Annotated in this window: 112 protein-coding genes, 2 tRNA genes, 2 pseudogenes and 1 riboswitch (1 of these 117 only partly in view); of the genes and pseudogenes, 58 read left to right on the forward strand and 58 right to left on the reverse strand. The window is 66.3% G+C overall.

The genetic code is table 11. The features are described 5' to 3' along the window. Positions 1-141: 141 nt before the first annotated feature. Positions 142-282 (reverse strand): hypothetical protein, encoded by a 141-nt coding sequence (locus FHY04_RS15045; RefSeq protein WP_183937026.1) that lies wholly within the window; start codon positions 280-282, stop codon positions 142-144. Positions 283-771: 489 nt separating this feature from the next. Between FHY04_RS15045 and FHY04_RS15050 the strand changes: the two are divergent. Continuing rightward, positions 772-918 (forward strand): annotated as a pseudogene (locus FHY04_RS15050) (formate/nitrite transporter family protein); the annotation flags it as partial. Positions 919-978: 60 nt separating this feature from the next. On the opposite strand, the gene FHY04_RS15055 reads toward FHY04_RS15050, so the two are convergent. Beyond that, positions 979-1,953 carry a glutathione S-transferase family protein gene (locus tag FHY04_RS15055; protein ID WP_183937027.1) on the reverse strand — a complete coding sequence of 325 codons (975 nt, stop codon included), beginning with the start codon at positions 1,951-1,953 and terminating at the stop codon, positions 979-981. 227 nt (positions 1,954-2,180) lie between these two features. Here FHY04_RS15055 and FHY04_RS15060 point away from each other — a divergent pair, with 227 nt between their 5' ends. Further along, positions 2,181-3,299 carry an SGNH/GDSL hydrolase family protein gene (locus tag FHY04_RS15060; RefSeq protein WP_260171549.1) on the forward strand — a complete coding sequence of 373 codons (1,119 nt, stop codon included), beginning with the start codon at positions 2,181-2,183 and terminating at the stop codon, positions 3,297-3,299. Positions 3,300-3,371: 72 nt separating this feature from the next. Then, positions 3,372-4,412, forward strand: a complete 1,041-nt coding sequence (locus FHY04_RS15065) for a cupin-like domain-containing protein (RefSeq protein WP_183937028.1) — start codon at positions 3,372-3,374, stop codon at positions 4,410-4,412. 3 nt (positions 4,413-4,415) lie between these two features. On the opposite strand, the gene FHY04_RS15070 is transcribed toward FHY04_RS15065, so the two are convergent. From FHY04_RS15070 to FHY04_RS15090, 5 genes are read right to left on the reverse strand one after another with little or no spacing between them, the layout of a single operon-like run. Further along, entirely contained in the window at positions 4,416-6,158 is a 1,743-nt protein-coding gene (locus tag FHY04_RS15070; RefSeq protein ID WP_183937029.1) for a glycoside hydrolase family 9 protein, read from the reverse strand. Further along, positions 6,158-7,660: a tryptophan halogenase family protein gene (locus FHY04_RS15075; RefSeq protein ID WP_183937030.1), complete on the reverse strand. Its 1,503-nt coding sequence runs from the start codon at positions 7,658-7,660 to the stop codon at positions 6,158-6,160. The genes FHY04_RS15070 and FHY04_RS15075 overlap by 1 nt, the downstream gene beginning before the upstream one ends. Beyond that, a complete protein-coding gene (locus FHY04_RS15080) occupies positions 7,657-9,174 on the reverse strand; it encodes a tryptophan halogenase family protein (protein ID WP_183937031.1) in 1,518 nt (505 codons plus the stop codon). Before FHY04_RS15080 ends, FHY04_RS15075 begins: the two co-directional genes overlap by 4 nt. Beyond that, positions 9,171-10,574 (reverse strand): tryptophan 7-halogenase, encoded by a 1,404-nt coding sequence (locus FHY04_RS15085; RefSeq protein ID WP_183937032.1) that lies wholly within the window; start codon positions 10,572-10,574, stop codon positions 9,171-9,173. The genes FHY04_RS15080 and FHY04_RS15085 overlap by 4 nt, the downstream gene beginning before the upstream one ends. Then, a complete protein-coding gene (locus FHY04_RS15090; RefSeq protein WP_183937033.1) occupies positions 10,571-12,091 on the reverse strand; it encodes a tryptophan halogenase family protein in 1,521 nt (506 codons plus the stop codon). Before FHY04_RS15090 ends, FHY04_RS15085 begins: the two co-directional genes overlap by 4 nt. A 163-nt stretch (positions 12,092-12,254) precedes the next feature. Between FHY04_RS15090 and FHY04_RS15095 the strand changes: the two genes are divergently transcribed. Beyond that, positions 12,255-15,644: a TonB-dependent receptor gene (locus tag FHY04_RS15095; protein WP_183937034.1), complete on the forward strand. Its 3,390-nt coding sequence runs from the start codon at positions 12,255-12,257 to the stop codon at positions 15,642-15,644. 102 nt (positions 15,645-15,746) lie between these two features. On the opposite strand, the gene FHY04_RS15100 is transcribed toward FHY04_RS15095, so the two are convergent. Together FHY04_RS15100 and FHY04_RS15105 are read right to left on the reverse strand one after the other, a co-directional pair. Continuing rightward, positions 15,747-16,889, reverse strand: coding sequence for an endo-1,4-beta-xylanase (locus FHY04_RS15100; RefSeq protein WP_311725082.1), 1,143 nt, complete (start codon positions 16,887-16,889; stop codon positions 15,747-15,749). 203 nt (positions 16,890-17,092) lie between these two features. Beyond that, complete coding sequence (locus FHY04_RS15105; RefSeq protein ID WP_183937035.1) at positions 17,093-19,264, reverse strand: TonB-dependent siderophore receptor; 2,172 nt, start codon at positions 19,262-19,264, stop codon at positions 17,093-17,095. Between the two features lie 167 nt (positions 19,265-19,431). Beyond that, positions 19,432-19,673, reverse strand: a riboswitch (cobalamin riboswitch). A 218-nt stretch (positions 19,674-19,891) separates the two neighbouring features. On the opposite strand from FHY04_RS15105, the gene FHY04_RS15110 reads away from it, so the two are divergent. The 9 genes from FHY04_RS15110 (at position 19,892) to FHY04_RS15145 (ending at position 29,298) form a co-directional block, all read left to right on the forward strand. Beyond that, positions 19,892-21,592, forward strand: coding sequence for a catalase (locus FHY04_RS15110; protein ID WP_311725084.1), 1,701 nt, complete (start codon positions 19,892-19,894; stop codon positions 21,590-21,592). Positions 21,593-21,662: 70 nt separating this feature from the next. Then, positions 21,663-22,235 carry an ankyrin repeat domain-containing protein gene (locus FHY04_RS15115; protein WP_183937036.1) on the forward strand — a complete coding sequence of 191 codons (573 nt, stop codon included), beginning with the start codon at positions 21,663-21,665 and terminating at the stop codon, positions 22,233-22,235. 93 nt (positions 22,236-22,328) lie between these two features. Further along, on the forward strand, positions 22,329-22,538 hold the full coding sequence (locus tag FHY04_RS15120) for a hypothetical protein (RefSeq protein ID WP_183937037.1): 210 nt from the start codon (positions 22,329-22,331) through the stop codon (positions 22,536-22,538). A gap of 141 nt (positions 22,539-22,679) precedes the next feature. Next, a complete protein-coding gene (locus tag FHY04_RS15125) occupies positions 22,680-24,992 on the forward strand; it encodes a glycoside hydrolase family 127 protein (RefSeq protein ID WP_183937038.1) in 2,313 nt (770 codons plus the stop codon). Positions 24,993-25,090: 98 nt separating this feature from the next. Further along, positions 25,091-26,023, forward strand: coding sequence for an NAD(P)/FAD-dependent oxidoreductase (locus FHY04_RS15130; RefSeq protein WP_183937039.1), 933 nt, complete (start codon positions 25,091-25,093; stop codon positions 26,021-26,023). A gap of 126 nt (positions 26,024-26,149) precedes the next feature. Further along, positions 26,150-27,589 carry a 3-isopropylmalate dehydratase large subunit gene (gene leuC / locus FHY04_RS15135; RefSeq protein ID WP_107045320.1) on the forward strand — a complete coding sequence of 480 codons (1,440 nt, stop codon included), beginning with the start codon at positions 26,150-26,152 and terminating at the stop codon, positions 27,587-27,589. Beyond that, positions 27,586-27,711 carry a hypothetical protein gene (locus FHY04_RS22685; RefSeq protein WP_260171550.1) on the forward strand — a complete coding sequence of 42 codons (126 nt, stop codon included), beginning with the start codon at positions 27,586-27,588 and terminating at the stop codon, positions 27,709-27,711. The genes leuC and FHY04_RS22685 overlap by 4 nt, the downstream gene beginning before the upstream one ends. Next, complete coding sequence (gene leuD, locus FHY04_RS15140) at positions 27,708-28,337, forward strand: 3-isopropylmalate dehydratase small subunit (RefSeq protein ID WP_183937040.1); 630 nt, start codon at positions 27,708-27,710, stop codon at positions 28,335-28,337. Before FHY04_RS22685 ends, leuD begins: the two co-directional genes overlap by 4 nt. Beyond that, positions 28,300-29,298, forward strand: coding sequence for an NADPH:quinone oxidoreductase family protein (locus FHY04_RS15145; RefSeq protein WP_183937041.1), 999 nt, complete (start codon positions 28,300-28,302; stop codon positions 29,296-29,298). Before leuD ends, FHY04_RS15145 begins: the two co-directional genes overlap by 38 nt. Before the next feature lie 24 nt (positions 29,299-29,322). Here the strand turns inward: FHY04_RS15145 and FHY04_RS15150 are convergent, their stop codons facing one another. Next, positions 29,323-29,520, reverse strand: coding sequence for a hypothetical protein (locus tag FHY04_RS15150; RefSeq protein ID WP_183937042.1), 198 nt, complete (start codon positions 29,518-29,520; stop codon positions 29,323-29,325). Positions 29,521-29,670: 150 nt separating this feature from the next. On the opposite strand from FHY04_RS15150, the gene FHY04_RS15155 reads away from it, so the two are divergent. The 11 genes from FHY04_RS15155 to FHY04_RS15205 all read left to right on the forward strand — a co-directional run bounded on the left by FHY04_RS15155 (position 29,671) and on the right by FHY04_RS15205 (position 37,703). Continuing rightward, positions 29,671-29,994 (forward strand): DUF1476 domain-containing protein, encoded by a 324-nt coding sequence (locus FHY04_RS15155; protein ID WP_031395262.1) that lies wholly within the window; start codon positions 29,671-29,673, stop codon positions 29,992-29,994. A gap of 4 nt (positions 29,995-29,998) precedes the next feature. Then, positions 29,999-30,229 (forward strand): BolA family protein, encoded by a 231-nt coding sequence (locus FHY04_RS15160; RefSeq protein WP_031395261.1) that lies wholly within the window; start codon positions 29,999-30,001, stop codon positions 30,227-30,229. 10 nt (positions 30,230-30,239) lie between these two features. Then, a complete protein-coding gene (gene grxD / locus FHY04_RS15165; RefSeq protein ID WP_031395260.1) occupies positions 30,240-30,566 on the forward strand; it encodes a Grx4 family monothiol glutaredoxin in 327 nt (108 codons plus the stop codon). A 351-nt stretch (positions 30,567-30,917) separates the two neighbouring features. Further along, complete coding sequence (locus tag FHY04_RS15170; RefSeq protein ID WP_031441616.1) at positions 30,918-31,286, forward strand: BlaI/MecI/CopY family transcriptional regulator; 369 nt, start codon at positions 30,918-30,920, stop codon at positions 31,284-31,286. Next, positions 31,283-32,905, forward strand: a complete 1,623-nt coding sequence (locus FHY04_RS22965) for a M56 family metallopeptidase (RefSeq protein ID WP_183937043.1) — start codon at positions 31,283-31,285, stop codon at positions 32,903-32,905. Before FHY04_RS15170 ends, FHY04_RS22965 begins: the two co-directional genes overlap by 4 nt. A 146-nt stretch (positions 32,906-33,051) precedes the next feature. Then, positions 33,052-33,903 (forward strand): MBL fold metallo-hydrolase, encoded by an 852-nt coding sequence (locus FHY04_RS15180; protein ID WP_107931418.1) that lies wholly within the window; start codon positions 33,052-33,054, stop codon positions 33,901-33,903. Next, entirely contained in the window at positions 33,888-34,628 is a 741-nt protein-coding gene (locus FHY04_RS15185) for a DUF4230 domain-containing protein (RefSeq protein WP_042467614.1), read from the forward strand. Before FHY04_RS15180 ends, FHY04_RS15185 begins: the two co-directional genes overlap by 16 nt. Before the next feature lie 14 nt (positions 34,629-34,642). After that, positions 34,643-35,647: a quinolinate synthase NadA gene (gene nadA, locus FHY04_RS15190; RefSeq protein ID WP_183937044.1), complete on the forward strand. Its 1,005-nt coding sequence runs from the start codon at positions 34,643-34,645 to the stop codon at positions 35,645-35,647. Next, a complete protein-coding gene (gene nadC / locus FHY04_RS15195) occupies positions 35,644-36,489 on the forward strand; it encodes a carboxylating nicotinate-nucleotide diphosphorylase (RefSeq protein ID WP_183937045.1) in 846 nt (281 codons plus the stop codon). The genes nadA and nadC overlap by 4 nt, the downstream gene beginning before the upstream one ends. Positions 36,490-36,555: 66 nt before the next feature. Continuing rightward, the gene (locus FHY04_RS15200) at positions 36,556-36,978 is read left to right on the forward strand and encodes a hypothetical protein (protein WP_031395952.1); all 423 of its coding nucleotides are present in this window, start codon (positions 36,556-36,558) and stop codon (positions 36,976-36,978) included. Between the two features lie 5 nt (positions 36,979-36,983). Beyond that, positions 36,984-37,703 (forward strand): ribonuclease T2 family protein, encoded by a 720-nt coding sequence (locus tag FHY04_RS15205; RefSeq protein ID WP_183937141.1) that lies wholly within the window; start codon positions 36,984-36,986, stop codon positions 37,701-37,703. A 7-nt stretch (positions 37,704-37,710) separates the two neighbouring features. On the opposite strand, the gene FHY04_RS15210 is transcribed toward FHY04_RS15205, so the two are convergent. From FHY04_RS15210 to rpsA, 5 genes are all read right to left on the reverse strand, one after another. Continuing rightward, positions 37,711-38,136, reverse strand: a complete 426-nt coding sequence (locus FHY04_RS15210; protein ID WP_031395950.1) for a DUF4112 domain-containing protein — start codon at positions 38,134-38,136, stop codon at positions 37,711-37,713. Between the two features lie 5 nt (positions 38,137-38,141). Beyond that, complete coding sequence (locus tag FHY04_RS15215) at positions 38,142-39,500, reverse strand: ABC transporter substrate-binding protein (RefSeq protein ID WP_311725099.1); 1,359 nt, start codon at positions 39,498-39,500, stop codon at positions 38,142-38,144. Positions 39,501-39,595: 95 nt separating this feature from the next. Then, positions 39,596-39,679: transfer RNA gene (locus tag FHY04_RS15220), tRNA-Leu, on the reverse strand. A gap of 64 nt (positions 39,680-39,743) precedes the next feature. After that, complete coding sequence (locus FHY04_RS15225; RefSeq protein WP_031393082.1) at positions 39,744-40,025, reverse strand: integration host factor subunit beta; 282 nt, start codon at positions 40,023-40,025, stop codon at positions 39,744-39,746. A gap of 128 nt (positions 40,026-40,153) precedes the next feature. After that, positions 40,154-41,872 carry a 30S ribosomal protein S1 gene (gene rpsA / locus FHY04_RS15230; protein WP_031393081.1) on the reverse strand — a complete coding sequence of 573 codons (1,719 nt, stop codon included), beginning with the start codon at positions 41,870-41,872 and terminating at the stop codon, positions 40,154-40,156. 275 nt (positions 41,873-42,147) lie between these two features. Between rpsA and FHY04_RS15235 the strand changes: the two genes are divergently transcribed. After that, the gene (locus tag FHY04_RS15235; protein ID WP_031441625.1) at positions 42,148-42,405 is read left to right on the forward strand and encodes a SemiSWEET family transporter; all 258 of its coding nucleotides are present in this window, start codon (positions 42,148-42,150) and stop codon (positions 42,403-42,405) included. 239 nt (positions 42,406-42,644) lie between these two features. On the opposite strand, the gene cmk is transcribed toward FHY04_RS15235, so the two are convergent. Continuing rightward, the gene (cmk, locus tag FHY04_RS15240) at positions 42,645-43,277 is read right to left on the reverse strand and encodes a (d)CMP kinase (RefSeq protein ID WP_183937047.1); all 633 of its coding nucleotides are present in this window, start codon (positions 43,275-43,277) and stop codon (positions 42,645-42,647) included. 1 nt (position 43,278) lies between these two features. Beyond that, positions 43,279-44,613, reverse strand: a complete 1,335-nt coding sequence (gene aroA, locus FHY04_RS15245) for a 3-phosphoshikimate 1-carboxyvinyltransferase (protein WP_183937048.1) — start codon at positions 44,611-44,613, stop codon at positions 43,279-43,281. Between the two features lie 98 nt (positions 44,614-44,711). On the opposite strand from aroA, the gene FHY04_RS15250 reads away from it, so the two are divergent. The 4 genes and pseudogenes from FHY04_RS15250 (at position 44,712) to FHY04_RS15260 (ending at position 46,837) form a co-directional block, all read left to right on the forward strand. Next, on the forward strand, positions 44,712-45,038 hold the full coding sequence (locus FHY04_RS15250) for a TIGR02300 family protein (RefSeq protein WP_031395784.1): 327 nt from the start codon (positions 44,712-44,714) through the stop codon (positions 45,036-45,038). A gap of 82 nt (positions 45,039-45,120) precedes the next feature. Next, positions 45,121-45,196, forward strand: a tRNA-Ala gene (locus tag FHY04_RS15255). Positions 45,197-45,286: 90 nt separating this feature from the next. Further along, positions 45,287-45,421 (forward strand): annotated as a pseudogene (locus FHY04_RS23065) (DUF6538 domain-containing protein); the annotation flags it as partial. Positions 45,422-45,439: 18 nt separating this feature from the next. Further along, positions 45,440-46,837: a site-specific integrase gene (locus FHY04_RS15260; RefSeq protein WP_221211816.1), complete on the forward strand. Its 1,398-nt coding sequence runs from the start codon at positions 45,440-45,442 to the stop codon at positions 46,835-46,837. Positions 46,838-47,156: 319 nt separating this feature from the next. Here FHY04_RS15260 and FHY04_RS15265 read toward each other — a convergent pair whose 3' ends face one another. The 9 genes from FHY04_RS15265 to FHY04_RS15305 all read right to left on the reverse strand — a co-directional run bounded on the left by FHY04_RS15265 (position 47,157) and on the right by FHY04_RS15305 (position 54,502). Further along, positions 47,157-47,810, reverse strand: a complete 654-nt coding sequence (locus FHY04_RS15265) for a hypothetical protein (protein WP_183937050.1) — start codon at positions 47,808-47,810, stop codon at positions 47,157-47,159. Positions 47,811-48,002: 192 nt separating this feature from the next. Beyond that, a complete protein-coding gene (locus tag FHY04_RS15270; RefSeq protein ID WP_183937051.1) occupies positions 48,003-48,410 on the reverse strand; it encodes a hypothetical protein in 408 nt (135 codons plus the stop codon). 101 nt (positions 48,411-48,511) lie between these two features. Further along, positions 48,512-49,024, reverse strand: a complete 513-nt coding sequence (locus FHY04_RS15275) for a hypothetical protein (protein ID WP_183937052.1) — start codon at positions 49,022-49,024, stop codon at positions 48,512-48,514. Positions 49,025-49,058: 34 nt separating this feature from the next. After that, positions 49,059-49,328 (reverse strand): hypothetical protein, encoded by a 270-nt coding sequence (locus tag FHY04_RS15280; protein ID WP_183937053.1) that lies wholly within the window; start codon positions 49,326-49,328, stop codon positions 49,059-49,061. A gap of 1,081 nt (positions 49,329-50,409) precedes the next feature. After that, positions 50,410-51,084, reverse strand: a complete 675-nt coding sequence (locus FHY04_RS15285) for a recombinase family protein (RefSeq protein ID WP_183937054.1) — start codon at positions 51,082-51,084, stop codon at positions 50,410-50,412. Between the two features lie 281 nt (positions 51,085-51,365). After that, positions 51,366-51,962 carry a hypothetical protein gene (locus FHY04_RS15290; RefSeq protein WP_183937055.1) on the reverse strand — a complete coding sequence of 199 codons (597 nt, stop codon included), beginning with the start codon at positions 51,960-51,962 and terminating at the stop codon, positions 51,366-51,368. After that, on the reverse strand, positions 51,959-52,192 hold the full coding sequence (locus tag FHY04_RS15295; protein ID WP_183937056.1) for a hypothetical protein: 234 nt from the start codon (positions 52,190-52,192) through the stop codon (positions 51,959-51,961). The genes FHY04_RS15290 and FHY04_RS15295 overlap by 4 nt, the downstream gene beginning before the upstream one ends. Before the next feature lie 271 nt (positions 52,193-52,463). Then, positions 52,464-53,678 (reverse strand): methyl-accepting chemotaxis protein, encoded by a 1,215-nt coding sequence (locus FHY04_RS22970; RefSeq protein ID WP_183937057.1) that lies wholly within the window; start codon positions 53,676-53,678, stop codon positions 52,464-52,466. Positions 53,679-53,818: 140 nt separating this feature from the next. Then, positions 53,819-54,502: a peptidylprolyl isomerase gene (locus tag FHY04_RS15305; protein ID WP_183937058.1), complete on the reverse strand. Its 684-nt coding sequence runs from the start codon at positions 54,500-54,502 to the stop codon at positions 53,819-53,821. Between the two features lie 96 nt (positions 54,503-54,598). Between FHY04_RS15305 and FHY04_RS15310 the strand changes: the two genes are divergently transcribed. Next, the gene (locus FHY04_RS15310; RefSeq protein ID WP_168427553.1) at positions 54,599-54,766 is read left to right on the forward strand and encodes a hypothetical protein; all 168 of its coding nucleotides are present in this window, start codon (positions 54,599-54,601) and stop codon (positions 54,764-54,766) included. Here FHY04_RS15310 and FHY04_RS15315 read toward each other — a convergent pair. Continuing rightward, the gene (locus FHY04_RS15315; RefSeq protein ID WP_052148897.1) at positions 54,756-56,087 is read right to left on the reverse strand and encodes an MFS transporter; all 1,332 of its coding nucleotides are present in this window, start codon (positions 56,085-56,087) and stop codon (positions 54,756-54,758) included. The two genes, FHY04_RS15310 and FHY04_RS15315, sit on opposite strands and share 11 nt — an antisense overlap. A gap of 223 nt (positions 56,088-56,310) precedes the next feature. On the opposite strand from FHY04_RS15315, the gene pgsA reads away from it, so the two are divergent. From pgsA to FHY04_RS15330, 3 genes are read left to right on the forward strand one after another with little or no spacing between them, the layout of a single operon-like run. Next, positions 56,311-56,862 carry a CDP-diacylglycerol--glycerol-3-phosphate 3-phosphatidyltransferase gene (gene pgsA, locus FHY04_RS15320; RefSeq protein ID WP_031395843.1) on the forward strand — a complete coding sequence of 184 codons (552 nt, stop codon included), beginning with the start codon at positions 56,311-56,313 and terminating at the stop codon, positions 56,860-56,862. A gap of 4 nt (positions 56,863-56,866) precedes the next feature. After that, positions 56,867-57,124 (forward strand): molybdopterin converting factor subunit 1, encoded by a 258-nt coding sequence (moaD, locus tag FHY04_RS15325; RefSeq protein WP_031395844.1) that lies wholly within the window; start codon positions 56,867-56,869, stop codon positions 57,122-57,124. Continuing rightward, positions 57,121-57,570, forward strand: coding sequence for a molybdenum cofactor biosynthesis protein MoaE (locus FHY04_RS15330; RefSeq protein WP_031441631.1), 450 nt, complete (start codon positions 57,121-57,123; stop codon positions 57,568-57,570). Before moaD ends, FHY04_RS15330 begins: the two co-directional genes overlap by 4 nt. 6 nt (positions 57,571-57,576) lie before the next feature. On the opposite strand, the gene FHY04_RS15335 is transcribed toward FHY04_RS15330, so the two are convergent. From FHY04_RS15335 to FHY04_RS15345, 3 genes are all read right to left on the reverse strand, one after another. Beyond that, on the reverse strand, positions 57,577-58,245 hold the full coding sequence (locus FHY04_RS15335) for a fasciclin domain-containing protein (RefSeq protein WP_183937059.1): 669 nt from the start codon (positions 58,243-58,245) through the stop codon (positions 57,577-57,579). A gap of 146 nt (positions 58,246-58,391) precedes the next feature. Continuing rightward, entirely contained in the window at positions 58,392-59,030 is a 639-nt protein-coding gene (locus tag FHY04_RS15340) for a fasciclin domain-containing protein (protein ID WP_260171552.1), read from the reverse strand. Between the two features lie 95 nt (positions 59,031-59,125). Next, positions 59,126-60,043, reverse strand: coding sequence for a LysR substrate-binding domain-containing protein (locus FHY04_RS15345; protein WP_031395848.1), 918 nt, complete (start codon positions 60,041-60,043; stop codon positions 59,126-59,128). A 151-nt stretch (positions 60,044-60,194) separates the two neighbouring features. Here FHY04_RS15345 and epsC point away from each other — a divergent pair, with 151 nt between their 5' ends. Together epsC and FHY04_RS15355 are read left to right on the forward strand one after the other, a co-directional pair. After that, positions 60,195-60,926 (forward strand): serine O-acetyltransferase EpsC, encoded by a 732-nt coding sequence (gene epsC / locus FHY04_RS15350; RefSeq protein ID WP_043158123.1) that lies wholly within the window; start codon positions 60,195-60,197, stop codon positions 60,924-60,926. 9 nt (positions 60,927-60,935) lie between these two features. Continuing rightward, entirely contained in the window at positions 60,936-61,280 is a 345-nt protein-coding gene (locus FHY04_RS15355) for a DUF2794 domain-containing protein (RefSeq protein WP_031395850.1), read from the forward strand. A 17-nt stretch (positions 61,281-61,297) separates the two neighbouring features. Here FHY04_RS15355 and FHY04_RS15360 read toward each other — a convergent pair whose 3' ends face one another. From FHY04_RS15360 to FHY04_RS15400, 9 genes are all read right to left on the reverse strand, one after another. Further along, positions 61,298-62,212, reverse strand: coding sequence for an SDR family NAD(P)-dependent oxidoreductase (locus FHY04_RS15360; RefSeq protein WP_183937061.1), 915 nt, complete (start codon positions 62,210-62,212; stop codon positions 61,298-61,300). Between the two features lie 102 nt (positions 62,213-62,314). Further along, positions 62,315-62,683, reverse strand: coding sequence for a hypothetical protein (locus FHY04_RS15365; RefSeq protein ID WP_183937062.1), 369 nt, complete (start codon positions 62,681-62,683; stop codon positions 62,315-62,317). Between the two features lie 156 nt (positions 62,684-62,839). Further along, positions 62,840-63,532 (reverse strand): phosphate regulon transcriptional regulator PhoB, encoded by a 693-nt coding sequence (gene phoB, locus FHY04_RS15370; protein WP_031395853.1) that lies wholly within the window; start codon positions 63,530-63,532, stop codon positions 62,840-62,842. Between the two features lie 5 nt (positions 63,533-63,537). Continuing rightward, entirely contained in the window at positions 63,538-64,221 is a 684-nt protein-coding gene (gene phoU, locus FHY04_RS15375) for a phosphate signaling complex protein PhoU (protein WP_031395854.1), read from the reverse strand. Between the two features lie 14 nt (positions 64,222-64,235). Continuing rightward, on the reverse strand, positions 64,236-64,997 hold the full coding sequence (gene pstB, locus FHY04_RS15380) for a phosphate ABC transporter ATP-binding protein PstB (RefSeq protein WP_031395855.1): 762 nt from the start codon (positions 64,995-64,997) through the stop codon (positions 64,236-64,238). Further along, positions 64,997-66,211, reverse strand: coding sequence for a phosphate ABC transporter permease PstA (gene pstA, locus FHY04_RS15385; protein ID WP_183937143.1), 1,215 nt, complete (start codon positions 66,209-66,211; stop codon positions 64,997-64,999). Before pstA ends, pstB begins: the two co-directional genes overlap by 1 nt. Positions 66,212-66,299: 88 nt before the next feature. After that, entirely contained in the window at positions 66,300-67,676 is a 1,377-nt protein-coding gene (gene pstC, locus FHY04_RS15390; RefSeq protein WP_031395857.1) for a phosphate ABC transporter permease subunit PstC, read from the reverse strand. A 49-nt stretch (positions 67,677-67,725) separates the two neighbouring features. Then, on the reverse strand, positions 67,726-68,808 hold the full coding sequence (locus FHY04_RS15395) for a substrate-binding domain-containing protein (RefSeq protein ID WP_183937063.1): 1,083 nt from the start codon (positions 68,806-68,808) through the stop codon (positions 67,726-67,728). A 46-nt stretch (positions 68,809-68,854) separates the two neighbouring features. After that, positions 68,855-70,087 carry an ATP-binding protein gene (locus FHY04_RS15400; RefSeq protein WP_056406039.1) on the reverse strand — a complete coding sequence of 411 codons (1,233 nt, stop codon included), beginning with the start codon at positions 70,085-70,087 and terminating at the stop codon, positions 68,855-68,857. Positions 70,088-70,229: 142 nt separating this feature from the next. Here FHY04_RS15400 and FHY04_RS15405 point away from each other — a divergent pair, with 142 nt between their 5' ends. The 4 genes from FHY04_RS15405 to FHY04_RS15420 are packed head-to-tail and all read left to right on the forward strand — an operon-like array spanning position 70,230 to position 72,787. After that, positions 70,230-70,640: a hypothetical protein gene (locus tag FHY04_RS15405; RefSeq protein ID WP_031441639.1), complete on the forward strand. Its 411-nt coding sequence runs from the start codon at positions 70,230-70,232 to the stop codon at positions 70,638-70,640. Between the two features lie 4 nt (positions 70,641-70,644). Beyond that, entirely contained in the window at positions 70,645-70,932 is a 288-nt protein-coding gene (locus tag FHY04_RS15410; RefSeq protein ID WP_311725130.1) for an HPr-rel-A system PqqD family peptide chaperone, read from the forward strand. Then, positions 70,929-71,789: an HprK-related kinase A gene (locus FHY04_RS15415; RefSeq protein WP_183937064.1), complete on the forward strand. Its 861-nt coding sequence runs from the start codon at positions 70,929-70,931 to the stop codon at positions 71,787-71,789. The genes FHY04_RS15410 and FHY04_RS15415 overlap by 4 nt, the downstream gene beginning before the upstream one ends. Further along, positions 71,774-72,787: a nucleotidyltransferase family protein gene (locus FHY04_RS15420; protein ID WP_183937065.1), complete on the forward strand. Its 1,014-nt coding sequence runs from the start codon at positions 71,774-71,776 to the stop codon at positions 72,785-72,787. The genes FHY04_RS15415 and FHY04_RS15420 overlap by 16 nt, the downstream gene beginning before the upstream one ends. Before the next feature lie 16 nt (positions 72,788-72,803). On the opposite strand, the gene FHY04_RS15425 is transcribed toward FHY04_RS15420, so the two are convergent. Next, a complete protein-coding gene (locus tag FHY04_RS15425; RefSeq protein WP_236559065.1) occupies positions 72,804-73,187 on the reverse strand; it encodes a hypothetical protein in 384 nt (127 codons plus the stop codon). Then, entirely contained in the window at positions 73,184-73,903 is a 720-nt protein-coding gene (locus tag FHY04_RS15430) for an HAD hydrolase-like protein (protein WP_183937066.1), read from the reverse strand. Before FHY04_RS15430 ends, FHY04_RS15425 begins: the two co-directional genes overlap by 4 nt. 62 nt (positions 73,904-73,965) lie before the next feature. On the opposite strand from FHY04_RS15430, the gene glmU reads away from it, so the two are divergent. Together glmU and glmS are read left to right on the forward strand one after the other, a co-directional pair. Then, entirely contained in the window at positions 73,966-75,336 is a 1,371-nt protein-coding gene (gene glmU / locus FHY04_RS15435) for a bifunctional UDP-N-acetylglucosamine diphosphorylase/glucosamine-1-phosphate N-acetyltransferase GlmU (RefSeq protein ID WP_260171553.1), read from the forward strand. Positions 75,337-75,432: 96 nt separating this feature from the next. Beyond that, positions 75,433-77,256 carry a glutamine--fructose-6-phosphate transaminase (isomerizing) gene (glmS, locus tag FHY04_RS15440; protein WP_183937067.1) on the forward strand — a complete coding sequence of 608 codons (1,824 nt, stop codon included), beginning with the start codon at positions 75,433-75,435 and terminating at the stop codon, positions 77,254-77,256. A gap of 12 nt (positions 77,257-77,268) precedes the next feature. Here glmS and FHY04_RS15445 read toward each other — a convergent pair whose 3' ends face one another. Next, positions 77,269-79,062, reverse strand: a complete 1,794-nt coding sequence (locus tag FHY04_RS15445) for a bifunctional diguanylate cyclase/phosphodiesterase (protein ID WP_183937068.1) — start codon at positions 79,060-79,062, stop codon at positions 77,269-77,271. A gap of 147 nt (positions 79,063-79,209) precedes the next feature. Between FHY04_RS15445 and FHY04_RS15450 the strand changes: the two genes are divergently transcribed. After that, entirely contained in the window at positions 79,210-80,136 is a 927-nt protein-coding gene (locus tag FHY04_RS15450; RefSeq protein ID WP_183937069.1) for an ROK family protein, read from the forward strand. A gap of 88 nt (positions 80,137-80,224) precedes the next feature. After that, positions 80,225-82,060, forward strand: a complete 1,836-nt coding sequence (locus FHY04_RS15455; RefSeq protein ID WP_183937070.1) for a bifunctional diguanylate cyclase/phosphodiesterase — start codon at positions 80,225-80,227, stop codon at positions 82,058-82,060. 27 nt (positions 82,061-82,087) lie between these two features. Here the strand turns inward: FHY04_RS15455 and dinB are convergent, their stop codons facing one another. Then, a complete protein-coding gene (gene dinB, locus FHY04_RS15460) occupies positions 82,088-83,176 on the reverse strand; it encodes a DNA polymerase IV (protein WP_037532475.1) in 1,089 nt (362 codons plus the stop codon). Positions 83,177-83,323: 147 nt separating this feature from the next. On the opposite strand from dinB, the gene FHY04_RS15465 reads away from it, so the two are divergent. Then, positions 83,324-84,718: a phospholipase D-like domain-containing protein gene (locus FHY04_RS15465; RefSeq protein WP_159512761.1), complete on the forward strand. Its 1,395-nt coding sequence runs from the start codon at positions 83,324-83,326 to the stop codon at positions 84,716-84,718. 31 nt (positions 84,719-84,749) lie between these two features. Here the strand turns inward: FHY04_RS15465 and FHY04_RS15470 are convergent, their stop codons facing one another. Together FHY04_RS15470 and FHY04_RS15475 are read right to left on the reverse strand one after the other, a co-directional pair. After that, a complete protein-coding gene (locus FHY04_RS15470; protein ID WP_183937071.1) occupies positions 84,750-86,429 on the reverse strand; it encodes a formate--tetrahydrofolate ligase in 1,680 nt (559 codons plus the stop codon). Positions 86,430-86,433: 4 nt separating this feature from the next. Continuing rightward, complete coding sequence (locus tag FHY04_RS15475; RefSeq protein ID WP_031441650.1) at positions 86,434-87,288, reverse strand: ABC transporter permease; 855 nt, start codon at positions 87,286-87,288, stop codon at positions 86,434-86,436. An 86-nt stretch (positions 87,289-87,374) separates the two neighbouring features. Between FHY04_RS15475 and FHY04_RS15480 the strand changes: the two genes are divergently transcribed. After that, positions 87,375-88,157 (forward strand): GcrA family cell cycle regulator, encoded by a 783-nt coding sequence (locus tag FHY04_RS15480; RefSeq protein WP_183937072.1) that lies wholly within the window; start codon positions 87,375-87,377, stop codon positions 88,155-88,157. 562 nt (positions 88,158-88,719) lie between these two features. On the opposite strand, the gene FHY04_RS15485 is transcribed toward FHY04_RS15480, so the two are convergent. Then, positions 88,720-89,571 (reverse strand): outer membrane protein, encoded by an 852-nt coding sequence (locus FHY04_RS15485; protein ID WP_031441557.1) that lies wholly within the window; start codon positions 89,569-89,571, stop codon positions 88,720-88,722. A gap of 151 nt (positions 89,572-89,722) precedes the next feature. Between FHY04_RS15485 and parE the strand changes: the two genes are divergently transcribed. Next, entirely contained in the window at positions 89,723-91,726 is a 2,004-nt protein-coding gene (gene parE, locus FHY04_RS15490; protein WP_043157211.1) for a DNA topoisomerase IV subunit B, read from the forward strand. Positions 91,727-91,778: 52 nt separating this feature from the next. Here parE and FHY04_RS15495 read toward each other — a convergent pair whose 3' ends face one another. Further along, positions 91,779-92,564 carry a hypothetical protein gene (locus tag FHY04_RS15495; protein WP_183937073.1) on the reverse strand — a complete coding sequence of 262 codons (786 nt, stop codon included), beginning with the start codon at positions 92,562-92,564 and terminating at the stop codon, positions 91,779-91,781. 66 nt (positions 92,565-92,630) lie between these two features. Here FHY04_RS15495 and FHY04_RS15500 point away from each other — a divergent pair, with 66 nt between their 5' ends. The 5 genes from FHY04_RS15500 to queE all read left to right on the forward strand — a co-directional run bounded on the left by FHY04_RS15500 (position 92,631) and on the right by queE (position 97,518). Next, on the forward strand, positions 92,631-93,821 hold the full coding sequence (locus tag FHY04_RS15500) for an aspartate aminotransferase family protein (RefSeq protein WP_183937074.1): 1,191 nt from the start codon (positions 92,631-92,633) through the stop codon (positions 93,819-93,821). Between the two features lie 168 nt (positions 93,822-93,989). After that, complete coding sequence (gene argF, locus FHY04_RS15505) at positions 93,990-94,913, forward strand: ornithine carbamoyltransferase (RefSeq protein ID WP_183937075.1); 924 nt, start codon at positions 93,990-93,992, stop codon at positions 94,911-94,913. A 164-nt stretch (positions 94,914-95,077) separates the two neighbouring features. After that, the gene (locus tag FHY04_RS15510) at positions 95,078-95,983 is read left to right on the forward strand and encodes an Hsp33 family molecular chaperone HslO (RefSeq protein WP_183937076.1); all 906 of its coding nucleotides are present in this window, start codon (positions 95,078-95,080) and stop codon (positions 95,981-95,983) included. Positions 95,984-96,179: 196 nt separating this feature from the next. Further along, positions 96,180-96,884: a 7-cyano-7-deazaguanine synthase QueC gene (gene queC / locus FHY04_RS15515; RefSeq protein ID WP_183937077.1), complete on the forward strand. Its 705-nt coding sequence runs from the start codon at positions 96,180-96,182 to the stop codon at positions 96,882-96,884. Position 96,885: 1 nt separating this feature from the next. Then, the gene (queE, locus tag FHY04_RS15520; RefSeq protein ID WP_183937078.1) at positions 96,886-97,518 is read left to right on the forward strand and encodes a 7-carboxy-7-deazaguanine synthase; all 633 of its coding nucleotides are present in this window, start codon (positions 96,886-96,888) and stop codon (positions 97,516-97,518) included. Between the two features lie 57 nt (positions 97,519-97,575). Here queE and FHY04_RS15525 read toward each other — a convergent pair whose 3' ends face one another. From FHY04_RS15525 to lipB, 3 genes are all read right to left on the reverse strand, one after another. Continuing rightward, on the reverse strand, positions 97,576-98,283 hold the full coding sequence (locus FHY04_RS15525) for a hypothetical protein (protein WP_031441566.1): 708 nt from the start codon (positions 98,281-98,283) through the stop codon (positions 97,576-97,578). A 279-nt stretch (positions 98,284-98,562) separates the two neighbouring features. Then, positions 98,563-98,811: a hypothetical protein gene (locus FHY04_RS15530; protein WP_031396007.1), complete on the reverse strand. Its 249-nt coding sequence runs from the start codon at positions 98,809-98,811 to the stop codon at positions 98,563-98,565. Positions 98,812-98,902: 91 nt separating this feature from the next. Further along, positions 98,903-99,625: a lipoyl(octanoyl) transferase LipB gene (lipB, locus tag FHY04_RS15535; RefSeq protein WP_311725147.1), complete on the reverse strand. Its 723-nt coding sequence runs from the start codon at positions 99,623-99,625 to the stop codon at positions 98,903-98,905. A 169-nt stretch (positions 99,626-99,794) separates the two neighbouring features. On the opposite strand from lipB, the gene FHY04_RS15540 reads away from it, so the two are divergent. Both FHY04_RS15540 and FHY04_RS15545 read left to right on the forward strand, forming a co-directional pair. Next, on the forward strand, positions 99,795-100,616 hold the full coding sequence (locus FHY04_RS15540; RefSeq protein ID WP_183937079.1) for a hypothetical protein: 822 nt from the start codon (positions 99,795-99,797) through the stop codon (positions 100,614-100,616). Then, complete coding sequence (locus tag FHY04_RS15545) at positions 100,613-101,353, forward strand: hypothetical protein (protein ID WP_183937080.1); 741 nt, start codon at positions 100,613-100,615, stop codon at positions 101,351-101,353. The genes FHY04_RS15540 and FHY04_RS15545 overlap by 4 nt, the downstream gene beginning before the upstream one ends. Positions 101,354-101,386: 33 nt before the next feature. On the opposite strand, the gene FHY04_RS15550 is transcribed toward FHY04_RS15545, so the two are convergent. From FHY04_RS15550 to FHY04_RS15560, 3 genes are all read right to left on the reverse strand, one after another. Further along, positions 101,387-101,980 (reverse strand): N-acetyltransferase, encoded by a 594-nt coding sequence (locus tag FHY04_RS15550; RefSeq protein WP_183937081.1) that lies wholly within the window; start codon positions 101,978-101,980, stop codon positions 101,387-101,389. Between the two features lie 10 nt (positions 101,981-101,990). Then, complete coding sequence (hemF, locus tag FHY04_RS15555; RefSeq protein ID WP_183937082.1) at positions 101,991-102,833, reverse strand: oxygen-dependent coproporphyrinogen oxidase; 843 nt, start codon at positions 102,831-102,833, stop codon at positions 101,991-101,993. A gap of 68 nt (positions 102,834-102,901) precedes the next feature. Continuing rightward, entirely contained in the window at positions 102,902-103,351 is a 450-nt protein-coding gene (locus tag FHY04_RS15560) for a tRNA (cytidine(34)-2'-O)-methyltransferase (protein WP_159511283.1), read from the reverse strand. 195 nt (positions 103,352-103,546) lie between these two features. On the opposite strand from FHY04_RS15560, the gene petA reads away from it, so the two are divergent. The 4 genes from petA (at position 103,547) to FHY04_RS15580 (ending at position 107,175) form a co-directional block, all read left to right on the forward strand. Continuing rightward, complete coding sequence (gene petA / locus FHY04_RS15565; protein WP_260171568.1) at positions 103,547-104,113, forward strand: ubiquinol-cytochrome c reductase iron-sulfur subunit; 567 nt, start codon at positions 103,547-103,549, stop codon at positions 104,111-104,113. Positions 104,114-104,123: 10 nt separating this feature from the next. Continuing rightward, complete coding sequence (locus FHY04_RS15570; RefSeq protein ID WP_031393565.1) at positions 104,124-105,422, forward strand: cytochrome b/b6; 1,299 nt, start codon at positions 104,124-104,126, stop codon at positions 105,420-105,422. A gap of 21 nt (positions 105,423-105,443) precedes the next feature. Continuing rightward, positions 105,444-106,286, forward strand: coding sequence for a cytochrome c1 (locus FHY04_RS15575; protein ID WP_183937084.1), 843 nt, complete (start codon positions 105,444-105,446; stop codon positions 106,284-106,286). Between the two features lie 244 nt (positions 106,287-106,530). Next, complete coding sequence (locus FHY04_RS15580; protein ID WP_183937085.1) at positions 106,531-107,175, forward strand: hypothetical protein; 645 nt, start codon at positions 106,531-106,533, stop codon at positions 107,173-107,175. Between the two features lie 4 nt (positions 107,176-107,179). Here FHY04_RS15580 and FHY04_RS15585 read toward each other — a convergent pair whose 3' ends face one another. The 3 genes from FHY04_RS15585 to ychF form a co-directional block, all read right to left on the reverse strand. Next, a complete protein-coding gene (locus tag FHY04_RS15585) occupies positions 107,180-107,641 on the reverse strand; it encodes a MaoC family dehydratase (protein ID WP_037529609.1) in 462 nt (153 codons plus the stop codon). A 14-nt stretch (positions 107,642-107,655) separates the two neighbouring features. Beyond that, positions 107,656-108,966, reverse strand: coding sequence for an ectonucleotide pyrophosphatase/phosphodiesterase (locus FHY04_RS15590; RefSeq protein WP_183937086.1), 1,311 nt, complete (start codon positions 108,964-108,966; stop codon positions 107,656-107,658). A gap of 72 nt (positions 108,967-109,038) precedes the next feature. Then, a complete protein-coding gene (gene ychF, locus FHY04_RS15595) occupies positions 109,039-110,136 on the reverse strand; it encodes a redox-regulated ATPase YchF (protein WP_183937087.1) in 1,098 nt (365 codons plus the stop codon). A gap of 304 nt (positions 110,137-110,440) precedes the next feature. Here ychF and FHY04_RS15600 point away from each other — a divergent pair, with 304 nt between their 5' ends. Beyond that, positions 110,441-111,505, forward strand: a complete 1,065-nt coding sequence (locus tag FHY04_RS15600; RefSeq protein ID WP_183937088.1) for an NAD(P)-dependent alcohol dehydrogenase — start codon at positions 110,441-110,443, stop codon at positions 111,503-111,505. 239 nt (positions 111,506-111,744) lie between these two features. Here the strand turns inward: FHY04_RS15600 and FHY04_RS15605 are convergent, their stop codons facing one another. After that, the gene (locus FHY04_RS15605; protein WP_183937089.1) at positions 111,745-112,350 is read right to left on the reverse strand and encodes a TIGR02466 family protein; all 606 of its coding nucleotides are present in this window, start codon (positions 112,348-112,350) and stop codon (positions 111,745-111,747) included. After that, on the reverse strand, positions 112,347-112,692 hold the 3' portion of the coding sequence (gene pth, locus FHY04_RS15610; protein ID WP_031441582.1) for an aminoacyl-tRNA hydrolase. The gene runs 224 nt beyond the window's last position; the window shows 346 of its 570 coding nt (coding positions 225-570); its start codon lies beyond the right edge, outside the window; it ends in the stop codon at positions 112,347-112,349. The genes FHY04_RS15605 and pth overlap by 4 nt, the downstream gene beginning before the upstream one ends.

Raw genomic sequence — 112,692 nt, forward strand, 5'->3', positions numbered from 1 at the left:
CCGAGGTCCAGCACGCCGTCGATGCGCCGGAGAAGGTGGTCGGCAGGCACATGATCGTCGAGCCGGAAACCGTAGAACAGCGCGCCTTGCGCCACTTGCCGACCCATCATGTCCATACTCCCGCCGCCTGGCAGGAGTGAATCACGCCTTCCTCGTCGTCGCAAGCACGCGTTTTTCAACAGTCTCGACCGGTTGTAACACCCGCAGCGACGCATGCTCTTTTCCGTTCCTCGACGATGGCTCCATGATCTGAAATTCCTGCATCGCGACCGCTGTGATCACGGAAAGATCCGACGACAGGGAACCTCGGCATGCCTCTCACGTATGTTGGTTAACGAATATATCGTGGGATTGGGACGAGGGGTCGATGACTGAGACTGGAAGAGTTGCCTATCATCGCGACCGGGCTGAGCAAGAACGAAGGCGCGCGAGCCAGGCAATCGATGACCGCAGCAAGAATGTTCATATCGAACTGGCCCTGGCCCATGGAAAAGCGGTCGTTCTTGGCGGGCATCGTCTTCGCGCAGCGCATGATCGATGATGCGGGCCGAAGAGGCTTGACGGTATTACCTCTCGGACGCCCGCGCAAAGAGCGCTGATCATGCGGCGACTGGGGGTCGGAACGGGATGCCGGTGTCTGTCCAGGTTCCACCGTCCGACCACAAGCGATTGTAACACGAGATCAGGTAGCGAATGCTGTCCAGCCCATCGTATCGGAATAGGTGTCGATCCGACGCGGCATGAACGATCGGCGACGCTGCAGACGCGACGATGGATTCGAAGCTGGACAAGCCTGCGCTCGCGACGCTGACATCGGGTGTCCTGGCGAACCTGCTGGTCTGTCTGGCCGTGTTGATGGCGACGTTCGCCAGAACGCTGTCGGGCGAGGTCGCCGTGATCATTGGCCCCGTCGCCATCTTCGTCGCCGCGAGCTTCGGACATTCCATCGCCAATATGTCCCTGCTGCCAATCGGCTGGTCAGGTGAGCGTCTGATCGCCTTCCGCGGTGAGGTGAGCCCAAGGGAGGGCAGGACCGACGGGCACGATGCCGCAGGGGTTGAGGTCGCGGTGGCTGGCGTAGTAATGCGTCTTGATGTGATCGAGATGCACCGTCGCGGCGATGCGCGGATCTGCCAGCATCCGCGCGACGTAAGCATCCAACGCCGGATAGTCGGCGATGCGGCGCACGTTGCACTTGAAGTGGAAGTGATAGACCGCATCGAAGCGGACCAGCGTGGTGAAGAGGCGGATATCGGCCTCCGTCATCGCCTCACCTACCAGCCAGTCGCTGCCGGACAGCCTCTCTTCCAGCCAGTCGAGCGATTCGAACAGCGGGCGCACCGCCGCCTCGTATGCGTCCTGCGTCGTCGCGAACCCGGCCTTGTACACGCCGTTGTTCACCGTGTCGTAGACACGGTCGTTGACCTCATCGATCTGCTGGCGCTGGGCTTGAGGATAGAGGTCCGGCCCGGATCCGCCGAACGCGGCGAGCATCCGGATGATGTCCGCCGATTCGTTCGACACGATCGTGTCGGTCTCGCGATCCCACAGGACGGGTACGGTGACCTTGCCGGAATAGTCCGGCCTGGCGCGGGCGTACAACTGCCACAGGAACTCGGCGTCGTGCAGTGGATCGCCGCTGCCGCCGCGGCTCGTGCCGAAGGTCCAGCCATTGTCCAGCATGACAGGATCGACCACCGAGACACCGATCGCGTCGTCCAGCCCGTACAACGCGCGCACGATCAGCGTCCGGTGTGCCCAGGGGCAGGCATAGCTGACATAGAGGTGATACCGACCGGGCGTCGCCGGGTGGCCGGGCTGTCCGTCCTGGCCGGGGCTCCCCACCGGGGTCAGCCAGTCGCGAAAGCCCGCATCCTGCCGTTCGAACGCGCCGCCCTTGCTGTCTTCCGTCACCTTGCCCGCGTGCCACGCACCGTCGATCATTCTACCCATGTCATCCCTCCGTCGAAATCGGACCTCAAGCAAGATCCGCCACCGTTTCCCCTCACGAACGACCAACGGCTCATTTCGTCCCATGCGATGGCTTTGGCGCCGGGTTCGGGACCGGTCGCCCCGATCCAGGCAAACAGCGGCCGCAGGTCGACGGTCGCGTCCACCACGCCGGTCGCCGGGTCGTCGCGAAAGGGATAGGAGGTGCAGGAGCGGTAGGAGGTTCTTGAATGGCGAAGCATGGTCGGATGGCAGGGATGGCGGCCGGGTTGATGATCCTCGCGGCGACGGTCGAGGCTGGCGCACAGCCTCGCGTCGAGCGCCTGTCAGAGAGGCCTGTCGCGCTGACGCTGTTGCCGGCCACAATGCATGGCCGTTTCGAGCGGAAAGGGGCCGGCTTTGTCCGCCAATGGCCGGGCAGTTATGCCGAGACGGCGTTTCGGGGCTCGGCGGTATCGTTCGACGTGGGGCCGAGCGAGGTGGCACTTCACGTGCGCGTCGATGGACGCAGGATCACCACGCTCGTCAAGCCCGTCCCCGGCCTGTACCGCGTCGCCGGGATGCCCGCCGGGCGCCACGTGTTACGCATCGAGGTCGCTTCGGAAAGCCAGTCCGGTCCGACCGGCATCGGGCCGTTCTTTGCCGAGCGGGGGACTGTCGGAGCGAGGTTGCGCAATCGCACGCGGCAGATCGAGTTGGTCGGCGATTCGCACACCGTCGGCTATGGTGTGACGTCGCCCAAACGCGAATGTACCCAGGACGAGGTCTGGGCGACGACGGATACGTCGCGCGGCTTTGGTGCGCTCCTCGCCCGCCGCTACGGCGCGGATTACGCGGTCAATGCGATCTCCGGGCGCGGGGTGGTGCGCAACTATGGCGGGTTCGCGGCCGACACGCTGCCCGAAGCCTATCCCTTCACCCTGTTCGATCATCGATCCCGCGCCAACGCGACCGGCTGGCATCCGCAGGTCATCGTCGTCTCGCTCGGCACCAATGATTTCACCACACCGCTTCACGCTGGCGAAACATGGACGAGCCGCGACGCCCTCCACGGCGATTACGAACGACGCTATGTGCGCTTCGTGCAGGAGCTCCACGCACGCGATCCACGCGCACAGATCGTGCTGTGGGCCACGGACATGGCCAATGGCGAGATCCAGGCGGAGGTGGCCAAGGTTGCCGCGACCTTGCGCACATCCGGCGCGCCGTGGCTCACCTATGTGCCGGTCAACGGCCTTTCCTTCAGCGGGTGCCACTCGCACCCCTCGATCGCGGATCAGACCGTGATTGCCGACCGGATCGCGGCGGTGATCGACGCGCGCGTCGCGGGATGGGCGCGGCGATCCTGATCGACGGACGGCCGGGTCGTCGGGCCGGCAAACGCAATAGGGCGCGGCGTATTATCCTGCTATCGCAGGAGGATGACAATATCGCATCCTGCCCCCACCGATGCCCGTGTCGAGGAACGTGCCGCGGTCGACGCCGCGACCTTTGCCGCCGAGATCGCGGTGCGCGACGTGCCGATCGTGCTACGCGGTCAGGTCGCGCACTGGGCCAGCGTCCGGGCTGCGGCGGGTGGCGATCGCGCGACGGCGGCGTATCTGACCGGGCTCGGCGATGGCGGCAAGCCGATGGAGGTGCTGATCGGCGGCCCGGCGTTCGGCGGCAAGTTCTTCTATCGCGGCGATAATCTGGAAGGGTTCAACTTTCACCGCGAAAAGGCGCCGCTCGGCGTTTTGCTGAGCGAATTGCTGCGCCTGTCGGACGTCCCCGAAGCCGAACGGCATATCCTCTATGCGAACGCGGCGACCGCGCCTGAGCATTTGCCGGGATGGGCGGCCGCGAACCCGCTCGATCTGCCGATGGGCGGGGCGACGCCGCGGTTGTGGATCGGCAACGGATCGCAGACCGCGACGCATTATGACGGGTCGACCAACCTCGCCTGTGTGGTCGCGGGCGAGCGGCGGTTCACGTTGTTTCCCCCCGATCAGGTCGGCAATCTCTATCTGGGGCCGCTCGACCGGACGCTGGCGGGGCCGCCCTCGAGCATGGTCGATCCGCTCGCGCCCGATCTGGAGCAGTATCCGCGCTATGCCGAGGCGCTCGGCCACGCGGTGGTGGCCGATCTGGGGCCGGGCGATGCGATCTTCATCCCGGCGATCTGGTGGCATCACGTCCAGGCGTTCGGGACGCTCAACGTGCTGTGCAACTATTGGCGCGCCTATGATTCGAGCGTGTCGGCGTTCCATGCGGTGGTGCACGCGATGATGGCGGTGCGCGACCTGCCCGCGGCGGAGAAGGCGGGCTGGCGCGCGTGGTTCGAGCATTATGTCTTCGCCGACGAGGCGGCGGCGGCGGGCGATCATCTGCCCGCGCCCGCGCGCGGCGTGCTCGGGCCGGCCAGCCAGGACCGGACCGAGCGGATCCGCGGCTATCTGCTGAAATCGCTCCAGCGCCGCTGAACGTCAGTCGCTGTCGAGATAGGCGGCGACCCAGACGAGCGGCGCGTTCCAGTTGATCGCCACCTCGTTCAGCGCATAGGCGTTGATGTCGTCCGCCCAGCAGCGTTGCGGCGCGCACCGGCCCTTCAGCGTCATGGCGACGGGATCGACCATCGCGCTGGTGTTGGGGCCGCCCGATACCACCCCCGGCGGCGGCGGTGGCGAGGATGCCGACAGCTGATGCGCCCAGAAGCGGTGATGCGGGTTGGTCAGCGGCTTCCAGCCGGTCCCCGAGACATAGGATTGGCCCAGCGGATTGCGGCCGAGGATATAATCGGCCGCATCGACGACGCCGGCGCGGTAGCGCGCATCGCCGGTGAAACGCTGTGCGAGGCCAAGCAGCATCGCGCGGTTGAGGATGCTGGAATTCGAGCCCCAGTTATAGGTCTGCGACGCGTAGGGGATGCGGTAGCCGGTGCGCGTGGTTTCGGCGAGGAAGCCGTCGGCGGCAGCGACGATCGCCGCACGCGCACCATCGCGGATCGTCGCGGGCACGCCGCTGGCGGTCGCGAGCGTGATCATGCCGAGTGGTGCGACGCTGGCCCAGCCGGGTTCGCCGGTCGCGCCGGTCGGCAGCGCTGCGCGGTAGGCGGTATCGCCGGTCGTCGCGAACAGCTCGGCTGCAGCCCAGGCGCGTTCGTCGTCGAGCGTCTCGTCGCCATAGCCGCCGCTGCCGGTGAATCCCTGCGCCGCGAAGATCGCGGGGTTGCGCTGCGCTGCGGTCCAGGCGGCGCGCGCGGCGGCAAGGCACCGCGCGGCAAAGGCGGGATCGATCGGCCGCCACAGCCGGGCGGCCTGCGCTGCAACCGCGGCAAGATTGAGCGTTGCCGCGGTCGAGGGCGGGTAGAGGAGCCGCGGTTCCTTGTCGTCGGCGGGTGCGGTCGGCAATGTCGTCCAGCGCGCGTCGGCGACCTTGTGATGCGCCATGCCGCCCGCGTCGACCGGAGTCAGCGCAAGCCTGCCGGAGCGATCATGCGGGCCGACGGGGAGTGCGACGCGGGTGCCCGCGGGGACTTGCATCCGCAGCATCCACTCGACCTCCCACCGCGCCTCGTCGAGCAGGTCGTCGCGGCGGTTGCCGGCTTCTGGCAGCCGCGCCTGACCGTCGGCGAACACGCGACGCGCAAGCCCGGTCTCGTAGAGATTCTGCAGCGTCCACACCGCGATGCCGCCGTTGACGACATATTTGCCGTGGTCGCCCGCGTCGTACCAGCCGCCGGTGACGTCGAGCGTATAGGGACAGCCGGACCAGACATTGCCCTTCTCGTCCGCGCCCGAAAAACAGGCGGCGACTTCGCGCGGATGGCCGGCCGCGCGGGCCCAGCGGGCACCGGCCCAGCGCGCGTCGATCGGCGTGCCGGCGCGCTGCTGGTAGAAGAAGTTGAGCGCGTTCAGCGCGAGCGGGGCGTAGACGTCGCGGCCGACGCGGAAGCGGCCGCTTTCGGTCCCGTCGACGCGCAGCCGGTAGCTGCCCGGGCGGGTGAGCGCGGTGAAGCGCGCGACATGGACATGATCGCCCGACGCCGCGTCGTCACCGCCGACGCTGGTGCGTCCCGTCAGCACGGTCCGGCCGGCCTCGTCGACCACGACCCAGTCGAGCGGCCGCGTCGCGTGATCGGCGACGATCGCAAGCTTGGGGTCTTCGGGACGGAAGCCCAGCTGGTTGATGTTGATGACGGCGGCGGCGAGCAGAAGCGGGAAGGGCATCAGAGCATCCTGTTCGTAGCCAGCTGCGCCAGCGCGGTGGCATGAGGCGGCATGTGGGTCAGCGAAGTGGCGACGACGCGTTCGATCTGGGCGAGCCGCTTTGCCGCGATGGCGATCGGCAGCGCGTCGCAGATGGGATCGTGGCCCGTCAGCGGTGCGTCCTGTCCGGTCAGCACCGCAAGCCAGCTGACCTCGTTGAACAATTCGTCCGTTTCGCGGAAGATGCGTCCGCCGGCGCGGAACAGCGCGAGCTTTTCGGCGAGGCCATCCGGGATCGGCGCCGCCGCGCGCTCGCGCCAGAAGGGTTCGGTACGGGCATTGAGGTGGTAATGCGCGACGAGGAAATCGCGGATCCGGACGAACTCGCCGGTCATCGTGCGATTATATCGGTCGACGATCGCCTGGGCAGGGGGGCCGCCCGCCGGAAGCATTCGCAACAGATGCTGAAGCCCGCTCTGCACCAGATGAATGCTGGTCGATTCCAGTGGCTCCATGAACCCCGCCGCCAGGCCGAGCGCGATGCAGTTGCCGCTCCAGAACCGGGTGCGGTGCCCGGTGGCGAAGCGGATCACGCGCGGGTCGGCCAGTGCCTCACCGTGCAGCCCGGCGAGCAGCGTCGCGGTCGCTTCGTCCTCGCTGCAGTGGCGGCTGGAAAAGACATGCCCGTTGCCGGTGCGATGCTGCAGCGGGATACGCCAGCGCCAGCCGGCGGGTTCCGCGATCGCGCGCGTGAGCGCGAGCGGCGCGGCGTCGGCGGCCGAAGGGACCGCGACCGCGCGGTCGCACGGCAACCACTGCGACCAATCGGTCCAGCCGGCCTGCAGCGCGCCCTCGATCAGCAGCGCGCGAAACCCGGTGCAGTCGAGGAAGAGGTCGCCCTCGATACGGCTGCCATCGGCGAGATGGGCCGCGGCAATTCCGGCGGAGCCACGCTCGACGCGGTCGACCCGACCCTCGCGGCGGATGACGCCGTGCGCCTCGGCCTGCGCGCGCAGGAACACGGCGTAGCGGCCTGCGTCGAAATGATAGGCATAGCCGATCCGCGACAGCGGTGAATCGCCGTTCGCGATCGGGCGCGAGAAGTGGCCGGCTTCGGCGGCGCGGGCTTCGAGCGAATAGGCGCCGAGCGCTTCGGCGGCACTTGCCTGGCGGGCGCGCAGCCACTGCGCGGCGAACGGCACGCCGGCGATGTCGGTCCCGATCTGGCCGAACGGATGGACGTAGGATTCACCCGGGCGCGTCCACCCCTCGAAGCGGATCCCGAGCTTGTAGCTGCCGCCGGTCGCACGGAGGAATGCGTCCTCGTCGATCCCGAGCATCGCGTGAAAGGTGCGGATCGGCGGGATCGTCGCCTCGCCGACGCCGATCGTGGCGATGTCGTCCGATTCCACGAGCGTCACGCGCGTCCCGGCCGGGCCCAGCAGGCGGCCGAACGCGACCGCAGCCATCCAGCCCGCGGTACCACCGCCAACGATCACGACCGATCCGAGTGTGCCGGTCATGCGCGCACCCGCGTCGGGCAAATGCGGGCGAGATAGTCCTCGTGCCGGGGCATTCGCGATGCGGCATCGGCGAACATCGCGCGCAGCCGGTCGAACCGTGCATCGACCTCGCGCGTGTCGACCGCGTCGGCCAGCCGGTCCCAGCCGTCGGGAACGATGCCCTGGCCCAGCAGCACCGCGACCCAGCTCGCCTCCGCGAACAGATCGTCCTCCCACCGGAACAGCCGTCCGCGGCGACGCCACAAGGCGAGTTTCTCGCTCAGGCTGTCGGGGATCGCCCGCGCACGCGTCTCGCGCCAGAATGGCGAATCCTCGCGGCGCGTCGCATGGTAATGGAGGATGAGGAAGTCGCGGACCTGGTCGAACTGCGTCGCTGCCAGCCGATTATAGGTGTCCATCTCGACCGGCGAGAAGCCCTGGTCGGGAAACAGGGCGAGCAGTTTCGAGATGCCGGTCTGGACTATGTGGATGCTGGTCGATTCGAGCGGTTCGGTAAAACCGGAGGCAAGGCCCAACGCGACGACGTTGCCGATCCACTGCTTGCGCCGCCGTCCCGCGGTGAAGCGCAGCAGGCGTGGTTCGGCGAGCGGGGTGCCGTCGACCCCGGCGTGCAGCGTCGCCGCGGCCTTGTCGTCCGAACAATGCGCGCTGCTATAGACATAGCCGTTGCCGGTGCGGTGCTGCAGCGGGATGCGCCATTGCCAGCCGGCCGCGCGCGCGGTCGAGCGGGTATAGGGGGTGATCGCCGGGCCGGCGTTCGCGGTCGGCATCGCGACGGCCCGATCGCAGGGAAGCCAGTGCGTCCAGTCCTCATAGCCCGCGCCCAGCGTCTGCTCGATCAGCAGGCCGCGGAACCCCGAACAGTCGAGGAACAGGTCGCCTTCGATGACGCGGTCGCCGGCCAGCGTGACGTGGCGGACATGGCCAGTCTCGCCGTCGAGCGCCACATCGACGACATCGCCTTCGACGCGCACGACACCGTCGCGCTCGGCGCGGCGGCGCAAGAAGCGTGCATAAAGCCCCGCGTCGAAATGATAGGCGTGCGCCATCTGCGACAGGACCGACGCCGGGTCGGGCGAGGGGGGCATGAACCGTCCCGCGCGCGCGGCGACCGCGCACAGCGAATAGGCCTCGATATCCTCGACGATCCCGGCGGCGCGACGGCGACGCCAATATTGGTGGAAGCGCACACCCTCGATATCGAAACCGAAGCCGCCAAAGGGATGCAGATAGCGCTCGCCAGGCGCACCCCAGTCGACGAACTCGATCCCGAGCTTGAAGCTCCCCGCGGTCGCGGCGAGGAATTCGGCTTCGTCGATTCCCAGCATCGCGTTGAAGCCGCGGATCGGCGGGATCGTCGCTTCGCCGACGCCGACCGTGCCGATCGCGTCGGATTCGATTAGGGTGATGCTCGCCCCGGTCGGGATCAGCCGGGCAAGCGCGGCCGCCGCCATCCAGCCGGCCGTGCCGCCGCCGACGATGACGATGCGGCGGACGGGCGCGCCGATCGTCATGCGCGCGTCCGCAACGCGGCCATCGCCTGCGCATAAGGGGGAAGCGCGCGGACCTGCGCGATGACCCGCGCACGCTGCTCGGCCAGATGCCGCTCGATCGTCGCCAGCGGCACTATATCCGCACGCGCATCATAGCAGCGTGGCATGAGGCCCATCGCGTCGAACATTATTGCCCAATCCTCGTCCTCGAACGGTTCGTCGTCATACATCGGCAACCGCCCGCGCGCCGCGAACAGATCGTATTTGGCGGCCAGTGGTCCGGGTAGCGATGCTGCGCGGCGGTCGTCCCACAGCGCGCCGGCGCGACCGGCCACGGCATAATGCGCGATCAGGAAGTCGCGCGCGCCCTGTAACGCCCCGGCCGCAGTGCGGTTGAAGGCGGTGGCTTCGACGGGTGCCTGCGGTCCGGCGGGCCAGAGCTGGATCAACTGCGCGAGCGAGCGCAGCAACAGCGTCAGTGTGGTCGGGTGCAGTGGTTCGAGCAGGCCCGCCGCGGCGCCCAGCGCGACGCAATTGCCGCGCCATGCCTCGACCCGCCGCGCCGCGTGGAACGGCTTGCCGGTGCCCCCGATGCTGCACGTCAGTCGGACATCGGCGCCGTCGAGCGGCCAGGTTGCCGTCCAGCCCGCGTCCTGCGCATCGACCTGCGTATAGGGCGGGGGGGCGCCCTGTGCAGGCACCGTCTCGGCATGCATCCGGTCGCAGGGCAACCAGCCGGACCAGTCCTCGGACGCGGGGCTGGTACGGCTGGCGATGCGCGCGTCGGTTCCCGAACAGTCGAGGACGAGCCAGGGTTCGATCCTGGTACCGTCCGCAAGGGTCAGCCTCTCGACGATGCCGTTCGCTGCGATCTCGGCATCGACGAAGTCCGCGGACGCGCGTTCGGCCCCCGCTCGCAGCGCCGCCCCGCGCAACAGCGCTTCATAGGGCGCGACGGGCAGATGCAGCGCATGCGTGATCGGCGCCCCGGGTGCGAACCGGCCCGCCTGTGCGGCGACCGCGGACAGCGCATGATCGGCCAGCCGGACCGGGTGCCCCGCCGCGCGCAGCCGTCCGGCGAGCTGGTGAAACGCGATACCCTCGAGCGGCGCACCGGTCTCGCCATAGGACAGGAACGCCGCTGCGCCGTCGGCCCGCCAGCCACCGAACGCGATGCCCAGCGCATGGCCGCCGCCGGTCATCCGGACCAGCGTCGCCGCATCGAGACCGAGATCGGCATGGAAGCCCGCGAGCGCCGGCGGCACCGCGATTACCGGCGCGAAATCGCCCAGGCCATCGCCGCCGGTGCCGTCGTCGATCACCACCACGCGGTATGATTCGCGTGGCAAGCGTCTCGCCAGCGCCGCCGCGGCGATCCAGCCACACAGGTTCGCGCCCAGCACAGCGACCGTGGCTGTCACGCCGCAGCTCCGATCCGCGCAAGATAGTCCGCATGCGTCGGCATCCCCTCGGCGGTGCGGCGGCAGGCGTCGGCGACCGCCGCGACGCGCGCGCGCGCGTCCGCGACGGGTAGTGCGGCGACGAGGGGGTGGATGCGTTCGGGCATGATTCGCTGGCCATAATAGACCGCAAGCCAGCTTGCGGGCAGGAACATGCCCTCGCGATATTGTTCGACGATGCCCCGATCGCGAAAGGCGGCGATCTTCCCGGCCAGCGAGGGGGGCAGGTCCATCGTCCGCATGTGGCGCCAGAACGGCGTGTCGTCACGCTCAGTCGCGCAATAATGAAGAACCAGAAAGTCACGGACGCGATCATATTCCAGCGCCATCGCGCGGTTGAATTCCGCGGCATCCGCAGGGTCGAGCACGGCGTCGTTCGGAAACAGCTCGATCAGCTTGCCGATGGCAAGCTGGATCAGGTGGATGCTGGTCGATTCGAGCGGCTCGAGGAACCCGGCGGAAAGGCCGATCGCCACGCAATTGTCGATCCACTGGCGGTGCCGACGCCCGGTGCGGAATCGCAGCATCCGCGGCTCGGCCAGCGGCTCGCCCTTGAGCGTGTCGAGCAACACCGCGCGCGCGCGGTCCGGATCGGTGAAGCGGGTCGAGAAGACATGACCGTTCCCGGTGCGATGCTGCAGCGGGATCCGCCATTGCCAGCCGGCGTCGCGCGCGGTGGCGCGGGTATAGGGGACGAGGGGGCCGGTGTTCGCCGTCGGGACCGCCCAGGCCGCGTCGCAGGGCAGCCAGTGCGCCCAATCCTCGTGTCCCGCGTTCAGGGCGCCTTCGATCAGCAAGGCGCGGAACCCCGAACAGTCGACGAACAGATCGCCCTCGATCCGCTGTCCGTCCGCCAGGCGAAGCGCCGCGATCCCGCTCGGGCCCCGCTCGACGTGCTCGACGCGGCCCTCGATCCGCGTCACGCCGCGGGCTTCGGCATAGTCGCGCAGATACGCGGCATAGAGCCCGGCATCGAACTGATACGCATAGGAATAGGTCGACCCGACCGATCGCGGATCGTCGAGCGGCGGCGTGAACCGGCCGGCACGCGCGGCGACGATCGGGAGCGAGCAGGCGGCGAGCGCGGGCGTCTCATCCGGCTTGCCCCGGGTCGCGTGGAGCCAATGCTGATGGAATGGCAGTCCGTCGATGTCATGGCCGAAATCGCCGAACGGATGGATGTAGCTGTCGCCGATCCGACCCCAATCGCAGAACTCGATACCCAGCTTGAACGTCGCCTTGGTACGCCGGACGAAATCGGCTTCGTCGATACCCAGTCTTTGATTGAAGAATCGAATATGTGGCACCGTGGCCTCGCCGACACCGACGGTGCCGATCTCCTCGGACTCGACCAGCGTGATGTCGGCCAGCCGTGCCGCAGACAGTGTACCGGTCGTGAGGCCAAGCGTGGCTGCGGTCATCCAGCCTGCGGTACCGCCACCAACGATAACGATGCGTAGCCGAGCACGTTCGTCCAATTCCACCCCCCGGCTATGTTGCAATCATGCAACAAGCCTAGCAATTCACTAAAAAACCGTCCGATTCAGTCTAGGCCGAACTCATCCCTCTCGCTACCAAACATTGTAAGAAAAAAGCGCTTACAAATGATAGCGCTAACACAATGAGGGGATGCCGGGAGTCATGGCCAAGTTCGAGATCACACGCGCCGCGCGTCGCGGGAACCTCCTCAAAGGTGGTGCCTCCCTGCTTGCGCTGTGCCTGGCCGCCGCGCCAAACGGCGCTCTGGCTCAGCAAGCCGATGCCGCCGCCAGCCAGACTACGCAGACGCCGAACGCAGCAGTGCGTACCGCATCTTCTGATCGCGCTGCGGTGACTGTGGCCGGGGCGCCCCAGGCGGGCGCGGCACAGCCGTCCGCCAACGGGCAGGTGCCCTCGGGCGGCGCCGAAGTGACGCAGGCCGAGCAGTCGACCGCGACGCCGCAGGATGAGGCCGCCGATCAGGACATCGTCGTCACCGGCATCCGCCAGAGCCTGAAGAGTGCGCAGGCGATCAAGCGCAATTCCGAAGTCGTGGGCGATTCGATCTCGTCCGAAGACATCGGCGCGCTGCCCGACCGGTCGGTCACCGAAGCGCTGCAGCGCGTGCCTGGCGTGTCGATCAGCCGCTTCTCGGCCGGTGCCGATCCCGATCACTTCGCCACCGAAGGGTCGGGCGTCACCGTCCGCGGCCTCAGCTACACGCGCTCCGAGATCAACGGCCGCGATTCGTTCAGCGCGAACAACGGCCGCGGCCTGTCCTTCGCCGACGTGCCCGCCGAGCTGCTTGGCGGCGTCGACGTGTTCAAGAGCCCGTCCGCCGACATGATCGAAGGCGGCATCGGCGGATCGGTCAATCTGCGCACGCGCCTGCCGTTCGATTCCACCGGACTGGTACTGGGCGGGACGCTCGAGAACAACTACGGCGATTTCGTCAAGAAGTCGGCACCGACGGTCTCGGTGCTCGGCAGCAATCGCTGGGAAACCGGCATCGGCGACTTCGGCATCCTCGCCAGCTTCGTGCGCTCGCAGGTCCGCAGCCGCGCCGACAGCGTGCAGATCTCGAACTGGGGCGAGCGCGTGATCGGCGCCGACGGTTCGCTGTTGCAGCCGGTCGACGCGACCACCGGCGTGGTCAACACCGGCCGCACCGTCTACGTGCCCCGTGGCGCGGCGATCCGCAGCCAGGAATTCAACCGCACGCGCTACGGCTATTCGGCCGCCGGCCAGTGGCGCAGTCCCGACAAGTCGATGACCGCGACCGCGCAATTCCTGCGGACCGACTCGCGCGAGGCGTGGACCGAGAATTCGATCGAGGTCGCGACCGACAACGTGCTGGCGGCAGGCGACACGCAGCCTTTCCCCGGCACCAGCTTTGCCTATGACGACGATAACGTCTTCACCAGCGGGATCATCACCGGCCCGAACGGCTATCGCGCCGATCAGGATCCGGCGAACGGCGGCGATCAGCGCACGCCGAGCAACGGCCTGCAGAGCAACAACATCTCGCGCGGCAACCAGTCGCGCTTCCGCACCAACGACGCCAGCTTCAACCTGAAGTGGCAGGCGACGAACCGGCTCGGCATCAACCTGGACTACCAGCATGTCTGGTCGCAGGTGAAGGTCACCGACCTGACGGTCTGGGGCACGACCTTCCAGAATGCCGATATCCGGCTCGACGGGACCAACCCGGCCTATGTGAACTTCATCCCCGTGACGAACACGCCGAACAATTACCAGAACGCCGCGCACCCGAGCTATCTCGACGCGTATAACAACTTCTACCGTTCGGCGATGGACCATATCGAGGACAGCGAAGGCAACGAGGATGCTGCGCGCATCGACCTCGATTATTCCTTCCCGGAGGATAGCTGGCTGACCTCGGTCCGCGTCGGCTATCGCTTCGCCGATCGCCAGAATGAAGCGCGTTCGACCGGCTATAACTGGGGCGTGCTCAGCGAGATCTGGGGCGGCGGCAACAACCAGGACAATGCAGCGGCGCCGACCGGCCCAGGTGGCCCGGTCTGGTTCGATCGCCCGATCGATGGCAATCCCGTCACGCGTAATACGGGCAATCTCGGCCCGCAGCAGGCCTTCCTCTACGACAACTTCTTCCGCGGCAAGGCGAACGATTCGTCGAACGGCGGGCGCGTGTTCGTGCCAGGGTCGTTCCTCCAGGATTATGGCGCGGCGACGCAGGCGATCAGCCAGATCGCGCAGGAATGGCGCAACTTCACGAGCAACCTGTCGGGTGCCAATGGCTGGGTGCCGCTGGCAAGCCGTGCCGGTGTCGTCGCCGGGACGCCGTTCCTGCCCGGTGAGATCAACCCGGTCAGCGAGCGCAACAACGCGGTCTATGCGATGGCGCGATTTGGCAACGACCTGTCGAACGGCTGGAACCTGAGCGGCAATATCGGTGTGCGGTACACCAAGACGGATCGCGTCTCGTCGGGCTTCTTCGCCTTCCCGCAACAGTCGTTCAGCTGCGTCGCGCCGACCGACGGGCAGCCGGTCTCGCGGTTCTGCGCGTTGCCGCAAGCCGTACGCGATGCCGCGGCGGCGTTCCAGAACGGCAGCACGACGCCCAACGACGCCAAGCTGAGCTACGACTATTTCCTGCCGAGCTTCAACGTGAAGCTGGCGATGGGCGGTGGTCTTCAGTTCCGCGCGGCGTTCACCAAGAGCGTCGCTCCGCCGGATTTCGGGCTGACCCGGTCCTATTACAACATCAATCTGAACACGAGCGACCAGACGATCCTGTTCAACGGCGCGCCGGTTGCCACCTTCCAGGTCGGCAACCCGTTTCTGAAGCCGGTCCGTGCGGACAATTACGATGTGACCGCGGAATGGTATTTCTCGAACGTCGGCCAGCTCACGCTGTCGCTGTTCAAGAAGGACCTGTACGGCGTGCAGACCAACAGCCTGCAGCGTCAGAGCTTCACCAACAACGGCGCGACATTCGACGGGATCATCACGACCCCGCTGAACTCGACCGAAACGGGTCGCGTGAAGGGGTTCGAGGTCGGCTATCAGCAGACCTATGATTTCCTGCCGGGGTTCCTGAGCGGGTTCGGGCTCGCGGCCAATTTCACCTACGTGAAGTCGTCGGGCGTGTCGCAGCAGAATCTCGACTCCGACGATCCCAACGTCACCGCGGGGATCATCTCCAACGTCGACACCAGCGGGCTGCCGTTGCAGGGGTTGTCGAAATACCAGTTCAACTTCGCGCCCTTCTATCAGCGTAACGGGCTGGAGGTGCGCGCCGCGTATAACTGGCGGTCCAAGAACCTGCTGACGATCCGCGACGTGATCGTGCCGAATTCTCCGGTGTACGCGGAGAAATACGGGCAGCTCGACGCCTCGATCTTCTACGCGGTGACACCAGCGATCAAGATGGGGTTCCAGGGCGTCAACCTGACCAATTCGATCACGCGCACGTCATATGTGATCAACGATGATCTGCTGACGCGGCCGCGCAACTGGTTCATCGCGGATCGCCGCTTCACCTTCTCGATCCGCGCGTCGTTCAGATAAGCGCGAAAGGGTCTGCCGGTGCGGCCGACCCTTTCGATCCATTTCCCGTTCTCCCCCCTGGGCGCCGCGCGACAACCGCGGCGCCCTTTTTTTGTCCGGGCGTCAGGTGCGGTGCGGGGCGGCAGCAAGCGCGGCGGCGATCGCCATGTACATCGGTTTGGGCTTGAACGCGGCGTCATAGGGGCAGGGGCGGCGGCGGGCCTTGTCCTTGCGCGGCTCGAACCCCTCGATCCAGCTATAGCGGTCGGTCATTCCCCACAGCAGCACGTCGCGAAGCTGCGGATAGGCGAGCATCACGTCGAGATAGCCGCGCGTGAAATCGGCCACCACCTGGTCGCGAACCGTGAAATCGGCAGGGAGTGCGTTGTCGCGGACGTCGAGCTCGGTGATCACCAGCCCATAGCCCATCGCGGTGACCGCATCGAGGAAGCGGCGCCACTCGCCCTCGAGCCCGGCGATCGTCGCACGCGCGTCGATCCCCTGCGTGACCAGGTGAGACTGCACGCCCAGCGCATCGACCGGCACGCCGCGCGCCTTGAACCCTTCGAGCAGCTTCAGCACGCCGGCGCGGTGCGTGGCGTTGCCGGGTTCCCAGCTCATATAGTCGTTATAGACCAGCTGCGCGTGTGGCGCGACGCGGCGCGCTGTGTGGAAGGCGAGGTCCAGCGTTGCCTCGGGGCTGCCCAGCGCGCGTGACAAAGCGGTCTGGTACAGGCTCGCATCCTTGGGATCGACCGCCTCGTTGACGACGTCGTAACTGCGGATCCGTGTGCCATAGCGGCGGCATACCGTCGTGATATGGTCGACCAGCAGGCGTTTGGCGGCGCGCGCGGGGGTCGCGCCGAAATCATGCGTTTCTTCCCAGCGCGGCATCCATTTGGGCTGATGCCACAGCAGATTATGCCCGCGCACCGGCAGTGCGTTGGCGTCCGCCCAGGCCATCATCGCATCGAAGCGGGTGAAGTCGAAGGCGGTCGCGCTCGGTCGCAACGCCTGCCACTTCATCTCGTTTTCGGCGACGAGCAGACCACAGTCGCGCTTGAGCAGGTTGGCGTAGGCCGGGTTCGCGAACGAGCCGCGATCGGCACCCGGGGCACCCCATGCGAAACTCGATCCCACCCGCATCCCCTTGGCCGCGGCGATGCCGTGCAGGCCGGTCGGCGCAGGTGCGGCCGTCCCACGGGCGCCGGCCGATACGGCAAGACCCGTCAGCATCGCCAGCCCGGTGCGTCGCGTAATTTCCACAGCACATCCTCTCTTTTATGATAGCGCTAACGCTGGCGGTTTCTCCGCAACAGGTCAATCCCGAAGCCTCTGGTTTGATACGCAAACTGGATGGCCGAAGACGCAACGGTTCGGTGGCAAGCTGACCGGCCAGCTAGCTCGCCAGTGCGCGGCAGACCCGTGCCCGCTGTCGGGTCCTTGCCAGCTGCCGGCCGCGGGGCGCGCTAGAAGCCGACGCGAAGCGAGACGTAGACCGCGCGGGGACGGCCGAGGACCCATTGCTGGTTGTTGTAGGTGCTGATCGCATAGTCCCGGTCGAACAAATTGTAGCCGTGGATGTCGACCGCGAGCCGCGGCGTCACCGCATAGGAGAGCGTTGCATCGACCATGGTGTAGCTGGGGACGCGGAAGCTGTTCGCATTGTCCGAATAGCGTCGTCCGACGTAGCGCAGCCCGGCGCGCGCCTGGAGCGCGTGCGTCGCGTTCCAGCGCAGCCAGAGATTGGCGAGCGTCTCGGGTACGTCCGGCGGGGTATTGCCATCGAAGCGCGTGCCGCCGGAGACGAAGTCGTCGAACGTCGCGTCGAGTATGCTGCCGTTCGCATCGATCCCGACACCGTAAGGCAGATCGAGCGATACCGCAGCCTCGATACCCTTGGCCGATCGCTGGCCGACCTGCTCGACCGGGCTCGTCGGGGTCAGCTGTGCCAGCAGGCGCTTCTTGACGATGCGGTAGGCGGCGAGGGTGGCGGTGCCGCGACCGTCGAGGAACACCGCCTTGGCGCCAACCTCGACCTGGTCGCCAACCGCGTTGCTGAACTGCACCTGCCCGGTCGAATAGGTGGTCAGCGTCCCCAGCGGGTCCACGCCGGTGGCATATTGCGCATAGAGCGACACCGTCGGGATCGGCTGATAAACGCTCCCCACCCGCCAGGTCAGATTGTGCAGCCGCTTGTCGAGCGCGAACGTCTCGGTACTGACGCCGCCCGGATAGTCGATCGACCAGCGGCGGATCGTGTCGCGCTCGTAGCGCACGCCACCGACGATCGAGACCTGCGTGCCGAGCTTCAGCCGGTCCTCGGCAAAGACCGCATATTCGGTCGTGCGCGTGCGATAGCGCGGTGCGATGCCTTGCGTGTCGATGATCAGACCGGGATCGAACGCGAAGGGATCGACCTCCGAGACCTGCGGGTCAGACTCGAAATTGTGCGAATAGGTCAGTTTGATGAGGTTGACGTCGAAGCCCATGACAAGGTCGTTGCCGACGCCATCGGCGACGTCCGTCCTGAACGTCACGCTCCCCTGATCGCCCCACTGCGTCTGGTCGTGGACGATGCCGGTCATGTCGGTGAGCAGGATGCGGCCGGGCGTACCGGTATTGGCGCTGCCGTTGGCGCAGAACCCGTCTGCGGCGATCCAGCAATAGGTTTCGAGATTGAGCCAGGAGCGTTTGGAGGTGAGGCGATAGGCCTGGTTGTTGACGGTGACCGCATTGCTTGGCGTCCAGTCGACCTGCAGGCTGGTGCGGTTGTCGCGGTACCGGATGACGCCGTCGCGGGTGTTGTAGTTGCGTTCCCGGATGCGGTCGTCGAGCCGTCCGTCGATCAGCGGCGTGCCGAAATAGCGCATCGGCTTCTGGTCGCCAGAATCATTCCGCACGGTGACGACGAGCGTGTCGGTCGGCGCCCAGCGCAGCGTGCCCGACACGGCATGGCTGCGCGACTGGCCGCGATCGACATAGCCGTCCGATCGGCGATAGCTGCCGTCGATGCGGTAAGAGAGGCGCTCGGTGATCGGCCCCCCTGCGCCTGCCGCGAGATGGAAGCTGTCCTGCGAGCCATAGCCGATCTCGCCCTCCACGTGCGTCTGCTGCGTATCGGGTTTGCGCATCACGACATTCACCGCGCCGCCCAGTGCGCCCTGGCCGTAGAGCACCGAGGCCGGGCCGCTCAGGATGTCGATCCGCTCGACCATCCACGGATCGGTCGGAAAGGTGATCGTGCCGGCAGCCGGGAACAGCCTGATGCCGTCGATGAGCTGGAGCACGGATCCCTGACCGCTGAAGCCCCGCGCGGCGAGTGCGGTGCCGCCATTGCCGGGGTTGCCGGCGTTGCTGATGCCTGGTGCGCGGCTCGTCGCGTCGATCACGGACAGGTCGCCGCGCGCGCGGATCGTGGCGCCGTCGATGACCGAGAGCGTCGCGGGGGTCTCGAGCGGCGTGAGGCCCAGGCGGCTGCCGGTCGCATTCGGCGTGGTTAGCGTGTCCTGGGCATGCTGTCCGACGATCAGGATGTCCTTGGTATCGGGATCCGGCACGGACTGGGCGTGGACTTGTGCTGCGAAGACAGGCGACAGGATAGCCCCCGCGAGCGCGAGGCGAGACAATAGGAACGGCATTACGGTAATCCCCCGGGCGTCTGGCGAACCCGGCAGGGACCTCCCGCGAACGGCCGACATCCGCGCCAGCCGGACGCGATTGCGACCGGCACGCATGCCCGTGCGGTCCCCACCGCACACGTCGTCGCTCGACGGAGTACCGTGCCGCGGCCACCCCCTGGGCCAGGCAAGAGCGACCAGACGCCGGCAGGTCTCCTGGCTCACGGGTCATCACACGATGCACGGCCTTCCCAGGCCCTCATGACGAAACGTCTGGCCCAGTGGCTGCTCCTTCCTTTGCAGGAAGAAGCGAAATGCATCGCGCTCGCCGCTTACAGTTGCAGGGACAGCCTCGGCTTCAGGTGGCAAACCACCCTCACCGCGTTCCCTATTAAGCCCCTTTCGGGGCACCGACGCGATCATGCCGTCCTGTTCGGATCGAACAGGTCAGCGGCGCCGGTCTATCCCGGTCAGGATCGTTCGGCAATCGTCCGGCGAGCACGGCGATGGCGGCTCGATCGTCCTGCTCGATTGCTGTGATCCAGAAGCTCCGTTTGGCGCGATGCGCGTCCTCGATCAGGAGGCGGCGGTGCCGCACGCTCTGTGCGGGGATGCCACGCTGATGGCATGCAGGATTAAGGGATCGAGATGAAGAACGTGAAGAGCCGTCAGGCCGTGACGGCGATGCTGCTGGCTGCGGCATCGGCGGGTGCCATGATTCAGCCGGTCGCCGCGCAGACGGTGGCGCCGGCCGAGACGCAGGCGGAAACGCGCATGACGACCGCGGCGGCACCGTCCAGCGCCGGCAAGCCCGCGCTGGCGCAGGCCGGGGTTGCCGGCACCGTCGAAGCCAAGGGTGATTCAGCCAGTGCCGCCGCGCCTCAGATGACCCGCGACAATGGTGCGCCGATCGGAGAGAACCGCCACTCGAAGGCGGCGGGCGATCTTGGCCCCGTCCTGCTTGAGGACACGACGCTGATCGAGAAGCTCGCACGCTTCGACCGGGAGCGCGTGCCCGAGCGCGTCGTCCATGCCCGCGGAACCGGTGCCCACGGCGTGTTCACCGCGACCGCGGACATTTCGAGCATCACCGGTGCATCCTTGTTCATGCCCGGCAAGCAGACGCCGGTGTTCGTCCGCTTCTCGACCGTGATCCACCCCTCGGGCAGCCCCGAGGGCATGCGGGATCCGCGCGGCTTTGCGACCAAATTCTATACCGATCAGGGCAATTGGGATCTGGTCGGCAACAACCTGCCGATCTTCTTCATCCGCGACGCGATCCAGTTTCCGGACATGATCCACGCGCTCAAGCCCTCGCCGGTGACGAATAAGCAGGACCCCAATCGCTTCTTCGACTTCTTCTCGGCCACGCCCGAGGCGACCAACATGCTCGCGCATGTCTATTCGAACCTCGGTACGCCGGCATCCTACCGGACGATGGACGGCAACGGCGTCCATGCCTTCAAGCTGGTGAATGCCAAGGGCGAAACGGTGTTCGCCAAGTTCCGCTGGATTAGCCGCCAGGGCGTGCGCAACCTGAACGGGGCACAGGTGGCGACCGCGACCTGGAACTACCTGACCGACGATCTTTATGGCGAGATCGGCAAGGGCAACTTCCCCGTCTGGGACCTGATGGTGCAGACGATGTCGGCGTCGGCGTTTGCCAAGCTCGACTATAATCCCTTCGACGACACCAAGGAATGGCTGGGCGTGCCGTTCCGCAAGATCGGCGAGATGACGCTGAACAAGGTGCCGACCAACTTCTTCGACTATACCGAGCAGTCGGCGTTCGCGCCTGCCAACCTCGTGCCGGGGATCGAGGCTTCGCCGGACCGGATGCTGCAGGGGCGGCTGTTCTCCTATTCGGACACGCAGCGCTATCGCATCGGCGCCAATGCGATGCAGTTGCCCGTCAATCGTCCGCTCGCGAGCGTCGTCAACAATTATCAGGACGGCCAGCTCGACCACGCCAACCGCGCGTCCGACGTGAATTATTTCCCGGCGGCGACCGCGGCAAAGTCGACCGATGCCCGCTTCCGCGCCGCGCCTTATGGCATCGATGCGACCGTCGATGCGAAGCCGATCGCCAAGACCAACAACTTTGCCCAGGCGGGTGAATTCTACCGGGCGCTGAAGCCGCAGGACAAGGCAGATCTGGTGACCAACCTGGCGGGTGATCTCAATGTCGTGACGTCGGCGCGGACGAAGACGATCATGGTCAGCTACTTCTACCAGGCCGACAAGGACTTCGGCACGCGCCTGGCAACCGCGGTGAACGTGCCGATCGCCGACGTGTCGCGCGCGGTGGCGGACTATCGCGCCGCCAATCCGGGCCAGGGCGCCCGGTGATCCCGGGGCAGGAGGCGCGGCATGGCGCGCGCCTCCTGCCGTGGCAGACTTCAAGGAAACGAGACCGACGATGCTGACTTATCTTGCCGCGCTGCTCGCCGCGGCCGGTCCACAGGCCGCTGCGACCGAGCGACAGACGCCCCCTGTGGCTGCAGCCTTGCCATCACCCGAGCGTCGCCAGCAGCTGCTGTTCGAGGCGGCCCGGCTCGGCCGCACGGACATGATCGATCCGCTGCTCAACGCCGGCGCCGACATCAATGCCTATGACGAGCGCGGTTTCACGCCCCTGATCCTGGCGGCGTATAACGGACAGCTTGCTACGGTCGACGCGCTGATCGGCAAGGGCGCCGACGCTTGCCGTCCGGATCGCGACCAGGGCAACAGCGCGCAGATGGGTGTCGCGTTCAAGGGCGAGGATGCGATCGCGGCACGGCTGCTGAAGGCAGGGTGCGACGTGAACGCGCGCAATCATGCCGGGCAGACCGCGCTGATGATGGCATCGCTCTTCAATCGCCGGACGCAGGTCGATCTGTTGCTGGCGGCGGGTGCGGACCGGACGATCGAGGATGCGGCGGGACGATCGGCAGGTTCGGTCGCGGCCGGGCAGGGCAACGCCGCGATGGCGGAACGCGTCAAGCGCTGACGCAAGTCTTCGAGCGTCCCGGGTGCCGCAGCGGGCCGTGTCGCTGCCGTTCCGCATTGACGCGGCGCGGCATCCGGGGCCATCGCGTTGGCCATGACCAAGAGCAAGGGACGCACCGGCGCACACGCGCGCGCCAATATCCAGCCTGCGCCGACAGCCGCCGAGCTCGACGCAGTCAAGCGCGAGGCCGTCCAGATCGAGGGGCGGCTCGCCGGCCTCGCGGCCGGGCATCCGTCGGTGAAGATCTGGAAGGCCCGCCTCCGCGTCGCGCAGGCGGTGATCGCCCGCGCGCCGCGCGACTGAGACCTTCGCGTAGGTGGGGCCGGGTCTGGATCACGGCGCACTGATGATCACGATCACACCGTCAGCTCATGTCAGTCCCGGGATTTACTCCGACAAGTGAAGCCGATAGCCTGTGTCTAAAGACGTGGCTGGGAGAGTGACATGGGTTGGACGCGTCGCGGCGCGCTAGGCGCAGGGATTGCGCTGGGGGCGGTGCCGCCATTCGCCTTGGCGGCGGCGGATGCACCCTCGGCGGCGACCCCCTTTCCGCTGTCGCAGGTGCGGTTGCGGCCGTCGATCTTCCTGACATCGGTGCAGGCGAACCAGCGCTATCTGCTGTCGCTCGATGCGAACCGTCTGCTGCACAATTTCCATGCCGGGGCAGGGTTGCCGACCAAGGGCGAAGTCTATGGCGGATGGGAGTCGCGCGGGATCGCCGGGCATTCGCTCGGTCATTATCTCAGCGCACTGTCGCTGGTCTATGCGCAGACGGGGGATCAGCAATTCCGTGACCGCGCGGCCTATATCGTCGCCGAACTCAAGGCGATCCAGCGGAAGCAGGGGGATGGCTATGCCGGCGGGACGACCGTCGAGCGTGACGGCAAGACCGTCGATGGCAAGGTCGTGTACGAGGAACTGCGCAAGCGGGAGATCCGGTCGACCGGGTTCAGCCTGAACGAAGGATGGGTGCCGCTGTACACCTATCACAAGGTCATGGCGGGCGTGCTCGACGCGCACCGGCATGCCGGGCTTGCCGATGGTCTGGCCGTGGCGATCGGGCTCGGGAGCTATCTCGGCACGATCCTGGAGGGACTGAACGACGTCCAGGTGCAGGACATCCTGCGGACCGAGCATGGCGGGCTGACCGAATCCTTTGCCGAGCTGTACACGCGAACCGGCAATCGCCGCTGGCTGACGCTTGCCGAACGGTTGCGGCATCACGCGATCGTCGACCCGCTCAGGGACGCGCGCGACGACCTCGCGGGGCACCACGCCAACACGCAGATCCCGAAGATCGTGGGGGAGGCGCGGCTGCATGAGCTGACCGGCGATACCGACCATGCCAGGGTCGCGCGGTCGTTCTGGACGATCGTGACGCGCGACCATAGCTATGTCATCGGCGGCAATTCGGACCACGAGCATTTCGGTGAGCCGCGCAAGCTTGCCCAGCGGCTCGACCAGCAGACGTGCGAGGCGTGCAACAGCTACAACATGCTGCGCCTGACCCGGCATCTCTATGGCTGGACCGGCGATGCGCGCTATTTCGACTTTTACGAGCGCGCGCATCTCAACCATATCATGAGTCAGCAGCACCCCGACACGGGGATGTTTACCTATTTCACTGCGCTGGCGCCGGGCATGGGGCGCGTGCATTCGAGCCCGACCGAGGATTTCTGGTGCTGTGTCGGGTCGGGCATGGAGAGCCATTCTAAGCACGGCGAGAGCATCTACTGGAAGCGCGGCGATGCGGTTGCGATCAACCTCTATTATGCCTCCACGCTGGATGCCCCCGAGGCGAAGCTCGACATCGATACGCAATTCCCGCTCGGCGACACGGTGCGGATCGCGGTCAGGACGGCGCCGCGGACGTTGGCGCTCCGCGTGCCCGGCTGGTGCGCCGCGCCGCTGTTGCAGGTGAACGGCAGAACGGCTGGCGTGCGCGACGGCGCGTATCTGCTGCTGACCGGGCTGAAGGCGGGCGATCAGATTGCCTTGTCGCTGCCCATGCCGGTGCGCGTCGAATCGATGCCCGACGATCCCAGGCTGATCGCGTTCCTCAGCGGCCCGCTGGTCCTTGCGGCCGATATGGGCGCGGGGGACCGTCGGTCCGACGGGCCGGACCCCGCGCTCGTCACCGACCGGGCGGAACCTGTGCTGGCGGCGGCAGGCGGGTTGCACCGGTATCGACTGGGCGGGCAGGGCAAGCCGGGCGACCTGACGCTGCGACCGTTTTTTGCGCAGCATGACAACCGCACCGCGGTCTATTTCCGCCGGTTCGGCACCGCCGAGTGGCCGACTGCGCAGCTCGCCTGGGCGCGTGCGTCGCAGGAGCGGGCGGCGCTGGCCGCGCGGACGGTCGATGTCATCCGACTGGGCGAGCAGCAGCCCGAGGTCGACCACGCGTTCGCCGACAGCGGCAACTCTGCGGCGGTGTCGCATGTCGCCGACCGTAGCCGCAACGTGAACATCGGATATTTCGAATTCGACCTGGCGGTCGCGCCGGGGCCGCTGACGCTGCAGGTCGAATATGGCGGCGGACAGCGCAACAAGGATTTTCGGATCTCGGTCGACGGTATGCCGTTGGCGCGCGAGCGGCTCACGGGTGACGTCACCGCCGCCCGCAACGTCCGGACCTATACGCTGCCGCCCGAAACCACGCGCGGCAAGTCGAAAATCCGCGTCCGCTTCGAGTCCGACACATGGCAGGGGGTCGAGGTCTATACGGTGCGGACGATGCGATCCGAGACGATCTGACCGATACGCCGGTCGATAGGCCCCGGGGGATTTCAGGCTGGTCGGTTAGGCCCGGGAGCGGTATCGCGCCGTCCCGCGGATCGTCGATCGGAGACGTCATGAAGGTTGCGATCATTGGTGCAGGAATTGCGGGCCTGAGCTGTGCGCTGCGACTCCAGCAGGACGGCTGCGAGGTGACACTGTTCGACAAGGGACGCGGGGCGGGTGGTCGGATGGCGACGCGGCGGATCGAGACGCCCGGCGGCATGATCGCGTTCGACCATGGCGCGCAATATCTGACGATGCGCGACCCGGATTTCGTGGCGGCGATGCAGGGCTGGGCGGCGGCGGGCGTCGTCGCGCGCTGGCCCGCGGCGGGGCCCGATGCCTGGGTCGGGACGCCGGGGATGAACGCGATCGTCGGGCATCTCGCCGCGCAGGCGGACGTCCGCTGGAACACCCAGGTCACCGGGCTGCGCAGGACGACGGCGGTATGGCAGGTCGATCCCGGCGACGCGGCGCTGTTCGACAGCGTCGTCGTCGCGATCCCTGCGGAACAGGCGGCGGCGCTCCTCGCACCGCATGACGCGGCGATGGCGCGCGTCGCGACGGACAGCCGGTCTGCGCCGTGCTGGACGGCGATGTTCGCGTTCGAGACGCCGCTATCGATTCCCGACGATGTGCTGAAGGATCGCGGCATCATCGGCTGGGCCGCGCGCAACAGCGCGAAACCCGGACGCGATGGTCCGGAGGCCTGGGTCGTCCAGGCGACGCCAGACTGGTCCCGCGATCATCTGGAAGACGCGGCGGAGACGGTGGTCGATCAGCTGCAGGCGGCGCTCGCCGCGCAGTGTGCCGACGCGCTGCCCGTGCCGATCGTCCGTGTCGGTCATCGTTGGCGCTATGCCCGCGCCGCGGCAGGCGAGTCCGCCTGTCTGTGGAATGCGGGCGAACGGATCGGGGCAGCGGGCGACTGGCTGCTGGCGCCGCGGATCGAGAGCGGCTGGCTCTCCGGCCGACGCCTTGCCGAGCAGATGCTGGCAGACGCGTAAAGACGCATTCCGGCGCCGCGCCCGGTCGTCACGCGGACCACGCATCGAAGTGATCGGGCCATGGTCCGGCGCATGAAAATTGCCGCGAACCTTTGCGCGGCAGGCATTATCGGTTAACGGGGCCGCATGGCCACCCGTCCGCAGACCCTCTACGAAAAGATCTGGGCATCGCACGTCGTCGAACGGCGCGACGATGGCACCTGCTTGATCTATATCGATCGCCACCTCGTTCACGAGGTGACCAGCCCACAGGCGTTCGAAGGCCTGCGCGTCGCCGGGCGGCGGGTGCGGCGGCCCGATCTGACGCTGGCGGTGCCCGACCACAATCTGCCGACGACCGCACGCGTCGACGCCGCGGGCGTGCCGCTGCCGATCGCCGATCCCGAAAGCGCGCAGCAGCTCGACGCGCTCCGTCGCAACACGACCGAGTTCGGGATCGACTATATCGACGCGACCGCGGTGCAGCAGGGGATCGTGCATGTGGTGGGGCCCGAGCTCGGCTTCACGCTGCCCGGATCGACGCTGGTCTGCGGCGACAGCCACACCTCGGCGCATGGTGCGCTCGGCGCGCTCGCCTTCGGGATCGGCACCAGCGAGGTCGAGCATGTGCTCGCCACGCAGACTTTGTTGCTGAGCCAGTCGAAGACGATGGAGGTCCGCGTCGACGGCACGCTGGGCTTCGGCGTCAGCCCCAAGGACGTGATCCTCGCGATCGTCGGGCGGCTCGGCGCCGCGGGCGGGACGGGTCACGTGATCGAATATACCGGCGACGTCATCCGCGCGATGTCGATCGAGGGGCGGCTGACCGTCGCCAACATGTCGATCGAGGCGGGGGCCCGGGCCGGCCTCGTCGCGCCGGACGAGACGACCTTCGCCTATATCAAGGGCCGGCCGATGGCGCCGAGCGGCGAGGCGTGGGAGCGCGCGCTGGCCTGGTGGCGGACGCTGCCGAGCGATGCGGCGGCGACCTATGACAAGACGGTCGTGCTGCAGGCGAGCGATATCGCGCCGGGCCTGACCTGGGGCACCAGCCCCGAGGACGTCGTGCCGATCACCGGCCATGTCCCCGACCCGATGAGCTTTGCCGACCCCGCCAAGCAGGCGGCGGCGCGCAAGTCGCTCGACTATATGGGGCTGACGCCGGGTACCGCGATGCAGGACGTCGCGATCCAGCATGTCTTCATCGGCAGCTGCACGAACAGCCGGATCGAGGATCTGCGCGCGGCTGCGGCGATCGCGAACGGCCGACGGGTTGCCGATGGTGTCCGCGCGCTGGTGGTCCCCGGATCCGGCCTCGTGAAGCGTCAGGCCGAGGCCGAGGGGCTCGACCGGATCTTCACCGGCGCGGGCTTCGAATGGCGCGAGCCTGGCTGCTCGATGTGTCTGGCGATGAATCCCGACAAGGTGCCGCCGGGCGAGCGTTGCGCCTCGACGAGCAACCGCAATTTCGTCGGACGGCAGGGGCCGGGTGCGCGCACGCATCTCGTCTCGCCCGCGATGGCGGCCGCGGCCGCGGTCACGGGCCGGCTGAGCGACGTGCGCGACCTGATGGGACATGAGTTATGAAGCGTGTGATGATGCTGTTGATGGCCGGCGCGGTGATGAGTGGCGTTGCGGCCTATATGGCGGCGGCGCGGACGCTGCCGGGTACCGGTCGTGTCGCCCCGACCGAGACCGGCCCGCGATGAAGCCGGTTTCGACGGTTTCGGGGCGCGCCTATCCCTGGGGGGCGAAGAACGTCGATACCGATGTGATCATCCCCGCGCACTGGCTGAAGACGATCACGCGGACGGGGCTTGGGCGCGGCGCGTTCGAGACGGTCCGCGCGCAGCCGGACAATCTGTTCGACGATCCCCGCTATTCCGGCGCGCCGATCCTGATCGCGGGCGACAATTTCGGCTGTGGGTCGAGCCGCGAGCATGCCGCCTGGGCGCTCGCCGACATGGGCATCGCCGCGGTGATCGCGCCGAGCTTCTCGGACATCTTCTCGGGCAACGCGTTCAAGAACGGCATCATCGCCGTCGTCCTGCCGCAGGATGCGATCGACCGGCTGATCGAGGTTGCACGGACCGACAGCGTGACGATCGACCTCGAATCGATGACCGTCACCACGCCGTTCCAGGACCGCTTCGTCTTCGATCTCGACGCGTTTCGCCGGCAATGCCTGATCGAGGGGCTGGACGAGGTCGGGCTGACACTGGCAAGAGATACCGCGATTTCAAAATTCGAGGAGGCGGTGGCCGAACATCGCCCCTTTCTGGAGAGGGAAAGCGGTTATGCGGGCATTGCTGTCGAAGGCGTCGGGCGGACCTGAAACTCTGATATTGTCGGAACTGCCTGATCCGGTCGCCGCGCCGGGCCAGGTCGTGATCGCCGTCAAGGCCTGCGCGATCAACTTTCCCGACGTGCTGATCATCGAGGACAAATATCAGTTCAAGCCCGAACGCCCCTTTGCACCCGGCGGCGAAATCGCGGGTATCGTCGCCGAGGTCGGTGACGGGGTCGAGGGCTGGGCGGTCGGCGACCGGGCGATCGCGATGCTCGGCCATGGCGGACTGTCCGAAAAGGTCGTGGCCGACCCGGCCAAGCTCTATCGCCTGCCCGAGGGGCGCGACTTTGCCGAGGGCGCTTCGCTGATCCTCACCTATGGCACGACGATCCATGCCTTACTTGACCGCGGGCATCTGAAAGCGGGGCAGACGTTGCTCGTGCTGGGCGCGGCGGGCGGTGTCGGGCTGGCGGCGATCGAGCTTGGCAAGGCATTCGGTGCGCGGGTCGTCGCCGCGGTTTCGTCCGAGGAGAAGGCGGCCGCCGCGCGTGCGGCGGGTGCCGACGAGACGATCGTCTATGCACGCGCGCCGTTCGACAAGGACCAGTCCAAGGCGCTGGCCGAGCAGTTCAAGGCCGCGGTCGGCAAGACGGGTGCCGATGTGATCTACGATCCGGTCGGTGGCGACTATGCCGAGCCCGCGCTGCGCTCGATCGCCTGGGAGGGGCGGTATCTGGTCGTCGGCTTCCCCGCCGGTATCCCGCGGCTGCCGCTCAACCTGACTTTGCTCAAGAGCTGCGATGTGTGCGGTGTGTTCTGGGGTGCGTTCGCTGCCCGTGACCCGAAGGCCAACCAGGCGCATATCGAAACTCTGTTCGAGCTGTGGCGCGACGGCAAGATCGCGCCGCGGGTGACCGAGCGGTTCGCGCTGGAGGACGGTGGCAAGGCGATCGCGAAGATGGCCGCGCGCGCCGCGATCGGAAAGCTGGTCGTCGAACTCGGCTGATGATGTCTCTCGCGCCGGGCCGGTTCAGAGCAGGCGCGAGATCGTCATGACGATCGCCATCCACAGGATCGCGGATGCGGCCGCACCGAGTGCCATGCCATGCGCGATCGAAGGAAATCGACCGCGACCATGACCACCGGCACCGATCGGCGGCGCTGCGGGGTGACGCGATACGGCGGTGTCGGACGGCGGCGAAATGCTCCTTGGATGGCGGCCAGTCATTCTACTCTCCATGCCCGTGCCCTGTGTCACGTGACTGTCTTATAGATGATGGATGTGCCGGCATTGTTCCAGAGCCGCACCAAATTATTGCGGAGCCGTGGACCGCTACCTATCTGCTAAGCTCGACACGCCGGAGGGAACACGTGCGCCATGACGACTTTTGACGATCGCGAGCGATCTTTCGAGGCAAAATTTGCCCGCGACGATGAACTCGCATTCCGTGTCACGGCGCGGCGCAATCGGTTGCTGGGGCAATGGGCCGCGGCCGAGATGCGGCTGACGCGCGAGGAGGGCGACGCCTATGCCACCGCGCTGGTGCATGCCGATCTCGAAGGCGGGGGCGACGACGATGTCGTCCGCAAGCTGGTCGGCGACATGACTGCCGCGGGTCTTGACCATGACGAGGCGACGGTGCGCCGTGCGCTGGCGACGCAGATGATCGAGGCGCGTCGCCAATTGATGGAGGCCCAGTAATCCAATGCCGATGACCGCCGACGATATCCGCACGATGATTCGCGACGCCATTCCTGATGCCGAGGTCGAGATCACCGACCTGGCCGGGGACGGCGATCATTATGCTGCGCGCGTGACCAGCGCGAGTTTTGCCGGGCTGAGCCGGGTGAAGCAGCACAAGAGCGTTTACGACGCGCTGGGAGGCCGCATGGGCGGCGTCCTTCATGCGCTGCAACTGACCACCGTGATTGCATAAGGACGACGACATGACTGACGACACGCACGCGCGCATCGACGCGCTGGTGAAGGCCAACCCCGTGGTACTCTTCATGAAAGGCAGCCCGCTGTTCCCGCAATGCGGGTTTTCGAGCCGCGCGATCGCGATCCTCAACCATCTGGAGGTCGAGTTCGAGAGCGTCGACGTGCTGCAGGACCAGGGCATCCGCCAGGGCATCAAGGCCTATTCGGACTGGCCGACCATCCCGCAGCTGTATGTCGATGGCGAATTTCTCGGCGGATCGGACATCATGATGGAGATGTACGAGAGCGGCGAACTGAAGCAGGTCCTGGACGCGCAGAAGGCGGCAGGCTGAGTATTTGACGAGGCTCTGGATCGCGCGGGGGTATCTGGCCGCCGTGCGGTCGGGGCTTGCAGGGTGCCGGGTGAGGGTGGACCGGTGCGAGACCTGAATGACAGCGACCCGTCCACCCTCCACAAGCGCTGAACGCTCGGTAACGCATCAGACGGTGCAGACGATGTGCCAGTTCGCCCGAGTTGCGGACTTTCGCCGGTCTCGGTGGTTAATCGGCCGCAGCGCCGGCCGCTGATCGTAAAGAAGCCCGACACAGACGGTCATCGGCGTCGATCGCGCGACCGCAAGAAACTGACATTGACTACGACCGTAAACGAGCTGATTACAAGCGTAGTCAGTAAGGAGTGAGTCGTGGCCGAACGGATCAGTGATGCCGAGCACAGCGTCATGGAGGTGCTGTGGGACGAATCCCCGCTGAGCGCGCAGGATGTCGCCGAACGTGTCGACCCGGCGCGCGGCTGGAGTGCCAACACGGTCAAGACGTTGCTCGGGCGACTGATCGCGAAATCGGCGATCACGCATGAGGAGGATGGCCGGCGCTATCTCTATCGTCCGACCGTCGCGCGCGGTGATTATGTCGCGGGCGAATCGCGGCGGCTGATGGACCGGCTGTTCGGCGGCAGGCTGACGCCGCTGGTCGCGCATCTCGCCGAACGCGACGAACTGACCGCGCAGGACATTGCCGAGATCGAGGCGTTGCTGAAGGACCTCAAGGCATGAGCGCGGGGCCCATCCTTTCCGGGGGGATCGGAGACGGCCCCGCCGCCGCCCTTCGGTCGATCGATACGGCGGCGCTCGCGGGCTGGGCGAGCGACGCGCTGATCGCATCGACGCTGCTGATGCTCGTCGTGCTGCTGGTCCGCGCGCCGGTGCGCCGCGCCTTCGGGGCGCAGGTCGCCTATGCGCTCTGGGCACTGCCCGTGTTGCGGCTCGTCCTGCCGTCGATGCCCGAGACCTGGCACGCGGCGGCGACGCCCATTACGCGGGCTGGCGAGACGATCAGCGTTTACATGATCGCGCCCGCTGCAACGGCCGCGACGACGGGGGCAACGATGGCTGCGGCGACACCGGATGTGGTGGAACCGTCGTTCGGCGCTGTCCTTGCGGGACTGTTCGGGGGCGGGCTCGGCAGCGCGCTGGGGGCCGCATGGGCGGTCGGGGCGCTTGGGCTGCTCGTTTGGCATCTGCTTCAGCATCGACGGTTCTGCCGGCGGATGCTCGACAGCGCGGACCGGCTCGACGACCGCGACGGGGTGCGCGTGATCGCCACCGCGGCGGCGCCGGGTCCGCTCGCCTTCGGTCTCGTCCGCCGCTACGTCGCGTTTCCGCGTGATTTCGCGGATCGCTATGACGCGGACGAGTGCGAATTGGCGCTGGCACACGAGATTGGCCATCACCAGCGCGGCGACCTGTTCGCCAACTGGGTGGCGTTGATCGTGCTCGCGCTCCACTGGTTCAACCCGGTCGCCTGGCATGCGTTTCGCCGGTTCCGCGCGGACCAGGAGCTTGCCAACGACGCACGCGTGCTCGCCGGCCGGTCCGCGGTCGACCGCCACATCTATGCCTGTGCGATCGTCAAGGCGGCGCATGGCGGCGCGGTGTCGGCCGCGTGTCACCTCCACACCATCACCGATCTGAAAGGGAGATTGCGCATGTTGACGACTTCTCGGATTTCACGCGGCCGGATCGCGACGGGGGCGGCCTCGGTCGGCCTGCTGGTCGCGACGGGGCTGGCACTGACCGCTTCGGGCACCAAGGCCGCCACGGCGATCCGCGCCGGTGTCGAGGACCGCGTGGCGCCGGTCGCCCCGGCGGCGCCCCTGCCACCTCTGCCATCTATGCCAGTCTTGACCCCGGTCGCACCCGTAGCGCCTGTCGCGCCCGCTGCGCCGCTTACCGCACGCCCCGCCGATGCGCGTCAGGTCACGACGATCGTCACGCGCGACGGCAAGACCGTCAGCACGCGGGTCATCCGTGCGAAGCCGGGCAGCACGATCGTTGCGTCGGAGATGGTCCCCGAGGTGACCGAACGCACCTGCGTCGATGGCAAGGACGGGCCGGGCAAGCACTATGTGATCGACCGGACCGATGGCGGCGTGCGCAAGATGGTCATCTGCACCAATCGCATCGAACAGGCCGCCGCCGACGCCGCGACCGCCGCAATCAACAGCCGTGAGATCGAGGCGAGCGCCTACGCCTCCGCACTCGCCAGTCTGAAAATCGCGCGGGCGTCGATCGAGAAGAACGCCGACATGACCGCCGCGCAACGCCGCGAGGCGCTTGCCGGCATCGACGAGGGTCTGGCCGAGGTCCAGGCGGACATGGCCAAGCGCGATTGAGCCGGGTTCCGGGGTAGGGCGGTGCCTGCGGCCCTGGATCCTGACTTTCGTCCGAATGACGGGATCGGAGTGGTATTACAGGGTCGGGCGGCGGGGTCTCGGGTTCGGGTCTTGCCATGCGCGCCGCCAGCCGCCATTTCGGGGGCATGGCTGAGCATCCGACCGGCATCCCGATCCAGCTCGAGCCGCTCGTCGTCCGCGTGCTCGCGCCGAACGCGTCGCCCTATACCTTCACTGGCACGCAGACGTATATCGTCGGGACGACCGCGCTGGCGGTGATCGATCCCGGGCCCGACGATCCCGCGCATCTCGATGCCTTGCTGCGAGTGATCGATGGCCGCCCCGTCGCCGCGATCGTCGTCACGCATCATCACCGCGACCATAGTCCGGCGACGCGCCCGTTGCAGGCCGCGACCGGCGCGCCGATCGTCGGCGCCGCCGCGTTCGCGCCCGGTGTCGCGGCCAATAGTTCGTTCGACGCGCTCTATGCACCCGATCGCGTGCTGGCGGACGGTGAGACGGTCGGCGCGGCGGGCTGGACGCTCGAGGCGATCGCAACGCCGGGCCACACGTCGAACCATCTCGCCTTCGCCCTGCGCGAGAGCGGGGCGCTGTTCTCGGGCGATCACGTCATGGGCTGGTCGACCAGCGTCGTCGTGCCGCCCGATGGCGACATGACCGACTATATGGCGAGCCTCGAGCGGCTGCTGGGACGCGACGACCGTGTCTATTATCCAGGGCATGGCGAGGCGATCGAGCGGCCGCAGCGGCTGGTGCGCGGGATGCTCGGCCACCGCAAGCAGCGCGAGGGGCAGATCCTCCGTCTGCTGCGCGAGGCGCCGCGGGGTGTCGCGGCGCTGGTCGAGCGCATGTATGTCGGACTCGATCCGCGGCTGGTGCCGGGCGCCGAGGGATCGGTGCTGGCGCATCTGTATGATCTGCGCGGTCGCGGGCTGGTCGGCGAGACGGAAGGGGATGGTGCATGGCGGATGGCGTGAACGAGGACAGCCGCGGCACGGAGTCTGCGCGGCGTGGCGGGGTCGGGTCGTTCCTGGCCAAGGCGGCGGGGGTGCTGGTGCTGCTCGCGCTGGCCGCGCTGATCGCGCTGTGGGGCGTGCAGCGGTACGTGCAGAGCCGGCTGACGCCCGACCCGACGACGATCGCGAGTGCGAGCTTGGAGGGGCTGCGCGAACAGAACCGGCTGTCGACCTTTGCCGCGCGGTTCGTCGCGGTGGTGACGTCGCGCCAGTCGCAACTGGGTTTCACCACCGAGAAGACGCTGATCATGCCGGGAATGGTCCGCTATGAGGTCGACCTCGGCAAGCTGTCGCAGCGCGATGTCGCCTGGGATGCCGCGACGCGGACGCTCGCGGTGCGATTGCCGCCGGTCGAGGTGGAGGGGCCGCAAATCGACCTCAATGCGCTGCGCGAATATGGTTCGGGCGGTGTGCTGGCGACGCTGACCGATGCGGAGAAGCGGCTCGACACCGCCAACCGGCGCGCGGGCCAGATCGAGCTGGTCCGCCAGGCGCGCGAGCCCGCGATGATCCGGCTGGCGCGCGACGCGACGCGGCGTGCGGTCGAGCGTAGCTTCGCGATGCCGCTGCGCGCGGCGGGAGTGGATGCGACCGTCAGCGTGCGCTTCGCCGACGAGGCGCAGGCGTCGACCGAGCGATGGGACACGTCGCGTTCGCTGCAGGACGTGCTAGGGAACCGCAACTAAACCGGGATACGACAATGGAACTCCACCAGAATTTTGCGGGCATCGACATTCGCGGCGAGATCGAGCGGCTCCGCAAGGAGAAGAACGCGATCATCCTCGCGCATTATTACCAGAAGCCCGAATTGCAGGACATTGCCGATTTCGTCGGCGACAGCCTCGACCTGTCGCGCAAGGCGGCGGCGACAGAGGCGGATGTCATCGCGTTCTGCGGCGTGCGGTTCATGGCGGAGACCGCCAAGATCCTGTCGCCCGACAAGATCGTCGTGCTGCCCGACATGGATGCCGGCTGCAGCCTCGAGGACAGCTGTCCCCCCGAACAGTTCGCTGCGTTTCGCGCCAAGCATCCCGATCACATCGCGCTGACGTACATCAACTGCTCGACCGAGGTGAAGGCGCTGTCCGACATCATCGTGACGTCCTCGTCGGCCGAGAAGATCCTGTCGCAGCTGCCCGCGGACCAGAAGATCATCTTCGGCCCAGACCGCAATCTCGGCGGCTATCTGGTCCACAAGACCGGGCGCGAGATGCTGTTGTGGCCGGGCGTGTGCATCGTCCACGAGGCGTTCAGCGAAAGCGAGCTGCTCAAGCTCAAGGCCGCCAATCCGGGCGCGCCGATCGTCGCACATCCCGAATGCCCGCCGATCATCCTCGACCATGCCGATTATATCGGGTCGACGCGCGGCATCCTCGACTATGCGATCGCGATGCCCGGCGACACGCTGATCGTCGCGACCGAGCCGCATATCATCCACCAGATGGAAAAGGCGTTGCCGAACAAGCGCTTCATCGGTGCGCCCGGCGCCGACGGTAACTGTAACTGCAATATCTGCCCGTACATGGCGCTCAACACGATGGAGAAGCTGTACGTTGCGCTGCGCGATCTGTCGCCGCGGATCGAGATCGAGGAGGGGCTGCGGCTCCAGGCGAAGAAGAGCCTCGATGCGATGCTGGCGATGGCCTCGGGCACGGTCGGGATGGGCGATCTCGGCCCGGCGCAGACGAGCGGGCTGCGTTCGTGAGCGCTGCGCTGGCGGGCTTCGACATTGATAGGTTCGTCGCTGCGACGCTGGCCGAGGATCTGGGGACGATCGGCGACATCACCTCTGCGGCGGTGATCCCCGCCGAGGCGCGCTTTGCCGGGGTGATGGACAGCCGCGACGCGATCACCGTCGCCGGTCTCGCCCTCGCCGATGCATTCTTCCGCGCGCTCGATCCCGAGGTCCGGATCGAGCATCTCGTTGAGGACGGTCAGGCGGTCGCCGCGGGTACCGAGCTGATGCGGATCGAGGGCCGCGCGCGTGCGATGCTGACCGCCGAGCGGTCCGCGCTGAATACGGTCCAGCACCTGTCGGGTGTGGCGACGATGACGCGGGCCTATGTCGATCGGATGCAGGGCACCGGCGCCATCCTGCTCGACACGCGCAAGACGCTCCCCGGGCTGCGCGTGCTCGAAAAATACGCGACCCGCATGGGCGGTGCGCAGAACCACCGCATGGGGCTGTGGGATGCGGCGATGATCAAGGACAATCATGTCGCGGTCGCCGGCGACGTCGGCGAGGCGGTGCGCCGGGCGAGGGATGCGGGCATCGCGCAGATCATCGTCGAGGTCGACCGGGTCGACCAGATCGAGCCCGCGCTGGCGGCGGGGGCGACGCACCTGCTGCTCGACAACATGCCGCCCGACATTCTCCGCGGCGCGGTCGCGCTGGTCGATGGCCGCGTGCCAACCGAAGCATCGGGCGGCGTGTCGCTCGACACGATCCGCGCGATCGCCGAGAGCGGGGTCACCTATGTCTCGGTCGGACGGCTGACCCAGTCCGCGCCCGCCGCCGATATCGGGCTCGATTTCGCGACGCTTTAACTGGCGCGCGGGCAGAGACGCGGTATCGTGCCGCCACGACATGATCGCGAAGTGAACAGGGTGAAAATGCGTCCCAAATCCGTTGTATTGGCCGAATGGCTGTATCTCGCCTCGATCGGTCTGCTGATCGCGGTCAGCGTGCTGACCTGGGATGCCGCGGTTGCGCAGGGCGGCTTCGCACTGGCGGCAGGGGTAACGGCGTTCGGTGTCGGACTGTCGCTGCTGCTGCTGATCCTGACGACGCGCAGGGGTAGCCGGGTTGCCCTGTGGCTGCTCGTCGCGCTGACGGTGCTCGGCGCGGCTGGGGTGATGCTGCAGGTCGCGACGGGGGTGCTCGCGACGGGGCTGATCGGGATGCTGACGATCGCGCAGCTCGTGCTGACGATCCTGCCGATCGTCCTGCTGTTCCGGCCCCGAGCGCGCGCCTGGTTCGACGAGGTCGCGGACCGCGGCATCGACGACGATGCCGAGGAGGAGATCGAGGCATGACACGGATGAACCGGCTCGCGGGCATGATCATCGTCGCCGGGCTGTCGGCGCCGGGCATTGCCGCGGCGCAGGCCTATAGCTGTTCGGCGCCCATCGGCGGCACCGACCGCGTCCGCCCCGACCTGCCGTCCGCGCGCGAACCCGCGCGGATCCTGCCGATCGCTAGCTATACGCTCGCCATCACCTGGGCCCCGCAATATTGCCGCGAGAAGGGCGACCAGCCGAGCGCGCGGTTCCAGTGCGGGGCGGGCAACCGGTTCGGCTTCACGCTCCACGGCCTGTGGCCCGACGGCGCGGGCAAGACCTGGCCGCAATATTGCCGCGCGACCGCGATCGTCCCGCAGGCAGTGATCAAGCGCCAGCTCTGCACGACGCCGTCGGCGCAGCTGATCCAGCATGAATGGGCCAAGCACGGGACCTGCATGCCGGGCTATCAGCCCGCACGCTATTTCCGCCAGTCGAGCCGCCTCTACGCCAAGCTGCGCTATCCCGACATGGACACCCTGTCGCGAAGCCCGCTGACCGCCGGGCAGTTCGCCACGGCGATGGCGAAGGCCAATCCCGGCCTTAACGCGGCAATGATGCGGGTTACGACGACCAAGCAGGGCTGGCTCGACGAGCTATGGATCTGTCTCGACACCGCCTTCCGTTACAAGCGCTGCCCCGCGCACGCAGGCGGGGTCGCGCAGGGCACGCCGATCAGGATCTGGCGCGGCGAGACCTGACCCGCACTCAGCCCGCGAGCGTTACGGTCGAGGGGTGGTGCTTGTCGAGGTGACGCTTGATGATCCGCAGGTTGCGCGTGTTCGATCGGAACATGAAATCCGCGGCGTCGCCGACGAACGGCACCAGCCCGAGCGCTGCGTCGAACCCGACATTGCCCATCATCCGGGCAAGTTGGAACTTCGACATGCCGAGGTTGCGCGCCTCCCAGACGAGCCAGCTCCCCATCAGCGCACCGATCAGGTCGCCGACGACGGGGATCAGACCGACGATCGCATCGAGCCCGATCGGGCGGTTGATCCCGGGGACCATGAACGCACGTTCGAGAATGCGCTCTAGCGCCTCGACCCGGGCGCGGACCGAGGCCGGGTCCTGACCGATCGCGAAGCTGCTGGCCAGCGTGGCGGGATCGATGCGAGTGGCATTGTTGGTCATGCGACTCACTTGGTGTCGGGACGAAGCCTGTTCAACGGGTGCCACGCGCGGCTGTTCGGCTGCCATTGTTGCAGCCGCGTCGCGACCAGCGACCAGCGGAGCGGCCGTGCGAGCGGAATGAAGGGCACGTCCTCGTTCAGCGCGGCATCGGCCGCCGCAATCCGCTGGCTGCGTTCGGTAAGCGTCGGTGCCGCACGCGCCGCGTCGAGTGCCGCTTGCGCGGGGGCGCTGCAGACGATGCACGCGTTCGCCAGATACCAGCGCGCGCTGTCATAGGGCGCCACCAGGTCGATCAGCCGCAGATCGGCGGGGGCGTCGATCGCGACGCGCTCGGGCAGGATGCCGATCCGGAGCAGGGCGGCGGCAACATGCGCGTAGAGGATCGTCGCGCCGGATCCGGCGGGCAGCGCGATCCGCATCGCGATCGGCCCGCTCTGCGCCTGCTCGCGCCATGTCGCGACCCGTAACCGGGCACCCGCGCGGCGCTCGTCCTGGTTCAACAGCGTCCATGACGGCACCTGCGGAAGCCCGGCGGAGTCGAGCGGTTCGGCGAGGATGCGGTCGGCCGCCTCCCAATTGGGGGCGATCGCGGTGGTCAGCGCGGTGCGATCGATCGCCTGCGAGATCGCCGCGCGGTTCGCCGCCTCGGCAAGGAAGCCCGTCCGCGAAACGATCGCGAGCCCGAACAACCCGACTGCGGGGTCGACCCGGATCGCGGCGGGGGTGATATCAGCCGTCGCGAGAAGCGGCCAGTCCGCGAAGCTGCCGCCGCTGACCAGGTCCGAGTCGCGATGCGCAAACCGCGCGATCGCCCGCGCGGCGCGCTCGCCGATCAGGCGGACATCACGCTCTGGCTGCATCTCGAGCTGGTCTTCGGGGTCGGCGCGGTTGAGATCATAGACCGGGCGCAACAGCGGCGCGGCGCCGGGCTGGGCGATGCGGAACGGGCCGCTGCCGCTGGGCGAGCGCAGACGCAGCAGCGCGAGTTCGGGCTGTGCGAACAGCTTGAGCAGGTCGGGACGCGGCCGAGACAACCGGACCTCGATCACCTGCGGCGTCATCACGACGATCTCGTCGACCGCGCTGAGAAAGGGGGCGAGCGGATTGCGCGATGCCGGCACGATCTGGCGTTTGAGCATCGTGACGATCTGGTCCGCGGTGATGCGGCTACCGTCGCTCCACGTGGCTTCGCGCAGGCGGAAAATATAGCTCATGCCATCATCGATGACGATCCAGCGTTCGGCCAGGCCGGGCTCGATCTGGCCGGCAGCATCGAACCGGACCAGCCCCTGCGCCGTCGAATCGATCAGCAGGCGCGAGGGGAGGTCGATCGGGCCCCGGCGGGCATCCGCGGCAGCGGGCACGCCGCCGATCGCGCTGACGACGACAGCCCCCGAGTCGCGGCGCCGGTTGCAGGCGGCCGGTGCGAAGAGCAGCGCGGCGGCACAGGCAAGCGTGATGGTGCGGACGGCGGGACTCGAACCCGCACTCCAGGGGAGGGAGATTTTAAGTCTCCTGCGTCTACCGGTTTCGCCACGTCCGCACACGGGAGTCAGAAAGACGAGGTCGAGCGCAGGGTCAACCCATGTTGGACCCGCAGGTGCCGCTCAATCGACGTTAAGACGCGAGCGCATTTCCTTGCCGGGCTTGAAATAGGGGACGCGCTTGGCATCGACGGCGACGACTTCGCCGGTCCGGGGATTGCGCCCGGTCCGCGCATCGCGCGCGCGCGTGGAAAATGCGCCGAAGCCGCGCAGTTCGACCCGGCCGTCGGCGGCCAGCCGCTTCGATATCTCGTCGAAGAAACACGAGACGATCAATTCGACCTCGCGCGGCTCCAGGTCCGGATGCGCATCGGTCAGTTTTTGAACAAGCTCAGATCTAATCATGGTAACGAGCCCCCGCCCATATGTGATAATACTGATTTAGGTCAGTAATTGGGGCGATAGCACCAAATGAGTTTCAAGCCAAAAGCAAAAGGGACCGAAATGCATCGAGCATCCCGGTCCCAATTCGCTTACTTCTTTTCGGCTTCCGTGCGGGCCTTGAGAGCCTCGCCCAGGATGTTGCCGAGGGTCGCGCCGGAGTCCGACGAACCATACTGAGCGACAGCCTGCTTCTCTTCCGAGATCTGCATCGCCTTGATCGAGAAGGTCGGCTTCTTCGAACGATCGAAGCCCGTCACCATCGCGTCGAACTTCTGGCCGACCTGGAAACGCTCCGGACGCTGCTCGTCGCGATCGCGACCCAGATCCGTGCGCTTGATGAAGCCGGTTGCGCCATCGTCGCCCTGCTGCACTTCGAGGCCCGCGTCGCGGACTTCGAGAACGGTGACCGTGACGATCGCGTTCTTGTTCAGCTTGTCGCCTGCTGCTGCGATGCCGCCGGCCGAAGGCCCGCCGCGCTCGAGCTGCTTCATGCCGAGCGAGATACGCTCCTTCTCAGCGTCGATGTCGAGCACGACGGCCTCGACGGTCTCACCCTTGCGATGCAGGTTGAGCGCGTCCTCGCCCGAAACGCCCCAGGCGATGTCGGACATGTGGACCATGCCGTCGACATCGTTGTCGAGGCCGATGAACAGACCGAATTCGGTCGCGTTCTTGACTTCGCCCTCAACGGTCGAGCCGATCGGATGCGCGGCAGCGAAGGCCTCCCACGGATTGGCCTGAGCCTGCTTGAGGCCGAGCGAGATGCGACGCTTCTCGGAATCGACTTCGAGGACCATGACGTCGACTTCCTGCGAGGTCGACACGATCTTGCCCGGATGGACGTTCTTCTTGGTCCAGGACATTTCCGACACGTGGACGAGGCCTTCGATGCCCGCTTCCAGCTCGACGAACGCACCATATTCGGTGATGTTCGTGACGCGGCCGGTGAGCTTTGCGCCAACCGGATACTTGACCATCGCGCCATCCCAGGGATCGCTCTCCAGCTGCTTCATGCCGAGGCTGATGCGCTGGGTGTCCTTGTTGATGCGGATGATCTGCACCTTGACGGTGTCGCCGATGTTCAGGACTTCGCTCGGGTGACCGACGCGCTTGTAGCTGAGATCGGTGACGTGCAGCAGGCCATCGATGCCGCCGAGGTCAACGAACGCACCGTAATCGGTGATGTTCTTGACGACGCCGTCGATGATCTGGCCCTCGGCCAGGCTCAGGATCAGGCCCGAACGCTGCTCTGCGCGCGTCTCTTCGAGAACGGCGCGACGCGACACGACGATGTTGCCGCGCTTGCGGTCCATCTTCAGGATCTGGAACGGCTGGGGGATGTCCATCAGCGGGGTGACGTCGCGCACGGGGCGGATGTCGACCTGCGAGCCCGGCAGGAACGCGACGGCGCCGTTCAGGTCGACGGTGAAGCCACCCTTCACGCGGCCGAAGATCACGCCCTCGACGCGGGTCGTCTTCGAGAATTCGGTTTCCAGCTTGTCCCATGCGGCTTCGCGGCGCGCACGGTCGCGGCTGAGCATCGCTTCGCCATGGACGTTCTCGACGCGGTCGACATAGACTTCGACTTCGTCGCCGACCTTCAGGTCAGCCTTCTGGCCCGGCGCTGCGAATTCGCGAAGCGGCACGCGGCCTTCCGACTTCAGACCGACGTCGATGACGGCCATGTCGTTCTCGATGCCGGTCACGGTGCCATGCACCACGCGGCCCTCGAAGCTGTCGGCGTCGCCGAGCGTCTCGTTCAGCATCGCGGCGAAATCGTCGCGCGACGGCATTACCTGGGTTGCCATAGAATTCAGTAATCCTAGTCTGTTTCCGGCCAAGCGGTTGGATCCGCTGGTCTTGGCCTTCGTTGCCGCGACGACCGAACGCCGGCACGGCATCCGGACGGCACGAGGCGCAGAGGATGTAGACGCTGAATGCGAAAACGGCGCGTGAGACTCAAAGGTCTCCGCGCCTTCCTCCACGAGCATCGCTCGCCGGACGCTCCTGTGTAGCGGAAACCCCGTCTCGGAGCAAGTTCGCCGCTGCAGCGTTAGGGGCGGCTCACAACAGGAGCGAAGATTTGAGCGAACGCGGCATTCTCGTGCTGGGCTGGATCGCCACGGCGACGGCGATCGTGATGTACCTGTCGTATATCGACCAGATCATGCTGAACCTGGCCGGGCAGAAGGGGTCGGTGGTCCAGCCGTTCGCGACGATGGTCAATTGCGGACTCTGGGTGGCGTATGGCGTGCTGAAGCCGAAGCGCGACTGGCCGATCGCGGTGGCGAACTTCCCGGGGGTGGTGCTGGGGGCGATTACGCTGGCGACGGCTTTGTAACGGGCGTCTGAGCGCCTCCTTGTTCTCCCGCGAAGGCGGGAGCCTAGTCTGGGTCCCCGCCTTCGCGGGGAAACAGCGTTGTTTTACGGTACACTAGCCCAACCAAAAGCCACCCCGGCGAAGGCCTGGGCCCAGTTGGGGGACGTCGCTAACCAAGGGCAGCGCTCCGTTACTGCGACCTTTCCGACTGGGCCCCGGCCTTCGCCGGGGTGGTTTTCCCCTCTTGGTGAGCGAGAGGTCTAACCCGCCTTCTTCGCCCGCTGCGCCTCGACCAGCGCCACCGCGCGCTGCACCGACGCTTCGATCGACAGGAAGCTCGTATCGAGCAACGCCGCGTCCGCCGCCATCACCAGCGGTGCGATCGAGCGGCCGCTGTCGCGCGCATCGCGCGCGCGAATGTCCGCCAGCACGCGGTCCTTGCTCGCCGTCCCGCCACGCGCCTGCAGCTCCGCATGGCGCCGCTGCGCGCGGATATTGGGGGTCGCCTTCACGAACAGCTTGGCATCCGCATCGGGCGCGATGACCGTGCCGATGTCGCGCCCGTCAAGGATCGCGCCACCCGCCTGTGCGGCAAACCGCTTCTGCCGCTGCATCAGCGCCGCGCGGACCAGCGGGTGTGCGGACACGATCGAGGCCATTGCCCCGACATCGTCGTCGCGCAGCGCCGGGTCGGTCATCATCGCATCGTCGAAATCGCACGCGGCGACCGCATCGGCCTCCTGTTCGGGATCCAGCCCCATCCGCGCCACGTTCAGCGCGACCGCGCGGTAGAGCAGGCCGGTATCGAGATAGGGGAGGCCGTAATGCTTCGCCAAGGCGCGCGCGATCGTGCCCTTGCCCGATGCCGCCGGACCGTCGACTGCGATGATCATCTTATTCCCCCTTGCCGGTAAGCGCGTCGAGCGACCGGAAGAACACGGGATAGCTCGTCGCCACCGGCGATATGTCGTCGATCGTGATGGGCTCGGCGCTGCCAAGTCCAGCCACCACCATGCTCATTGCGATGCGATGATCGAGTTTCGAGGCGACCCGAGCGCCACCGCGAATCGCCGCCCCGCCCGAACCGGTGATCGCCATGCCGTCTTCGAATTCCTCGCACACCACGCCGCACGCCTCGAGCGCGATCCGCATCGTCGTGATGCGGTCCGATTCCTTCACCCGCAGCTCGTGCGCGCCCCTGGCGACGGTCGTGCCGGACGCAAACGCCGCGGCGACGAACAGCACAGGATATTCGTCGATCATGCTCGGCGCGAGATCGGCGGGCACCTCGATCGCGGTCAGCGCGGCATGGCGGACGCGCAGATCGGCGACGGGCTCGCCGCCGACGGTCCGCGGATCGAGCTCGGTGATGTCCGCGCCCATCATGCGCAGCGCCGTGACGATGCCGATCCGTGTCGGGTTCAGCCCGACATTGCGCACGACGATGTCCGACCCCGGCACGATCGACGCCGCGACCAGCCAGAAGGCTGAGGACGACGGATCGCCCGGCACGACGATATCCTGCGGGGTCAGCTCCGCCTCGCCGGTGATCGAGATCACGCGGCCCTGGTCCGTTTCCTCGACGGTCAGCTTGGCGCCGAACCCGGTCAGCATCCGCTCGCTGTGATCGCGCGTCGCGACCGGCTCGATCACCGTGGTGATGCCGGGCGTGTTGAGCCCCGCCAGCAGGATCGCCGACTTCACCTGTGCCGACGCGACCGGCAGCGTGTAGGTGATCGGCACCGCGGGGCAGATCCCGCGCACCATCAGCGGCAGCTTGCCGCCGGGCGACGCGGTGATGTCCGCGCCCATCTGCGACAGCGGCTCGATCACGCGGCCCATCGGCCGTCCCGACAGCGAGGCGTCGCCGGTGAAGGTGCAGGTGATCGGGTGGCTCGACACCAGCCCCATCAGCAATCGCGTCGAGGTGCCCGAATTGCCCATCTCGAGTGCGGTCGCGGGCTGGAGCAGCCCGCCGACGCCGACGCCGTCGACGACCCAGATGCCGTCGTCCTGCCGCTCGATCGTCGCGCCCATCGCGCGCATCGCCGCCGCGGTGGCGAGCACGTCCTCGCCCTCGAGCAGGCCGGTGATCCGGCTGGTTCCGACCGCGAGGCTCGCGAACATCAGCGCACGGTGGCTGATCGACTTGTCGCCGGGAACCGCGATCGAACCGGTCAGCGGACCGCGCGCGACGACGTCCAGCGGTTGGGGGAGGGGGTGTGTCATGGGGCCGGGCTTTTGACAGTGGCCTTGCGCTATGGCAAGGCGCGCCCACTTTGCGGGGGCATCCCCCACAATCTATCCATTCGAAAGGTTCTATCGGCATGATCAAGCCGGAATGGGGCACGAAGCGTTCGTGTCCGAAATGCGCGACGCGTTTCTACGACCTCGAAAAGGCCGACCCCGTCACCTGCATCGAATGCGGGTATGCGTGGGAGCCCGAGCCGATCCTGAAGTCGAAGCAGCCGCTGCCGTTCGAGGTCGCCAAGCCCGACACCAAGAAGCCCGACGCGGATCTCGAGGGTGACGAGGAAGAGGATATCGCCTCGATCACCGGCGAGGACGAAGAGCCGTCCGCGGACGACGAAGTCGATCTGGGCGGCGACGACGACCTCGGCGTCGAGACGCCGCAGGACGAGCACGAGCGTTGAGATAAAGAAATTTGGCAGGCGGCGTTTACGCCGCTTGCCAACCCGGGCGGCTCCGGTTAGTGAGCCGCCTCCCAACGGGAATGGGGCCGTAGCTCAGCTGGGAGAGCGTTCGCATGGCATGCGAAAGGTCAGGGGTTCGATCCCCCTCGGCTCCACCATTCTCGTTAAGCCGTTGAAATCACGGTAAACCATTGGGAAACATAGGGCTTTTACAGGCGTCTAGTACAAAGGTACGAGGACGAAAGCCTATGTGTTCCTACCTCCACAGAGCGCCCAACGGGGTGTATTATTTCCGCATGGGGATACCTGCGGACCTGCGTCCCTTCATGGCGGGCAAGCGGGAGATAAAGCGTTCGCTAGGTCTAAAGGACCGTGACGCCGCTAAAGCCGTGATACCTGATATGACGAAGACGGCTTACGGCTTGCTCAAGCAAGCTGAGCGGGATCGAGATGCGGCTGCAAAGCCTGCTCCTAAGCCTATGCCTGCTAAGTCTGCCGCTCAGATTGACCGGGATCGACAGCGTTGGGAGCATGAGCAAGAGCAAGCCGACTATGCCGCTGACGCTACATTCGCTGCTGACATGGAGCATGAAGCTCTAGGCCCGATCATGGACGCGCTTAGCGAGGGCAGGGAGGCTGACGCTTCCCCGGCTGAGGTGGCTAGGGCTGGGCGCTTGCTAGTCCTGCATGAGCGGGAGAGGGCAGGGGCGGAACGGGAAGCCCTGATAAATAGCCTTCATGCTCGCTACGGACAAAAGGCCCGCGCATCAGAAAACCAAATTCAAGCCGTTGAATGCGACTCGCCTACCGGGTCCGGTCTGTATCTCGACAAGGATATCCTAGATCGCTGGGCTGCTGAGCGTGGCGTCGTAGCCAAGGGCAAGGATACCCATGAGGCTGTAGCCCGTTGGTTCTATGAGCGGACTGAGCGCAAGCCGGTCGAGCGAATCACTAGACAGGACGTGCTGGCGTTCAAAGACAAGCTGCTTGCTGAGGGGCAGACAGTCGCCAATACGAACATGAAGCTATCCCGGCTGCGGACGCTGCTAGGCTGGGCATACCAGAATGATCTAGCGGCATCGAACGTAGCTGAGGGCATTAGTGTCAAGGTTGCCGATGGCGGCAAGATGCAGCGCCAACCGTTTTCCCTGTCCGATTTGCAGGCCATCTTTTCCAGCCCGGTCTATGCCAATGGCGAGCGCCCTAAGGGCGGCAGGCTTGAAGCTGCATATTGGCTACCGCTGCTCGGTCTATTCACCGGGGCGCGCCTAGAGGAAATTGGACAGCTTCGCGTGTCGGACGTGCAGCGTAAGGAGTATCCCGATCAAGACGGCAAGATGCTGTCAGGTTGGTTCCTTCACATCACTGGCGCTACCGATGACAAGGGGCAAGATAACCGTATCAAGAATGCGGCCAGCGAAAGGTCGATCCCTTTGCATCCAGAGTTAGAGCGACTTGGGTTCATTACCTACGTCGAGAAGCTGGCGGACCAAAAGGGGAGGGTGTTCCCGGACCTAAAGGCTAATGTCTTTGGTCGGCTAACTGCAAAGTGGGGCGAGTGGTTTGGCCCGTACATGAGAAATGTTTGCGGCATCACTGACAAGCGCAAGGTTTTCCATTCCTTCCGCCATACCTTCAAAGATTACACTCGTAGGGCTAGAATGCCTGAGGGAGTGCAGCGGCAGCTAATGGGCCATGCTGGCAAAGACGTAGCGGACGATTATGGTAGTGGGTACGATCTACACAGCTTGGCCGAAGCTATGGCGACTTATCGGGTGCCGGGGCTAGTTATCGGCTAGAGCGGCTGCATATCTCCCCCGCATTGATACGGGGAATTGATATAGCAACCTGAGCGCGAACGCATGACTGAAACGGCGAGAAGTAGATATGTCCTGCCGTTGATAGCAGTATTGATAAAGCAATTATTATCGCGCCCTTGATTGTATCACTCACGTTCCGCCTTGCCTCCGTGCCTGTTGCTCAGTCCTACAACGGTGTCGAACATACAGATACCCAATTTGCCCCCGTATCAGCCCCGTGGGGAATCAATCGGGTGCGTTTGGGTATCTGTATGGCCGGATTAGCTAGCGCCTCTCAGCGACTCTCCTAGCCGGTTTATCAGGCGTCGTAGCCAAGCGGTACGCCAGCCTCACGGCGGGCCTGCTCTCCGGTCGGCGCAATGCGAATGCCTGTCTCGGTCTGCATGTACGTCACGTCACCTACAGGGGTGCCATGCGAGCGCCGTGCAGCTTCCCCGGTCTGAGCTACCCGGATGCCGGTCGGACCCTGCCCGCCCTTGTAGGGATCATAGCCGGTCATGCTCTGTCCCGCCTGTGGGCCGCTGGGAGCCTGTGCAACGAGGGTATAGCCGGTCGGACCCATCACCCACTGCGGGCCGGTCTGCTGTGCCTGAGCGGGCTGCTGGACGGGCTGACGGGCGACGCCGGGAGGGGCATTGAAGCCGAATGCGCTATTGACCGTCTGACCGGGCGGGATCGAGGACGCCTCGGGAACATCGGGGGTAGCTGCATAGGCTTCGCTAGTGCTGCCAAGTGCATCATCGACAGTCCAATTAGCCGCATCAGCCTCGGTTACTTCGCCCTTGCTGATAGCCAATGCCTTTGCGTCCTCTAGGATCATCGGGGCGAGGTTATCCAGATGGCTTTCGTCACCGCTGTTATTGTATGCAGTCAGCGCCTTGTCATACATGGATACGGTAGCATCATCGCTGTTATGGATCAGATCGACAGCAATGGTCAGAGTATCCTTCAATGCAGGGACACGGGCAGCGAACGAATTAAGGGCCGTAGAGTACGCCGTATTAGCGGGGTATCCCTTAGCCATTTCGTCCTGGGCCTGCTTCTGTACAGCGCGGGGATTGTGCCCGTGTACAGCGATTAGGGAGAGAGCCGCTTTCACCTTGATGGCTTGGCGGGGAGTTAGTGCGGTCATTGGTTTTACCTTTTAGGAATTGAGGGGTACATCGCCAATCGTCGGGACTGGCGGAATGATGCCGTTACGGATGCAGGCGGCAAGGTGCTGGAACGCGAGCTTGCAATCGCTGGCCCGAAGGTACGGGCGACCATTGGCCTCCCACATTGAACGGGCTTGAGCGGCGGAGCGCCGGGCTTCGCATTGGCTGTCCGGGGAATAGCCGTAGATTGCGGGAGTTACGGCAGGGCCTGATAGCCGGGGCCATCCTGCTGCATGTTCCTCAGCTTCTCTCGTCAGGATCACGGAGAGGCAAGCGACGGCAGATGGCAGATCACTAGCGGCAAGAACTCCGTAGCCTTCCTTCATCAGCCATACCGTTACAGCGGACCATTCCAGATTGGCCTTGGCGGCATCGGCATAAGGGCCTGCCCGCTGCATCAGATCGTCTAGGGTTTGAGGGACTAGAGCGACTTTGGGAACGTAATCGGGGCGGGAGGTTCTTGGCGCTTCCCCTGTCCCCCGATCATCAAGGCTAGCCATTACGCAGCTACTGCTGGGCCCTTAATGTAGCCCCGCTTTTGAGCCATGAAGTACACCCCGAACGCTTCCTGTGCGTTGCCCGGTGCCAGTGCCATGATTGCGGCAGGGATGGCATAGGGCTTCACCGTAACAAGATACTCATATGCAGCATCATCGAGGCGGGCAAAGCCTGTGCAGGAATGCTCCTGAGGAACAGACTCATTCAAAGTCATGTTCCAAGTGCTACGGGTATAGTAAATGGTGAATGTCGTATCCAACAGGTTGTCACCCGGCTTCGTTTCAACGCGGATATCAGTAAACGCCTTAAGACGTTCCTTCCGCTCTACCGTTGCCTTATTAGCAAGCGCATCGGCATACCGTTCCTTTGCCTCAGCGAGAGACTTGGCAACTTCATCCGCCTTGATAACGGCAGGCTTCCCAATCAGATCAACAAGAGCATTGATCTTAATAAGCTGAGCATTGTAAGTTTCAATCTCAGTAGCGATAGCTGCAATCGTGGTATTCTGAGTCATTGGTTTTCCTTGTGTGTAATTGGGGGGATTGAGATTAGCGCTGTGGAGTAGGCGCAAAGACGCCAATCTTGAGCTTCTCATGGCGGTAGGTTGCAATGGTGCCGGTATCTGCATCAGCAGCAGCCATAAGCTTAGCAATAGAGGGGCGACCCGCTGGCTTGCACTTAGCGTAGTCAGGTAGAGGGATGCCAAGAACATCAAGGCATAGGCGGAAGCCGCCACGGATACGGCTATCCACCTTTTCGATATGGTCGATAACGCGGGGATCGTTGAGGCGGCTAAGGTCAATAGGAACGGGGTTCATGTATGGTCCTTCAAATTGGCGGAGTAACTTAGTCAAATATTACAGACAGAGGCCCCTCTTGCCCGTAAGCAAAAGGAACCGGTTATATTAACGATGTGGAATAGGTCGCCTGCTAGTTGCCAACAGGGGCAACGCTACAACTAGCAGACTGGCATTTGCTCAGGACCGATGGGCGACATTGGTTAAATGAGCATTGCGTAGGGAGAGGAGCGGTAGGCTTATGCGCCGTACATTTGCCTACCATGAAGCGGACCTGTTAGGTTTCAACGCTCCTATATTCCTCGGATTAGCATAGTAGCTAGATCATGGATAACCAATAACCAAAACCAAAGAATCTAGTCAGTGGCCATACTAAGGCACAGGGTTTGCCTTTATACGGCTACTATGCTAATCGGAAGGATGCGTATGAGATATACGGATTAGGGCTGTAGAGTACCCGAGACCGTCCCGGGAGGTATCATTAAATAATACTATAGGTATCATCGTAGATTAGTGAATATTGAGCTGTATCCGGTCGTCCCCTCGTCCTTCCTTCTACAGATAGATATCCGTATTGAGGCACTTTAGGGGAGCAACTACAGCAGCATCATCGTGAGTTAGATCATACGTCGCTTGTATTGCCGGTGTCCCGATACCCGTGACATTGACTGCAAAGTCGTCACGCTCGTCGCCTCACGGCTAACCATTGCTGGCTGTGGTATCATACAGCTTAAGGCTGTCATTCTTCCTAGGGCTCTACCTAGCTTGGGCGGTGTCTTAGTTTTGTCTTCATGGATGGTACTGAATTAAGCTGTCGGATTATGAGGTCTTAGGTTCAAGCTTCTGATAATCTCAGGGGTTAATCTAAATTCATTCATCAGTGATCCTTAGTGATACCGGGACCGACAGATACGGGAGAGTTTCCCATTGCTATACGATCCCGAAATGCCGGACGACTTAATCCGCTTTCGCATCATCCCCGAATAAGCCCCTCTCAGACTCATTCCGGCAATCAGGCTGGGCGAGTACCCGGACCCTCCCTAATCGAGTCTGACGGGGCTGAGGCGGCGCATACTCGGGCCTTCCCGTCGCCTGCTCGGTATCAGCTTGGGGAGTGGCAGCGCATTACATCGCTAACCGTCTGAGCCGCCCACTTCCCGCCTCGGGCTGTGATGATCCCGCGAGCATTAAGCTCCCCGGCAATAGCTCTCAGGCTGGTATGGCCGTCCGCCTTGATTGCCTCGATGATAGGCGCAACGTCACTAGCGAACGCCTGAGCCTTGGCCTTGATCGCTTCCACCGCTGCCCCGTTGCCCTTGCTCTCCCCGAACGCCTTAGCGCCCATTGGATTGCCTAGCTTGGTCCCTCTGGCCTTGGCAGCAGCGAGGGCTTCAATCGTCCGCTTGCTGATAGCTTTGCGTTCGGCCTGGGCCATTGCTGCCATGATGTGAATTGTAAGCTCGTTAGCCTCTGGCATGTCGGCTGCAATGAACCGTGTCCCTGCATCTTGCAGCTTGGCGAGGAAGGCGAGGTTGCGGCTCAACCGATCCAGCTTGGCAATAACGAGGGTCGCCCCTGTCACCTTGGCATGATGCAGTGCCTTGATAAGCTCAGGCCGGTCATCCCGCTTGCCGCTCTCTACCTCGATGTACTCAGCAAGAGGCTGGCAATCCCGCGACTGACAGAACGAGGCGATGGCTGCTTTCTGAGCATCTAGGCCCAAACCGCTGCGGCCCTGCTTGGCAGTCGAGACACGGTAGTAAGTGACGGTTCGCATTGGCTGGTTTCCCTGTTGCCAAGCCTAGATAGAACCGCTGTCCATAATTGTCAAACGCTCGTTAGGTTATTCTGGACAGCGCCGATAGCGGTTCGCTTGGCGACTGTGACACGTCATGCAGGGATGGAGAACCACGCGCGATAATGCAGGTCGCGCTAGGCGTGTCATAATCGCCTGAGGGGCAGACCGGGCATACGGGGTAAATGCCGCGCACTCTTGTCTGAATTGCCCTCTCGCAAATCTCTATCAAAATTTGGCCGTAGGGGCCTGTTTAAATCAAGCTATTCAGGGTCACTGACGGTGTCGCTTGATATGCCAAGCTTAAGGTATCTCGTCATGTGATTGCGCAATTCAGTATGGCAAAATGTGAGTTCGTCATTATTGAGATCAATTCTCTCATAAATCTCATCGCGAAGGGCTTCATCCGTCAACTTTTCGAGCTTCCGCATATTGCTTCGCAATGATGACGATACCCGCAATATCTTGCGGCCAAGACTCGCTACGTCGTCATCCAAAAGGAATGACGAGACCGAGATGGAGTTAAACAGACTCTGCCGTACTTCGTTAGAAACCTTGCCATCGTCCATGCTGGCGTCAATCAAATACCGCTCAATGCCCGCATAAACTATTACTCTCCTGTCGTACAATTCCGCTCTTAATCTCGTATGCTCTGTATCAGCTTGGCGACTTGCTATTTCCGTCTGGCGTTCCATGATGCGAGCTTGCCTGTCGGAAATGCCAGCCTGCATTAAGGCAATGGCCGCTTGCTTCTTTCCAATCAGGACAGCGCCTATAACCGCTGAGATGCCAACGACCAGTGTAGCCCAAGCTGACCAATCAATGACGTAATGGAGGGAATTCGGGTTCCAGAAGCTCATTCCCACGGGCGTCCAGATATGAAACCTTGCAGAGACGAGAGCGGGAAAGTTAATTTTCGGCCGTCACGTAGGTTAGCATCAATGATGACCTCACTTGCCATCTTAGATAGACATGTGGGCTTATCAATATTTTTTACGTCAAAGATGAGACCACCAACAACGATCTGTATAGGGTCGATTTGAAGCTCTATTTCCTCTTGAAATCTTTCAAGCAACGTTTCGCTAGCCATAACCACTCCCTGTTTGAACGGAATGTATCTGGCTCATTGCCGGAACGGAAGACCTCTTGGCGGCCTGCGGCCCCTTGCCTCAGCTAGTACAAAGGGCTAACACAACGGTCCCGACGTCGAAATAAATATCCTTTGTTTCTCAGTGCTTACGGGGATTTTAACCGATCCCCCTCGGCTCCACCATTCTCGTTGATACGCGACGCGGTCGCGGTCCCATATTTGTGATGGATACCCCGCAGCGGGTCTTACCGCTGCCAACCCGGCACGAGTCTCAATAGGTCGCCTGGAAGGTCTCGGTGGCGACGCTGAGACCATGGGTCAGGGCGTGGACGGACTCGAGCTGCTGGCCGATCCGCCGGGCCAGGCTGATGAAGCGCTGGTTTCGGACTTCGAGATGCTCGACGCTGTCGGTCATCGCGCGTGCGGTGAGCGCGGTTTCGTCGATCGCGGCGGTGATCGCGAGGATGCGCTCGTTCTGACTATGTGCGGTGTCGGTCACGATGACCGCGCGGGCCTGGATATCGGCGATGTCGTGCACGATCGCGCGATTCGCGGCGACGACGTCGCGCGTCGCGATCTGCATCGCCGAGATCTGCGGTTCGATTCGCGCGACCGCATCGGACGTCTGCGTGGCAAGCGTCTTCACCTCGGCTGCGACCACCGCGAAGCCGCGCCCGGCCTCTCCGCTGCGCGCCGCCTCGATCGCGGCGTTGAGCGCGACCAGACCGGTCTGCCGGGCGACCGCGCGGATGATGTCGAGGATCGAGCCGATCGATCCGGCACGGTCCGACAGCCCTTGCGACAGGGCGACCGTCTCGTGTGCATGCGCCATCGCACCGCTGGCGGCGCTGCTGGTGTGGCCGACCTGGTCGACGACCGTGTCGATCATGCCCGCCATCATCGCCGAGGTCTGTGCGGCATCCTGCATCGCGGCGGTGGATTGCTGCGCGGCGACGACGACGTCGCCCAAATCGCGGACGATCAGTTCGAGTTCGGCTTCGCCCGCGCGGCCCATCGCTTGGCCTTCCGCCGCCGCGGCATCGGTTTCGGTGACGACGGTCGCGATCTCCTTGCGGAAGCGTTCCGCCTGCGCGGCTTGCGCCGCGACGACGTCGGTCAGCCGTCGCTCGACCGTGACGTCGCGGTAGGTGATCACCGCGCAGTGCCCGGGCAGCGGGGCGAAGTTGATATGCAGGATCGTCCCGTCGTCGAAATGATGATCGATATCGACGCTTTCCTGCCGGGCCTGCCAGCGACGATGATTGTCGACCACCGTCGCGATCCGTGCCGCGGACCAGCCGACGGCGGTGCCGACGACTCCGAGAAAGTCCGCCATGTCCATGCCGATCATGACGCGGTCCGGGTCGAAGCGGAACAGCGCCCCCACGCGTGGATTGACCAGCGCGATCCGCTCCGCCGGGTCGAAGACCACGACGCCGTCCGCGACCGCGGTCATCGCGATCGCCAGCAAGACGTCGGGGGGCATCGATCCGGTGCCTGGCGCGGCTTCCACCGCTGGCAAGGGGCGGGGGATTACGGCATGTCGCGTCTGCATCACCGCGGACTAGCCCAAAATGGTTTTAAGTCCGTTACTTAACCCCGATCCGTTACCCTTTACGACGGGCGTTACCGTGTCGCGGGCGGAGTCCGCCGGGCGGTCAGGATGCGGATCGGTGCGGCGATCATCTGCCCCTTCATCACGCCTTCGCCCTTGTTCGGCGAGGTGGGCGCGGCAAGGATGCCGCGGACGATGTCCATGCCCTGGACGACGTGCCCGAACGCGGCAAAACCCGTATTGTCGCCCGGCTTCTCGGGATGTGCGTCGACGAAGGGGATCGCACCGACGGTGATGAAGACGTCGGCGCGCCCGGTCCCCGGCGCCAGCCGTGCGAGCGAAATCGTGCCGTCGGTGTGGAGCAGGCCGGTCTTGCTGGTCGGCTCGTGCGCGATCGGCGGGAAGGCACGCTTGGGATCGCCCTCGATCCCGCCCTGGATCAGTCCCGTATCCGGCCCCAGCCGCAGCGCGCGATAGAAGGTCGTGCCGTCGAGCTTGCGCGCGTCGACATAGCGCAGGAAATTCGCGGTAGTGATCGGTGCGCGCTCTTTCTCGAGTTCGAGCACGATCGGGCCGAGGCTGGTGGTCAGCGTCACGCCGATGGTCGCGGGGCGCGGCGTCGCAGCGGGCACTGGTGGCGACGCATCTGCGGGCGCCGGGGCGGGCGCGGTGGCAGGCGCTGGCACTGGTGGCACCTCTTGCGCGGCAAGCGGGGCGCTGCCCAGCAGGGCGGCAAGGACGGCGTATCGCAGCATGTCGAAACTCCTGAATTCTGTCCCATTCGCGGACGGGTTAAAACGGGACGATTTTGTCGCTGGTCGAAAAGGTAAACACCGCGTTAACCGGTCGCCATGACCCGACGCCTAGTCCTGACCAACGAAGCCGCGCGCCACCCGTTTCGACGGACGCTGCCCCCGCCCGTGATCGCAGCGCCGGGCGGGCGCGACGATCAGGACGTCAAGCTGTTCGTGCTGAGCTTCGCGGCCTTCTTCACCTGCTTCTACAGCTTCATTTTCTGATCACGGGCAGGCAGGTTTCGGCATCGTCGTCACAGGCGCGGTGCAGCTTCTGCGCGATCCAGGCGGATACCAGGCACATGCCGGCGACCAGGAACAGCAGGTCCTCGGGCGTCACGCCCGCCATCGTGATGCCGATGACCGCGATCGACCCGATCGTCATCGCGCCCGAATTTACGACGTTGTTCGCGGCCACCGTCCGCGCGGTCTGATCCTTTTCGACGGTCGTGGTGAGGAACGCGTAGAGCGGGACCACGAACATGCCGCCGGTGATCGCGATCATCATCAGCGTGCCTAGCACCGGCCAGGCGCGCGGCTGTGCGAGGAACCCGGCCCAGTCGTAGAAATGGCCCGGCGCCGCCGGCGTCCAGGTCCGCACCAGGACCGAGAAGATAAGGACGAATACGCCCATCGCGATCACCGATGCGGGTGCGTAGCGCGCCGAGATCCGGCCCTTGAGCATCGTGTTGATCACCACCGAGCCGATCGCGACGCCGATCGAGAATACTGCGATCACGAAGCTCGCGACCCGCTCGTCCGCGGTCAGCACGTTCTTGACCAAGGGCGGGAAGATCACGATCAGTACCGCGCCGATCGTCCAGAAGAAGCTGATCGCGCAGATCGCCAAGAACAGCCGCGGGATGTGCATCGTCGCGCTGATCAGCCGCCACGACGCGGTGAACGGGTTGTAGTTGAGCACCAGCGGCGGGCCCTCGCGCGGTGCCGGCGGCACCTGGCGACCCGCGAACCAGCCGATCACCGCGATCGCCAGCACCGCGATCGCCGCGCGCTCGATATGATCGGTCATGAACCCGGCGGTGATCGTCCCCATGAGGATCGCCAGATAGGTACCGGCCTCGACCAGCCCGGTGCCGCCGAGCACGTCGCATGGCGGCAGATGCTGCGGCAGGATCGCGTATTTGATCGGCCCGAAGAACGTCGAATGCACCCCCAGGCACAGTACCGCCCCGAGCATCAGCCCGAGGCCGATCGTCGAATGGCCGCTGCGCGCCACCATCAGCCCCGCCGCGCCGAGCGCCATGATGCCGATCTCCGCGCTCTTCACGAGCCGGATGATCCGCGCCTTGTCATGGCTGTCCGCGAGCTGCCCGGCGAGTGCCGAGAGCAGGAAGAAGGGGATGATCGCAATTCCGGTGGCGAGTGCGTTGAAATTCGCCTCCATCCGCGGATCGTTGAAGATCGCATAGGTCGCGAACAACACCATCGACGTCTTGAACAGATTGTCGTTGAAGGCGCCCAGAAACTGTGTCGTGAACAGGGGCAGGAAGCGTCGTTGCTTCAGCAACCCGAGTGCGTTGCGCATGCGAGAAAAGGCCCTGATCGTGGCAATAAGACTGCCGCGGCCTTAGCCCAGCGGGGGCGGTAGGCCAATGGTTTAGCGCCGTCCGCGTCGGCCGGGTGTCCGCGTACGGGATCTGGACGAGGCGCCGCGCCACGGTCCGGCGTTCGGCCTTGCCGCACATTAGTCGGCCGCGATCGGTAAAACCCGGTTTCGCCAAGGGCATGACCGGAGTAGGGAAGGCGGGGTGTGGACCCTGCCCAACCTTCTGACGCTGTCGCGCATTGTCGCGGTACCCCTTCTCGTCGGCTTTCTGTGGTGGCCCGGCTGGGCGGCCGGCTACGGCATTGCCTTCGCGCTTTACTGCCTGATGGGCATCACCGATTATTTCGACGGCTATCTTGCGCGGTCGAACGGTGCGGTATCGCGCCTCGGGATCTTCCTCGATCCGATCGCGGACAAGATCATGGTCGCGGCGGTCATCCTGATCCTGGTCGGCACGCGCGACATTGCGGGCGTCCATGTGATCGCCGCGCTCGTCATCCTGCTCCGCGAGATCGCGGTGTCGGGCCTGCGCGAATTCCTGGCGCAGGTGCAGGTGTCCGTGCCCGTCTCGCAGCTCGCGAAATGGAAGACGACGCTGCAGCTGGTCGCGCTGGGCGGACTGATCCTCGCCGGTGCGCTGCCCGACATGCCATGGGTGCACGGCGTCGGGCTCGCCGCGCTCTGGGGGGCTGCGGTCCTGACGCTGGTGACGGGCTGGGATTACCTGCGGGTCGGCCTGAAGCATATGGATTGAGCGCATGACGGTGACGATGGTGTATTTTGCGTGGGTCCGCGAACGGATCGGGACGGGCGAGGAACGTGTCGATCCGCCCGCATCGGTGACCACGATCGCCGAACTGGTCGACTGGCTCGCGCTGTCCAGCCCGGGCCATGCCGCCGCCTTTGCCGATCCCGCCCGGCTGCGCGCCGCCCTGGATCAGGCGTTCGTGCCGATCGATACCCCGATCGCCGGCGCGCGCGAGATCGCACTCTTTCCCCCGGTGACGGGCGGATGATCCGGATCATCGTCCAGACGGCCCCGATCGACCTGCTTGCAGAGATCACGCAGGCCGAAACCGCCGGCGAACGCGGCGCGGGCGCGGTGGCGACCTTCACCGGTCTCGTGCGCGCAGATGACGGCGTCGAGACGCTCGAACTGGAACATTATCCCGGTGCGACCGAGGCTGCGCTCACCAAGGTGGCGACGGGTGCCGTCGAGCGCTGGGAGCTGAGTGCGGTGACGATCGTCCACCGGGTCGGGCCGATGCATCCGGGTGAACGGATCGTCTTCGTGGCGGCGGCGTCCGCACACCGTGCGGCGTCGCTAGAGGCCTGTGCCTATCTGATCGATCGGTTGAAGACCGATGCGCCGTTCTGGAAACGCGAGACCCGCGGCACACAGGCCAGCTGGGTCGAAGCGCGCGACGCCGACAAGGACGCCGCCGCGCGCTGGACCTCCTAGACGGCGTTAGCCGATCTTGGGAACGCTCATGCCGTTGGTGAGATGGACGACACCGTTGGTTGCCTTGACATCTGCCGTGTCGACATAGGCCTTGCTGCCGGCAACGTCCGTCAGTTCGATATTGCCGTTCGGACCCACCGATGCCGTCAGCGGCTGGCCGGCCAGCGTCGTGAGGACGGCCTTGCCGCCACCCGACGTGATCTGCGCCTTCAGCTGATCCGACGTCACGGCGCCTGCAACGACGTGATACTTCAGGATCGTCGCCAGCGTGGGCTTCGCCTCCGGCTTCATCAGCGTGTCGAGCGCGCCGGCGGGAAGCCGCGTGAATGCCTCATCGCTCGGTGCGAAAACGGTGAAAGGGCCGGGGCCCGCAAGCGTCGTGGCGAGGCCGGCTGCAGTCACCAGCTTGGCGAGCGTCGCGCGGTTTGGAAGCGTCGGCAGCGCTGCCGCGATCGTCGCGGTCGCTGCAGGCTGTGCCGCGGCGGGTGCTGCTGGAGCGCCGGCCATCGGTGCGGCGGTACCGGCCTGTGCAGGGGCCTGCATCGGGGTCTGTGCGGGCGCCGTGCCAGTTGGCGCGGTCTGTGCCGGCGTCGTGCCGCTCGGCGCGGTCTGCGCGATCGCCGGTGCAGCCGCGAAAAGCGTTGCGGCAAGGACGAGAGGGGTCTTGGTGATCATGGATTTCTCCTGGCTGAAACAATCGTGAAATAAATTCTGCGATAGAACGTATGGAGTCACGCGGCGGTTTGCCAAGTTACGGGCGCGCCAACAGGACCAAGTGCGCCGTTGACGCGACGAAGTGTTGGCACGCTATCACACCTCGCTCAAGACAAGCGGGGTACGATTACCCCGTTGACGACATGAACAATGCCGTTCGACTGACGCACATCGGCGGTCTCAATATAACTTTTGTTACCGTTGACGTCGGTGAGTGCAATGATATCTCCGACGAGGGTCACCGTGATTGCATCACCTTCGACCGTCGTCAGTGCGGCAGTGCCGCCACCTGCCGCGACACGTGCCTTCAGGTCGGCAGCGGTGATGTCGCCGGGCACGACGTGATAGGTCAGCACTTTCGACAGCGATGCCTTGTTCTCGGGCTTGAGCAACGTCTGGACCATGCCGGGCGCGAGCCGGCCGAACGCTGCGTCGGTCGGTGCGAAAACGGTGAACGGCCCGGTCCCGGACAGCGTCGCGGTCAGGTCCGCAGCCTTCAGCGCAGTGACCAGCGTCGCGAGATTGGGTGCGGCGGAGGCATTGTCGACGATCGTCCTCGTCGCGATCATCGGCACGCCGCCGACGGTCGGGTTGGCGACGGCGATCGGCCCGTTGGGCGTCGACAGTGCGGGGTTGGCGGGGGGCGGCGCCGTCGGCGTGCCGAGGTCGCTGTTACCGCTGCTGCACGCGGCGAGCGCGAGCGCGACGAGACCCGTGGTGCCCAGGCCAATATACAGGGGGCGCATGTTCGACATCGAAATCTATCTCCTCAAACGGGCGCTTGCGAACCGCAACTACGGTTGAGCCCGGAAATTGTTGCAGTGCGAGCCAGCGCGGCCGGTCAGCGGGCCTCGGCAAGCGCCTTGGCGAGCAACTGGAAATCCTTCTCGCGCGGCGAGGCCTTGCGCCATACCAGCGCGATCCGGCGAAACGCATTCTCGGCATCGAGCGGCAGCGCGGTGATCCCGGTATTTTCGAGGATCCCGGCGTTCAGCGCCATTTCCGGCAGCATCGTGATGCCCAGGCCGTTGTCGACCATCTGCACGATCGTGTGCAGCGACGTGCCCATCATCGTCGCCTCGGCACGGATCTCCGGCCGGTTGCACGCGGCGAGCGCATGATCCTTCAGGCAATGCCCGTCCTCGAGCAGCAACAGCCGGGTCTCGTCGATCGCCGAGGCGGGAATGGCGGAGGCGGGGATCGAGGTCCGGTCTGCGGGCACGTCTTCGGTCGGAAAGGCGACGAACAGCCGGTCGTCGAATAGGGGCTCGAACGCGACCTCGCCACAGGCATAGGGCAGGGCGAGCAATACGCAGTCGGTGCGGCCGTTGTGCAGCCCCTCGCACGCCGCGCCGCTCGGCTCCTCGCGCAGGAACAGCTTGAGGTCGGGATAGTCGCGTCGCAGCCGCGGCAGGATGCGCGGGAGCATGAACGGCGCGATCGTCGGGATCACGCTCATCCGCATGTCGCCCGACAGCGGCCGGCCGGCGGCGCGCGCCATGTCGCCAAGTTCCTCCGCCTCGCGCAGCACGCGGCGCGCCTTGTCCGCGATCCGATCCCCCAGCGGGGTGAAGCGGACGACGCGGCGCGTGCGCTCGACGAGTACCACGCCGATCAGCGTCTCGAGCTCGCGCAGGCCTGCCGACAGCGTCGACTGGGTCACGAAACAGGCCTCGGCAGCACGACCGAAATGGCCATGGTCCTTCAGCGCGACGAGATATTGCAGTTGCTTGAGCGTGGGGAGATAGGTTGCAGCCATTGATCGCTCATATCGATCGTGCACCCCCTTTTGTCCATGCCGGGTCGATAATGAGGCCGTCAGCGCGGGGCGTCCGCCGCGGCGTTGCCCCCGCCCGCTGGAAATCGCCCCTGTGAACGCCTAAATGAGCGGACCGCCAAGGGGAATGCGCATGTTCAGCCGGTTAGGGGCTTATCTCGACTCGATCCGGGCGCGTGACCCGGCGCCGCATTCTCGCGCGGAGATCATGCTCTACCCCGGCGTCTGGGCGCTGGGGATGCACCGCATCGCACACCGGCTGTATAGTCGGCAGAATTTCTTCCTCGCGCGGTGCGTCAATCATTTGTCGCGCTTCCTGACCGCGATCGACATCCATCCCGGCGCGACGATCGGCCGAAATTTCTTCATCGACCACGGCTTCGTCGTGATCGGCGAGACTTCGCTGATCGGCGACGACGTGACAATCTATCAATGCGTGACGTTGGGCGGGACGAGTCCCGACAATGGCGTTGCGGGCAAGCGCCACCCGACCATTTCGGACGGCGCGATCATCGGATCGGGCGCGCAGGTGCTCGGGCCGATTACGCTCGGCCGCCGCTCGCGAGTCGGCGCCAATGCGGTCGTGACGCGCGACGTCCCCGAGGGCACGACCGTCGTCGGCATCCCGGCGCGCGCGACGACGGTAGAGGGGGGCGCCGCACCGGAGGCACCGCGCTTCGTGCCCTATGGCACGCCGTGCACCGAGGCCTTCGACCCGGCCACGCAGAAGATGGAGATCATGCGCTGCGAGCTGGAGATGATGCGCAAGCGTCTGGATTCGCTGCTCGCCGATCAGGACCTGTCGACCGATCGCGACGGGCTCCGCCGTGGCCCGGTCGAACAGGATCTGCGCGATCGGGCCTGATCCGTCCTGATGAACAACGTCACGCCTTTTCCGACCCGCAATACCGCCCCCACCCAGATCGGCTTCGATCGGCTCGAACTGATGCGGATCCTCGACCTCTACGGGCGCATGGTCGCGGCGGGGCATTGGCGGGACTATGCGATCGATCTCGGCCGCGAGGCGGCGGTGTTCGCCTGTTTCCGCCGCGCGGCCGAGCGGCCCGAATTCCGGATCGAGAAACGCCCCGCGCTTCGCAACCGCCAGGGCATGTGGGCCCTGGTCGGCGAAGGCGGGGCGGTGATCAAGCGCGGCCATGACCTCGGCCCGATCCTGGCCCCGGTCGAGCGACGGTTGATGAAGCTCGTCGAAAGCTGAGCCCGCCGGCGCCGCGGTCAGCCGCGCTGGAGCTTCGCCAATATGGTCATCGCCTGGTCCGCGCCCGATTGCGGGACGATCTCGCCGTTGCGGTCGGTAATCGCCACCCAGTGGGCGGCCACCCCTTCGACCGACAGATCGTCGCCCGACAGCAACGCGCCCGGTGTCAACGTGACATAGGCGGCCTGGAACACGCCAGCGCCGGCGCCGAGGATCATGTTGGTCGGGGCATCCTCAGACACCAGAAACACCGCGCCGGGCGCGACCTTGTCGGGGGAGAAGGCCTTGAACGCCTCTTCTGGAAAGATGTCCTGCGTCATCCGCGTGCCTGCGGTCGGCGCGATCGTGTTGACGCGGATGTTGTTCTTCGCTCCTTCGATCGCGAGCGTCTTGGTCAGGCCGGCAAGGCCGAGCTTGGCGGCGCCGTAATTGGCCTGGCCGAAATTGCCGTACAGTCCGGTCGACGACGCGGTCATCAGGATGCGGCCGTAATTCTGCGCGCGCATCCCGTCCCAGACCGCCTTGGTCGCGTTAGCCGAGCCGTTCAGATGGACGTCTACGACGAAGGCGAAATCGGCGGGGTCCATCTTGGCGAAGCTTTTGTCGCGCAGCACGCCGGCATTGTTGATGAGGATATGGACGCCGCCCCATTTTTCGGACGCACGCGCCACCATCTCGACCATCTGGTCATAGTCGGTGACGCTGCCCCCGTTGGCGATTGCCTCGCCGCCCACGCCCTCGATCTCCTCGACGACCTTCAGCGCTGCGTCAGACTGTCCCGTACCGTCGCGCGAGGCGCCGAGATCGTTGACGACAACCTTCGCACCGCGCCGGGCCAGCTCGAGCGCATATTCGCGCCCGAGCCCGCCGCCTGCGCCGGTGACGATCGCGACGCGGCCAGCAAAACCGAAGGATCCAAAGCTGTCGGACATGGAAAAAGGCGCCCCTCTCTTATCGTGGAGCGCCTTTCCTAGAACGTAAAGCAGTCGGCGCAAGCCGCGGCGTTAGCCACGGCCCGCACCGATGCGAATCACTTACTTACCGCCGCGGTTCTTGCAGCCATCCTTGACGGTGCGCGAGCAGGTTGGATACTCGGCAGGCGCCGGGGTCGGCGGCGTCACCGTCGGCTGACCGAAGACGATGTTCGCACCACCGGGTGCAGCCATCGGAGCCTGGGGCGCTGCGGGCGGCGGCGGTGCCATTGCCGGATCGGCAGGGGCTGCAGGATCGGCTGCCATCGCCGGATCGGCGGGAGCGGCGGGATCTGCGGCTGGCGGTGCCATTGCCGGATCGGCGGGCGCGGTCTGGGCGGCCGGGTCTGCTGGCGGAATCGTCTGCGGCGCGGTCTGCGCGAGCACGGGCGAGGCGAGCAACGCTGCAGCGGCGAGAAGAATGGACTTCATGCGAATCTCCTGAATACTTGGAGCGCAAATTCGTTAGCGCCACGGTTGAACGCACTAAAACCCGCTTGGGTCCTTCGTTTCGCGTCCGATTCTAACCGGCTTGTCTTGGTCCTGCACTAATGACGCGGTCGGCGACCGCTTGCAGCACCCCGACTTTCACCCGCCAGTATCAAGCGAATAGCCAGCCGAGCGCACCGTGCGGATGATATCGGGACGTTCGCCGGTGTTGATCGCTTTCCGCAGCCGCCGGATATGCACGTCGACGGTGCGCGATTCGATGTCCGAATCATGCCCCCACACCGCATCGAGCAGCCGTTCGCGCGAGAAGACCCAGCCGGGATGTTCGAGGAAATGCTTGAGCAGCCGGAACTCGGTCGGCCCGAGTGCGACGACCTCGCCCGAGCGGCGGACCTTGTGGCCGACGGTGTCCATCTCGATGTCGGCATAGCTCAGTGCCTCGCCGGCAAGCGCGGGGCGGACGCGGCGCAGCACCGCGCCGACGCGCGCGACCAGCTCGCGCGGCGAGAAGGGCTTGGTGACGTAATCATCGGCACCGGTCTCGAGCCCGCGGACACGGTCCTCCTCTTCCCCACGCGCGGTCAGCATGATGATCGGCACGTTCTGGGTCTCGGGCGCGCGACGCAGGCGGCGGCACACCTCGATTCCCGACAGGCCTTCGACCATCCAGTCGAGCAGGACGATATCGGGCACCTTCTCACGCGCGAGCAGCAGCGCCTCCTCGCCATCGGGGGTGTGCGCGATCTCGAAATCCTCGCGCTTGAAATGCCAGACCAGCAGTTCGGCGAGCGCCGCGTCGTCCTCGACAAGCAGCATCCTTGCACGGGCCATGTCGATTACTCCTGTATGCCGCCGCGGTCGCGGTCGGCCATCTGGGTGCCGGTCGCGGCAAAATAGACCATCTCGGCGACGTTGGTCGCGTGGTCGCCGATCCGTTCAAGATTCTTCGCGACGAACAGCAGGTGCGCGACCTGGCTGATCGTCTTTGGATTTTCGACCATATAGGTCACCAGCGTGCGAAAGATGCTGTCGTAGAAATCGTCGAGCGCGGCGTCGCTTTCGACGACGAGCATCGCCGCCTCGAAATCACGCGCGGCAAAGGCGTCGAGCACGTCATGCACCATCTCGCTCGCCATCCGGCCCATGGCGGGCAGGATCGAGATCGGATCGATCCGGTGCTCGCTTTCGATCATCGGCACGCGCTTGGCGATATTCTTGGCATAATCGCCGATCCGCTCGACGACGCCCGCGATCTTCAGCGCGGCGACGACCTCGCGCAGGTCGATCGCCATCGGCGCGCGCAGCGCGATGATCTGCACCGCCAGCCGCTCGACCTCCGCCTCGATCGCGTCGATCTGCTTGTCCGCCGCGCGCACCTCGCGTGCGAGCGCGACGTCGTTGCGCTGGAGCGCCTTCATCGCATTGGCGATCGCGTCCTCGGCGAGGCCACCCATCTGCGAGATGAGGCCGCGCAGGCGGCCGATCTCGTCGTCGAAGACCTTTACGGTATGCGTGTTCATCGATCCCGTCCCCATCAGCCGTAACGGCCGGTGATGTAATCCTTGGTGCGTTCCTCGCGCGGATTGGTGAAGATGGCGGAGGTGTCGCCATATTCGACCAGCGTGCCGAGGTGGAAGAAGGCGGTGCGCTGGCTGACGCGCGCCGCCTGCTGCATGTTGTGCGTGACGATCACGATCGCATAGCGGCCGCGCAGCTCGTGGATCAGCTCCTCGATCTTCGCGGTGGCGATCGGGTCGAGCGCGCTGCACGGCTCGTCCATCAGGATCACCTCGGGATCGACCGCGATCGCGCGCGCGATGCACAGCCGCTGCTGCTGCCCGCCCGACAAGGCGGTACCGCTGTCGGTCAGGCGATCCTTCACCTCGTCCCAGAGACCCGCACGCCGCAGCGACTTCTCGACGATCTGGTCGAGATCGCTCTTGGCGCCCGCGAGCCCGTGGATGCGCGGGCCGTAGGCGACGTTCTCATAGATCGACTTGGGGAAGGGGTTCGGCTTCTGGAACACCATGCCGACGCGTGCGCGCAGCTGGACCACGTCCATGTCGGGGGAATAGATGTCGTGGCCGTCGAGCTCGATCTTCCCCTCGACCCGCGCGCTGGCGACGGTGTCGTTCATGCGGTTGAGCGTGCGCAGGAAGGTCGACTTGCCGCAGCCCGACGGGCCAATGAACGCGGTGACATTGTCCATGTCGACGTCGATCGACACATTGTCGATCGCGCGTTTCTGCCCGTAATAGACGCTGACGTCGCGCGCGGTCATCTTGTGGTTGGTCATCACCAGCGGGTCTCGAATTTGTTGCGGAGGTAGATCGCGACGCCGTTCATCGCGAGCAGGAAGACAAGCAGGACGATGATCGCGGCCGAGGTCTTCTCGATGAAGCCGCGGCTGACCTGGTCGGACCACAGGAAGATCTGGACAGGCAGCACGGTGGCGGGATCGCGCAGCCCCGATGGCGGCGCGGCGATGAACGCGCGCATGCCGATCATCAGCAGCGGTGCGGTCTCGCCGAGCGCACGTGCCATGCCGATGATCGTGCCGGTCAGGATGCCGGGCAGCGCGAGCGGCAGGACGTGGTGGAACACGACCTGCACCGGCGACGCGCCGATCCCGAGCGCTGCGTCGCGGATCGAGGGCGGCACCGCCTTGATCGCGTTGCGCCCGGCGATCACGATCACCGGCATTGTCATCAGCGCGAGTGTCAGCCCGCCGACCAGCGGCGCCGATCGCGGCATGCCGAAGGTGCCGAGGAACACCGCGAGCCCGAGCAGCCCGAAGATGATCGAGGGCACCGCGGCAAGGTTGTTGATCGACACCTCGATCAGGTCGGTCCAGCGGTTCTTCGGGGCATATTCCTCGAGATAGAGCGCGGACAGCACGCCGATCGGGAAGGCGAGCAGCAGCGTGACGATCATCGTCAGCAGCGAGCCCTTGAACGCCCCCCAGATGCCGACGCGCGTCGCGTCGGTCGAATCGGCGGTGGCGAGGAACGTCATGCTCAGCCCGCGCGTCAGCACGCCGCGCGCCTTGAGCCGGGCGACGACCGCCTCTGCCTCGGGCGGGCCGTCACCCTTGGCGGCCATGTCGACCGGGCTGGCGACGGGCACCGCGATCACCGTCTTGCGTGACAGCAGACCGGGATCAGCCTTCAGCGCATCGCGTACCGTCACCCAGGCGCCGTCCGACAACAGGCCTTCGCCATCCTTGCCGAACGCGCGCGTCGCGGCGCTGTCGACCGCACCCTCGAGACCTGCGCTGGCGAGCGCGAGATCGGCGCCGCGGCTTGTCAGCCGCGCGGGTTCGATCGGCAGTGCGGCGGCGGCGAAATCGATCGGCAGCGCGACGCGCGTCTCGACGAACCCGCTCGCGCCCTGCCACAGCATCGACGACAGCAGGAAGGCGAGGAAGCCCGCGGAGAGCCAGACCGCGGCCAGCCCGGCGAGGCGGAACCGGCGCTCTGCGGCATAGCGGCGGCGGATGCGGCTTTGCATCGCCTTGGTGGTCCAGTCGGTCGGCACGCGCGCCGTGGCGGGCTTCGCCAAGGCCGTAGCGTCTGGCGTACCGATGAAGGGGGTGACGCTATTCATAGGCTTCGCGGTACCGTTTCACGACCGTCAGCGCGACGATGTTGAGGAGCAGGGTGACGACGAACAGCGTCAGCCCGAGCGCGAAGGCGGCGAGCGTCTTGGCGCTGTCGAATTCGGCCTCGCCGGTCAGCAGATCGACGATCTGCTTGGTCACGGTTGTGGTGCTGGCGAACGGGTTGAGCGTCAGCGTCGCGACGCCGCTCGCGGCCATCACCACGATCATCGTCTCGCCGATCGCGCGGCTGACCGCGAGGAGGACGCCGCCGACCACGCCGGGCAGTGCGGCGGGGAGCAGTACGCGGCGGATCGTCTCGGACGAGGTTGCGCCCATCGCAAGGCTGCCGTCGCGCATCGACGAGGGGACCGCGGCGATCGAATCATCGGCCATCGACGACACGAACGGGATGATCATGATCCCCATCACGAGCCCGGCGGCGAGCGCGCTCTCCGACGAGGCCCAGCTGATCCCGATCCACACCGCGAAATCGCGCACCGCCGGCGCCACCGTCAGCGCGGCGAAATAGCCATAGACGACGGTCGGCACGCCCGCGAGCACCTCGAGGATCGGCTTCATCCATTTGCGCGTGGTCGGGGCGGCATATTGCGTGAGGTAGATCGCGCTCATCAGCCCGAACGGGATCGCGACGATCATCGCGATCACCGCGCCGATGAAGAACGTCCCCCAGAACAGCGGCACTGCGCCGAGTGACGCGCCCGGATCGCGTGCGTCGACGACCTGCGGGCTCCAGTGCGTGCCGAACAGGAAGTCGGTGATCGGCACGATCGAGAAGAAGCGCGCGGATTCGTAGAGCAGCGAGGCGACGATGCCGACCGTGGTCAGGATCGCGATCAGCGACGCGCCGAGCAGCAGGATCATCACGATCCGCTCGACCCGCGTGCGCGCGCCGAAGCCCGGCCGCACGCGCAGGAACGCGAACGCGCCGCCGGCAAAGGTGAGCAGCAGCGCGAGCGCGGTCGCGATCCAGTCGTAGCGCGACTGCGCGGCAGCATAGACCGGCGACAGGACGCGCGCGAGCTCGTGGAACGCGCCGAAGCTTCGTCCCTCCGCCAGGCTGCGCGCCTCGGACAGGATCGAGGCCCGGTCGAAGCCGGGCGGGGGCAGCTGCACCGCGGCGGGGCTGGCCAGCACGGTATCGGTGACGAGCGCGGGTGCGACCATCGACCAGCCAACCAGAAACAGCAGCGGCGGGATCGCGGTCCACAGCGCGACATACCAGCCGTGATGCGCGGGCAGCGAGCTGAACCGCGCGGTGTTGCCGACCCGGAACCGTGCGGCGCGCATCCGTGCGCTCAGCCACGCGATCAGGCCGAGCCCGAGAACGAGGAAGAAGAGGGCGAGTGCCGACATCAGGCCGTCTCCGCCGGTTTCAGGGCGGGGATCGTGTTCCAGTAGTGCATCACGACAGCACCGCCGGGTCGAGAATCGTCTCGTTGGCCATGATCGCCGCCGACCGGGCCTGGACCGCGGGTGGCGCGGCGATCAGGCCGCGCTTCACCAGCGGTCCGGTCGCGCCCCAGTTGGCGGCATAGAGCTTCAGGAACGTCCGCAGGCCCGGGATCGCGCTGAGATGCGCCTTCTTCACATAGATGTAGAGCGGGCGTGACCCTGGATAGCGATTGTCGGCGATCGTCGCATAGGTCGGCTCGACACCGGAGATCGCGACGCCGTTCACGTCGTTCTTGTTCTCTTCGAGATAGCTGTAGCCAAACACGCCGATCGCATTGGGGTTGGACTGGAGCTTCTGGACGATCAGATTGTCGTTCTCGCCCGCATCGACATACATCCCGTCCTCGCGGACGCGGGTGCACAGCGCCTTGTGCGCGTCGGGATCGGACTTGGCGAGCGGCTTGGCGGCGGGGTCGCTCGCTTCGCAGCCCTTGGTCAGGATCAGTTCGGCGAGCGCGTCGCGCGTGCCACTGGTCGCGGGCGGGCCATAGACCTGGATCGGCACCGGCGGCAGCGCGGGGTTCACGTCGCGCCAAACGCGCGCGGTGTTGGGCCGGCCACCGGGACTGGCGGCGAGCGCCTTGTACAGGTCGGTCGGGGTAAGCTGCATCTTCGGGCCGTTCTTCGCCTCGGCAAAGGCGATGCCGTCGATTCCGACCTGGATTTCCAGGATCTGGCCGGCGCCGTTGGCGGCGCAGTCCTTATACTCACTCGCCTTCATCCGCCGCGACGCATCCTCGATATCGGGATGGCCGGCGCCGATGCCTGCGCAGAACAGCTTCATCCCCGCGCCGGTGCCGGTCGATTCGATCACCGGTGCCTTGGCATCGGGATCGTTGGCGACGAGCTGTTCGGCGATCATCGTCGTGAAGGGGTAGACGGTCGACGATCCGACCGCGGTGATCTGATCGCGCGAACCCGCGCCGCCGCCATTCGCCTGATCGACGCATCCGCCGATTAGCGTCGCGCCCGCCAGTGCCGTGACCGCCAGTCCTGAAATCGCCCCGAAACGCTGCACGTCAATTCCCGTCATGCCTGCCCGATAGCGCGGCTAGACCGGATCCTGTGTGACAGTCGCGTTACCGTTTGATGACACGCGACGAATTGGCGGGGCCGGCACCGGCCGGCGGCAGGATCACCGCGACCGTCGTGCCGACCCCGACCTGGCTTGCAATGTCGAGGCGTCCGCGATGCCGCTCGACGATATGCTTGACGATCGCCAGCCCCAGTCCGGTACCGCCGAGCGACCGGCTGCGCCCGGCATCGGCACGGTAGAATCGCTCGGTCAGTCGCGGGATGTGCACCGCGGCGATGCCGTCGCCCTCGTCGCGCACCGCCAGCCTGACCATGCCCGTCACGTCGCGCGCCAGGGTGATCGTCACCGGCGTCCCCGCGCGGCCATATTTCATCGCGTTGCCGACCAGATTGTGCAGCATCTGCGACAGCTGCACGCGGTCGCCCGACACCGGGGGGACGGCGGGTTCGATCGTCGCGACCAGATCGAGGCCGCGGTTGCCCGCGCCGTCGGCCAGTTCGGCCCGCACGTCGCCGACCAGAATGGCCAGGTCGATCGGCGTGTCGGGGACGCGGTATTTCTCCGCCTCGATCCGGCTGAGCGAGATCAGATCCTCGATCAGCCGCAGCATCCGCTTCGCCTCGTCGTCCATCACCTTGAGGAACCGTGCGCGGATTGCCGGATCCTCGCCCGCTTCCTCGCTCAGCGTCTCGATGAAGCCGAGGATCGAGGCGAGCGGCGTGCGCAGTTCGTGGCTTGCATTGGCGACGAAATCGACGCGCATCCGTTCGGCGGCGTAATTGCCGGTCTGGTCGATCAGATGGACGATGCGCTGCCCGTCGGACAATTCGCCGACGCGCATTTCCCAGCGCTGGTCGCGGGTGCCAAGGCCGACCAGCTCGATCGGCGGGGTCTCGCCCAGCGCGGCGGGGGACGACAGCGCTTCGGCCGCGGCGGGGTGGCGGATCGCGACGCGCGCATCGTCACCGATGATGTGTTCGCCGAGCAGCGCGCGGGCGGCGCGGTTGGCGAGCACGACGCGGCCGTCGCGGACCAGCAGCACGGGCTCGACGATCAGGTCGAGCGTCTCGTCGAGGATCGCCGGATTGACCGGCGCGGGATCCGCGGCGGCGGGCGGCTCGTCCCCGGTCCCCGCGGCGACCAGCGCGGCGGCGATCCCGCCGACCAGCGCGACCAGCCCTGCCTGGATCGACGTGCCGATCGCGAATACCGCGATCGCGGCGCCGCCGGCCACAATGATCGCCCAAAAGGTGCGCAGTCCAAATCCGGTCAACATGCGCGCGTGTCTAGGCCATTCGCTGCCCCGCGCGCCAGCCCGTCCCGCAGCGGCACAGCGCCGGCCCCATCGCCCCCTCCAAAGCCCGGTTGCTTGCGCGAGGTTCATGATTGTGAAAGGGCATGATGCTAGCGGAGACCCGATGAGCGACGACACGCGCCCCGACACCGATCCGATCGAGACGACGCCGTCGCGCCGCCGCGTCCTGACGCTCGGCGCGGTCGGTGCCGCTGCGGTCGTGTCGATCCGTCCAGCGCTGGCGCAGACCGCGGGATCGGTGCTCAATTGCGACATTCCGGTGCCCGATGCGGGCCGCGCGGGCAGCTTCATCGATGCGCAGGGCAAGATCGTGCCATCGGGGACCAAGGGCGCTTTCGCGGGCGCCAGCCGGCCGTTCAAGGGCGAGGAGGTCCGGCGCGTGCTCAACAGCGGCGGCCAGCTCCCCGGCACCGATTCCGAACGCAGCCGCGCCTATGTAAATTACATCCGCCGGTTGCAGCGCGGCCAGGGCGGCTTCACCTGCTTCGCCTCGTTGCAGATGCCGCGCGGCTGAGGCCGTGGACGACGCCGCACCGGGGCTGATCTACCGCGCCGACCCGCCGGGCGGGCTGGTCCTTGCGCCGCTCGACGCGTTCACCGCGGTCTATCATCGTCGCTCGGGCATGACCCACCTGCTGACCGAACCCGCGCCGCAGATCCTGGCGATCCTGGGCGACGCCGGGCTGTCGCTCGACGCGCTGCTCGACCGGCTGGCGGAGGACTATGATCTCGCCGACGCCACAGCTTCGGCGCTGGCGGCGCGGCTCGACGAGCTGGTCGCCGCCGGGCTTGTCGCAGCGTCGTGAGACACGCCTTCGCGCTGCGCATCGGTCCGATCGGGTTCCGGATCGGATCGGACTGGCGCGCGCCGATCGATCAGCTCCGCAGCCTCTATAGCGACTATCCCGCGCCGCAGGACGGGGTGGCGGATTACACTGTCCGCCTCTTCGCGCGGCGACCCTGGCGGCGGTGGCTCCGCCCGTCGGTCGAGATCGGCGGCGATTACATGCTGCCAGAGGCCGCGCCGCTTCCGCTGCGGCACGGGCTGCTCGCCGCCGAAATGGCGATGAACCTCCAGATGGCGCTCGGCGCACGCCGCCACCTGTTGCTCCATGCCTCTGCGGTCGAACGCGATGGCCGGGCGGTGCTGATGACCGGGGTCTCAGGTGCGGGCAAATCGACGCTGGCGACGCTGCTTGCGGCGCGGGGCTGGCGGTTCATGGGCGACGAGTTCGCGCTGCTCCACCCCGCGACAGGGCTGCTCCACGCCTTTCCGCGGTTGATCAGCCTGAAGAATGCGGCAATCCCGGCGGCCGAGGCCGCCTGGCCAGACGCGCGGATGGGGCCGCTGATGGCGGCGACTCCGAAGGGCGATATCCGCCACATGGTCCCCGACGCCCGCGCGATCGCCGCGATGGATCAGCCGGCGACCCCCGCCTTGCTGCTGTTTCCCCGGTACGGCGATGCGGCGGCGGTCCGGCCCGTGCCGCCTGCCGAGGCGTTCGTCCGGATGACGCAGGCCTCGACCAACTATGTCGCGCTCGGCGAGGCCGGATTCACGGCGATGACGCGCCTGATCGAGCAGGTCCCCGCGGTCGCGATCGACTATCCCGATGGTGCCAGCGGGGTCGCGCAGGTCGAGGCGTTATGCGCGGCGTTGTGACAGACCTCCCGCGTAGAGCGGTGGCGGACGCACGCCTGCTCGCCTGTGCGCTCGCCGATCCGGGACGCGTCATGGCGCTCGACGCGGAAGGCTGGACCAGCCTGCTGACGATAGCCCGCGCGGAACAGCTGATCGGGACGCTGGCGTTGCGCCTCGACGGCCTGCCGCTGCCGCGCGCGGTCGAGGCGATCCTCGGCGATGCACGCGCCGCCGCGGAACAGGGCCGCCGCGCGGCGCTGTGGGAGGCGGAGATGGCGCGGCGTGCGCTTGCCCCGCTCGGCTGCCCGGTCGTGCTCCTCAAGGGGACGGCCTATGCCGCGGCGGGACTGATGGCGGGGCAGGGCCGGTCGATCGGCGATCTCGACATCCTCGTCCCGCGGGCGGCGCTCGAGCGGGTCGAGGCGGCGGTGCTCGGCGCGGGGTGGGGGTGGGTGAAGCCCGATCCGTATGACGACGCCTATTACCGGCGCTGGATGCATGAGCTGCCGCCGCTGATTCACCGCGAGCGCGACCGGATGATCGACGTCCACCACACGATCCTGCCGCTCACCGCGCGGGTCACGCCCGATCCCGCGCGGCTGATCGCGGACAGCGTGCCGCTCGGCAACGGCCTGCGCACGCTGTCGCCCAATGGCATGATCGTCCATGCCGCGGCGCATCTGTTCGCGGACGGCGACCTGGCGGGCGGCCTGCGCAACCTGTGGGACATTCGCTGTCTGGTCGAGGAGTTCGGCACCGAGGGGCTTGCAGAGGAGGCGTCGCGGCATGGTCTGCGCCTCCCCGTCTCGCGCGCGCTGCGCCTCGTCGACGGCCTGTTCGCCGGGGGCCGGCTGGCGGCCAGCGACCGCCTCTATGTGCGGCGGCTGACCGCGCGCGACGGCTGGGGGCGGCCGACCCGCCCGGTCACGCGGCTGGCCTTCTACGTCCGGTCGCACGCGCTGCGGATGCCGCCGGCGATGCTCGCGCGCCATTTGTGGACGAAGTGGCGCAAGGCCTGAGCGCCCGCGCGGGGGATCAGTGCAGCGTGCGCAGCCGCGGCGGCCGTGTCCGCCGCACCATCGCGATGATCGCGACGACGACGGCGATCGCGATCGTGTCGGCGATCCAGTCGCGAATGTCGCAGTCGCGGTGCAGCGACGGGATCGACTGCGCCACCTCGACCATCGCGCCGAGGAAGGACAGGCGTTCGAGCACCTTGCGTCCGCGCGCCGCCGGATAGGCGAACGACGCCAGCGCGGCGAGCGTCGCGAAGGCGAGCATGTGCTGGAACTTGTCGCCGAACTGGTCGATCGGCAGATGCGGCGGCTTGGGCAGCAGCGCCATCGTCACGGCGAAGACGATCGCCAGCGCCAGTGCGATCTTGAAGAACCCGGTCAGGTCGCGGTCGCGGCCGTTCACGCTGCGGTGCGCCGGGCAAGGTCGTCGAGCGCAGGGATCAGCGCATCAAATCCGTCGATCACCGCCTCTGCCCCGAGCTCGTCGACCGGCTGCATCAGAAAGCCGAAGCTGCACGCGATCGTCGGCAACCCCGCCGCCTGTCCCGCCTGGATATCGAAGATCGAATCGCCGACGAACGCCGCGCGGGGGGCGGCACCTTGCGTCCCGGCGCGCTTCGCGTCCGCCACCACGGCGCACTGGCGCACCATTTCGTGGATCGGCATCGGCGACGGCTTGCCCTCCGCCATCGTGTCGCCGCCGAGGATGCAGGCGAACCGGTCGGTCAGGCCGAGTTCGTCGAGCACGGTGCGCGCGAATCGTTCGATCTTGTTGGTGACGATCCCGATCGTGACGCCGCGCGCCGCCAGCGCGTCGAGCGCCTCGATCACCCCGGGATAGGGCCGCGTCAGCACACAGATATGCGCCTCGTAATAGGCGAGCAGCGCGGCGTGCAGCCGGTCGAGCATCGCCTCGTCATAGCCGCCGGTCGCGGTCAGTCCTTGTTTCAGCATGTGCCGCGCGCCGCCGCCGATCATCGGCTTGACCTGTTCGACGCTCAGCGCCGGCCGCTCCGCAAGCGCGAGGGCATGATTGACCGCCGCGGTCAGGTCGCCGCTGGTGTCGAGCAGGGTGCCGTCAAGGTCGAACCCGACGATATCGAATGAAAAATGCGTCATCGCCGTGATGCCTGCCAGCGCGGCTATGGAATTGGCAAGGCTTTCGTGGCAGCGGTCCTTCCATGACGACGCATATGCACGACCAGTCCATCGCGGTGATCATCCTGGCGGCCGGCAAGGGCACCCGGATGAAGTCCGACCTGCACAAGGTGCTGCACCCGATCGCGGGGCGGCCGATGCTGCACCATCTGGTCGCGAGCGCGGCGACGCTGCACCCCGCGCGCACCGTCGTGGTGACGGGTGCCGGGCGCGAGCAGGTCGAGCGCGCGGTCGCCCCGCTGGGGATCGCCACCGCGCTGCAGGCCGAACAGCTCGGCACCGGCCACGCCGTGGCGCAGGCGCGCGACGCGCTGGCCGGGTTCGAGGGCGATGTGCTCATTCTCTATGGTGACGTCCCGCTCGTGACCGCCGCGACGATGCAGCGGATGATCGACCGGTTGCACGGCGACGACGCGCCCGCGGCGGTCGTGCTCGGCTTCCGTCCCGCCGATCCCGGCGCCTATGGCCGCGTCATCGCCGATGCCGCCGGCCGGATCGACCGGATGGTCGAATATAAGGACGCCTCCGACGCCGAGCGTGCGGAGACGCTGTGCAATTCGGGGCTGATGGCGGTCCATTCGCGCGACCTGTTCGCGTTGCTCGCGCGCGTCGGCAACGACAATGCGGCGGGCGAATATTATTTGCCCGACATCGTCATGCTCGCTGCCGCCGACGGCCGGGCCTCGGCGGTGATCGAGACGGACGAAGGCGAGGTAGCGGGCGTCAACAGCCGCGGCGAGCTCGCCGCGGTCGAGGCGGCCTGGCAGGCGACGCGCCGTGCCGCCGCGATGGCGGACGGCGCAACGCTGATCGCGCCCGACACGGTCTGGTTCGCGCACGACACGCTGCTCGGACGCGACGTGACGATCGAGCCGAACGTCGTGTTCGGCCCGGGCGTTCGCGTCGCCGATGGCGCGGTCATCCATGCCTTCAGCCATGTCGAGGGTGCGGTGATCGGCGAAAAGGCGGATGTCGGCCCGTTCGCGCGCCTGCGGCCCGGCGCGGATCTCGGTGCCGGATCACGCGTCGGCAACTTCGTCGAGGTAAAGAAGGCGACGATCGGCGTCGGCGCGAAGGTCAATCATCTGAGCTATATCGGCGATGCAGAGATCGGCGCGCGCGCGAACATCGGCGCGGGCACGATCACCTGCAACTACGACGGTTACTTCAAATACCGTACCGTCGTCGGCGAGGACGCGTTCATCGGCTCGAATTCCGCGCTGGTCGCGCCGGTGACCGTCGGCCGCGGCGCGATCGTCGCGGCGGGGTCGGTGCTCACGCGCGACGTCGACGCCGACGCACTCGCGCTCGTCCGTCCGCCCCAGGTCGACAAGCCCGGATGGGCGGCGCGATTCCGCAAAATGATGGTGGCCCGCAAAGCCGCTCGTCGGTGACGCCCCGCGCGACCGATCGCGCGCGGCTCCCGACTGGACCAGGATCATGCGGCGCGTGTCGCACGCCTCGCCCGACAAGACGAATGGATAGATAGCATGTGTGGCATCGTGGGAATCCTGAGCAATGACGCGGTTGCCGAGCGGTTGCTCGACGGTCTCAAGCGGCTCGAATATCGCGGCTATGATTCGGCTGGCATCGCGACCGATCATGACGGCGCGATCGAGCGCCGGCGCGCATCGGGCAAGCTGGTCAACCTCGCCAACGAGCTCGCCGCGCATCCGCTGCCCGGCAGGACCGGTATCGCGCACACGCGCTGGGCGACGCATGGCGGGCCGACCACCAACAACGCGCATCCACATGCGACCGGTGAGGTCGCGGTCGTCCACAACGGCATCATCGAGAATTTCAAACCGCTGCGCGACGAACTGATCGCGCGTGGGCGGACCTTCACGAGCGAGACCGACACCGAAGTGGTCGCGCATCTGATCAGCGAGAAGGTCGAGGCCGGCAGCGATCCGATCTCGGCGGTGCGCGAGATCCTGCCGCGTCTGCACGGCGCGTTCGCGCTCGCCATCCTGTTCCGCCAGCATCCCGACCTGCTGATCGGCGCGCGGCTCGGCTCGCCGCTGGTCGTCGGCCACGGCGACGGCGAGATGTTCCTCGGCTCGGACGCGCTCGCGCTCGCGCCGCTGACACAGCGCATCGCCTATCTCGACGAGGGCGACTGGGTCGTGCTCACGCGCGACGGCGCGCAGGTCTATGACCGCGATAACGCGCCCGTCGAGCGCGCGGTCACGCTGTCGGGGATCACCGGCGAGGTGATCTCGAAGGGCAACCACAAGCATTACATGCTCAAGGAGATCTACGAGCAGCCGATCGTCGTCGCGCAGACGCTGCGTTCGTATCTGAAGCGGATGGAGGGCGAGGTTTCGCTGCCGATCCCCGAATTGGACCTATCGACCATCAAGCGCGTCACGATCGTCGCGTGCGGGACGAGCTTCTATGCGGGCATGGTCGCCAAATACTGGTTCGAGCAGTTCGCGCGCGTCCCCGTCGACCTCGATGTCGCGTCCGAGTTCCGATACCGCGCGCCGGTGATGGAGGAGGGCGGCCTCGCGCTGTTCATCTCGCAGTCGGGCGAGACCGCGGACACGCTGGCCGCGCTGCGCCATGCCAAGGCCGAAGGGCAGAAGATCGCCGTCGTCGTCAACGTGCCGACCAGCAGCATGGCGCGCGAGGCGGACCTGTTGCTGCCGACGCATGCCGGCCCCGAGATCGGGGTTGCCTCAACCAAGGCGTTCACCTGCCAGCTTGCGGTGCTTGCCGCGCTCGCCGCCAATCTGGCGCGCGCGAAGGGCCTGCTGACCCGTGAGCAGGAGCGCGAGATCGTCCGCCACCTCGCCGAGGCGCCCGCCGCGCTCAACGGTGCGCTGGCCTATGACGAGGCGATCGAGGCGATGGCGCACACCGTCGCGGGTGCGCGCGACGTGCTGTATCTCGGGCGCGGTACGGATTACCCGCTCGCGCTGGAGGGTGCGCTGAAGCTGAAGGAAATCAGCTATATTCACGCCGAGGGCTATGCTGCGGGCGAGATGAAGCACGGCCCGATCGCGTTGATCGACGAGCATGTGCCGGTCATCGTCATCGCACCGTCGGGGCCGCTGTTCGACAAGACCGTTAGCAACATGCAGGAAGTGATGGCGCGCGGCGGCAAGGTCGTGCTGATCAGCGACTATGACGGCATCCAGGCGGCGGGCGAGGGCTGCATGGCGACGATCACCATGCCCAAGGTCCACCCGCTGATCGCGCCTCTGGTCTATGCGGTCCCGGTCCAGCTGCTCGCCTATCACGTCGCGGTGCTCAAGGGGACCGACGTCGATCAGCCGCGCAACCTGGCGAAGTCTGTCACCGTCGAATAAGGGCGCCGCGGCTCAGGCCGCCTCGCGGTGGGGCAATGGCGGCATCTGGTCGTCGCCGTTGAACCGCGCGATCCAGGGCAGGACGTCCTGCGCTTCGAGCGGGCGGGCGAAGACATAGCCCTGTGCCTCGTCGCACGCCATCCGCGTCAGCGTGTCGACGGCGCCGACGGTCTCCACGCCCTCGGCCACCACGCGGAAGCCGAGCTTCTTCGACAGCGAGATCATCGTCGCGATCACCGTCCGGCTGCGGGCGTCGTCGGTGTCGAGCGGGTCGACGAACGACTTGTCGATCTTGACCACGCTCGCGGGCAGCGTCTGGAGATAGGCCAGGCTGCTGTGGCCGGTCCCGAAATCGTCGATCGCGACGCGGACCCCGGTCGCCGCCAGTGCCTCGAGCCTGGCGAGCGACTGCGCCGAATTCTCCATCATCGCGCTTTCGGTCACCTCGACCTCGAGCATGTCGGGCGCGACATTGTGCGCGTCGAGCGCCGCGGCGATTGCCGCGACGAGTCCGTCCTCGTCGAGATTGGTCGCCGAGATGTTGATCGACAGAGGCAGCGAGACGCCACACGCCTGCCACGCCGCCAGCTGACGCAGGGCGGTGTCGAGGACGAATGCGGTGGTCGGCTTGGCCAGCGTGGTCCGTTCGACGATCGGGATGAACTCCGCGGGCGATACGTCGCCCAGCGTCGGGTCGTTCCAGCGCAGCAACGCTTCCGCCCCGACGCAGCGACGTGATCCGAGGTCGATCCGCGGCTGATAGACCAGGCGGAGCGACGCGCCGTCCTCCAGCGCGGTGCCGAACGCGCTGAGCAGCACGATATTGCGCCGGTATTCGGAATCGTTCGACGTCGCATAGACGCTGATCAGGCTGTCCTTGGCCTGCGCATCCTGTGCGGCGCTGTGGGCAGCGCGCAGGATTTCCTGCGACCGGATCGCGCCCAGCGTCACGGGGACGATCCCGGCCGCCATCGTCGTCACGAACCGCGCGATCGAGCCCGCGGCACTGACCGCAAGCCCGGCGCTCACCACGTCGAGATAGCCAGGCATGGTCGCACCGGGCGCGGACAGGAAGGCAAACTGGGTCGCGGCCACATGATAGAGCGTTCGCGCGGATCCCAGTTGCTCGCGCAAGGTCCGCGCCGATTCCTTGACGAGCGTTTCGATATAGCCGGCGCCCATCACCCGGATCAGCGCATTCAGCTGGTCGGCACGCGCGAGGTCGAGCAGCACGACGAAGCGCTGCTCGCCGGGCGTGTCACGCGCGAGATCGTCGAGATCTTCCAGAAACCGGAAGCGATTGGGCAGCGCGCTGACCGGATCGACCCGCCCGACCGCATGCTGGAGGTCGATCTGCGCCATGACCATCGCCGCAAGGTCGGTCAGCGCGGCAAGCTCCTCGGGCGAAGCAGCTCGGGGTTCGGCGCCCAGCACGCAGAGCGACCCGAGCCCATGGCCCTCCCGCGTGATCAGCGGCGCACCCGCATAGAAACGGATGCCGGACTGCGCGAGCGGGCTGTTGGCATAGAAGCCGTCGGCCGCCAGGTCGGGTATCACCAGCCCCTGCGTCGTCTCGGCGACCTCCGCACACGGGGCCTTGGCCCGCGCGATGTGGTCATGCGTGATCCCGACGCGCGACTTGAACCATTGCCGGTCGGTATCGGTCAGCGAGATTGCGGCGATTGGCAGCCCGAAGATCTGGCCCGCCATCCGGGTGATGCGATCGAAGCTTTCGCTGGCGCTGGTGTCGAGCAGGCGCAATTGGCGCAATGCATCAAGCCGTGCCGCCTCTTCATACGCCCGCATTTCTATGCTCCAGTCGCCAGCATTATGCGCAACGAGTCGACTTGCGCGATAGACTTATGTTGTTAACATGGAGTAAATTACAGCAACTTGACGGATCTGCCCCGCCGGACGAATTGCTGCAGCCAAAGCATTGGTTTGGGGACAGGGATGAGCGAAATACCATTGGTGGCCGGGATCGAACTTGGCGGGACCAAGTGCATCTGTATCCTGGCGCGAGGGCCCGATGCGATCGAGGAAATCGTACGAATTCCGACAACTCGCCCCGATGAGACGCTTGCCGCGATCGAAGCCGTGCTCGACCGCTGGACCGGTTTCGTCGCCATCGGGATCGCAAGCTTCGGCCCCGTCGGGATCGACCGGCGCGGTGGTGACTACGGCCATATCACCTCGACGCCCAAGCCCGGTTGGGCGGGGACCGACGTCGCCGGGCGCCTGCAGCGTCGCTATGCGGTACCGACCGGCTTCCATACCGACGTCGTCGGCGCGGCGCTGGCCGAGGCGCGCTGGGGTGCGGCGCAGGGCCTGGCGGACATTGCCTATGTGACCGTCGGCACCGGGGTCGGCGCGGGGCTGATCGCGGGGCATCGACCGGTCGACGGCCTGATGCATTCGGAACTCGGGCATATCCGGCCGGTCCGCGCGCCGGGCGACGACTGGATCGGCAGTTGCCCGTTTCACGGCGCCTGCCTCGAGGGGCTTGTATCGGGGCCGGCGATCGCCGCGCGGCTCGGCCATCCCGCCGATGAGGCCCCCGCCGACCATCCGGTCTGGACGGGCGTCGCGGAGGCGCTTGGCCAGTTGTGCCACACGCTCGTGCTCACCGGCATTCCGCGCAGGATCGTCATCGGCGGCGGCGTGATGGGCGCCGGTCACCTGTTTCCGCGGGTCCGTGCCGCGCTGACGCGCAGTCTCGGGGGGTATATCGCATTGCCCGAGCCGACGCTGGTCGATACGTTCGTCGTACCGCCGGCACTCGGCGGCAATGCCGGCCCGCTCGGCGCCATTATCCTTGGTGGCCAAGCGCTTGGTGACTCGGTCGGAGGGTCGAGCGGCTCGGCCTTCATGTCATATTAATTACAGATGCCTACCCACCGGGCCGCGCGAGAAGGCCTGGAAGATCGCTTATACGGGCGGGGTCAGGTATCGTGAGGAACGGTGTCCGATGCGTATTCTGATTGTCGACGACGAACCCGGAGTTCATGACGATTACGCCCGTGCGATCCTGGGGACGGAACCGGCGGCGGCCGACCCGCAGGCGGACGCGTTTTCGATTACCCCGGTCGGCACCGGCATCGATGCGATCGCGGCGGTTGAATCCGCTATCGCCGAGGCGGCGCCGTTCGCGGTCGCCTTCCTCGATCTGCAGATGGCGTCGGGGCTCGACGTCTGCGAGACGGCGCGCCGGATCCGCGCGCTCGACCCCGACGTCAACTTCGTCATCGTTACCGCGCTCGACGGCGCCTCGCTGGCCGGGATCGCCAAGGTGGCCGGTCCGGTCGACAAGATCTTCCATATCGCCAAGCCGTTTGCCCCCGCCGAGTTGCGCCAGACCGCACTGGCCCTGACGCAGCGCTGGCAGTTCGACCATGACTGCAACGCGGTGCGCGCGGCGCTCGTGCGGCAGGTGGCGCAGCTCGAGGTCCGGGCGGCCGAGCTGGCGGCCAATGAAAGCCGTGCGATCCATCTGGCGACGCACGACTCGCTGACCGACGCGCCCAACCGGCTGGCGTTTCTCCGCGCGCTTGCCGAACGCACCCGCGCGGACGGATGGTTCGCGACGGTGATGATCGATCTCGACCGGTTCAAGCTGGTCAACGACACGCTGGGGCATCTTGCCGGCGACGCGCTGATCCGCGAGATCTGCGCGATCCTCGGCCGGTCCTCGCCCGACGGCGCGCTGGTCGCGCGGCTTGGCGGCGACGAATTCGGCGTGTTGTTCAGCACCGCAGACGAGACCAGCGCCTTGCTCGCCTGCGAACGGATGATCGCGGCCTGTTCGGTCAGCCTTCAGGTCTTTGGCAGTTCCGTCCAGGGCGGCGCCTCAGCCGGGCTGGTCGTGACGCATGGCGGGCAGGGCAGCGACCCGGTCGACGTCATGCGGCGGGCCGATCTCGCGCTCAACGACGCCAAACGGAGCGGCCGGCGCATGGCGCGCGTGTTCGACGAGAGCATGGACGAGGATATCCGCTTCCGCCGGCGCGTTGAAAGCGGGCTCGGCGAAGCGATCGCGAACAACGAGCTCAGCCTGGTGTTCCAACCGATCGTGTCGCGCGAATCGATCGAAGTGGTCGGGTTCGAGGCGCTGCTGCGCTGGAACACCATGGCTTACGGCCCGATCAGCCCGGGCCTGTTCATGCCGATCGCGGAGGAATCGAACCTCATCCACGACCTAGGCGACTGGGTGCTGCGCAATGCGCTCGCGGTCCTGACGCAGTGGCCGGGTCAGTATGTCTCGGTCAATTTCAGCCCGCGACAGTTCCGGCGCCACCATTTCGTTGACTATGTCAGCGAGAGCGTCCGCCGTGCCGGGGTCGATCCCAGCCGGTTGCAGATCGAGATCACCGAGACCGCGATCTTCGACGATGCCGAGCGTGCGGCAGAGACGCTGGGCGCGCTGCGCCGCATGGGGTTCCGCATTGCGCTCGACGATTTCGGGACGGGCTATTCGAGCCTGCACAACATTCGCACCTTCGCGCTCGACTGCCTGAAGATCGACCGCAGCTTCATCGAGGGGATGGGCCGCGAGCGCGAGAGCGCGGCGATCGTTCATTCGATCATCAGTCTGGGCCGCGCACTCGGCATCGGGGTCATCGCCGAAGGGGTGGAGACCGAGGCGCAGGTCCAGGCCTTGCGCCTGGCGGGGGCCAGCCATCTCCAGGGCTTCTTCTTCTCGCACCCGGTACCTGCTGCGATCGCCCGGACCATGGCGGAAGCACGCGGTCTCGGCGGGGATCCCGCCGCGGCGCCCCGCGTCATGGCACCGTCGCCGGGCGTCTGATCCCACACCCGCGAAGCGCGCGGCGGCTCAGAGCAGGACGGGCTGTGCGTCGTCCGGCTCGTCACCAACCAGCCCCGACAGCGTCAGGCCGAGCAGCCGGACGCCCTGTGGTACCGGAAGCTGCGCCATCAGCAGGTCCAGTCCGGCGGCGACGAACGCAGCCTTGTCGACCACCGCGGCGCTCGACGAGCGGGCGCGCGTGATCGTCCGGAAATCGGCATGGCGCAGTTTCAGCGTGACCGTCCGCCCGCGCGTGGCGTGCCGCTCGATCCGCACCCACGCCGCATCCGCAACCCGGTGCAACGCCTCGCGCAGCGCTGCCGGATCGCTCAGATTGGTCTCGAACGTCCGCTCCGCACCGACCGACTTGGCGGCACGGTTGACGCGCACCGGGCGGTGATCGATCCCGCGTGCTGCCCCGTACAGATAGTCCGCATAGCTGCCGAAATGCGCCTGGAGGAACGCCAGCGGGCGTTCGAGCAGATCTGCGCCGGTCAGGATGCCGAGCTGTTCCATGCGCTTGGCGGTGACCGGGCCGACGCCGTGGAACCGCTTGACCGGCAATGACGCGACGAACGCGGCCCCGCGCTTCGGCGTGATGACGCAGATCCCGTCGGGCTTGTTCTGGTCCGACGCAAGCTTCGCGATGAACTTGTTGTAGCTGACCCCGGCGGAGGCGGTCAGCCCGGTATCGGCCTTGATCCGCGCGCGGATCTCCTCGGCGATCGCCTGCGCCGATCCGACCCCGCGGATATCGGCGGTGACGTCTAGATACGCCTCGTCGAGCGACAGCGGTTCGACGAGCGGGGTGAAATGCGCGAAGATCGCGCGGATCTGGTCGGACACCGCACGGTACACGTCGAAGCGCGGCGGCACGAAGACGAGGTCGGGGCAGCGCCTGAGCGCGGTGACAGACGGCATCGCGCTGTGCACCCCGAAGGTTCGCGCCTCGTAGCTCGCGGCGGCGACCACCCCGCGCGCGCGCGAACCACCCACCGCGACCGGCCGTCCCTTCAATGTCGGGTCGTCGCGCTGTTCGACCGAGGCATAGAAGGCGTCCATGTCGACATGGATGATCTTGCGCTGCACCGGCGGCGGGGTAGGAGAAGCGGCCATCTGCACCGCAGATAGGTTCTGACGATGCGCGGAAACAGAGCGTCGTTACGGCGTTGAACGAATTCGGCCGGGCGCAAGCGGCGACGACAAGGGGACCTGGACGTGCGGATCGGAACCGAATGCTGGCGTATCGAACGCGCGGACCAGATGTCCGTGATCGTCGATGCGGAGGAATATTTCCGTCAGGCGCGCGTCGCCATGCTCAACGCCAAGCGGCGGATCATGCTGATCGGCTGGGATTTCGATGCGCGGATCCAGCTCGAACCCGGGGTCGACCGCCCCGGCGAACCGCCGACGCTCGGCGCCTTCATCCTGTGGCTGGTCGAACGCGAGCCCGAGCTCGAGATTTTCCTGCTCCGCTGGGATACCGGTGCGATCAAGTCGCTGTTCCGCGGCTCGACCCTGTTCACGATGATGAAGTGGATGCGGCATCCGCGCATCCATACCAAGCTCGACGGGCATCATCCGACCGCGGGGTCGCATCACCAGAAGATCGTGATCATCGACGACTGCCTCGCCTTTTGCGGCGGGATCGACATGACCGGCGACCGCTGGGACACGCGCGAACATCGCCATGACGATGCGCGACGGCGGCGCCCCTCGGGCCGTCCCTACAAGCCGTGGCACGACGCGATCAGCGCGGTCGCAGGCCCCGTCGCGACCGCGTTGGGGCAGCTGTTCCGCGACCGGTGGGTGCTGGCCGGCGGCGTGCCGATCGCCGAGGCGAACCCTGGCGCGGCCTGCTGGCCCGACGAGCTCGGCGTGCATTTCCGCGATGTCGACGTCGCGATCGCGCGGACCGAACCCGAGATGGATGATCAGGTCCCGGTGCATGAGAGCGAGGCGCTGTTCCTCGCGCAGATCGCCGGGGCCAAGCGGCATCTCTATATCGAGAGCCAGTATTTCGCGTCGCGCAAGATCGCCGAGGCGGTCGCGCGCCGTCTCGACGAGGCGGACGGGCCCGAAATCGTGATCATCAACCCGGTGACTGCGCAGGGGTGGCTCGAGCCGATCGCGATGGACACCGCGCGCGCGCGCCTGATGACCGCGCTGGCGCACCGTGACGTCCACAAGCGGCTGCGCATGTACCATCCCTATACCAGCGGCGGGGAGGCGATCTATTGCCATGCCAAGATCCTGATCGCGGACGACCAGATCTTCCGGCTCGGGTCGTCGAACATGAACAACCGTTCGCTGCGGCTCGACACCGAATGCGACCTCGCGATCCGCGCGCATGACGAGGCGACGAGCACGGGCATCACCGCGATCCGCAACGACCTGATCGCCGAACATCTTGCGGTCGATGTCGAGGTGGTGACCACGATGATCGCCGAGACCGGGTCGCTGATCGAGACGATCGAGCGGCTGCGCGGGCAGGGCAAGTCGCTGCGCGCCTATGAGGCGCCCGACCTGACCGCGGTCGAGGAATGGCTGGCGGACAATGAGGTGCTCGATCCCGAGGGCCCCGAGGAGATGTTCGAGAGCTTCGCGAAGCGCGGCCTGTTCCGCCGCCTCCGCCACCGCCGCCCGAAGAAGAAGTGAGCGATCCTCCCCCGCCAGGGGGAGGATCAGGTTAGAACAGCCCTTCGATCAACCCATCCGCATCGAGCCGGATGGCTTCCGCCGCGGGGACGCGCGGGAGGCCGGGCATCGTCATGATCTCGCCGCAGATCGCGACGACGAAGCCCGCGCCCGCCGCCAGCCGAACCTCGCGCACCGGCACGATATGCCCGGTCGGCGCGCCGAGCAGCGCGGGGTCGCTCGAAAAGCTGTACTGCGTCTTGGCAAGGCAGACGGGCAGGTGGCTATAGCCGGCATCCTCCCAGCGCTTGAGCTGCGCGAGCACGCTGGGCTCGGCGACCGCATGTTCCGCGCGGTAGATCCGCCGGGCGACCGTGTCGATCTTGTCGAACAGCGACAGATCGTCACCATAAAGCGGCGCGAAATTCGCGGCATGCGTGTCGCACAGCTCGGCCACCGCGTCGGCGAGCTTGGTTGCCCCCGCGCCGCCCTCGGCCCAGTGGCGGCACAGGATCGCACGGGCGCCATGCGCGCTCGCCGCCTCGTGCACGACCGCGATCTCGGCCTCGCTGTCGGTGTGGAAATGGTTGATCGCGACGACCGCGGGAACACCGAACTGGCGGATATTCTCGATATGGCGGACGAGATTGACCGCACCGCGCCGGACCGCCTCGACGTCCTCCGCGCCGAGATCGGCCTTGGCGACCCCGCCGTTCATCTTGAGCGCGCGGACCGTCGCGACGATCACCACCGCATCGGGGGACAACCCCGCCTGGCGGCATTTGATGTCGAAGAACTTCTCCGCGCCCAGATCCGCGCCGAAGCCCGCCTCGGTCACGACATAGTCGCCCAGCGCGAGCGCAGCGCGCGTCGCGATCACCGAGTTGCAGCCATGCGCGATGTTGGCGAACGGCCCGCCGTGCAGGAAGGCGGGGTTGCCCTCGAGCGTCTGGACGAGGTTCGGCTTGATCGCCTCCGCCAGCAGGACCGCCATCGCGCCGTCGGCCTTCAGGTCGCGCGCGGTGACGGGGGTGCGGTCGCGGGTATAGGCGACGACGATGTCACCCAGCCGCCGCTCCATGTCGGCCAGATTCTCGCTGAGGCACAGGATCGCCATCACCTCGGAGGCGACGGTGATGTCGAACCCCGATTCGCGCGGATAGCCGTTGGCGACCCCGCCGATCGACTGGACGATGTCGCGCAGCGCACGGTCGTTCATGTCAAGCACGCGGCGCCACACCACGCGCCGCACGTCGATCTGCAGCGCGTTGCCCCAATGGATATGATTGTCGATCATCGCCGCGAGCAGGTTGTGCGCCGCGGTGATCGCGTGGAAATCGCCGGTGAAATGGAGGTTGATGTCCTCCATCGGCGCGACCTGCGCACGTCCGCCGCCGGTCGCGCCGCCCTTGGTGCCGAAGCACGGCCCGAGCGACGGTTCGCGCAGCGCCAGCACCGTCTTGCGCCCCGTCAGGTTCAGCGCGTCGGCGAGCCCGACCGAAGTCGTCGTCTTGCCCTCGCCCGCGGGCGTCGGGTTGATCGCGGTGACGAGCACCAGCCGGCCGCGTTGCGCCCCCTCGCGGCGGCCATGCGCTTCGAGCCAGTCGAGTGCGATCTTGGCCTTGAACCGGCCGTAAGGCTCGACCGCGTCGTCGGGGATGCCGAGCGCGTCGGCGACCCGCGCGATGGGGCGCAGCGCGACGCTGCGGGCGATGGCAATGTCGGTTGTCATGAGCCTAGTTCTTCAGTTTCCAGCCGCTTTTCAGCAGCATGTAGCACAGCGTGGCGAGCGCGACGTCGATCGCCAGGATGACGAGGCCGCCGACGAGCACCGGCGAATCGGCAACGCCCAGAAAGCCGTAGCGAAAGCCCGAGATGATGTAGAAGAACGGATTGACGTGGCTGAACGCGCGGAACGCGGGCGCCAGCGTGTCGACCGAATAGAAGGTGCCCGACAGCAGCGAGAGCGGCGCGACGACGAAGTTGGTGACCGCGGCGGCATGGTCGAACTTGTCCGCCCAGATCGACGTCAGCACGCCGAGCAGCGCGAGGAAGGTCGCGCCGAGCAGGCCGAACCACAGGATCGCGAGCGGCGCATGCGGCGTGACGTGCACGCCCGGATACAGCGCCATCGCCGCCCAGACGACGCACCCGACCAGCACCGCACGCGTCACCGCACCGCCGACGAGCGCCGCGAGCAGCTCGGCGGTCGACAGTGGTGGCTGAAGATAGTCGACGATCGTGCCCTGCATCTTGCCGACCAGCAGCGAAAAGCTCGCATTGGCAAATGCCGGGCCCATCATGCCCTGGCTGATGATCAGCCCGGGGGCGATGAAATCGGCGAACATCACGGTCTCGCCGCCGACCAGCACGGGGCGTTTGGCGCCCGTCGCGATGGTGAAAACGATCAGGAACAGCAATGTCGTCATCGCCGGCGCCCACACCGTCTGCAGCTGGACCTTGAAGAACCGGCGCACCTCCTTGATATAGAGGGTACGAAGTCCCTCCCAGTTCACGTTGCGAATGACGGGAACGCCGGGGGCGGATTGCACCGCCGACTGGATTTCACCGATTGGGGGCTGGCTGCTCATGGGGGTTGCGGGTAATCGCTGCCGCTGTCGCCCGCAACCCGGTTGACGAAGACTATACCGGCCGACCCGAAGACTGAGGAACGAACATGTCCTGGACCGACGAGCGTATCGAGACGCTCAAGACGATGTGGGAAGCCGGCCAGACCGCCAGCCAGATCGCCGAAGCGCTGGGTGGCGTCAGCCGCAACGCCGTGATCGGCAAGGCGCACCGCCTTGAGCTTCAGGCGCGCCCGTCGCCGGTGAAGCCGAACGATCCCGACGCGAAGAACGCGGATGCGAAGTTGGCCGAGGCGAAGGCGGCCGAGGCCAGGCCGGCCGAGTCGCCCGTCGTCGACACGCCGCCCGTGGTCGCCGCCGAACCCGTCGCCGCAGCGCCGGCTCCCGCGCCTGAACCCGCACCGGTCGCCGCTACACCCGAGCCCGCACCGCGTGCGGCGCCCGTCGCTGCCGACGCGGATGAGGACGCCGACGAGGACGAGGATGAGGACGACGACGCGGTCGAACCCGCCGCCGCACCCGTCCGCGCACCGCAGCCGATCCTGCGCTCGATCGGACCCGGCGGCTTTCTCCGCCAGGCGCCCGGCGAACAGCAGCCGCCAAGCACGCCTGCTCCGCCGCGGCGTCTCGTCCCCGCCAAGCCTTCGCCTGAAATGGCGGGCAAGACGAGCCTGCTCGAGCTCAACGACCGGATCTGCAAATGGCCGCTCGGCCATCCCGGCGAGCCCGATTTTCACTTTTGTGGTGACAAGGTGAACCCGGGCTTCCCGTACTGCGTCGCGCATTGCGGTCACGCCTATCAGGCACAGCTGCCCCGCCGCGACCGCCGCCCGACGCCGCCACTCCCCTTCGGCGGCCCGCGCGCGCGCTGAGATTGGGGGGGCGGTCTCGCCTCTCTCGCGCTCAAATATTATGGGAGCCGTGGAGCCAATCCCCAGCACCACCCCGGCGGAGGCCGGGGCCCAGTCGGGAAGGCTGTAGTAAAGGCGGGCAACACGTAGCACCTCCGTCCCCCAACTGGGCCCCGGCCTTCGCCGGGGTGGATTTTGGGGTATCCACTGACCAGAACGTTGGGCCGCTTCTTGCTGAGAGGCGGCCTTTTTCTTGGATTTGCCAGGCGCTGGACTCAAGATCTGCGCGTCCCGCCGTCCAGCACCCCAGCACCACCCCGGCGAAGGCCGGTGCCCAGTTGGGAAGGCCGTAGTAACGGCGGGCAACGCGTGGTTGGCTTCGTCCCCTAACTGGACCCCGGCCTTCGCCGGGGTGGTGCCTTGGGGAAACCATATTCACAAAAAAAAGGGCCGCGTCCCGTGTCGGGAAGCGACCCTCTGTCCTCACCCGCGCCGCGGCGAAGCCGCGTCGTCGGACGTCGCCGTCGCGACGCCGGCCGAGCTTGGGTGGTGTGACGCCGTTTGGCGTCACACCACCCTGCGCTTAGAACCGGAATGCCGCCGTCGCGCGCAGGCTGTGCCAGCGGAACTTGTCGTCGCTGCGACGGAAGTCCGTGCCGGTCGTGTTCGGCGCCAGCACGAACGGGTTCGTCGCCGGCTGCGTGCCCTGCGTCACGCGTACGCGGAAGTCGTCGTCCTGATACTGGTGGAACATATATTCCATGCCGACCGAGATGTTCGGCGTGACCTTCTGCTCGATACCGCCGCCGCCGAGGATGCCGAACTGCTGGCGCTTGCCGCTCTGCTGATAGGCGTTGCCGGTGTTGGTGCTGTAGAAATCCCGGTCGATCTTGGCATAGCCCGCACCGAACGTGCCGTAGAACAGCGTGGTGTTGACGGCATAGCCTGCACGGCCGCGGATCGAGGCTTCCCAGTCGACGCTGCGCGTCATCACGTAGCTGGCGGGCGTCGTCGAGAAGGCGGTGACGCTGTCGGTGATCTCGCTCTTGCCGAATTCGCCGACCACACCGACGACGATGTTGCCGCGCTGCGTGTCCATGCCGACGCGGCCATAATACGCGGCGCCGTCCTTGTCCTTGCGGCAGCCGCGGCCACCGGTCAGCGTCGTGGCGGTCGTCGCGCCGTTGCAGAACCCGCTGCTGAACGCGTTGGCACCGGCTGCCGTCGTCACCGCATCCCCGAACCGCCCGTCGAGATTGCGGTCGAACAGGATCGACGATCCTGCATCGTTTGGCTGTACGTCATAACCACCCGCTGCGCCGACATAGAGACCGTTGAACGGTGCGTCCTCGGTGGTCTCCTGCGCGAATGCCGGCGATGCCGTGAGACCGAGAATGACCGCGCCAGCGAGGCCGGCATAGAGGGATGTGCGCATGTAAGCTCCGGATATGATTGATCTAAGACAGCCAAGAAACGGGGCGTCCCGCCAATATATCCGCGAACATGACAGAAAGTTCATGTTGTGGCTTTTCCGCAACAGCGGTTGCGCGCTTGCACGGATCGCTGGCTAAGCCATATACCACGTCATGCCAGAAGACCTGCCCGAAGGCCTGTTCACGACCCCGTCAAAGACCGCCCCGACCTATGACGCGTCCTCGATCGAGGTGCTCGAGGGGCTCGAACCCGTCCGCCGCCGCCCGGGCATGTATGTCGGCGGCACCGACGAGCGCGCGTTGCACCATCTCGCCGCCGAAGTGCTCGACAACGCGATGGACGAGGCGGTCGCGGGTCACGCGACGCGGATCGAGGTCACGCTCGAGCCCGGAAACCGCCTGACGATCGTCGACAATGGCCGCGGCATCCCGGTCGATCCGCATCCCAAATTCCCCGACAAGTCCGCGCTCGAGGTCATCCTTTCGACGCTGCATTCGGGCGGCAAGTTCGCGGGCAAGGCCTATGCGACCTCGGGCGGTCTGCACGGCGTCGGCATCAGCGTCGTCAACGCGCTGTCGTCCGACACCGTCGTCGAGGTCGCACGCGACCGCCAGCTCTATCGACAGCGCTTCGCCAAGGGGCAGACGCTCGGCCCGATCGAGCGGCTCGGCACCACCCCCAACCGTCGCGGCACCAGCGTCGCCTTCACCCCCGATACCGAGATCTTCGGCAACGAACTGCATTTCAAGCCGCAGCGGCTGCACAAGCTCGTCCGGTCCAAGGCCTATCTGTTCGCGGGCGTCGAGATACGCTGGCACTGCGCGCCCGAACTGATCAGCGACGATACGCCCGCACAGGCCGTGTTCCAGTTCCCCGGCGGGCTCGCCGACCATCTGCGCGACCAGGTCGCAGGCCGCGAATGCGCGACCGCCGACTTCTTCTCCGGCTCGCAGGATTTCCCGAGCGCGCACGGCGAGACGCAGGGGCGCGTCGAATGGGCGATCGCCTGGCCGCTGTGGAGCGACGGCTCGTACAGTTGGTATTGCAATACCATCCCGACCCCCGATGGCGGCACGCACGAACAGGGCCTGCGCCAGGCGCTGGTGCGCGGCCTCCGCGCCTTCGGCGATCTGGTCGGCAACAAGAAGACCAAGGATATCAGTGCGGACGACGTGATGATCGGCAGCGAGCTGATGCTGTCGGTGTTCATCCGCGAACCGCAATTCCAGAGCCAGACCAAGGATCGCCTGACCAGCCCCGAGGCCGCGGGCCTCGTCGAGAAGGCGGTCCGCGACCATTTCGACCATTTCCTCAGCCACAATATGGACCGCGGCAAGGCGCTGCTGAACTATGTGCTCGAGCGGATGGACGAGCGCCTGCGCCGCAAGCAGGAACGCGACGTCAAGCGCAAGACCGCGACGTCCGCCCGCAAATTGCGGCTGCCCGGCAAGCTGACCGACTGTTCCGCCAACTCGCCCGAGGGCACCGAGCTGTTCATCGTCGAGGGCGATTCCGCTGGCGGCTCGGCCAAGCAGGCGCGCGATCGCAAGACGCAGGCGATCCTGCCGATCCGCGGCAAGATCCTGAACGTCGCGTCCGCGACCAGTGCGAAGATCTTCGCGAACCAGGAAATCGCCGATCTGACGCTGGCGCTCGGCTGCGGCACGCGGAAGGACTGCGTGGCGGACAACCTGCGCTACGAGCGCGTAGTCATCATGACCGACGCCGACGTCGACGGCGCGCATATCGCGACGCTGCTGATGACGTTCTTCTTCCAGGAGATGCCCGACATCGTCCGGCGCGGGCACCTCTATCTCGCGCAGCCGCCGCTCTACCGTCTGACCGTCGGCACCAAGAGCGTCTATGCGCGCGACGACGCGCACCGCGCCGAACTCGAACGCACGGTGTTCAAGGGCAAGAAGGTCGATGTCGGCCGCTTCAAGGGGCTTGGCGAGATGAACCCAGGCCAGCTCCGCGAGACGACGATGGACCCCGCCACCCGCGGCATGCTGCGCATCACCCTGCCGCAGGAATATGAGGAGCGGGCAGGCGTGAAGGACCTGGTCGACCGCCTGATGGGCAACAACCCCGCGCACCGCTTTGCCTTTATCCAAGAAAATGCCGGCCGGCTGGACGAGGAAGCGATCGACGCGTGACCATTGGGGCAAGCGGGGGCCGTTCGATAGCCGCCCCCGCTTGCCTCCGGGATCACTGCCTGTGCGCGACCATCGTCGAGGTCTTCCCGTGTTTCAGGTCGTTGACCGCGGTGGTCATCGTCGTGCCGTCGGGCGAGACCGACATGCTATATGTACCAATCGGCGTGTCGCCCTCGTAATCGGTTTCGAACAGAGTCGTCGGTCCGGTCTGTTTCAGGGCGACCTTCGTCCAGCCCGGATCCCCGGTCACCGTTGCCGGCGGACCGTCGATCGTCGCGGCATAGGATATGCCGGTCGGCGTCGAGAAGGCCATGGTCTTCCCGTCCTGTGCGAAGGTGAAGACGAGGCCCGTGTCGGATACCTGCGTTTCCGTGGTTTCGCGCCACGCACCCGATAACGCATGGGCACCCGCCGGGGCGGGAGCGACGCGCGCATTGACCGTCGTTCCCGTCACCTCCACGCCACTCGGTGCGGTCCGGTCGACAAAGGCGGAGGACGAACTCTGCCCGTCCGCGGCCAGCGTCACCGTCGCCTCGGCGACCGTCTTTCCGCTCTTCCGGAACGCCCGCTTGACCGTCGTCGCATCCACCACCGCGACCGATGCCTCGTCATAATAGGGATTGCCGACGATCGGGTGAAACGCGCCATCGGCGGGGAATTTCAGCGCGGGCTTGATGGGGACGCGACTGGGCTTGCGCCGGCGCGTTTGCGACGTCGGATGGAGCCGAGGGGAAGATTGCGCGTGCTGCCGGGGCGCCGCAAGCGGAGTCCGCGCCTTGGTACGGATCAGACAGGGCTGCGTCGGACGTCCGCGGTGTTGACGCCCATCCCCCGTCACCGGTATTAGGCGCCTCCGGGGCGGTCCATCACGGGCCGCCCTTCTCGTTTCGAAGAGGAAGCGCCTGTGACCATCACCCCGCTCATGCCCGTCTACCCGCGGTGTGGCGTGCGTCCGGTCCGAGGCGAGGGCGCCTATCTGTTCGGTGAGGACGGCCAGCAATATCTCGACTTCGCCAGCGGCATCGCGGTCAATGCGCTCGGCCATGGCCACCCGCATCTGACCAAGGCGATCGCCGATCAGGCCGCCACACTGATGCACGTGTCGAACCTGTACGGGTCGCCACAGGGCGAGCATCTCGCGCAGCGGCTCGTCGACAATACGTTTGCCGACACCGTGTTCTTCACCAATTCGGGTGCGGAAGCGGTCGAGTGCGCGATCAAGACCGCGCGCCGCTATCATTTCGCGAACGGCAATCCCGAGCGTCATACGCTGATCACGTTCGATACCGCGTTCCACGGCCGCACGCTCGGCACGATCTCGGCGACCAACCAGGCCAAGATGCGCGACGGGTTCGAACCGCTGTTGCCGGGCTTCGCCTATGCCAAGTTCAACGATCTCAAGGGTGCGCTCGCGCTGATCGACGACCACACCGCAGGCTTCCTGGTCGAGCCGATCCAGGGCGAGGGTGGTATCCGCCAGGCGAGCCCCGAATTCCTCCAGGGCCTGCGCAAGGCCTGCGACGAGCACGGCCTGCTGCTCGTCCTTGACGAGGTCCAGTGCGGCTATGGCCGGACCGGCAAGCTGTTCGCGCATGAACTCTACGGGATCACCCCCGACATCATGTCGGTCGCCAAGGGGATCGGCGGCGGCTTCCCGCTCGGCGCGTGCCTTGCGACCGAGGAGGCGGCCAAGGGCATGGTCGCGGGCACGCACGGTTCGACCTATGGCGGCAACCCGCTCGGGATGGCGGCGGGCGAGGCGGTGCTCGACGTGATCCTCGAGGACGGGTTCCTGGAGCATGTCGCCACGATGGGCGACCGGCTGCGCCAGGGCCTCGAACAGATGATCCCAAATTACGATCACCTGTTCGACAGCGTGCGCGGCACCGGGCTGATGCTCGGGCTGAAGCTGAAAAGCGACAGCCGTGCGTTCGTCGCGTTCGCACGCGATCATCACAACCTGCTGCTGGTGGCCGCGGGTGAGAACGTCATCCGCATCCTGCCGCCGCTGGTGATCGACGAGAGCCATATCGCCGAATGCATCGACAAGCTGTCGACCGCCGCGCGCGTTTATGTGCCCGCAGCTGACGATTGAGCGCCTTTGCGCGGTCACTAAACCCCGTTCGTCCTGAGTAGCCACTGAGCGAAGTCGAAGTGGCATATCGAAGGACTGGCCCGCTTGGGGCACTGTCCTTCGATATGGGTCTTCGGCTTCGCTCAGCCCCTACTCAGGACGAACGGAACTTCTTACGGGGTCGTTACCATGAGCAACCGCCATTTCCTGAATCTCACCGACGCCGGCGCCGACGGTATCGCCGCGATGCTTGCCGACGCGCTCGACCGCAAGGCGGCGCGCGCCGGCTTCACCAAGGGCCGCGCCGACGCCGATGCGCCGCTCGCCGGCCACACGCTGGCGATGGTGTTCGAAAAAAACTCGACGCGTACGCGGTTCAGCTTCGACATGGCGATCCGCCAGCTCGGCGGGACATCGATCGTCGCCGATGCCGGCAGCATGCAGCTCGGGCGCGGCGAATCGATCGCCGACACCGCGCGCGTGCTGTCGGGCTATGTCGACGCGATCATGATCCGCACCGACGATCATGCCAAAGTCGAGGAGATGGCGCATCATGCCAGCGTCCCCGTTATCAACGGGCTAACCGACGCGTCGCATCCGTGCCAGATCATGGCCGACCTGCTGACGATCATCGAGAGCGGCAAGGCGCTGCCCGGGCTCAAGGTCGCGTGGCTGGGCGATGGCAACAACGTGCTCGCCTCGATCGTCGAGGCCGCCGGGCTGATGCAGTTCGACGTCGTGGCCGCCTGCCCGCAGGGTTTCCAGCCCGAGGAGGAGGCGATCGTCCGCGCCTCGGGGCGCGCGCGCGTCGTCGCCGATCCGCGCGAGGCGGTCGAAGGTGCGGACATCATCGTCACCGACACCTGGATCTCGATGGGGCAGGACAATGCCGAGAGCAAGCTGAAGGCCCTTGCCCCCTATCAGGTCGACGCCGCGCTGATGGCGCTCGCGCGGCCCGATGCGAAGTTCCTCCACTGCCTCCCCGCACATCGCGGCGAGGAGGTCACGCCCGAGGTGATCGACGGTGCGCAGTCGCTGATCTGGCAGGAGGCCGAGAATCGCCTCCACGCGCAGAAATCGGTGCTGCGCTGGTGCTTCGGGCAGATTGGTTGAAGCGCCCGGTTGGTTGATCGGGCGCAGGTCAGCCCCCATTTCCGTCATTCCCGCGGAGGCGGGAATCCATAAACTCCGAGCTGGTGATGAGACCACCAGCGTATGTCGCTCTGCATCCCCGCCCGCGCAGGGATGACGCCGCGACGGGGGATGCCGAAGGAACGATGGTGAACGACCCCAACATGACCGATCTCGACCGCGCGCTGGCGTTTGCGATCCCCGCGCGCAGCGCCCGTGGCCGGATCGTCCGGCTCGGCACCGCGCTCGACGAGGTGCTCGCCGCGCACGCCTATCCGCCTGCGATCGAGAAACTGCTCGCCGAGGCGCTGACGCTCGCCGCGCTGATCGGCTCGACGCTGAAGGACGCGAGCGGCCAGCTGACGATGCAGACCCGGACCGACAATGGCGTCGTCCAGCTGCTGGTCTGCGATTATCGCGGCGGTGAGGTGCGCGGCTATATCGAATATGACGCGGACAAGCTCGCCCAGGCGCCCGCCGAGCCGACGCTGTTCGCCCTGTTCGGCCAGGGCTATCTCGCGATCACCTTCGACATGGCGAGCAGCAACGAGCGGTATCAGGGCATCGTCCCGCTCGACGGCGATACGCTGTCTGAGGCCGCCCAGAGCTATTTCACCCAGTCCGAGCAGATCCCGACGATGGTCCGCACCGGCATGGCGAAGGGCCCCGACGGGCGCTGCGTCGCGGGCGGGCTGTTCCTCCAGCATCTGCCTGAGGGCGAGGACGGCCGCGAGCGGCTGCATACCAAGCTCGACCATCCCGAATGGGAGCATGTCGCGACGCTTGGCAACACGATGGGTACGGACGAGCTGACCGATGCGACGCTGCCGCTCGAGACGCTGGTGTGGCGGCTGTTCAACGAGGACAGCGACGTCCGCATCCTTGCCGACATTCCGATCACGCGAGGGTGCCGGTGCGATCCCGACTATATCCGGGGCGTGATTGCGAAATTCCCGATCGACGAACGCCGCGACATGGCGGACGAGAGTGGCTTCATCCAGGTCGACTGCGCATTCTGTGCAAAGAAATTCCCGGTTCCGGTCGAGGAATGACGCGTTTCTCAGGCGCGCGACGGCGGGAAATTGCGCGGCGTTAATGCGCTGTTTACCGCGCCGGGCTATACCTCCCTCGTGCTTTAGAGATTTCAGCACGTTTCTCCCTTGAGGCTGCTATTAGCGCCAACCTTTCAGGGCCGCCTTCGGGCGGCCCTTTCTTTTTGCCGCGGTCTGGCCTAGCGCGTCGCGCATCATGACATCATCAGCTCCCTTAGCGGTCGCCCTCGTCTCGGGCGGCCTCGACTCAATGGTTTCCGCCGCCATGCTGCGGGAATCCGGCCGGCGCCTGCTCGCGCTGTCGTTCGATTATAACCAGCGCCACCGCGTCGAGCTCGAGGCCGCGCGCCGCGTCGCCACTGCGCTCGGCGCCGAACGCCATATCGTCCTGCCGATGGACCTGTCCGCGTTCGGCGGTTCGGCGCTCACCGCCGATATCGACGTGCCCAAGGACGGTGTCGGCACCGATGATGCGGGCGGCATCCCCGTCACCTATGTCCCCGCCCGCAACACGATCTTCCTCAGCCTCGCGCTCGGCTGGGCCGAGGCGGCGGGCGCGCGCGATATCTATATCGGCGTCAACGCGCTCGATTATTCGGGCTATCCGGATTGCCGTCCCGAATTCATCGCCGCATTCGAGGGGCTGGCCGAGCTCGCGACCAAGGCGGGGGTCGAGGGCGATCCGTTCCGCATCCAGGCGCCGCTTCAGCACATGACCAAGGCGGATATCGTCCGCGAGGGCACGCGGCTCGGGCTCGATCTCGGGCTCAGCTGGTCGTGCTACGATCCAACGCCCGACGGCAAGCATTGCGGCGAGTGTGACAGCTGCCGTCTCCGCTCGCGCGGCTTCGACGAGGCGGGGATCGCGGATCCCACCGTCTATGCGGTCAAGCCGGTCTGACATGAGTTACGCGGTCAAGGAAATGTTCCTGACACTGCAGGGGGAGGGCGTGAATGCCGGCCGCCGGGCGGTGTTCGTGCGCTTTGCCGGGTGCAATCTTTGGTCGGGACGCGAACAGGATCGCGCCACCGCGGTCTGCCGGTTCTGCGATACCGATTTCGTCGGCACCGACGGGCTGGGCGGCGGCAAGTTCGCCGATGCGCGCGCGCTGGCGGACGCGGTGGCGGGGTTCTGGGGCACGGGCACGCAGGACCGGTTCGTCGTGCTCACCGGGGGCGAACCGATGCTCCAGATCGACGACGCGATCGTCGATGCGCTTCACGCCGCGGGCTTCCGCATCGCGATCGAGAGCAACGGCACCCTGCCGGTCCATCCCGGCATCGACTGGGTATGTATCAGCCCCAAAGCGGGTAGCGTCGTCGTCCAGCGTCATGGCGACGAGCTCAAGCTGGTCTGGCCGCAGTCCGGTACCGACATTGCCGATATCGAGACATGGGATTTCGCGAACCTGCTGCTCCAGCCGCTCGACGACCCGCAGGCGGACGCCAATCGCGATGCCTGTGTCGCGCTGGTGATGGAGCGTCCGCAATGGCGTCTGTCGCTCCAGACGCACAAGATGCTGGGGCTGCGCTAGGCCGCCTTCCCGCTCCGGCAGGGAAAGCCCCCGGCTCAAGGGCCGGGGGGTAAACGTTCAGCGGTTGGCGATGCCAACGCCCGCCGCGGGAGGCCAGTCGAGCGCGCCGCACTTCTTGGCAACCCATTCGGCCTTCTTGTTCCAGCAGATCGGGTCGAGCCGCGGCATCTTCACCCGGTCCCGGCCGATATAGCGCGGGAAACGCTGTTCGCCCCAGGGGATCAGGCTATTGCGCAGCTCGCGCGTGCGCTGCAGCGTCAGATCGCCGAACTGGCCGCGCGGCGTGAACAGCGCGTCGCGGCCGATCGATGCGGTCGTCTGGCAAAAGCCATATTGCGCCGCGACCGTCGCGAAGTTCGAATAGGTGCGCGTGCCGAACTGGTCGAGCGCAGCCTGGCCGGCCTTGACGCCCTTGGCCTTGTTGACGCGGAGGAAGTATTTGCCGAGCGTGTCGAAGGCGCCCTGCAGTTCGGTGCCGTGATCCGCGAGAATCGCGTTGTAGTTCGACACCGTGAGCAAGGTCGGTTCGAACTGGCACTGGAGCGCCGCGACGTTCAGCGCCGCGCGCATGTGCCAGACCATCGCCGCGCGCTTCTCCGCGCTGGTGGCGTCGGGCATCGCCTGGCCGAGATCGGCCTCGTCCCCGGTCACCGCTGGCGCGGAGAAATCGCGTGATTGCAGAAAAAACTGGGCCGAGGCGGGCTGAGCCAACGCCATCGAGCCGCTCGCCGCGCAGAGCGCCAGCGCAGTACGCACCATCTTCATTCCCAACTCCCCGGGCATTCCATCCCGAGATTTCTAAAGCGTTTCTTGCCAACTCCCAACTGTTTTGAGGGGCCCTGCAGCCGATCGTGGCTCCGGGCATGGTGCGGGCTGCAGATTTCCGTCGCAGCCGAAACGAGATCGCGCATCGCGGGTGGTCGACCGGGTTCGAGGTGGCATCGCACATCCCGCCGCCGCGCGACCGACTTGGCCCCAACGACAAGAGGCCGCCCGGTTTCCCGGACGGCCTCCCGCATCACGTAATTTTCCGAAACCGGAAAATTACATCATGTTGTTGGTCATCATGGTGTCGTTCGACATCATCGTGTCGTTCGCCATCATGCCGTCGTTCATCGCGCCGTCAACGGCGGTCATGTTGTCGGTCATCGTGTCCATGCCTTCGGTGGCATTCATGTCGGTGACCATCGTGTTGTCGGTCGTGGTCTCGGTCTTCGGACCGCATGCCGAAACGGCAAGCGCTGCGCTGGCGATCAGCGAACCGGTCAGAACCTTGGAGATGAGTGAACGCATTTGGAAGCTCCCTAGATAGAGGATTTGGTAGGCCTGGAGGCCAGGTATATACCCAAATCGTAGTGGACATTAATCTGTAAAGGCCTGGCCCTCAAGCCTCGTTTTCTTGAGCCAAAGAAAGTGTTTCAAGGAACACGCCGCTCGTCAACGTCAGGGCAGCGTCAAAAGTTGCCATGTCGACATTCGTACCGAGCGATTTCAGACTGGTAACGGGGTATTCCGCAAGCCCGCACGGCACGATTCCGCCGAAATGCGTCAGGTCCGGATCGATGTTGACCGCAAAGCCGTGCAGCGTCACCCAGCGCTTCACGCGCACGCCGATCGCACCGATCTTCGCCTCGCGGCCGCCAAGATTGGGATCGCGCGTCCAGATGCCGACACGGCCCTCGACCGAAAACGCGGCGACGCCAACCTCGCCGAGCGCCGCGATCACCCAGTCCTCGACCGCGTGGACGAAGCGCCGGACGTCGCGCCCGCGTCGCCCGAGGTCGAGCACCAGATAGCCGATCCGCTGCCCCGGCCCGTGATAGGTATATTTGCCGCCCCGTCCGGTATCGAACACGGGAAAGCGCGGATCGACCAGGTCGACCGGATCCGCGCTCGTCCCCGCGGTATAGACCGGCGGGTGCTCGAGCAGCCAGATCAGTTCGCGCGCATCGCCTGCGGTCACCGCGGCGGCGCGCGCCTCCATCTCGGCGAGCGCGGTGGCATAGGGGGTCAGGCCGGTATCGGTCCGCCATTCGAGCCCGTCGAGGCGCGACGGCGGATCGGCGGGCGCGTGGCGGCCGGAGGTCGGGAAGGGGGAAGCGGTCACGCGACCCATCTGCGCACTCGCCGCCGGTGATGCAAGCGGGCGGGGGCTTGCCGCGGCGGCTGGTCCAACCGTCGCGGGAGTGGTCAAGCCCTGGGGCTTGGGCTACGTCGCGGCGGTATCGGGCATGCGTGCCAGGCGGCGAACGGGGAGCAGGCGGATGGGAAGAGGCGTGAAAATCGGCACGGTCTGGGATCGTACCACCGAGGTGCTGTCCGGGCGTAGCGGCCAGATCGCGGCGGTTGCGTTGCCGACCCTGGTCCTCCCGCCGGTCGTCAACAATGCGCTCGTCCTGCTCGTCCCGCCGCAGCCGGCGGTGCAGCTCGTCGCCGGCATCGTCGCCGTGGCGTCCGCGTTGCTCGCGATCCTGGGGTCGCTCGCGATCCTCGCGCTGGCGACGCAACCCTCGACCGACCGCACCGAGGCCTATCGTCAGGCGCGGGCGCGGCTGCTGCCCGCGCTCGGCGTGTCGCTCGTCGTCGTGCTGATCGCGCTGGTCCTGATGGCGCCGGTGTTCATCGCGCTGGTCGCGTCGCATTTCGACTTCGCCGCCGCGTCCGCTGCCGCCAGCGCGCCCGCGCGAATGCCGCAGCTGCCGCGTGCGACGGCGATGTTCGTCGTGCTCTACAGCCTTGCGCTATTCCTGCTCGCCATCTGGGCCATTCCGCGGCTGATGCTGCTGACCGCGGTCGTGCTCAACGAGCGGCTCGGGCTCGGCGCGATCCGCCGGTCGATCGCGCTGACCCGCGGGCTGACCTGGAAGCTGATCGGCGTGCTTCTGCTGTTCGCGATCGTGTTCACGATCGCCACCTTCGCCGCTCAGGCCGTTGTCGGGCTCGTCTTTCGCCTGATCCTCGGCGGGGACCAGATCCCGACCGCGATGTTCCTTGCCGGGATCGCCGGCGCGCTTGCCAGTGCGGCGCTGATAGCACTCGCCTATGTCTTCACGGCACAGCTCTATGTTGCCACCCGAGAGAAACCGATCACCGAATGAAAATCGACTTTACGGGCGTGTTGAAAGACGCCTGGGCCCTGTTCAAGCGCGACCGCGATCTGTTGCTCCGGATCGCCGGGCCCTTCCTGTTCCTGCCCGCCTTCGCGCTCGCGCTCGTCGTGCCCGACCCGCCGCTGCCCGATGCGGCGACGCGGGGCGACGAGGCGCAGGCGCTGGTCTGGGCGCAGGCGGTGACCGACTGGGCGGGGGCGAATGGCGGCTGGTACTGCCTGGCCTATGCGCTCAGCTTCTTTGGCATGGCGGCGGTCTATACGCTGTATCTCGACCGGGACCGGGTCGATATCGGCACCTCGCTCAGGCGTTCTGCCACGCTCCTGCCGCGCTATCTGCTCGCGATGATCCTGGTCTCGCTGCCAGCGGGGGCGGGGTTGCTGCTCTATGCGATTCCCGGCCTCTACATTCTCGGCCGGACGATGATGACCGGGCCGGTGATCGTCGCCGAAGGACCGATCGGCGCGTTCGCCGCGATCCGGCGCAGCCTGTCGCTGACGCGCGGCGCCGGCCTGCCGCTCATGTCGCTCGCCGCGTTCGGCTATATGAGCGGCTGGCTGCTCGGCATGCCCTTCATGGCGCTCGATAGCGCGATGCGCGACGGTGGACAGGGCAATCCGGTGGCGATCGCGCTCGTCGATGCGGGCGCGGCGGCGGCTGCCACCGCCTCGGGGGTCGCGATGGCGCTGATCGCGGTGTCGGTCTATCGGCGGCTGGCGCGCTAGGCGGTCGCGGACCGGCGTGGCCTGCGCTGAAGTCTAGCGGCGTCCACCCAAAAACGGGATCTGCGGCGCGGCATCGGCGGGCAGCATCCCGGTGGCGCGCGGATCGGGAAAGGTCTCGATCGTCCGCCGCGTCGCGACGAAGCCCTGCGCACGGTAGACGCCGAGCGCGTTTGGATGGTCGAGCGTGCAGGTGTGCAGCCAGACCCGCTCGACACCCCTGGTCCAGGCCCGGGCAAGCGTCTCCGCCATCAGCCACCGACCATGCCCCTGGCCGGCAAGTTCGGGGATCAGCCCGAAATAGGAAATCTCGCAAGCGCCCGCCCGGCGAAGGTCGAGTTCGAGCATCCCCACCTCGATCCCCGCCGGGTCGACCACCGCATGCACGGCAATGCCAGGATCGGCCAGGATCGCGGCAAGCGCGGCATCGTCCATCGCCAGGCGCGAGAACCACAGCCAGCGCGATCCGACCCGGGCGAACAGCGCGCGATAGCCCTCCAGCGTCGGCCGCTCCCAGCGCAGCAACCGCAACCGCGAGGTCGGCATCGGCCTGAGCGGCGGCTTGCGCGGCATTTCGAGCGTGGTCACGATCGTGGCGAGCACGTCGTCCGCGACGGGGATCAGCGCCACCGGGCCCCGCTCACGACCAGGTCGCGCGGGGCGGCAGGCTCATCAGGATCGCCTCGATATTGCCCCCGGTCTTCAGCCCGAACAGCGTGCCGCGATCATAGACGAGGTTGAACTCGGCATAACGACCGCGCCATTCGAGCATCGCGGCCTCGTCCTGCGGTGTGAACGGCGTGTCCATCCGCCGCCGGACGATCCGTGGATAGGCGTCGAGAAACGCCTCGCCGACGTCGCGCGTGAACGCGAAATCCGCATCGAAATCGCCGTCGAGATGATCGAAGAAGATCCCGCCAACGCCGCGGTTCACCTTGCGGTGGGGGATCTGGAAATAGGTCTCCGCCCAGTCCCGGAAGCGCGGGTAGTAAGACGGGTCGTGCGCGTCGCAGGCGGCCTTCATCGTCGCATGGAAATCGGCCGTGTCCTCGGCGATCGGCAGCGGCGGGTTGAGATCGCCGCCGCCGCCGAACCAGCGCTTGGTCGTGTTGAGGAAGCGGCAGTTCATGTGCACCGCGGGGACGTGCGGGTTGGCCATGTGCGCGACCAGGCTGATCCCGGTCGCGAAGAACCGTGGATCCTCGCCCGCGCCGTGGATCGACTTGGCGAACTCGCCCTCGAAAATGCCGCCGACGGTCGAGACGTTGACGCCGACCTTTTCGAACACCTTGCCCTTCATGACGCCGCGCACGCCGCCACCGCCGGGTTCACCCGACGGATCGATCCGGTCCCAGGGGGTATAGTCGAACACGGCATCCGACCCGGCCTCGCGCTCGATCGTCTCGAACTCCGCGCAGATCCGGTCGCGCAGCGATTCGAACCAAATGCGGGCGGCGGCTTGCTGGGGGTCGAGCTCGGTCATGGCACCGTCCTACAAATCCTGGTCGGGGCGGGGAAGGGGCGCGTTCGCCCGAGACTTCCCTTGGTAGGTCAGGCGGGCCAGCCGTCTGTCTGCCGCAACGCCTCTGCCGCGACGATCGCGGTCGCGACCGAGATGTTCATCGACCGCAGGCCGGGCCGCATCGGGATCAGCACGCGCAGGTCGGCGCGGGCATGGACGTCGTCGGGCACGCCCGCGCCCTCGCTGCCCATAAGCAGCACGTCGTCGGTCTGGAACGTCGCCGCGTCGAGCCGGACCGCGCCCTTCGTCGTCAACAGGACGATGCGCCCGCGGACCTGGTCGCGAAACGCCGCCCAGTCGACATGCCGGACGATCTCGACCGCGCCGACATAGTCCATCCCGGAGCGCGCGACCGCCTTTTCGTTCCAGGTGAACCCCATCGGCTCGATCAGATCGACCGCGAGTCCGAGACAGGCGGCGGTCCGCAAAATGGCGCCGACATTGCCGGCGATATCAGGTTGGTAGAGGGCGATACGCATACCGCTGCCTCTAATCCGGAACGCGCTGCAGTCAAAATGCTGTTGGCAAAGCGGGCTTGCGCCGTCTATCACCTATGGGCCTCCGTGGGGACGGTCGGGCAGGATGGGCGTGCGGTGCGGCGAACCGGCATGCGCATCGGGCCACGAGAATAAAGATAAACTGCAAGGGCGAGATGAATGGCGATAGTCGACGACATGGTTCCACCCGGCGAGTCGCCTGAACCGTTTCACGAAGAGGCGCACGACCCGCGCCGCCGCGATTTCATCAATATCGCCGCCGTATCCTTCGCCGGGGTCGGCGCCGTCGCGATCGTCCTGCCGCTGATCAACCAGATGAACCCGTCGGCCGACGTGCTGGCGCAGTCGACCACCGAGATCGACCTGTCGAAGATCCTGCCGGGCCAGGCGATCAAGACGAGCTTCCGCAAGCAGCCGCTGTTCGTGCGCAACCTGACGCCGAAGGAAATCAGCGAGGCCGACGCGGTCGACGTATCGACGCTGCGCGACCCCCAGACGCTCGAGGAGCGGACCAAGGCGGGCAAGAAGAACTGGCTGATCACGCTGGGCGTCTGCACGCATCTCGGTTGCGTCCCGCTCGGCGCTGGCGAGGGGGAGAACAAGGGCCCGTTTGGCGGCTATTTCTGCCCGTGCCACGGCTCGGCCTACGATACCGCCGCGCGCATCCGCAAGGGCCCCGCACCGACCAATCTCCAGGTTCCGGAATATGCCTTCAACTCCGACACCGTCGTCACGGTAGGCTGAGGAAACAACCATGAGCTTTCCCTGGGCCAAGCAATACGAACCGAAGCTGCCGCTGACGCGGTGGCTGGATGAACGGCTTCCCGTTCCCCGGCTCGTCTACAACGCGGTCGGCGCCGGTTACCCGGTCCCGCGCAACCTCAATTATTTCTGGAATTTCGGCGTCCTTGCCGGTGCCGCGCTGGCGATCCAGATCATCACCGGCATCACGCTGGCGATGCATTACGCCGCCAACGGCGCGGTCGCGTTCGACTCGGTCGAACACATCATGCGCGACGTCAATGCGGGCTGGTTCCTGCGCTATGCACACGCCAACGGCGCGTCGATGTTCTTCATCGTCGTCTACACGCACATCTTCCGCGGGCTCTATTACGGCTCGTACAAGGCGCCGCGCGAGATGGTCTGGCTGCTCGGCGTGACGATCTTCCTGCTGATGATGGCGACCGCATTCATGGGCTATGTCCTTCCCTGGGGGCAGATGAGCTTCTGGGGCGCGCAGGTCATCACCGGGTTCTTCTCGGCGATCCCGCTCGTCGGCGACACCATCCGCATCTGGCTGCTCGGCGGATTCGCGCCGGACAACGCCGCGCTCAACCGCTTCTTCTCGCTGCACTATCTGCTGCCGTTCGTGATCGCGGGCGTCATCATCCTGCACATCTGGGCGCTGCACATCCCGGGGTCGAACAACCCGACCGGCGTCGACGTGAAGGGCAAGCAGGATACCGTACCGTTCCACCCCTATTACACTGCGAAGGACGGCTTCGGGCTCGGCATCTTCCTGCTGGTGTTCGCCGGCCTGCTGTTCTTCTTCCCGAACTATCTCGGCCATCCGGACAATTACATCCCGGCAAACCCGCTTTCAACGCCTGCGCACATCGTCCCCGAATGGTATTTCTGGCCGTTCTACGCGATCCTGCGCGCCTTCACCGCGGACTTCATCCTGCCGGCAAAGCTGTGGGGCGTGCTGGCGATGTTCGGCTCGATCCTGCTGCTGTTCTTCCTGCCGTGGCTCGATAATTCGCCGGTTCGCTCGATGAACTACCGGCCCAAGGCGCGGATCGCGTTCTGGGTGCTGGTCGCCGACATCCTGATCCTGGGCTATTGCGGCGGTGCACCGGCGACGGCGACCTATGTGATCCTCAGCCAGATCTGCGCTGCCTATTATTTTGCGCATTTCCTGATCATCCTGCCGCTGATCTCGCGGTCCGAACGGCCCCGGCCGCTGCCCAATTCGATCACCGAGGCAGTGCTGGCCAAGCGTGGCGGGACGAGCCCGGCGCACACCGCGCTCTCCCCCAAGCCCGCGCACTGATACGGACTAGAGGATACATATATGGTTCGTCTCATCGCATCCCTGGTCGGCGCCGCCTTTGTGCTGGTGCTCGGCATCGCGCTCTTCGGCAGCGTGTCGGGCGTCATCACCGACCCCGTCGCGCCGTCCGCCGAGAGCGTCGCGCACAAGCATCCCAAGGAGCTCGAGCTCGCCTCGAACGGCGTCTTCGGCAAGTTCGACCGCCGTCAGCTCCAGCGCGGGTTCCAGGTCTACAAGGAAGTATGCTCGGCCTGCCACTCGCTGCGGCTGGTGTCGTTCCGCGATCTCCAGAAGATCGGCTATTCTGAGCCCGAGGTTAAGGCGATCGCCAACCAGTGGGTGATCGAACAGCCGACGATCAACCCCGAAACCGGCGAAGCCGCGACCCGCAAGAACATCCCGTCGGATCGCTTCCCGTCGCCGTTCGCCAACGAGGTCGCCGCCCGCGCTGCCAACAACAACGCGCTGCCGCCCGATCTCTCGCTGATCACCAAGGCGCGCGAGGAGGGCACCGCCTATGTCCACTCGTTGCTGACGGGCTACACCGATCAGCCTGCCGCGCTGATCAAGCAGTTCCCGGACATCAAGACGCCCGAGGGTCTCTACTACAATCCGTATTTCGCGAACCTCAACATCGCGATGCCGCCGCCGATCACCGCGGACGATCAGGTGGCCTATGCGGACGGGACCAAGGCGACGAAGGAACAGATGTCGGCCGACGTCTCGGCCTTCCTGACCTGGACGGCAGAGCCGAACCTGGAGTCGCGCCACGCCGTCGGCGTCGCGTCGATCCTCTTCATCCTCGTCTTCTGCGGTCTTGCCTGGGGCGCCTATCAGAACGTCTGGCGCGACGTGAAGCATTGATCCCGCGCCGCGGCTAGCGCGGCATCAGGGCGTGAAGGACGGCGGATCGGGGCAACCCGGTCCGCCGTTTCGCGTTTGGCGACCCGCTGGCTGCACGTGTCCGTGTCCGGGACCACGCGACCCATGCCCAACCTGCGGTCCCGGCGCGCGTCAGCCGTCGTTCATGGAACCTGCGGTAGGTCGGTATTGTTGTGCGACCAATGGCGGCGCGTTGGGTCCGCTCTCCAGGTACGGGAGATTTTCGATGTTTTTCAAACGACTAGGACTGGTCAGTCTCGCCATTGGTGTCGGCCTCGGCGTGGCCGGTTGCACCGACGGGTATGGCTATGGCGGCGGCGGGATCGGCTATGCGAGCGATCCCTATTATGGCGGCGGCTACGGCAACGGCTATTATGACGGCTATGGCGGCGGATACGGGGCCGGTTATGCTGGCGTCGGCCTCGGCTCCTATTATGGCTGGTATGGCGACTATTATTATCCGGGTACCGGCGGATACGTCTATGATCGCAACCGTCGTCCGCACCGCTGGAACGGCGCGCAGCAGCGCTACTGGCAGGGGCGTCGCGGCAATTATCGCGGTGCCGGCAACTGGGGCAATTTCGCCCGCGGCAACAGCCCCGCCGCGCGCGACTATCGCCAGGACCGGCGTGGCGCGAACCGTGACTTCCGTCAGGGTCGGCGTGACGACCGCAACCAGCTGCGCGACGGTCAGATCACGCGCGAGCAATATCGCGGCGAACGGCGCGAGGCGCGGCAGAGCTATCGCGGCGAAGCACGTCAGGACCGGCGTGAATATCGTCAGGAGCGCGGCAATGGCGGCGGGTTCCGCGGTCGTGGCGGCGGCGGCGGCCGGGGCGGCGCCTATATGAACGTCCCCGTTCCGAAGTGACGGGTCAGGATGCAGGCGCGCCGGTCGGGCGCGTCTGCATCAGCGCGTTCGACACGAACGTCATCACCATGACATCGTCCTGATTGAACACCTGCATCCGGCTTTTCACGATCCCCATTTCGGGGCGGCTGGCGGAAACCCGTTTGTCGAGCACCTCGGTCACGCAGCGCAGCGTGTCCCCCGGATAGACGGGCTTCAGCCACTTCAGTTCATCGATCCCGGGCGATCCGAGACTCGCCTGGCGGTGCTCACCGATATGCTCGACCAGCATCGCCATCGTCATCGCGCAGCTATGCCAGCCGCTTGCGGACAGCCGGCCGAAGTGCGTCTTCGCCGCGGCCTCGTCGGACAGATGAAAGGGCTGCGGGTCGTATTTCTCGGCAAAGGCGATCACCTCGTCGCGCGTCACCGGATAGTGGCCGAACGCCGCGGTCGCCCCCACTGCGATATCTTCGAAATACTGCACGCCCGCTGCTCCTCCTATCGTCGCAGCACCTTTTGGAAGGGCGCGTCGTTGCCGTCCAGCCCCGGTTCCGCGGGCAGCCCGATCAGGTCGCGGAGCAGTGGCTCGACCGCGACATTGTCGAAGCTCGCGATGGTCTTGCCACCGATGAACGCAGGACCGTTCGCGATGAACAGCGCGCGCATTTCGGGGGCGGCATTGTCATAGCCGTGCGAGCCGCCGGCCGAGACCTTGGTGGGCGTCGTCCGATCGACGCGCCAGCCTACATCGGCGAGGCACAGATAGCTCGGGACGCGCGGATTGCGGCCATAATGGAAGCGCGCCGGGATCTCCGCCTTGCGCCAGCATTGCAGGTGGTCGTGCTTCCGAAGCAGTCTGGCCTCGAGCGCGTCCTCATGCCCGGGCACCGCGAACAATGTCGCATAGGCGCCCGTTTCGACGAGGCGATAGTCGGCCGGTGCCGCAATCCGGTCCATCGCGACGACGCGTGTGCTGCTGGTCGCCGCCATGCCGTGGTCCGACACGATGACCAGATTGGCCGGCTGGCCGAGCGTCGCGAGCCCGTCGACGAGGCTGCGAATGCTGCCATCTACCTCGGCGGCTGCCTGCGTTGTCAGGGGGGAGTCGGGGCCATTGTCGTGCGCGGCCACGTCGACGGTATCGAAATACAGCGTCACCAGCTTTGGCCGGATCGTGGCCGGTCGCCGCATCCAGTCGAGCACCGCGTTGACGCGCTGCTTGGCGCTGATCTGCTGGTTGAACTGCTGCCAGTCCTGCGGCCGGGTGCCGCCGTCGATCGCGCCGTGGCTGTTGGGTTTCAGCGTGCCGCCGACCGCGACATTGGCACCCGGCCAGAACATCGTCGCGGTCCGGATCCCCGCCTTTTCGGCGTCGACCCAGATCGGCGAGCTTTGGCTCCACCAGAAGGGATCGTCGCTCGCCATGGTGAATTTCTCACGGGGCCGCGCGGGATCCTCCATCGTGTTGCCGACGATGCCGCTGCGATCGGGTCTGAGCCCGGTCACCAGGGTCCAGTGATTGGGGAAGGTGACGCTCGGGAAGGAGGGGCGCATCGCCGCAAAGACGCCGCCGGCGCGCAACCGGTTCAGGTTCGGCGTGACGCCCCGGTCGAGATAATCGGGGCGGAAGCCATCGATCGACAAGAGGATCGTCACCGGTGCCCGGACCGCCAGCGGCTGCGGGCCCTGAGGAGCGGCGGTGGCGGTCGCGGGGGCAGCCTGGGTTACCGGCGCCAGGGCAGGGGGCGTGGCCGGATAGGCACAACCCCCGAGCGCGAGTGCCAGAGCTGAAAACGTCGCGTGTCTCATGCCGTCTGTTCTGCTCGCTACGCCCGCCCCCGGCGCGTGACTACACACGCAGGGGGCGCAACATTGTTGGGATCAGCTGTGCAGGAAGTGCATCACGTCGCCGTCATGGACGACATAGGCCTTGCCCTCGGCGCGCAGCTTGCCCGCCTCGCGCGCCTTCGATTCCCCGCCCAGCGCGATGAAGTCGTCGAACGCGATCGTCTCGGCGCGGATGAAGCCCTTTTCGAAGTCGCCGTGGATCTCGCCCGCCGCCTGCGGCGCGGTCGCGCCCGCATGGACGGTCCAGGCGCGTGCCTCCTTCGGGCCAACCGTAAAGAAGGTCAGCAGGTGGAGCAGCTTGTAGCCGGCGGTGATCACGCGCGCGAGGCCGGTCTCTTCCAGCCCCAGCTCGCCCAGGAATTCGCCACGATCCTCGACGGGCATCGTCGCGATCTCGGCCTCGATCGCTGCCGACACGACGACCGCCTCGGCACCCTCGGCCGCGGCCTTCGCGAATACGCGCGCCGACAGCGCATTGCCGTTCGCGGCATCGCCCTCGTCGACATTGCAGACGTACAGGACGGGCTTGGCGGTCAGTAGCTGCGCCTGTGCGAACACGCGGGCTTCGTCCTCGTCCTTGGGCACCGTCAGCCGTGCGGGCTTGCCCTCGCGGAGCAGCTCAAGCGCCTGGCCGAGCACGGCGGCGCCGATCTTGGCCTCCTTGTCGCCCTGCATGCCCTTCTTTGCAAGGTTGGGGACGCGCTTCTCCAGACTTTCGAGATCGCTCAGCATCAACTCGGTCTCGACGGTCTCGGCATCGGCGATCGGATCGACCTTGTTGTCGACATGCGTCACGTCGCCATTTTCGAAACAGCGCAGCACGTGGACGATCGCGTCGACCTCACGGATGTTGCCGAGGAACTGGTTGCCGAGCCCTTCGCCCTTCGACGCGCCACGCACGAGGCCGGCGATGTCGACGAAGCCGAGTTGGGTCTCGATGATCTTCTGCGAGCCGGCGATCTTCGCCAGCGCGTCGAGCCGCTTGTCGGGCACGCCGACATTGCCGACGTTCGGCTCGATCGTGCAGAACGGATAATTCGCCGCCTGCGCCGCGGCCGTCTCGGTCAGCGCGTTGAAGAGGGTGGACTTGCCGACGTTCGGCAGCCCCACGATGCCGCAGCGAAAACCCATGATATGCCCTTGGTATAAGATTGTGCGGGCGCTTTAGGCGACCGCGCGAAGGAACGCCAGCATTCGGCCGGTCCCTCGGACCAACTCTCCCGTCATCCTGACGAAAGTCAGGATCCAGGGTCGCAAAGGGCGCCACTCGTTACTCTGGATCCTGACTTTCGTCAGGATGACGGAAAGATTGCCGGGCACGCCCGACTGATCGACCTAAACGATTGCCGCAATGCAGCAAAATTATCGTACCGCTCGGTAGATATTGCGAGTCCCGTGCGTATATCGCGCTCTGCCAGTCAGATTTAGGAATAGCATGACCACCACCGCTAAGGGCTACGCCGCCCAGTCGCCCGAGACGCCGCTCGCACCGTTCAGCTTCGAACGCCGCGCGCCGGGCAAGACCGACGTCGCGATCGACATCGCGTTCTGCGGCGTCTGCCATTCGGACCTCCACACCGCCAAGGGCGAGTGGGAAGGCACACTGTATCCGTGCGTCCCGGGCCATGAGATCGTCGGCCGCGTCACTGCGGTCGGTGACGACGTCACCAAGTTCAAGGTCGGCGACATCGCCGGCGTCGGCTGCATGGTCGACAGCTGCGGCCAGTGCCCGTCGTGCACCGATGGCGAGGAGCAATATTGCGAGACGACCGGGTTCGTCGGCACGTATAACGGCTCCGATCCCGTGCTCGGCGGCCACACATTCGGTGGCTATTCGGACCATATCGTCGTCGACGAGGGCTTTGTGCTGAAGGTTTCGCATCCCGAGGCCGATCTCGCCGCAGTCGCGCCGCTACTCTGCGCCGGGATCACCACCTATTCGCCGCTGAAGCACTGGAAGGTCGGCCCCGGCCAGAAGGTCGGCATCGTCGGGCTCGGCGGTCTTGGTCACATGGGCGTCAAGATCGCCAACGCGATGGGCGCCGAGGTCTATGTCTTCTCGACCTCGCCGAACAAGCGCGAGGATGCCAAGCGTCTCGGTGCCAAGGACCTGATCGTATCCAAGGATGCCGATGCGATGGCGGAGCATGCGAACAGCTTCGACTTCATCCTCAACACCGTTGCTGCGCCGCACAATCTCGACCCGTTCCTCGAGCTGCTCAAGCGCGACGGCACGATGACTCTGGTCGGCGTCCCCGCCGAGCCGCATCCGTCGCCTTCGGTCGGCAACCTGATCTTCCGACGTCGCCAGCTGGCGGGCTCGCTGATCGGCGGGATCGCGGAGACGCAGGAAATGCTCGATTTCTGCAACGAGCACGGGCTCGTGTCGGACATCGAGATGATCAAGATGGACGAAATCGAGCCGGCCTATGACCGTATGGTCAAGAGCGACGTGAAGTATCGCTTCGTCATCGACATGGCGTCGATGAAGACGGCGTAAACCTTCTCCCCTCCGTCATCCCCGCGCAGGCGGGGATCCAGACTGGCAACCCCGAGCGAGTATCGCCAAGGCCAGCCAGTCTGGGTTCCCGCCTCCGCGGGAATGACGAGGGGGACAATGCCGCCCCCACCTCCGTCATCCTGACGAAAGTCAGGACCCAGAGCCAGAGGCGCTGGCGCCCGTAACCCTGGGTCCTGACTTTCGTCAGGATGACGAGGTGGTCGTGAGGCCTACCTACCTCACCATCGATAATTGAAACTGATGCTGATCCGCTCGCCCTTCGCAGCATTCGGCACGACCTCATGCCGCAGCCAGCTCTCCCACAAAAACACGCTCCCCGGCTTAGGTACCGCATAGACGAACGTCCGCAGATCCTCCGGCGCATCGTCGAGCCGAGTTGGCGCCGCCATCATCATCGGCAGCCGCGGATCCTCCAGCTTCAGCGCACCCGCGCCTTCGGGGATCGTCACGTACATCGTCCCCGACACGACGCTGTGCGGATGGATATGCCCCGAATGCGCGCCGCCTGGCTTCAGGACGTTCACCCACAGGCTGTCGAGCTTCAGCTTCCGCCCACCCAGATCGAACGCGCAATCCTTGGCGAACGCCGCGACATGCTTGTTGAGCAGCCGCACCAGATCGCCGAACCGCGGATCGCGCAGCGGCAGGTCGTTGAGCGACGCGTAGGACGTGTACCCGCGATAGCCATGCGCCTTCGACCAGGCGACACCCGCGCGGTCCGCCTTGGACAGTTCGAGCGCGGCGTCCTCGAGCTCCTCGACCAGATCGTCATCGCCGAGATCGGACTCGTAGAACCGGGTGGCGAACAGCGAGCGGGTGGTCATGGTTGCATCCTCACAGCGACATCGTTCATGAAGCGGACGTCGTCGCCCGCCGCCAGCCACGCCGCCTCCGCGGCGATCGCGCCGAGCATGTCGGACAGCGGCTCGATCTCGGTCTTGGCGTAATTCCCCAGCACATAGCCGGTGACCCGGTCCTTGTGCCCCGGATGCCCGATGCCGAGGCGTACGCGGCGGAAATCGGGGCCGAGATGCTGGTCGGTCGAGCGCAGCCCGTTATGCCCCGCGGTCCCGCCGCCGGTCTTCACCTTGACGCGGAAGGGGGCGATGTCGAGCTCGTCGTGGAACACCGTCAGCGCATCGACGTCCAGCTTATAGAAGCGCAGC

It is taken from the genome of Sphingomonas sp. BK481 (assembly GCF_014194875.1).
Classification (GTDB): Bacteria; Pseudomonadota; Alphaproteobacteria; order Sphingomonadales; family Sphingomonadaceae; genus Sphingomonas; species Sphingomonas aerolata.

Coding starts and splice junctions, on each gene's coding strand:
- FHY04_RS15055 (WP_183937027.1), bottom strand. CDS start 1,953: ATGGGTAGAATGATCGACGGTGCGTGGCACGCGGGCAAGGTGACGGAA.
- FHY04_RS15060 (WP_260171549.1), top strand. CDS start 2,181: ATGGCGAAGCATGGTCGGATGGCAGGGATGGCGGCCGGGTTGATGATC.
- FHY04_RS15065 (WP_183937028.1), top strand. CDS start 3,372: ATGACAATATCGCATCCTGCCCCCACCGATGCCCGTGTCGAGGAACGT.
- FHY04_RS15070 (WP_183937029.1), bottom strand. CDS start 6,158: ATGCCCTTCCCGCTTCTGCTCGCCGCCGCCGTCATCAACATCAACCAG.
- FHY04_RS15075 (WP_183937030.1), bottom strand. CDS start 7,660: ATGACCGGCACACTCGGATCGGTCGTGATCGTTGGCGGTGGTACCGCG.
- FHY04_RS15080 (WP_183937031.1), bottom strand. CDS start 9,174: ATGACGATCGGCGCGCCCGTCCGCCGCATCGTCATCGTCGGCGGCGGC.
- FHY04_RS15095 (WP_183937034.1), top strand. CDS start 12,255: ATGGCCAAGTTCGAGATCACACGCGCCGCGCGTCGCGGGAACCTCCTC.
- FHY04_RS15105 (WP_183937035.1), bottom strand. CDS start 19,264: ATGCCGTTCCTATTGTCTCGCCTCGCGCTCGCGGGGGCTATCCTGTCG.
- FHY04_RS15110 (WP_311725084.1), top strand. CDS start 19,892: ATGAAGAACGTGAAGAGCCGTCAGGCCGTGACGGCGATGCTGCTGGCT.
- FHY04_RS15115 (WP_183937036.1), top strand. CDS start 21,663: ATGCTGACTTATCTTGCCGCGCTGCTCGCCGCGGCCGGTCCACAGGCC.
- FHY04_RS15120 (WP_183937037.1), top strand. CDS start 22,329: ATGACCAAGAGCAAGGGACGCACCGGCGCACACGCGCGCGCCAATATC.
- FHY04_RS15125 (WP_183937038.1), top strand. CDS start 22,680: ATGGGTTGGACGCGTCGCGGCGCGCTAGGCGCAGGGATTGCGCTGGGG.
- FHY04_RS15130 (WP_183937039.1), top strand. CDS start 25,091: ATGAAGGTTGCGATCATTGGTGCAGGAATTGCGGGCCTGAGCTGTGCG.
- leuC (WP_107045320.1), top strand. CDS start 26,150: ATGGCCACCCGTCCGCAGACCCTCTACGAAAAGATCTGGGCATCGCAC.
- FHY04_RS22685 (WP_260171550.1), top strand. CDS start 27,586: ATGAAGCGTGTGATGATGCTGTTGATGGCCGGCGCGGTGATGAGTGGC.
- leuD (WP_183937040.1), top strand. CDS start 27,708: ATGAAGCCGGTTTCGACGGTTTCGGGGCGCGCCTATCCCTGGGGGGCG.
- FHY04_RS15145 (WP_183937041.1), top strand. CDS start 28,300: ATGCGGGCATTGCTGTCGAAGGCGTCGGGCGGACCTGAAACTCTGATA.
- FHY04_RS15150 (WP_183937042.1), bottom strand. CDS start 29,520: ATGACTGGCCGCCATCCAAGGAGCATTTCGCCGCCGTCCGACACCGCC.
- FHY04_RS15155 (WP_031395262.1), top strand. CDS start 29,671: ATGACGACTTTTGACGATCGCGAGCGATCTTTCGAGGCAAAATTTGCC.
- FHY04_RS15160 (WP_031395261.1), top strand. CDS start 29,999: ATGCCGATGACCGCCGACGATATCCGCACGATGATTCGCGACGCCATT.
- grxD (WP_031395260.1), top strand. CDS start 30,240: ATGACTGACGACACGCACGCGCGCATCGACGCGCTGGTGAAGGCCAAC.
- FHY04_RS22965 (WP_183937043.1), top strand. CDS start 31,283: ATGAGCGCGGGGCCCATCCTTTCCGGGGGGATCGGAGACGGCCCCGCC.
- FHY04_RS15180 (WP_107931418.1), top strand. CDS start 33,052: ATGGCTGAGCATCCGACCGGCATCCCGATCCAGCTCGAGCCGCTCGTC.
- FHY04_RS15185 (WP_042467614.1), top strand. CDS start 33,888: ATGGCGGATGGCGTGAACGAGGACAGCCGCGGCACGGAGTCTGCGCGG.
- nadA (WP_183937044.1), top strand. CDS start 34,643: ATGGAACTCCACCAGAATTTTGCGGGCATCGACATTCGCGGCGAGATC.
- FHY04_RS15200 (WP_031395952.1), top strand. CDS start 36,556: ATGCGTCCCAAATCCGTTGTATTGGCCGAATGGCTGTATCTCGCCTCG.
- FHY04_RS15205 (WP_183937141.1), top strand. CDS start 36,984: ATGAACCGGCTCGCGGGCATGATCATCGTCGCCGGGCTGTCGGCGCCG.
- FHY04_RS15210 (WP_031395950.1), bottom strand. CDS start 38,136: ATGACCAACAATGCCACTCGCATCGATCCCGCCACGCTGGCCAGCAGC.
- FHY04_RS15225 (WP_031393082.1), bottom strand. CDS start 40,025: ATGATTAGATCTGAGCTTGTTCAAAAACTGACCGATGCGCATCCGGAC.
- rpsA (WP_031393081.1), bottom strand. CDS start 41,872: ATGGCAACCCAGGTAATGCCGTCGCGCGACGATTTCGCCGCGATGCTG.
- cmk (WP_183937047.1), bottom strand. CDS start 43,277: ATGATCATCGCAGTCGACGGTCCGGCGGCATCGGGCAAGGGCACGATC.
- aroA (WP_183937048.1), bottom strand. CDS start 44,613: ATGACACACCCCCTCCCCCAACCGCTGGACGTCGTCGCGCGCGGTCCG.
- FHY04_RS15250 (WP_031395784.1), top strand. CDS start 44,712: ATGATCAAGCCGGAATGGGGCACGAAGCGTTCGTGTCCGAAATGCGCG.
- FHY04_RS15260 (WP_221211816.1), top strand. CDS start 45,440: ATGACGAAGACGGCTTACGGCTTGCTCAAGCAAGCTGAGCGGGATCGA.
- FHY04_RS15270 (WP_183937051.1), bottom strand. CDS start 48,410: ATGCAGCGGGCAGGCCCTTATGCCGATGCCGCCAAGGCCAATCTGGAA.
- FHY04_RS15275 (WP_183937052.1), bottom strand. CDS start 49,024: ATGACTCAGAATACCACGATTGCAGCTATCGCTACTGAGATTGAAACT.
- FHY04_RS15280 (WP_183937053.1), bottom strand. CDS start 49,328: ATGAACCCCGTTCCTATTGACCTTAGCCGCCTCAACGATCCCCGCGTT.
- FHY04_RS15285 (WP_183937054.1), bottom strand. CDS start 51,084: ATGCGAACCGTCACTTACTACCGTGTCTCGACTGCCAAGCAGGGCCGC.
- FHY04_RS15290 (WP_183937055.1), bottom strand. CDS start 51,962: ATGAGCTTCTGGAACCCGAATTCCCTCCATTACGTCATTGATTGGTCA.
- FHY04_RS15295 (WP_183937056.1), bottom strand. CDS start 52,192: ATGGCTAGCGAAACGTTGCTTGAAAGATTTCAAGAGGAAATAGAGCTT.
- FHY04_RS22970 (WP_183937057.1), bottom strand. CDS start 53,678: ATGCCCCCCGACGTCTTGCTGGCGATCGCGATGACCGCGGTCGCGGAC.
- FHY04_RS15305 (WP_183937058.1), bottom strand. CDS start 54,502: ATGCTGCGATACGCCGTCCTTGCCGCCCTGCTGGGCAGCGCCCCGCTT.
- FHY04_RS15310 (WP_168427553.1), top strand. CDS start 54,599: ATGACCCGACGCCTAGTCCTGACCAACGAAGCCGCGCGCCACCCGTTT.
- FHY04_RS15315 (WP_052148897.1), bottom strand. CDS start 56,087: ATGCGCAACGCACTCGGGTTGCTGAAGCAACGACGCTTCCTGCCCCTG.
- moaD (WP_031395844.1), top strand. CDS start 56,867: ATGACGGTGACGATGGTGTATTTTGCGTGGGTCCGCGAACGGATCGGG.
- FHY04_RS15330 (WP_031441631.1), top strand. CDS start 57,121: ATGATCCGGATCATCGTCCAGACGGCCCCGATCGACCTGCTTGCAGAG.
- FHY04_RS15335 (WP_183937059.1), bottom strand. CDS start 58,245: ATGATCACCAAGACCCCTCTCGTCCTTGCCGCAACGCTTTTCGCGGCT.
- FHY04_RS15340 (WP_260171552.1), bottom strand. CDS start 59,030: ATGCGCCCCCTGTATATTGGCCTGGGCACCACGGGTCTCGTCGCGCTC.
- FHY04_RS15345 (WP_031395848.1), bottom strand. CDS start 60,043: ATGGCTGCAACCTATCTCCCCACGCTCAAGCAACTGCAATATCTCGTC.
- epsC (WP_043158123.1), top strand. CDS start 60,195: ATGTTCAGCCGGTTAGGGGCTTATCTCGACTCGATCCGGGCGCGTGAC.
- FHY04_RS15355 (WP_031395850.1), top strand. CDS start 60,936: ATGAACAACGTCACGCCTTTTCCGACCCGCAATACCGCCCCCACCCAG.
- FHY04_RS15360 (WP_183937061.1), bottom strand. CDS start 62,212: ATGTCCGACAGCTTTGGATCCTTCGGTTTTGCTGGCCGCGTCGCGATC.
- FHY04_RS15365 (WP_183937062.1), bottom strand. CDS start 62,683: ATGAAGTCCATTCTTCTCGCCGCTGCAGCGTTGCTCGCCTCGCCCGTG.
- phoB (WP_031395853.1), bottom strand. CDS start 63,532: ATGGCCCGTGCAAGGATGCTGCTTGTCGAGGACGACGCGGCGCTCGCC.
- phoU (WP_031395854.1), bottom strand. CDS start 64,221: ATGAACACGCATACCGTAAAGGTCTTCGACGACGAGATCGGCCGCCTG.
- pstB (WP_031395855.1), bottom strand. CDS start 64,997: ATGACCAACCACAAGATGACCGCGCGCGACGTCAGCGTCTATTACGGG.
- pstA (WP_183937143.1), bottom strand. CDS start 66,211: ATGCAAAGCCGCATCCGCCGCCGCTATGCCGCAGAGCGCCGGTTCCGC.
- pstC (WP_031395857.1), bottom strand. CDS start 67,676: ATGTCGGCACTCGCCCTCTTCTTCCTCGTTCTCGGGCTCGGCCTGATC.
- FHY04_RS15395 (WP_183937063.1), bottom strand. CDS start 68,808: ATGACGGGAATTGACGTGCAGCGTTTCGGGGCGATTTCAGGACTGGCG.
- FHY04_RS15400 (WP_056406039.1), bottom strand. CDS start 70,087: ATGTTGACCGGATTTGGACTGCGCACCTTTTGGGCGATCATTGTGGCC.
- FHY04_RS15405 (WP_031441639.1), top strand. CDS start 70,230: ATGAGCGACGACACGCGCCCCGACACCGATCCGATCGAGACGACGCCG.
- FHY04_RS15420 (WP_183937065.1), top strand. CDS start 71,774: ATGCGCGGCGTTGTGACAGACCTCCCGCGTAGAGCGGTGGCGGACGCA.
- FHY04_RS15430 (WP_183937066.1), bottom strand. CDS start 73,903: ATGACGCATTTTTCATTCGATATCGTCGGGTTCGACCTTGACGGCACC.
- glmU (WP_260171553.1), top strand. CDS start 73,966: ATGACGACGCATATGCACGACCAGTCCATCGCGGTGATCATCCTGGCG.
- glmS (WP_183937067.1), top strand. CDS start 75,433: ATGTGTGGCATCGTGGGAATCCTGAGCAATGACGCGGTTGCCGAGCGG.
- FHY04_RS15445 (WP_183937068.1), bottom strand. CDS start 79,062: ATGCGGGCGTATGAAGAGGCGGCACGGCTTGATGCATTGCGCCAATTG.
- FHY04_RS15450 (WP_183937069.1), top strand. CDS start 79,210: ATGAGCGAAATACCATTGGTGGCCGGGATCGAACTTGGCGGGACCAAG.
- FHY04_RS15455 (WP_183937070.1), top strand. CDS start 80,225: ATGCGTATTCTGATTGTCGACGACGAACCCGGAGTTCATGACGATTAC.
- dinB (WP_037532475.1), bottom strand. CDS start 83,176: ATGGCCGCTTCTCCTACCCCGCCGCCGGTGCAGCGCAAGATCATCCAT.
- FHY04_RS15465 (WP_159512761.1), top strand. CDS start 83,324: ATGTCCGTGATCGTCGATGCGGAGGAATATTTCCGTCAGGCGCGCGTC.
- FHY04_RS15470 (WP_183937071.1), bottom strand. CDS start 86,429: ATGACAACCGACATTGCCATCGCCCGCAGCGTCGCGCTGCGCCCCATC.
- FHY04_RS15475 (WP_031441650.1), bottom strand. CDS start 87,288: ATGAGCAGCCAGCCCCCAATCGGTGAAATCCAGTCGGCGGTGCAATCC.
- FHY04_RS15480 (WP_183937072.1), top strand. CDS start 87,375: ATGTCCTGGACCGACGAGCGTATCGAGACGCTCAAGACGATGTGGGAA.
- FHY04_RS15485 (WP_031441557.1), bottom strand. CDS start 89,571: ATGCGCACATCCCTCTATGCCGGCCTCGCTGGCGCGGTCATTCTCGGT.
- parE (WP_043157211.1), top strand. CDS start 89,723: ATGCCAGAAGACCTGCCCGAAGGCCTGTTCACGACCCCGTCAAAGACC.
- argF (WP_183937075.1), top strand. CDS start 93,990: ATGAGCAACCGCCATTTCCTGAATCTCACCGACGCCGGCGCCGACGGT.
- FHY04_RS15510 (WP_183937076.1), top strand. CDS start 95,078: ATGGTGAACGACCCCAACATGACCGATCTCGACCGCGCGCTGGCGTTT.
- queC (WP_183937077.1), top strand. CDS start 96,180: ATGACATCATCAGCTCCCTTAGCGGTCGCCCTCGTCTCGGGCGGCCTC.
- queE (WP_183937078.1), top strand. CDS start 96,886: ATGAGTTACGCGGTCAAGGAAATGTTCCTGACACTGCAGGGGGAGGGC.
- FHY04_RS15525 (WP_031441566.1), bottom strand. CDS start 98,283: ATGAAGATGGTGCGTACTGCGCTGGCGCTCTGCGCGGCGAGCGGCTCG.
- FHY04_RS15530 (WP_031396007.1), bottom strand. CDS start 98,811: ATGCGTTCACTCATCTCCAAGGTTCTGACCGGTTCGCTGATCGCCAGC.
- FHY04_RS15545 (WP_183937080.1), top strand. CDS start 100,613: ATGAAAATCGACTTTACGGGCGTGTTGAAAGACGCCTGGGCCCTGTTC.
- hemF (WP_183937082.1), bottom strand. CDS start 102,833: ATGACCGAGCTCGACCCCCAGCAAGCCGCCGCCCGCATTTGGTTCGAA.
- FHY04_RS15560 (WP_159511283.1), bottom strand. CDS start 103,351: ATGCGTATCGCCCTCTACCAACCTGATATCGCCGGCAATGTCGGCGCC.
- petA (WP_260171568.1), top strand. CDS start 103,547: ATGGTTCCACCCGGCGAGTCGCCTGAACCGTTTCACGAAGAGGCGCAC.
- FHY04_RS15570 (WP_031393565.1), top strand. CDS start 104,124: ATGAGCTTTCCCTGGGCCAAGCAATACGAACCGAAGCTGCCGCTGACG.
- FHY04_RS15575 (WP_183937084.1), top strand. CDS start 105,444: ATGGTTCGTCTCATCGCATCCCTGGTCGGCGCCGCCTTTGTGCTGGTG.
- FHY04_RS15580 (WP_183937085.1), top strand. CDS start 106,531: ATGTTTTTCAAACGACTAGGACTGGTCAGTCTCGCCATTGGTGTCGGC.
- FHY04_RS15590 (WP_183937086.1), bottom strand. CDS start 108,966: ATGAGACACGCGACGTTTTCAGCTCTGGCACTCGCGCTCGGGGGTTGT.
- ychF (WP_183937087.1), bottom strand. CDS start 110,136: ATGGGTTTTCGCTGCGGCATCGTGGGGCTGCCGAACGTCGGCAAGTCC.
- FHY04_RS15600 (WP_183937088.1), top strand. CDS start 110,441: ATGACCACCACCGCTAAGGGCTACGCCGCCCAGTCGCCCGAGACGCCG.
- FHY04_RS15605 (WP_183937089.1), bottom strand. CDS start 112,350: ATGACCACCCGCTCGCTGTTCGCCACCCGGTTCTACGAGTCCGATCTC.